The sequence below is a fragment of the Nostoc sp. NMS8 genome (assembly GCF_017115045.1).
Lineage (GTDB): Bacteria > Cyanobacteriota > Cyanobacteriia > Cyanobacteriales > Nostocaceae > Nostoc.
Genome location: NZ_JABXKK010000035.1, coordinates 57,672 through 150,917, shown reverse-complemented (window position 1 = coordinate 150,917; position 93,246 = coordinate 57,672). Strand labels below are relative to the sequence as shown.

The window sequence follows — 93,246 nt, the reverse complement described above, 5'->3', positions numbered from 1 at the left end:
CTCAGGGCATTGCCGAGATTGTAGTAAGCAGTAGCATCGTTGGGGTTGAGTTGAATTGCTTTTTGGTAGGCGGCAACTGCTGCATCTAATTTCTTCTGGTCACTCAGGGCATTGCCGAGATTGTAGTAAGCAGTAGCATCGTTGGGGTTGAGTTGAATTGCTTTTTGGTAGGCGGCAACTGCTGCATCTAATTTCTTCTGGTCACTCAGGGCAATGCCTAGACCATTGTAAGCAGTAGCAAAGTTAGGGTTGAGTTGCAAGGCTTTCTTGTGAAATGCGATCGCCTCTTCTTGTTTCCCTTGAGCATTTAGCACATTCCCTATACCCACGTAAGCTTCAGCATCATTAGGATTGAGTTGTAACGCTTTCTGGTGCGCTGCTAAGGCTGCATCTAATTTTCCTTGCCGCCGCAAAGCATTCCCCAAATTGTTATAAGCTTTGCCATTATTGGGTTCAACTTGTAAAACTTGACGCCAAATCATCTCTGCTTGGGAGTTGTTACCCACTGTTTCGGCAGCGTCATCTTGTTTAAATAGCTGTTCTATATTGTTTTGAGCAACTACAAGCTGGGGTGTTGTAGCCAGAGATAGAATTAACAATAAATTAGTAAATATACGGTTGTGCATATTAATGCAAATACTTTAATAGATTTTATCAGGAGTCACGGAAAACTCGCCAAAAACCGGATGAATCTTTAATACATACTCATAAATGAGGCTTTGAACTCCATTAATGAGTCTTTGAACTCCGTGAACGGGGTTTGTAGTTGAATTTAATATAGACCTAACCCCAAGACTCAAAGCCTCTCTCCTTTTAGTAAAGAGGTTTGGAGAGAGGTCAAAATTTATTAAATACAAAAGCGATCGCTTAAATTATTCTTCCCATGCGATCGCTCTAGTTAAAAATATTTGTAGGTTGAGCTGCTATAACCTGCTATTGCTCTTGACTTCCTGTACAAGAGGCTCTATTTGATAGCTGTTAATTTTCTCTCTAGGTCAAATAAAAAGCCGTGGATATATTCTTCAGTCCATTCAGCACCGTAAAAGCGTTTAAACATCCCTCGTGCTGGGTCTTTTTCAGCCCGATATCTCAAATATCGCAGTTGGGCTTGCTCAATGGCTTCTAAATTTTGGGAATCTGTTATGGGTTCTGCTTGCTCCACGAAATCTAGATAAGCTTTCAAATAGTCTTTGAAAGCGGCAAACACCTGAGTTTCTACTACAGTCGTTTCTTGGGGACGAGTCCATAAAAAAGCGGGAGAGAAGAAGGGCTGTGCTTCTTCTGGGAAATCTCCTCCCCAAGATAAATGCTGTTGATGGGCGTGAAAAATGGGCAGAATCGGTTCAGTATATTTTGCCTGATATGCTGAATCATCACGAAATAAGGGCTGCATATCCAAAGCAATGAGATGTCCACCTGGCAATGTTACCAAATCCGCTCCAAAAAAGGGTAAATCGTAGTTAAGGTGGGGGAAAATTACAAAATTCAGTACTTGCAACGAATTGCCACCTTGTACGTGAGCTGCGCGAATCTGCCGTAATTTTGTGGTTTGAAAAGCATAACTGGTGGTGACAACCTCTTCTTCGTTCTTTCCCTTGCCCACAACAGCACTCTTGGATTCAAATCCAGCCGGAATAGGATAAGGTTGTAAATCCAAGCGCGATCGCATATAGGCGATTGCATAATCAATAAATGGCTGATACAGTGTCACGTTGCTTCGCTCCAATTCAAAATTCAAAATTCAAAAACTTCTGCCTTCTGCCTCCTCTTTCCCAATGCCCCATGCCCAATTCCCAATGCCCAACGATAGTCATCTTTTGCCGACAGCAACCGCTAAAGGAACAGCATCTTCAAATAAGAATTCATGGAGAAAGCACTCTGCCCATTCATGGCCAAAGTAGCTGCTAAACAAACCAGATGCAGGATCGCGGTCTGCACTATATTGGTCATAGTCTTTTTGGGCTTTGACAATCCGCTGGATATCTTCTGGATCTTCAAGCGGTTGGGCATCTGCTAGCATTTGCCAATACAAGTTTAAATAATCTTGAAAAGCTTCAAAGACTCGCGTTGCAACTGTTTCTGGGTCTGTTTTGGCAAACAATAGGTACTTAGAAAAATACTGATTGGCATCATAAAACTTCATTTCTAAGTTTTGCGCCAAATCCGGGTATTTATCGTGGAGAGATTTTAGCGGAACGATATATTTGTTTTGATAATCTTCATCCTGAAACAAAGGCTGAAAATCAAGCACAATCAGGTTTTTGACTTTACCAAAGGATAAAAAATCAATCCCTAACAGAGGTAGATCGTAGTTATGACTCGGATAAACTACGCTGTTAAAAATTTGGGCACTCTCCCCGGCATCAATATAGGTATAGCGAATTTTCCGCAACTCTTGACATTGGTAACACCAACTGCGAATAGTTGCTGGGTTTCTGCCGCGATCGCTAACTTTGAATTCCAAACCAGGGGGAATGACCCTACTTTGTAAATCAAACCGCTGAAATAGCTCTTTTTCTAAAAATTGCAGGAAAGGCTTATACATGGAGCATGATTTGTTAACCCTTGCATGAAAATAAGTTATGGCAATCATGCACGTCTCATTTATGAGAAACAAAGCAACATTCCTTAATAGGGGATTGGGCATGGAGAAGAGGCGGAGGGGCGGGGTGCGGGGAGCAGGGGGAAAACTCTTCTCCCTTGCTAAGGAATAAGAATTAAATAACATGCAATTTCTGTCCCTGGTTTACCTTACCCTCAATCCCTCTCCTTATAAAAGAGAGTGGAGCTAGAGACAGGATGAGGTTTTGCATCTTATTTAATCCACGTTCCTAAGAGTTCCCTTGCTTTTTCATCCCCCATGCCCAATGCCCAATGCCCTACCTAGTATGATTCCGACTGATCATTTGCTCCAAGGCTTCTTGAGAAATACAACGACGCTCAGAACAATAAGTCATCAAGTTGACTCCGTTCATCATTCGTACTGTACTGACCCTGACACGAAAATCATCCGTAACAAACCAACAACGTTCCTGACCTTGATTATTGTCATAGTCAGTATCAATGGTCAGCACTCCATCATCGGCAAACCGATACCGACTCACAACCGGGATGCTCTCAACATAGCCCTGGTTGCGGATCAGTTTTCCAAAACGCCTCGTTTCGTCGGGAACATCAACCAAAATGGCGGCATTATCAGTATTTGGGAGCCTGGTATCCAGATTAGCCTGCCATGAAAAGCTAGCACCGCCTGTTGCTTTCGTAGGGTCTATTCCTTGGGCTATACAAACTTCTTGGACTTTTGGATCATCCTTTTCTAGGACTTTAACGATCAAATTCGACTCGCCCGATTCATCCGCCGCCGAGTCAAAATGATGAACGGAACGTTCCGTAAACCATGTACCCTCACTTTTACGGAAGAATTCGATCATTGCCAAGGGCGGTATTATATGCATCTATTTTGAAACCTCGTTTTATCAAATTTTGGCGTTATTAAATACTGAGTGATGAGATGGAGTCGCGATTTAGCTAAAGTGTAGAATAACTCCAAAAGTTATATTTTAATCAGCTGATGACAAATAGTGAAATTCAACTTATTACAAGCGTTCGCCCCAGTCCAACTCCAGAAATCTTAACAGCCCTCCAAGCCGGAATTGCTGTAGATTGGGTAGATTTGCACCAATTCAACCTAAGAGAAGTCGATTTACAAAAAGCTAACTTGAGTAAAGCCAAGCTATTAGGAGCCGATCTCAGTGGGTTGGTTTTGAGTCATGCCGATTTGAGTCGGGCAGATTTGCGAGGTGCGAATCTGCGAGGAGCCGATTTAAGTGGGGCTGATTTGCAGGGAGCCTATTTAAACCGTGCCGATCTTCAACAAGCAAATCTCAGTGGCGCAAATTTGGAGGGAGCCAAACTCCAAGTAGCGCGTTATGATTCACAAACGAAATGGCCCCCAGAATATAATTACAAAGCTTCTGGAGCGGTAGGCCCGAGTGCTAATCTCAATGGTGCTTTTCTAAATACAGCTTCTTTAAGAAATGCAGATTTACAAGGTGCTAATCTGCGTGGAGCCTATCTGAGTGGTGCTGACTTGACAGGAGCTAATTTGCAAGATGCCTATCTGAGTGGGGCTGACTTGACGAAAGCTTATTTGACAGGGGCTTGCTTGCGAAATGCTCGATTGACTGGAGCCGATTTGCGGGATACAGACTTGCGAGCAACTGACCTCAGTGATGCAGAGATGGAGCATCTTCAAAGTATCGCTGGGGCAGATTTTACTCTTGCCCAAGGACTGACAGAAGCAACTAGAGGAATGCTGTCCAGCCGTCCATATTCAGAACTCGACGTTTGGAACGCTTACACGCGCAAAACAACTCGTGAGAGTTTGAGTACTTAAGCAAACTGAGTACTTAGAGAGTGCTGGGTTCCAAGTCCTGAGTCGAATTCAGGAGTGCTGTTAACGGACACATACAGCACCTTTTAGGCACTCAGCACTTTTTATAAAGGCTGCCAGTTTTTTTTCAGGAGCGCTAAAAATGTAGCGTATTTGACTTGTGTGTAAACTGTAGTCCGCTACCAGAGAGAATTGTCCTGCCCCCTGCCCCCTTCAATTTGGCAACAAGTCTTCTAAAGCAGCGCCAACAACTCGGTGATCCTCATCCTGTCTGAGTTGGCTCAGGGCTATTTTTGCTTTCGGCTCGTCAAATCGTTTGAGGGCATAGCTAACTCGCACACGCATCCGCCAAGATTCAGCATTCACTAACGTTAGTATTTGGGATAATGCCGCAGTATGTTGGCTAGAATTAGCTAGTAAGCCGAGTGCATCCACAGAAGATTCTTGAGCGGTAAAATCTTCATCTTTTAAACCCTGAATGCAGATATCAAATAGTTCTTCAGGGCAATCCATTTCAGCGATCGCGGCCAAAATGCTCCGCCGCACTAGCCAGTGGTCATCCTGATAAAATGCTAGAACTAGATGAGAAACTGCGACTCTGCCAAATAGCGATAAAGAATTTGCCGCCTCTGCTCGCACGTTGGGAGTATCATCAAATTTCATAATTTGCATCAAAGCCGCAAAAGATTCCGCTGATTGTTGATTACCCAAACCCCTGGCTACAAAAGAACGCACCAAAAATTCTGAGTCATGAAGTTTACTCGTGAGCAGAGGAACTGCAACTTCTGATTCATAATTATCGAGGGCCGCGATCGCCTTCAGACGAAATTGAAAATCTGGGTTCTTCAGTTCAGCTTGGATTTGATGGATTTCCATAGGTGCATTTACTACAGCTATTCTTTACTTTATTTTACAGATGCCACCAAATGGCGATCGCATTCTTAAGAAGATTGAACCAAGGGCATTGGGCATTGAAAAGAGGCAGAGGGGCAGGGTGCGGGGTGCGGAGGGGAAAATTCTTCTCCCTGCTCCCTTGCTTCTCCCCCCAGCCCCAATCAAATACTAAAAAAAAGCTGAAATTTTTCTAAAGTATTATTTAACTTCATAAATTTTAATAAATATAGCTTCATCATCGTATCAGAATATATAAAGTCAAACAATGCAAAAACTAAAAATCATCAAGATTAATAAGGGTTTAAAGTCTTTATGGCTTCCCCTTTGTCAGAATGATATAAAGTTTTTTTACATTTTCTGAAGATCCTTCTCATAAAATTTAGTTGTTAACTGGGAGATAGTTTAAATCGCTTTCAGACCAGCATCACGGTTAGAAATCACTCTGTTTGAAGATACTGATTCTATTGATTGTGGTCAAATTGCTCTATGGAAATGGGGAAGGGGGATTTGGTAAGACTATTTGAGGTTTGATAAATTCCACCGTCAGTTGTCATATACGAAGATATTTAACGCATTTTTACTAACTAAAGTTTTACAAAAGCTAGTCAGTAGCAAAAATAACTGACAACTGAAGGGAAATTCCACCTCTCTAAGGGGTAGGATGCTCGGAAATTTAATTAGCATTTTTCAGGAGATAATTCAATGTCACTTTGGGCAATTGATTCACCTAATGTTGAACTACGTCCGAACACCAGCGAAAGTGAATTACAAACACTAATTCGGGCAGTTTATAAACAGGTTTTGGGCAATGCTCACTTATTGGATGAGCGACTAGCTACAGCAGAATCGCAATTGCGCGATCGCAAAATCAGCGTCCGTGAATTCGTTAACACCGTTGCCAAATCAGAGCTTTATCAATCCCTGTTTTTCAGTTCTTCTTCTCAGTATAGGTTCATTGAACTAAACTTCAAACACCTGCTAGGCCGTCCTCCTGCCGATCAAGCAGAAATTTCTGAACATGTCCGCATCTACAACGAACAGGGCTATGATGCTGAGATCGAATCCTATATCGATAGCGAAGAGTATCAGAAGAGTTTTGGCGAGAATATTGTTCCTTATGTTCGTAGCACTAGCTCCCAAATTGGAATTAAGAATGTTACCTTTAACCGCACCTTTACCTTACTGAGAGGAGTAGCTAGCAGCGACAGCGCTCGCAAAGCTAAACTGATCAGCGATGTTGGTTCAAATCTACCCACATCCATCAAGGCTCCTGCTGCTGGTTCTAGTGTAAACAGCACCAGCAAACGTTTCTTGATTAAGGCAGTCAAAGGTTCAGCAAATCCCCCTACCCGTCTGGGCAAGCTGGAATATGTAGTTAACTACAATCAACTGTCTGGGCAAGTGCAAAACATTCATCGGACAGGCGGCAAAATTATCAGTATCACTGAAGTTGCTTAAATAGAGGACTGGGGACTGGGGACTGGGGACTGGGGGGAAAATAATAACTCAGCAGTCAGCACTCAGTACTCAGTACTCAGCATTCCTAAATGCAGTTGCGATCTAGGAAGCTAGTATTATATAGACTAGGAGAATAACTTTTTAGCCAAGATATCTCTTGAATTTTAAGCTACTTTTTAAGATAACTTTTCTAATGGAAATTACTGAATTCTTTGAACTTTCAATTGGACGATGGCGATCGCAGCGTAGCGGTCATCATTTAGCATTCGCCCATTTTGAAGAAGTGCTGTCTAACATTGACATTGAGTCTCTATCCACCGATGATCCGGCAGTAATAGCAATCTGTCAATTGTATGGCACTGACCCCGCCAGTATCACCCACCCCTTTCGGATGACTTGGGAAGGTGAGTCAGACTGGGATGATAAACCAATCTCTGGTACTACTGTGCTAGTGCCAATTCCCGATATCGAAAATTCTTCTAGAGGCAAACTACTACGAGACAAGGGATACGCCGAAACGATTCCCGCAGTGGCTAAGTATCATCTGAGTGATGATGGTGTTTTTACCCTACTAACAGAGTATGAACTAGCTGCTGCTGAGGAGCGAATTTGGTTTGCTAACCCAAATCTCCGATTTCGGGTAGCGATGATTAAAACCAGTGATGGTAAAGGTGTGACAACAGCTTCCTTTTCTTCAGAGATTCGCTCTTTGTCAAATTCAACCAGTTAGCAAATATCAGCTTAAAACATAAAAGCATACAAGCTCCTATATTTATGGAGATTGTAATACGTGAATTTTGAATTTGGAGCGAAGCGACGTGACTATAGCGCCCAAAGAATCCAGTACCAACGCCAGCGATTTGCTCACCTTAGCCTGTTGGATGGCAGGAGATTTTAGCAACTACAAGCAATCTTTTGCAAATCCGCAACTTTACGCCCACATTCACATTTATTTTCGTCCTTTACCGATTGAATTTTTTTCTGCCATCGGTTTTTATTCGGAACAAGCTTATGATCACGATTTATGGACACCGTATCGCCAGGGAGTACATAAACTAGTTGATTGGGGCGATCGCATTTATATCGAAAATTACAGCTTAAAAGACCCTATACTCTATGCGGGTGCTGCTCGTGAATTAGATATCCTCAAAACCATCACCCCAGAAAGCATCGAACGGCGTTATCACTGTTCAATGGTTTTCCAACGAGAAGGTGAAATGTTTCGAGGCAGTGTAGAACCAGGCAATCAATGCCTGATTAAGCGTAATGGATGCCAGACATATTTAATCAGCGAAGTAGAAGTAACCGAGCATACTTGGCTAAGTCTAGATAAAGGCATGGATCTTGAAACCCATCAGCAAATATGGGGATCAACTGCTGGCCCATTGCAATTTGAAAAACGAGAAAGTTTTGCTGATGAACTACTTGCGGTGAGCGCATTATGTTAATTCAGCTTGAATCTGTTAAATCCAAAATGTTACCTCCACAGGCTGAAAAAAAGATGCGCTGCTGGATTCGCAGCCGCCACTTGATTTGTTCGGGTAATTTTTTTATATTCGAGACATTAGAATATACCACGATTGAGAGATTCTCTCAATGTGTTGCGTCTTTAGGAGGAACAACAATATCCGTTGACCCCATTAATAAAATATGGATGGGCGCTCATCGTCAAGTTATCTTATATCAGGCAAAAGCTAGTTTACATACGCCTCATCATACCTTGAAACAATACTGGATAAAATACGGTGGTTTGTACACTAGATTTGATGAGCGTCCTTGAGAGTCCCTATCCTGGGGAAATTTTTCTGACAACTTCAAAATTAAATTTTGAATTTTAAATACTCCCCAAGGAGGTTGACGGCTAATTGTTAATGTCTAATTGCTAATATCTGATCGTGATTAGCTGTTAGTTATTAACAGTTAGCCGTCTAAGTTTGTTAGAAAATGTAACTAAAAAGCTCCCGAAAACTTGATAAATTAATCGTGACTGTAAAGGGAATTAGCAAAGCTTAGTAGTTAGGCTTTAGTAGTTATTGCTAAAACTAAGTGCTGAAAACTAAAAACTAACAACCATTTATGTTGAGCAAAAGTAAGCAGCCAGATAATAACAGGTTGAAAATTTAGGCAAAGAAGTTTTTAGATTTTTGATTTTTGAGAGCCAATTGCTATTTTGCGGGTTCTCCAAAGTCTCTTAACCTAACACATCGGCTACTTTTGACTTCTGCGTTTCTTGCGTGTCTCGTAAGAAGCGGTACTAGCTCCCATTACCTTTAAAAGTCATTAGTTACCTCCTACCCACACGAACCCAAATATGCAGACCTTCATCGACGACAAAACCGGCCGACGCCAATATCAAGCATTTTCCCAAACAGAACCCATCGAATTACGGACTATTGCTTCAGCTGATGACATCGAAATTGTAATTCGGGCAGTTTATCGGCAAGTATTGGGTAATGCCTACATTATGGAAAACGAGCGGCTTATCGTTCCAGAATCCCAACTCAAGCAAGGCCTAATTGATGTTCGTGAGTTTGTGCGTCAGGTTGCCAAATCAGAGTTGTATCGCTCCAGATTTTTTAATAACGTTTACCGCTACCGTGCGATTGAACTGAACTTTAAACACCTATTGGGTCGCGCTCCTGATGACTACTCCGAGACAATTTATCACAGCAATATTTTAGATGAGAAAGGTTTTGAGGCAGATATTGATTCTTATCTTGATAGCGACGAGTATCTAGATGCCTTTGGGGATAACATAGTGCCATATTACCGGGGTTACAAAACCCAAACGGGTAAAAAGATATTGGAATTTACCAATATGCTACAACTCGTGCGGAGCAATTCTAGCAGTGATAAGAACGTAGTAACGAATAATGAACCACAATTGGTGCGATCGCTAATTACCAACACTCCTTACGGTAAACTGAAACCCACCGATGTGAGTGCAATACTTGCTGAAATATTCAAGCCAAAGCCAGAAACTACTGCTCCAGCCTTTATTGCAACTCCCACAGCAAGCGAACAAAGCTTACGGCAAAAGATTCAAGACCAAGAAAGCCAGATTACAGCTTTGCAACAACAACTAGCAGACTTAAGACCCTTTGCTAGCATCGGAGCAACAAAATTTAGTAGTAGTTGGCAATCTTCCAGTTCTGTTAGCAGCACAAGCGAATATACATCATTGCAACAGCAAGCTGACGCCCAAGCAAAACAGATTGCAGCTTTGCAAGAGCAAATTGCTGATTCTCGACGGTCTGCCACAATTGGAGAAGCCCGATTGAATAAGTGGCGCAGTCGTGTTTTTAATGGCTAATTTCTCTATTATTTCCTGATATTTTCTGAGTCACCTTGAAACAACAAATAATCAGAAAGTGTCTGAATTAGGGAACTCTAAGAAATAAATTATCCAATATTGTGGGGTGGGCAACATGAGCGCCCAGTCTGTATGGCTCTCGTGTCGCCCACCCCACAAGAGCTAATTGAATATTTTTTTATTTGGAAGTCCCTTATTGTTTTAATAGACTTGCAACTTATGAAAAAAGCTATCGGTTCTCGATATCGTACTTATGGACTAATTGGGTTAATATCTTTAACCGCTATATTAAGTACAGCTACATCTGCCCTAACACAGTTAGCAGGCGATTCCCCAATTGGGCAAACTCCTATCCCCGCTTCTAATTTAATCTGGCCGACTCAAGGGTTTATTTCTCAAGGCTTCCGCAAATATCAACATGAAGGAATTGATGTCGCCGGGTCATCTGGAACTCCTATTGTTGCTGCTGCATCCGGTATAGTTATCAAAGCCGGTTGGGATAATTGGGGATTGGGAAATGCCATAACCATCAAACATCTCGACGGTAGCACTACTGTTTATGGTCACAATCGCCGTTTGTTGGTGAGCAAGGGTCAACAGGTCATTCAAGGTCAAATTATTGCCGAGATGGGATCTACAGGCAATAGCACAGCACCTCATTTGCACTTTGAAGTTCATCCAAATGGCCAAATAGCAGTTGACCCTCTTCGTCTGTTGACATCCGTAACTGCAAGTGTTGGCTCTGGTTCTAGAGTTCAGCAAGTGGATAATCCCAACCTCCCAATCTCGACACCCCCAGTAGCAAAGCAAGTTTCACCTTCACAGCCAATTCCAATAGATTTTGCGCCTGTAAGCACTGATACTAAATGCAATGGAATTACCATCATTGAAGGTGAGACTGCAAGCACTCGTGTAAAAGTCTGTAAAGAAAATGGTCAGCTATTTTATATTGGGCAGTTAAAGCAAGATTCAAGCCAGCCGATAAAGATACAAGCTTTGAATATTGGTAAAAGCAGATATCGAGCAGAGAATGGTAGCTTTTCTTATTTAATCACTCCTCAAAGAGTGGAAGTTTGGCGAAATGGTAGTCAGATACGTTATGACAATTTTTATACTTTCACAAAATCGCCATAGAGTATTTGCTGACTAGAAATCGGGATTATACAAGCTCTCATCCACCGACCTGGATTGAGAAAAAATCAAGGGTTTTTGTGAAAAATTAACTGTTGATTGCAGCAAGTGGTACTGGGCTATTTGGCACAGAGCCATTACTTAGGATAGGCTGGCGGGTTTTCAAGTCAAATTTGAAGCCATGTGGCAAAATATGAAGTTTTGCTCCACAAATTGCCAAAGACTCATCCTTCAAAATTTCGCCCATATTGTTATATGTAGCCTCTGATTCATCAACAATCGTCACCGCACCTTCACCAATCACTTCAACTTGATTATCTGTAACTACCATCGCGGTATTTTCGTCAATACCAAATCCCAAGACAGCAGGTTCTAATATTAAAGCTGAAATTAAGCGCCCCAAACGTCCACGCTGTGAAAAATGCTGGTCAATTACTACCCCTGGTAAAAATCCCAGACCTGGGCCCATTTCAACAGTTTCAATCCGAGGATGTGTCTGGGAGTCACCTTCTACAATCATTTTATCTGGCATCACAGCAGCGCCCGCGCTTGTACCTGCGATAACTACACCTTCAGAGAAGCGCTGGTGAATTGCCGCATCGATTTCAGTATCCTTAAGAATACTGGTAATCCGAGCTTGGTCTCCCCCTGTAAAAAATACACCAGTTGCTTTCCTAATAGCTTCCAATGCGGTAGATGAAGATGCATCTTCACGAGTTTCTGTATCAATGATGCGAGTAGTTTCGGCTCCCAGTCGCTCAAACACTCTGATATAATTTTCCCCCACTTCTCTTGGTAGTTCTGTCGCTGCTGTCAGAATGACAATGTACGCTTTTGTACCGCCAGCGCGTCGTACAAAGTCCCGCAAAATTACGGAATCTCCCTCTTTATCTTCGGCTCCCCCAATAATTACCAACTGCCGCTTGATATTACTTTCTACCATGATGCCCCCTGAATTTGAGTTAATAAATTTCACTAAACCATGACAATTAAAGCTATTAAATCATCCCTTTGGTAGATTACTTGATACAAATAGGGTTAACATTTGCGTAGACGCATTAGCGAAGCGGTAGCGACGTTCGCGCAGCGTCTCGCAGAGAAGGAGCGTCAGCGGCTTGTCGTTAGACATCGCAATTAGATCAAAAGATTTATCCTAAAAAGTACCTAAATTTTCGTATACTCAATAAAATGCACAACGTCAACTACCTCTAGAAGTATTTCCTAGAGGCATTGTTGGCTATGTGACTAAGAGTAATTGGTATCTAACTCTAGCTGGGTGCAATTAGATGATATTTAATGGCAAATGCTAATGAATCCGGCTTCTGTAAAGCAAGTTAGTTAAGAAAAAACGTGCTTGTTCTAGTGGGAGATGCCTGGGTTTGCCTTGGTAAACAATTTGATACTCATCCATGTCTGCCCCATCTCCATGCCCAGAAATCAGCTTTTGGTGAAAAGCTTCTTCAGCGAGTTCTCGAATTTCATCTCTTAGAGCAGCTTGTGTGCTATTCATACCTTTGCTGTCTTTTTAATACCCCACATTTATTTATACACTTTCTTAAATGAGTGTTGCACCTTTCAAAAGTTATATCTCTGATGATTCATGAGGATGAATTGACTGTTATTGATTCCTGGCTGAGGAATGGGGATTTAATTATGCCTTGAGATAGTTGAAAATGCTTACTAATAGAGTTAACTTAGGTTCTGATTAGTTGAATGGCCAAGCCACTACTCTCCAAAATCAATGTCAACTAATCTACAATCAACAGTTCTGAGTAACCATAACTCAGTGTTTAAAATTAAGGGTGTCAGCCAAAGGTTCGTAATCAATGGTTCTACAAAAAAGCAGTGAATTAGTCCGCGTTAATGCTAGAAGAACGGATGTATTCGATATTTTCAACTTCAAGCATTACATTGGCCCCAACCCCTATTTAGATGTTGGGGCGCTAGTATTCGATTTTGCTCTAATTGACTCTAGAGAGCCTTTGCCCATTGAAGATTATATTGCGAGCATTGGCGATCGCTATCCAAATCTTCGCGATCAAGCCTACGAGTCTTATGCCCATCTCTTTGCTCAAGTTGTCTCCGAAGTCGGCAAGTTAGATATGGATTTACACCTTAACCACTGGAGTGTTAAGCCATATCCACATCTCACCCGGATTAGTGTCCAATCATTACATGAACGCACAACTAGAGAGGTAGTTTACTTTGTTTGGGATTGGTTTGAAGCCATTACCCAAGACGAAGACTTCACCTTTGATGAGCAGTTGGTGAGGTTGCAAGATAGATTCCGCGCATCTGTCTACGGTGGCCCCACGGTTTACGCCCTATTGCGAACAGCCTACGAGAAAGGTATTCCCGCCTTTTATTTGTGGGAAGAAGGATTGATGCAATATGGTTTGGGAAAAAAACACGTCCGGGGGGTAGCAACAACATTTAACTCTGATAGCCATCTAGATTCGGAGTTTACCACCCGTAAAGACGACTGTAAGGCATTTCTAAAAACCTTGGGTTTTCCGGTACCTGAAGGTAATATTGTCTTTTTCGAGAAAGAAGCTTTAGCAACAGCAAGAGAAATTGGCTACCCAGTGGCAGTTAAGCCAGTAGTAGGTCACAAAGGAATTGGTGTTACGGCTGATGTGCAAGACTCAAAAGAACTGGTATCTGCTTATAATCGCGCACTGGCAGCGATTCCCGAAAATCAGCAAACTCGAATAATTGTTGAAAAAAGCATCTCAGGATCGGATTTTCGTTTGTTGTGTGTCAATGGTCGATTCGTTGCCGCCACAGAACGCCGTCCAGCATCGGTTGTTGGTGATGGGTATTTAACGCTTGCAGAGTTAATTCGCCAAGAAAACCGCAAACCTGCACGTTTAGACACGCCAACTTCGCCGATGAGTAAAATTCAGATTGATGAAGCGATGGAACTCTATCTAGAGGAACAACGCTTATCATTAGAAAGCGTGGTTGAGAAAGGACGTACTGTTTATTTACGTAAAGTCGCCAATCTTTCAGCCGGAGGTATAAGCATTGATGCAACCCCGACAGTTCATGCTGACAATATTATTTTGGCCCAAGATATTGCCCAACATTTCCAGTTGACTTGTTTAGGGATTGATGTCATTACCAAAAGTCTCGCAGAATCTTGGAAGTCTAGTAACTTTGCCATCCTGGAAATCAATGCTGCACCAGGGGTTTTAATGCATCTTAAACCTTCTGTTGGTGAAAGTGTTGATGTACCTTCTCATATTTTAGAAACCTTTTTTGAGTCGGGTGCAGATGCCAGGATACCAATTATTACCTTTAACAAAATCTCAGTTGAAGAACTGCAAGCGACGATTGACCATATCCTTTTGCAACATCCCAATTGGACAATAGGCGCTGTTTGTCGTGATGGCGTTTTTGTGAATCGCGCGAAAAAAGTATTAAGCAAAGATTACAACAGTAATGTCCAAACTTTGCTGCGTCATCCCAAACTTGATTTGCTGATTGCCGAGTACCCTGAAGACATCCTCGAAGAACAGGGTATATTTTACCAAAGTAGTAATCTCGTAGTTTTGGATAATCCCACCGAAATTGAGATGATTTTGGTGCGGGATGTTTTTGATAGTTCGACTGTGGTAATTAAAAAAGGCAACGGTATTTCTATTCGTCGCCAAGGGTTGATTGAAGATTATACCTTGGGTGAAGATGAACCATTTACGCGGGTTTATTTGAAAGAAACCGGGACAATTTTGTGAGTTAACTAAGAAATAAGAGTTAAATAACATACAATTTATGTCCCTGGATTACCTCACCCTCAATCCCTCTCCTTTACAAGGAGAGGGAAGCTAGAGATAGGCGTTTACTTGCAGCAGTTTTTGCTAAATACAAGTTCCTAAGTGAGTCTCGGCAAATCTCCAACTATAAGACAGACTGTTTTCAGCCTAACTCCCCTAATTGGCTGGTTTTCTTGTTTCTTATTGGTATAAGTTTGAGTAAGTCGGTTTGAGAAACTGGTGCATCTGCTTTTGAAAAAAGCGACGATAGACACACAGTTAATAGTCAAAATAGTTGCTGCATCAAAACCTAATTTGTTTCATTTATGGCTTTAGTCATTGCTGGGGAACGTAGTGGGGTGGGTAAGACAACAGTCACGCTCACCCTTTTAACATCTTTACGCCGTCGCGATCGCTTGGTACAATCTTTCAAGGTAGGCCCAGACTACATTGATCCGATGTTTCATCAACACGTAACCGGTCTAGCTTGTCGTAATTTAGACCCCGTGCTGACTTCTGAAACCTACATTCAGCAATGTTTTACCCGTCATAGTCAACTGAGTGAATATGCCCTCGTGGAAGGGGTGATGGGATTATTTGATGGAGTTTCGTCATTGGTCACTAATCATTTGTCATTTGTAAAAAACAAAGGACAAATGACAAATGACAAAGGACAAATTACAGATTTTGCGAGTACGGCACACATTGCGCGACTTTTAGATTTGCCTGTGGTGTTGGTGATTGATTGTAGTCGTTTATCTGGTTCTGTGGCTGCGATCGCTCACGGCTATCGATCTTTTGATCCCCGAATTAAAATAGCTGGGGTAGTGTTAAATCGCGTCGGGAGCGATCGCCATCTCTCTCTCCTCAAAGATTCCCTAGAACCCTTACAACTACCCATTCTCGGCGTACTGCGGCGTCAAGATAACATCACAATTCCCGATCGCCACTTGGGTTTAGTACCCACCGCCGAACTCCCCGAACTCAATGCTTTAATTGATCGCCTCGCCGATTTAGGAGATACTTGCTTCGACTGGCAACGCTTATTACCTTTATTAGAATCAAAACCTCTCGCCTCACCTCCCTCATCTCCCCCATCTTCCTCATCGCCAGTTAAAATTGCAGTAGCCCGCGATCGCGCTTTTAATTTTTACTACCAAGATAATCTCGATTTGCTGCAACAGCTTGGCGCAGAACTACTTTTCTGGAGTCCATTAGAGGATGCTGACATCCCAAAAGATATCCAGGGAATGTATTTTGGCGGTGGTTTCCCGGAAGTTTTTGCCCAGCAACTAGCAGAAAATACCAGCGCTCGTGATGCAGTGAAAACGGCGATACTTAAAGGAATACCTACAATTGCCGAATGCGGCGGATTGATGTATTTGTGTGAGCAAATTGTCGATTTTGAGGGTAAATCTTGGCCAATGGCGGGAGTTTTACCAACATCTGCTGTGATGGGTGGGCGTTTAACTTTGGGGTATCGTCGGGCAGTAGCTTTGCAAGATAATCTGTTAGTGAATACAGGTACAACTGTTTACGGACATGAGTTTCATCGTTCCCATTTAACCTCAACTCCCACTCAGTCCTTATTTGCAACTTCTCGCTACGACTGTGACGAAAATATGGGATACGAGGGATGGGGTTTGCCTGCAAATGTTCATGCCTCTTATGTGCATCTGCATTGGGGAGAAAGTGTAGAGATTCCCCAGCAGTTTCTTAAAGAATGTCTGAAAGTAGCATCTTTGAAAGCTGAAATTATGGGTTCAGAAATGAGTGCCGATCTTACTCTCTGCTAAAAACCCCCGGATTTGTTCGCGGGGGATTCGTTACACTCATGTCGTCATTCAATCTGCGAATTAGACGGGATAACTCACGAATGATATTCACCGCGATTTCGGGAGTTTCTTCGATCGCATCATAAAGTTGCTCTTGTGTCAGTTCTAAAAATTCACAAGGTTCTAAAGTCGTGGCAGTGGCGGATCGAGGTTGAGTATCAAATACTGCCATCTCACCAAAGTATTTTCCCTGCTCCACTTCTGCAAGTTGTTTATTTCCAATATGAACTTTAACTCGACCTGACACCACAATATAGAGCGATCGCCCTTCTTCTCCCTGTCGAAAGATGGTGTAATTAGCTGGAAATGACAATTCGTTCATCACTGAAGTGAGCCGCACAATAAAATCATCCCGCAATTCCTTAAAAATCGGGACTCGCCGGACAAATAATAAACGGTCAACACTGGTTAGCATAATTACAAGTTAAAATTCAACATTAGTGAACATCTCAAAACTGAAGTTGAGGGCAATTAATTATCTTAACCGATGTTAAATGCTAGTCGCCAAGAATATCCCAGCCTTTAGCATTTGATCAGGGTTTCTCTTCTATAGGAGCGATGCCTACGGCGGTAAACTACGCGCCTAAACTTCTCAGATATTAACTCAGTATTCGGTATGACGAACTGCTACTTTTCCCGATGCGGTTTAGCCGGAAGTGTTTTCGTCACTTATGGTACAGTTGTCAATCACTTTTATTTATCCTTTTAAAAAACAAGAGTATTTGATCTTATTTCCTTGAAAGCCATAATATTGACTCCATGAGCTCCCAAGGTACCTTGCTGAGAAAAAAGTACCAATTTGATTAGGCATCGCCTCTAAAAATTGGTTTATTGGCTGATTAACAACGAATATCGATCAGTTGTCGTTAGGTAAAACAGTCACAAAATTTCCTTAACTGCTCTCATTGGCAGAAGCAGAGAAGGACTAAGAAAAACAGCATTGAATTACTGTGAGTAAGAATTATGAGTTGGCTAATTAGTACGTTAATTATTGGAATCTCTGCTGCTTTTGCAACCACCTTTGACGATAACTTATATTTGACGGCTTTCTTCGGGAAAGTCAATCGCAGCTTTCGTCCAAAACATGTTGTTATCGGTGAATTTCTGGGATTTACAGCCTTAGTGTTTGCTAGTCTGCCTGGATTCTTCGGTGGTCTGATTATTCCCACTACCTGGATTGGTTTGCTGGGTTTGCTTCCCGTCGCCATTGGTATCAGTAATCTCATCAATCGAGAAGAAAAGGGAGAGACAGTACAAGCGGTATCAGTTGATTTAACCTCTCATGCAAAATCTGCACGCCAGAAAAAATCACTATTAGCAACCATCCGCGATCCGCAAACCTACCGCGTTTCCAGTGTCACCATTGCCAATGGAGGAAACAACATTGGAATTTATGTACCGTTGTTTGCCAGTAGCAATCTTCCAAGTTTGGGCGTAATTCTGTGTGTTTGCTATTTCACTGTTGGGGTATGGTGTTTTCTCTCTTACAACCTGACTCGTAATCCTCTCATGGCTCCCGTTTTAACTCGCTATGGTCGAAAAATCTTCCCCTTTGTCTTAATTTACTTGGGACTCTCCATCTTGATTAAAAGTGAAACATATCGACTTTTACCTAGTCTGGCAATGCTTGGGAACTAAGTATGAGGCGATCGCAATTCCTGATGTCAACAAAAAATCAGCGATCGTTTCCCATCCAAAAAGATTTATCAATCACTTAAATTTATCAATATGAATAACAATAATATTTGCTCTTATCAATCAAGTTATCTAAAGTGAGAATAAAGCACATTATCGATGGCTCTTATAAAAGCAAGCCCACCAATAGGAATCAGATTATGAAGGAACTAATGAATCAATCAAACTCTAAAAAATTAACTCAGTGGCTCGTAAAAGCAGTATTTCTGGTATTTGTAGCCGGATTTACTCTGCTTATCCAGCCCAGTGCTAGAGCGCAAACACTAACACCATCGATATCTGCGGAATCTGAACTAGCTCCAGTTGAATCACTAATGAAGCCTATAACCGCACCAGTGATATCACCGATATCGCCAATGGAGCCTGTGACAGTACCAGTCATATCACCGATATCGCCAATAGTCTCTGTAGCAGCAAACGTTAGACATTTATTACAAACCAATGAATGTGTCGGCTGTAACCTCGCTGGAGCAATGTTAAAGGATGCAAACCTGCAAGCAGCAAACTTAAAGGGTGCAAACTTGCAGAATGCAGACTTAGAAAGGGCTAACTTGCAGCAAACAAACCTACAAGGGGCTAACTTTCAAGGAGCAGATTTAGGCAAAGTAAACCTTTTGGGAGCAAACCTGGTGGGAGCAAACCTATTTGATGCAGACCTAGAAAAAGCCAACCTCCTGGGAGCAAATCTGCAAACCGCTAACTTACAAAACGCAGACTTTGAAAATACAAATCTCACAAATGCAAACATCCAGGGAGCTAACCTGATGGGCGTTGATTTGGAAGATGCAATCAGACCAGAAGGATTCGCTATTCAGTAATTACAGACCACACGGTAGGGGCACAGCATTGCTGTGCCCTTATGATTGTACAAATTGAATAACAAACATCAAAAGCCTGTATTCATAGCTGAATCAGGCTTTAATTAATTTGTAATTAGTAATAAACGCAGACACAAAGGTACTTATCGCAGGCTACCACAGAGAGAGGAGAAATAGAGAGGACATTTAAAAAGTAATTATTTTTGGTAACATCAAAGCCTCTTCCCAGAGGGCTTTCTAGGATATTCTGCGACTTTTCAAACATTCTCTTAATGGCAAAATATTGTTAGTCAATTAATTCCATCAATTCTTTTGTTTCCAAATTAGCTACTACAGGTTGAGAACATGCAATTTGAGGAGAGATAGAGCAAATCGCCTCTGTGGTTGTTTCAAAACAATTTGATAACCCAATTGTCCTTAACAATCCTGTACGTTCCAGTAGTTGTTGGACTTCGGGTTGTAAACCTGTGAGAATTAAGCGGCAATTGTGCCGTTCCAAGTCATGATAAATATCCTCTAGGGCGACTAACCCAGTTGTGTCCATATTTGGCACAAACCGCAACCTCAGAATTAAATACTTTACTTCCGGTTCATCGCGGAGGAAGGTAGCAAACCGTTCAGCAGCACCAAAAAATACCGGGCCATCTACCCGATAAACGGCAATTTCTTTACCTAACTCTAGAGGCGTACCAGGGGGAAATACTTCAGTTTCAGGTATTTTAACTAAGCTTAAATCGCTCATCCGTTTAATGAATAAGGCTCCGGCTGCAATCAATCCCACTTCGACGGCGAGAACTAAGTCAAACAAGATTGTCACTAGCCAGGTGAGAATCATCACCGCAAAGTCGGAGTAGGTAGCACGCATCAACAAACCAATGGCTTCCCATTCAATCATCCGCAGACTAACCACCATGAGAATGCCAGCGAGTGCAGCTAAAGGAATCTGTGCTGCTAGCGGTGCTAAAGTTAAAACGATGATGGCTAAGGCAAGTCCGTGAATTACCCCAGATAGTCGGGTTTTGCCGCCAGAACGGACATTCACAGCAGTCCGAGCGATCGCACCTGTGGCGGGGATGCCACCAAAAAATGGCACAATCATATTAGCCAAGCCTTGACCAATTAATTCGCGATCGCTATTATGTTTTTCGCTGACTGTCATGCCATCAGCCACTACCGCCGATAGCAACGATTCAATACTTCCCAGTGCCGCTAAAGCCAAAGCCGGATTGATTAGTTCTCGAATCACACTAAAATCATTCCAGTGGGGAATACCTTGAGGCATCGGTAAAGATTGGGGAATTGTGCCAATTGTTGGTACATTTAGATGAAAAGCAGAAGCGATCGCAGTTGCTAACACCAGTCCCACTAAAGAACCTGGTATTGTCGTATTGATCCTCGGCCATAAAAGATTGGTGGCAATCACCACAACTGCTAAGGCAACAGCCGCCCAGTTTAAAGCTTCTACATGAGTTAGACTTTGCCAAAGTCCCGACAAAAAATGTTCGCTACGTGGTAATTTTAAACCAAAGAAATTATTTAACTGACCACAAAAAATAATGACGGCAATACCATTGGTAAAACCTGCCGTCACTGGATAAGGAATAAACTTAACTAACTGTCCTAGTTTGGCAACCCCCAAGGCAATCTGGATAATTCCAGCCATCACCCCAGCAATCCAAACTTTCTCAAGGCCGTATTTGGCGACAATTCCCACCAAAACTACAGCCATTGCACCTGTTGGCCCTGTAATCTGTACTGACGAACCACCAAAAATTGCGGCGACAATTCCCGCCACAATTGCGGTGTAAAGTCCCGCCTTTGGTTCCACACCACTGGCTACCGCAAAGGCTAAAGCTAAAGGCAATGCTACCACTGCTGCTGTTAGTCCTCCCGTCAAATCGCCACGCAGTCCACCAAACAAGCGACTCAAGCGCAAAAGCAATGGTTCTTTGAGGATATTAGATGTTGCCATATCGTCATTTTCAACTCTTATACACAATTTGCTGAAGCACACACAAATGTTATTCCATCTTTTCGGTAGATTTCATCAGGGTTGTCGAGAATTCCCTGATTGCGTATGGGTTTTGGTTCAAGTTAGCCTATTTGCCGATTAATAAAAGCGCAGGTTGACTTGACAAAGTAGATATAGTGTATATACAAGAGTTAGCGATCGCTACAGAGTTCTTTAGCAGGGAAAAATTCTCTCATAAGGTTGAGAGCGATCGCTTATATTTATCCGCAATAATAAATTAACTTATAGGTTTTTTGTTTATTTATTCCCACCCTTCAAAGTTCACATGACTAAAGATATGCAACGCGAATTTACCAACCGCGATGATTTGTTAGCTTACCTGCGCGAACAATTTCCAGGTGCAGCAGAACGCGATGGCCACATCAGCGAAACTGTGGGGGGACACAAAGCCGCACAAAAAACGCTGCAAAAAATTGACCCAGTTCGCTACGCCCAAACACGTAATTTCTTCACAGGTGCAGTCACGCGACTTTCGCCTTATATTCGTTATGGAGTTTTGAGTTTGCGAGAAATTCGAGATTATGTCCAAAACCTAGTACAACACCAAGATGATGCTACGAAACTAATTAACGAGTTAGGTTGGCGCGACTACTGGCAACGGTTGTATATAAAGTTAGGGAATGAAATCTGGAAAGACCAGGAAGAGTATAAAACTGGTTACACTGTAAGCGAATATGCACCCGAATTACCGCAAGATATCAGAGAAGGAACCAGTGGCAGAGTTTGCATCGACAGCTTTAGCCGTGATTTGAGAGAAACTGGCTATTTACATAACCACGCACGAATGTGGCTAGCAGCTTACATTGTCCATTGGCGGCGTATTCGTTGGCAAACAGGAGCCAAGTGGTTTCTTGAACACCTTTTAGATGGAGATCCTGCTAGTAATAATATGTCATGGCAGTGGGTTGCTAGCACTTTTAGTCATAAACCGTATTTTTTCAACCGTGAGAATTTAGAACGCTACACCAAAGGCGTTTATTGCCAAAAATGTCCGCTTTATGGTCATTGTGATTTTGAGGGCAGTTATGAAGAATTAGAACAGCGACTTTTTCCCAAAGGCGAATTTAGCAAACAAGCTAACAGCCAAAGTTGGCAGCGTGGAAAGAAGAAGTAGGGGAAGACAAGGGGGACAAAGAAGAGAAAAATGATGACAAATGACAAATGACTAAACCAATTGTTTGGATACATGGAGACTGCCTTAGCCCAAATAATCCCGCATTACAAAAATACCCCGATGCGCCAGCTATTTGGGTTTGGGACGAGGCTTTGATAGAAGAATGGCAATTGAGTCTCAAACGCATCGCTTTTATCTACGAATGTTTGTTAGAGTTACCCGTTGTTATTCGTCGTGGCAATGTGGCACAAGAAATTTTAGCTTTTGCTCAAGAACATGATGCGAATTTAGTTGTCACACCCAATAGTCCCAGTCCCCGGTTTAATGATATCTGTAATCAAATGGAGCCTTCTATAGCAGTAGAAGTGCTAGAGGTAGAACCATTTTTTGACTATGACGGCTATATTGATCTGAAACGGTTCTCGCGCTATTGGAAAGTGGCTCAAAATTATATTTCCTCACCCTAAGTCCTTCTCCCAAATTGGGTTAAGGCTAAAAACCTTAGGACTTACGCATTGACAGACATGAAATCAATTCGCAATTCGCAATTAAACTAAGCCTGACACTAGGGGTGGAGTTTCTACCTACCTTGAGACAGAAAGATTTTTTCTCTACGAGACGCTACCGCGAACGCGCCACTTGCGGGCGTTCGCGTAGCGGGACGAAGTACGGTTTTCAACCTTCACTTTTTTTATAAACAAATGTGCATTACTTCTCGTTACAAGGCAGAACCTTGTAATGAGGTAACTAAGTAATTTTTACGAAGACGCAACAGTATAAATTAGTCTACGCTCTGAGTAATAAGGTTACTCAGATAAGTTTATGGGACTTTACGACCAAAATCAATTATCACAGGATGCCCTACGAAAGTTACGCGAAGGAGCAAGCCACTCCAGAGTAGCCCAAGAAATTGCTCAACGAGACTATGCAAAAGCTCAAGCCGAAGCTGATAAATGGGAACAAGAATATCAACTTGCTATGCAAGGAAGTAATCAGGATTTAATTAGTCAAGCAAAATTCCAAAAGGAACGATATCAAGCAATTGCTAGTAGACTAAAAAAGCTTGTAGGGGAGCAACAACCACAAGTAGACGCAATTAAAAGTAGTTTGAAATCTTGGGAGCAAAAGGTTTCAGAAGCACAAAATGAAGTATTAAGTTTAAGTAGCAAGCCTAGTAACAGTGAGTTTTCACCGACATTCATTAAGTTTGAACATGAAGATATTGATGTATGGGTTGATGATGAATTACAGCAGATGAAAGAAGCATTATTGCTACCACCTAAATCTAAAAAGCAAACTAAAGCTAAAAACGACAGCAAAGTGCTTTTATCAGAGGCTATTCTTGAGACACAAGAAGCTGTGAACAGTGCCGTTACCAATCAAGAAAGTATTGAGAAATATTTTGAAAACGCCCAGAAAGAAGCTAAATACTGGAACGAAAAAGCTGAGACAGCTTTGAGAAACAATGATGATGATTTGGCCCTTCAAGCTGTAGTAAATAAAAAAGTTCAAAATAAAATTGTGCTTATTCTTCTAACTCAGCTTCAACAGCAGCAAGCAATAGTAGCTGTACTCAGACAAAATCTGATGAATCTAGAAAATTTCAAGAAAACATTAGGCAATGACACAAAACTCTAAAACAGGTGCAGTATTTATTGCAGGCGGAACCATTGCAGGTGTTGGTGTTTCCACAACGGTAGGCGGGATGGGACTAGCAGGTGGATTTGGCGCTGTTGGCATTGGTACAACTCCTGTAGTGGCTGCTGGCGCTGTAGCTGGGGCTGCTACTTATGGCGCTTTTAAAGCCATAGTAGAGGGAGATGCAGCTGCCTTCGCTACAATGGGAATGGGTGCAGTCGGCGGTGCTGGTGTTTATAGTGTCGTCGGTGGTATGGGTTTAGTTGCACCGAAAGTAGGGCTAGCATTTGGGATTGGTGCAGTACCAATGGCAGGAATTGGTGCAGTAGTGGGACTCGCCGCCTATGGTATTGCCAAACTGTTAGACGAATCTGGAATTAGCGAAACTCCAGCACAGCTTTTTGAGCGGATGGAAGAGAAAGTTTTGCAGATGGGCTACTATTCCGAAGCAGTGATGGAATTAGAAGTATTTTTATCTGGTGAGGATCTCAACCAAAAATTTGCTGGTTTGGAAATCGAGGATGAGTTACAAGCACTTAAGGCTAAATTCAATAAAAAATCAGAATTTGTTACGCCTAAAGCTTCTACTCCCAAGATTGAACCAGAAAAAATATCTCTTACAACCCAGCTACCTGAAACTTGGAGATGTGTACGCACACTCAAGGGACACTTAGGGGCAGTTAATGCGATCGCAATCAGTCCTGATGGTACTACCTTAATCAGTGGCAGTGATGACAAACAAGTTAATTTGTGGAATTTGAAAACCGGAAAATGGCTTTACACATTCTCTGGACAAGCAGAAGCAGTTTTATCAGTTGCTATCAGCCCTGATGGACAGCAGATTGCAAGTGGTAGTGTCGATTGCAAAATCAGCAGTTGGCAGATAGACACAAAAAAATTTCTCCGCACATTCTTTTATTTAAACTCTGCTTATAGTCATAATGGTTTTGTTAACTCAGTAGCCTACAGTCCTGATGGAACAATTCTTGCGAGTGGTGCTGCCGATAAAAGGATTAGAATTTGGGGACGCTATACGGGAACAGTAAAACGCACTTTGAATGGACACTCAGACGCAATTTTGTCTGTCACAATCAGTCCCGATGGTAAAATCCTTGCAAGTGGTAGTGCCGATAAAACTATTAGGCTTTGGGATACCAAAACTTGGGAACAACGCTATATTCTCAGTGAACATTTGGGTGCAGTGAATACAGTCGCCATCAGTTTTAACAGTCAAACTCTTATTAGTGGTAGCACAGACGCCACAATTAGACTGTGGAATCTCCAAACTGGAGAATTACTTTCCACTTTGACTGGACACACAGGGGCGGTTTTGTCTGTTGCCATCAGCCCCGATGGAAAAACCCTTGCCAGTGCCAGCCGAGACGGTACAATCAAACTTTGGAACCTCCAGACTGGGGAATTACTACAAAATCTTTCTGGGTGTAATCCCGTTGCTTTCAGCCCTGATGGTAAAACGCTGGTAAGTGGCGCTAATGGCGGAAACATCAAGATTTGGAATGAATTTACTCTCGACTCTGGGTTATCTGGGGAATGGTGGGAAGTCTTGGGCGTAAATCAGAGCGATCGCCCCAATGTTGTTAAACTTGCCTACCGCCGATTAGCAAGATTGTATCATCCTGATGTTAATAGTTCTACAATTGCAAAAGCCTCAATGCAAGCAATTAATCAGGCTTATAAAGAATTCCAGCAGGTAACATAAAGTTAGCAGTTTATCGATGCTAGTCAAAATATAAATAATATTTGAGGAGATAAGCTGTTGCACCTTTAATTTGCACTAATATTTTTCCAATATGATTGTGGGATGGGCGAAAAGCCTGCCCTGATAATGCAAGTTGTATACGTAACAGCTTAGTGTTATGTTTCAACATTGAGTAGAATCGATAAATTTTGAAGAATTTGCCGAATGGAAAGCAGAGAGCGGCAGATATGAATTGCATGTAGCCCTGTCAAAGTGACACGATCTCCTTGCCATACAGAGCATGGAAATACCCATAAGCGAGGCTTTGCCTATAAGCGGTACTCACACACCCCATTTCATCTGTCAGCAGGGTAATATATTTAACCCTTGAGAAGTATTGACATATTAAGTTTTTCGAGCATTCATATTGCATATTTTGAAAAAAAGTTATAAGTTATTTAATAGGGGAATAATCTGACTTCTTAGTGTCAAAAACCAATCCGGCTCAAGTAAATATACTGTAACCAGTTTTAACTTCACACAATTCCTAAACAGCACTGAAGATATGTTTTTGTTTGGTAAAGCAATGATTCTGGACAGACAACAGAAGAATAAATAATCTAAAAATATATCTTATGTGACTGTTTTAGGAATAATGTTACTACTTGGGCTGGAAAGCAACAACTATAATTCACCAAAACAGTAATAGATTACAAGCAATTAACTAACAATAAAGTGGCATAAATATCAGCAAATTTATTCCTTGTTAGTTGATTATTTTTTTGAGAAATTATCTTTGCTATTCAAGGAATCGTTTTTGTTATGCTGAGAATAGCAAAAGTAATAAATAAAGACGCATCTACCACAAATTCACGATCCTTATGGAGTAATTCTGGCAATGCACCTAAACGAATTAGAAACTACTGAGAATTTAAAAGAAGTGGAAGAAGCATGGATAGCACTAGAAAAATCAATTCTCTATTATCAAGGTCGCCCTGTTGGGACAGTAGCCGCTTATGATGCCTCTGTAGAAGCGCTCAATTACGATCAGTGCTTTGTGCGAGATTTTGTCTCTTCTGCTCTAATTTTTCTGATTAAAGGTAGAACCGATATTGTTCGTAATTTCTTAGAAGAAACCTTAAAGTTACAGCCTAAAGAAAAGGCATTAGATGCCTATAAGCCAGGACGAGGATTAATCCCAGCTAGCTTTAAAGTGATATCAGAAAATGGGCAAGAATCTTTAGAAGCAGACTTTGGTGAACATGCGATCGCTAGAGTTACACCTGTAGATTCTTGTCTATGGTGGATTATTTTATTGCGTGCTTATGTAGTCGCCACAGAAGATTTTTCTCTCGCCTATCAACCTGAATTCCAAAATGGGATCAGGTTAATCATGGAAATCTGCTTGGCCAATCGTTTTGATATGTACCCAACGCTGTTGGTTCCAGATGGCGCTTGTATGATTGACCGTCGTATGGGCATTTATGGGCATCCTCTAGAACTACAAGTTCTTTTCTACACGGCATTACGTGCATCTCGTGAACTACTAATTTGTCAAGGTAACTCTGATATTGTTGAAGCCATTGATAACCGTTTACCTCTTTTATGCGCTCATATCCGACAGCATTATTGGATAGATATTAATCGCTTGAATGCAATTTATCGCTTCAAAAGTGAAGAATATGGCAAGGGTGCTGTTAATCTATTCAACATATATGTAGATTCTGTTCCCTATTATGAATTAGATAAGTGGTTGCCTAAAAAAGGTGGTTATCTAGCAGGTAATGTTGGGCCGTCACAGCTAGATACTCGTTTCTTTTCGCTCGGAAACTTAATGGCAATTATTTCCGACTTAGCCACCGAAGAACAGTCACAAGCGATTATGACTCTCATTGAAGAACGATGGGATGACTTGGTGGGAGATATGCCAATGAAAATTTGTTTCCCCGCTTTAGAACATGAAGAATACAGGATTGTAACTGGATGCGATCCTAAAAATATACCTTGGTCTTACCATAATGCTGGTAGTTGGCCAGTTTTAATGTGGATGTTGGCAGCTGCGGCTGTGAAAACTAACAAAACAAGTCTTGCACAAAAAGCGATTGAAATTGCCCAACCACGTCTCATTGAAGATGAATGGCCAGAATATTACGACGGTAAGAAAGGGCGACTGATTGGGAAACAAGCTAGGAAATATCAAACTTGGACAATTACTGGGTTCTTATTAGCAAAAGAACTGATGGCAAACCCGACATATTTACCATTAATCAGCTTTGGAAAATTACCGGCAGAACAGGTTTCTAGAGCGTGTGAATTTGAAATTGCCAGTGTAGTAGACCCGTATATGTCTCGATAGGGAAGTTAAAATACAAAAGCCTTCTGACTCCTGAATCAAGTTTCCATGAAAAACCCCCGTCAACTAGCTTTTATCGCCCTGCGAGATGTTCATAAGGGGGCTTATGCTGATGTTGCCCTAGATAGAGTACTGCAAAAAGTTGATTTGGCTGATTGCGATCGCCGTTTGGTGACAGAATTGGTTTATGGGAGCGTCAGAAGGCAACGCACCCTCGATACTCTCATCGATCAACTCGCTAAAAAGAAATCTCATCAACAGCCTCAAGACCTCCGCACTATCTTACATCTGGGCTTTTACCAGCTGCGTTATCAAGAGCGTATTCCCGCCTCAGCTGCCGTTAATACCACAGTCCAACTCGCTAAAGAAAACGGTTTTTCTGGACTCACAGGTTTTGTTAACGGTTTATTACGCCAGTATCTCAGATTATCAGGGGGAGCAATGGAGCAAGGGGGCAAAGGGGCAGGGGAGCAGAGGAGCAAAGGGGCAGAGGAAAAAGATTCTTTGTTACTTCCCCAGCCCCCAATTTCCTATTTCGATCCATTACAACTTCCAGAAAACCCAGTGGAACGCTTGGGCATTTTACACAGCTTTCCTGACTGGATTATTCAAGTTTGGCTAGAACAACTGGGTTTAGACGACACAGAAAAACTATGTGAATGGATGAACCAATCACCAACAATTGATTTGCGTATCAACCCTCTTCGTACTTCCATCGAAGAAGTTGAGGCGGCTTTGCAATCTACTGGTATTTTGGTGAAACGAATTCCTCATTTACCCCAAGCTTTACGATTTATTGGTAATACTGGGTCAATTCAAAAACTACCAGGTTTCAAAGAAGGTTGGTGGACTGTACAAGATAGTAGCGCTCAGTTAGTAGGTCATTTGCTCGACCCCCAACCAGGTGAGGTGGTAATTGATGTTTGTGCTGCACCAGGGGGTAAAACAACCCACATTGCCGAATTAATGGGGGATAAGGGTAAAATTTGGGCTTGCGATCGCACTTCTTCTCGTCTTCGCAAACTCCAAGAAAATTCTCAACGGCTGAATTTACAATCTATTCAAATTTACACTGGCGACAGTCGTCATTTTACCCAATTTCAAAACATCGCAGACCGCATATTACTCGATGCTCCATGTTCCGGTTTGGGAACCATGCACCGTCATGCTGATGCGCGTTGGCGACAGACACCAAAATCTGTCCAAGAACTTTCGGTGCTGCAACAAGAATTATTAACACATACATCAAATTTTGTCAAGCCTGGTGGTGTACTAGTTTATGCCACCTGTACACTGCATCCAGCAGAAAATGAACAAGTAATTTCGGCATTTTTAGCTAAGTCACCTGATTGGCAAATTGAGTCTCCCAACGGTCTTGAGTTACCTGATTCTGCCGAGATCGCGCCACAAGGATGGTTTAAAGTCTGGCCGCATCGGCAAGACATGGATGGGTTTTTTATGGTGCGCTTAAGAAAAACCAATAATTCCGAATGAATACTGTTTGGGATTGTACGATTTGGTGGAGGCCTGAATCTACCAGAGGAGGCAGCAATGGTTTCCCCTTCCAATGTGAAAAACTTAGTAAAAATCCTGATTGGAGCAGCCTGGATCGATGGCAGAATCCAGGCAGAAGAGCGGCAATATCTCCGCGAAATAGCTCAAGCAAAAGGTTTAGCTAACGACCCAGAAATTAAACCTTGGTTGTACGAATTAGTTCCTGTACAGCCAAAAGAGTGCTATGACTGGGTGCGGGAGTATTTAGGCGATCGCCCCAGCCTTGAAGATTGTGAAAGTCTAATTGAAGCCATTAGTGGCTTAATTTATAGCGATGGCGAAGTGGCCGTCGAAGAAGCCAGACTACTGACGGAATTGCAGGATATAGCGAAGCAGAATGACTCAACTCAACCAGTTCATACTGCACTTCTCAAACAAATTCAAAAGCTTTACCGCCGTTGGGTTGAAGTGCAAAACTAATCATAGTCAAAAGTCAAAAGTTTAATAACTAATGACCAATGACCAATGACTAAATTATGACTTCGGTTCACCCAGACCCGGAGTTTCTTCTTTTTCAATCTCAGGTACAAAATCAGGACGCTCTTTGCTTTCCCAACCTGCGGGGCGTTTTGAGTTGTACCAAGCTATTGACCCAATAGTGACAGCAGCAATAAAACCAACGACATACACCAAAGTAAAAGCCACGGGAAAATGAGGGCCAGCATCTATAGCTGGTGCTGCTGTTTGCATAAAAAATAAATGCATGATTATATTCTCCAAGGTTAGGTAACAGTACTTAACACACTATAATACGAGCGTATCACGTAACATCCCCCCGAAGTTGAGTTTTGAGTAATTATTGTATGGCAAAGAGCAGGGAGCAGGGAGAAGAGTTTTCCCCTCCGCCCCCCGCACCCTGCCCCTCTGCCTTTTTTCAATGCCCCTTCCTCATTGCTGAGGAGGTCTAAGTCTATCCCGCCAGCTTGGCTGTGGTGATGAAGAACCTGAAGAACCGGAACTATTGCCAGGAGACGACTCTGACCGAGTTCTTCGAGGCGGGGCAGAATCAGATTCTACTCTTCTTCGCCGCCGTGGAGTAGATGATTCTTCTGAAGAGTTGGAATTTGATTCGCCGTGATCGCGCCTTCTCCGTCTTGGGGTAGAATCGCTTGATTGCTGTTCATCTTGAGAATAGCTCCTCCTGTTTCTCCGTCTCCGAGATGAACCACTATCCTCAGAATTAGAATTTCTCGCACTTTCCCCTTCTGAGTCATCATCAGAGGCAATAGAACGATTTAGCACTTGTTTGGGTTTGATGGACTGGGCTTTGATTGTGCCTTTGCGACCTTCTAATTTGGGTCGTTTGGGAAACTTTTCTACTGGCATCCCCTCTACCGCTTTTTCCATAAATTCGTGCCAGGTGTAAGCGGCACTACTACTACTGCCATCTGTGGGACGGTTATCATCGTTACCTAGCCAGACTCCTGTCACCATCTGGGGAATGTAGCCAATAAACCATAAATCGCGGGCTTCGTCTGAGGTACCGGTTTTACCTGCAACTTGTCTATTATCTAATTGGGCAGCACCACCAGTTCCCGCCTCGACAACGTTGCGTAGCATCCAAGTCATAATGGCGGCACTGTCAGCGTCAAGGGCCCGTTTGGAATTGAAATTAGCTGACCAGATTACTTTGCCTTGGCGGTTGAGGATGCGGGTAATACCATGAGGTTCTGTGTGCAATCCCTGAGTAGCAAAACTACCATAAGCGCTAGTCAACTCTAGTAGATTGACTTCATTTGAGCCGAGAGCCAAGGAGTAAGTAGGCTTGAGTTCAGATTTTATCCCCATATCATGGGCAAGTTTAATCGTGGGCGTAAATCCCACATCAATCAACACCTTCACCGCAATAATATTAACAGAGCGGGTGAGGGCATCCCTCATGTTCATTGAACCCCGGAAGTTTTCACTATAGTTTTTCGGTTCATAGCCATCAACGACAAAGGGCGAATCCTCATAGCTATCGTAGGGGCTTTTACCGCTAGCGATCGCAGTCGCATACACAAACCCTTTAAATGTCGATCCTGGCTGCCTTTGTGCCTGAGTAACCCGATTAAACTGGTTTTTACCAAAGTCTTTTCCCCCCACCATTGCCTTAATTTCACCGCTGCGGGGGTCAATGGCCACCATTGCTGCTTGCTTAAAGTTTTCCCAGCGTCCTTGATTTCGCAACGTTTTCCCAACTGCCTCTTCTGCCACCTTCTGCCAACTTGGGTTGAGTGTGGTTTCTACTACTAGACCCCCACTTTTTAGCACGTTAGCAGAAACATACTTCGGCAATTCTTTTTGAATGTAGCTGGTAAAGTAGGGTGATTCTACTTGGACTCGTTTAGGCGAACTGCTTTTGAGGGTTAATGGCTCCTGGATGGCTACTTGCCTTTGTTCTGGGGTAATAACTCCATCTTCTTGCATCCGTAACAATACTAGGTTACGCCGCCGGATTGCCGCTTCAGGATTTTTGTCTGGAGCGTACAGGCTAGGAGCGGGGGCTAATCCCGCAATCGTTGCCATTTCTGCTAGAGAAAGTTGGTCTGGCGACTTACTAAAATATACCCAGGCTGCATCTGCCACACCGTAAGCTCCAGATCCCAAATAAACCAGATTCAGGTAACGCTCTAGAATCTGATCTTTAGTTAATTCTTGCTCCAGTTTTTGGGCTAGGCGGACTTCTTTGAGTTTGCGCCAGATTGTCTGTTCTTGTTTCAAAAACAGAATCCGCGTTAGTTGTTGGGTGATGGTGCTACCACCTTCTACCACACCTTGCGATCGCAAATTATTCAAACCCGCTCTCACAATCCCTTGCGGATCGACTCCGTTATGTTGTTTAAATCTTCTATCTTCTGAGGCGATGAAAGCTTTTTTTAAATTATCTGGTATTTGTTCCAGCTTTAGCTGTTCTCTGGTTGCTTCACCTTGTTGTTGTAATATGCTGCCATCAGCAGCTTTAATGGTCAGTGTTTGCTCTCTGAGTACGGCATTCAACTCGGACTGATCTGGCAAAGTCCGATCTATTGAATTGATGCCATAGATCAAAGCAACTATTCCACCACCTACACCCAAGCCTGCCCAAAACCATAAGCGGCGGTAGAATGGTTTACTGCCAGTTGACCGATTGGCCTTCGTCCTAGATGGTAAAATTTTCATTTTGCTCGGTAACTGCCTCGTCTGCGCCAGATTTGCTGGTGGTAAGCTCTCATTTGTTCCTCCTTATCCAGAGTCACTCAAATTAGTTGGTCTTCGCTTGAACCAGGAGGTAAGCTTCCCCACGTCAGTTCCTCGCTCAAAGTAGTAACTATACAACTAACTATCAATCAGCTTTGGGGTTATAGCACTACCTTTGTGTTAGTATAATATCCCATAAATTAATTAACTAAATTCATCATAAAAATAATGTTTTTTAGATTTGATTAATTTAGGTTTGTAAAAATGCTGGCAATTTTTATATTAGCAATATAACTGTTGACATTTTCGGAAACAGGTGCAGCAAAGTATCCGCAAATATAGCCCGAAATCAGCTTACTTCAGGAGAGTCTGATGCCTATTGCTAGCTACGCCAAAACAAAACCCAGACGTAGCGCCATCGCCCTGGGTAGTAATATCGGCGATTCCCAGACAGTTTTAGAAGCAGCAATAGAGATTTTAGCTCAAACGCCAGGTATTCTCTTAGAAGCCAGATCCAACTGGTATCAAACCAAAGCCGTGGGGCCACCACAGCCAGATTACCTCAATGGCTGCGTCACATTGCAGGTAGAAATTCTACCCCAGCCGTTATTAGAAATTTTGTTAGGGATTGAACAACAATTTGGGCGTGTGCGTCAGGAACGCTGGGGGCCACGCATCCTGGATTTGGATTTGTTATTATATGATGACATTGTTATGGATACGCCAAATCTCCAGATTCCCCACCCACGAATGCGGGATCGGGCCTTTGTGTTAGTACCACTAGCAGAAATTGCCCCAGATTGGCTAGAACCAGTTTCCGGGTGTGTTATTAAAGCACTGCTGAAAGAGGTAGACTGTTCAGATGTACATTTATGGGTGGGCAATTAAAATTACCATCCTTAAAAGTAGAAGAACGCTGATTTTGCCTCTGTATTCACAGATAATCAGATTTTAATATGCCATTAGGTAGAGAATTACCACAACTGCTGAAACAACGCCTGTTTTATAAAGGGCGCAAGTTTGATTTTGAAGTTAATCGCTTGCGTTTGCCGAATAAATCAGAAGGAGAATGGGAATGTATTCGTCACCCTGGTGGTGCCCTAGCTGTGCCAGTGACAGCAGAAGGTAAACTTGTACTGGTGCGCCAGTATCGTTTTGCAATTCAGGGACGGATATTAGAATTTCCGGCGGGAACAGTGGAAACAAATGAACAGCCTTTAGAAACAATACAGCGTGAAATTGCCGAAGAAACTGGCTATAGTGCCCAAAAATGGGACAAATTAGGCGAATTTTTCCTAGCTCCCGGCTATTCTGATGAAATTATCTATGCTTTTCTGGCGCGAGATTTAGAAAAGCTGGAGACACCACCACCACAAGATGGAGACGAGGATATCGAAACTGTGTTTTTGACTCCCGAAGAATTAGAAAAAGCTATTCTGGAGGGAGAGCTGGTAGATGCTAAATCAGTTTCTAGCTTTTTTCTGGCGCGTCCGTTTTTAATTTAATACTCTTATGCTGCTAGAGTTAGCGATCGCAGATGCTTACGGTGCAGGCTTTGAATATGCTGATGAGATGATCGTTAACAACAACTTGAGTCGATACGTCAAACATCCGCGTTTTCGACTCATTCCTGGCAGCTATACTGATGACACCCAGATGAGCATTGCTATTGCAGAAGTGATTGTTGCTCAAACACCGTGGACGCCAGAAGCTTTAGCCGATAGTTTTGTTAGAGCCTTCAAACGCGATGAGAGAGAGGGTTATTCTAGAAATTTCTACCATTTTCTGAGAGAAATTCAGGATGGGGAAGAGTTTTTAACGAAAATTAATCCTGATAGTGACAAAAGCGGTGGGGCGATGCGTGCAGCACCCATTGGCATCTATCCGACACCAGAAAAAGTCATTGAGGCGGCTACAATTCAAGCCGCAATTACCCACAATACACCTGATGGGATTAATGCAGCCGTTGTGGCTGCCTTAATGTCACATTATTTTATCTATCGATTGGGAGCAAAGCGCAAATTAGGACTATTTCTAGAAGGTTATGTATCTGGTGAATGGTCTAAACCGTGGGAAGGTAAAGTAAAATCCAAAGGCTGGATGAGTGTTAGAGCAGCAATTACTGCGGTGATACGAAATGACAGTATGAGCGAACTTTTACAAGATTGTATCGCTTTTACTGGTGATGTAGATACAGTAGGTGCGATCGCTTTAGCAGCTGGTTCTTGTAGCGAGGAAATTACACAAAACATTCCCCATCATCTCGTCACAGGCTTAGAGAATGGAGCTTACGGTAGAGATTACCTCATCGAACTAGATAAACAGCTAATGAGTTTGGTGGACAAAAACTCATAGTAAGTGCCTCTAGACCTTGAGAACCTTATCTTACATTTAATTACATCTACCTACTTAGCGCTTCTTGTTTGAATGAAAAGCGCTATTTATTACCTTGGCTAGAGTGACATAGAAATTGACTTAGAATCAAAGTTGTAAGAGCATGACAGGAAGAAGCCCACAACTCCTAAATATGTGTCTTTATGCAATACACATAGATGTTTCATACAGATGAGAAAAATTACAACTTTTAACAGTGCCGGTAAACTAACTGCTCTTTTGTTCCTGATAACTCTCTTCCTGACGCCTTGTGTGATTGTCAATGCAGGCGAACGCGGCGTATTAATGAAATTTGGTGAAGTACAAAACCAGATATTAGGAGAAGGACTCCACTTAATTATTCCTGTAGTCAATACCGTGAAAAAGTTGAGTATTCAAGTCCAAAAACAGGAAATTTCGGCTGAGGCTTCTTCCAAAGATTTGCAAAGTGTTTTCGCCGATGTCGCTCTTAATTGGCATATTATTCCGCAGGAAGTAAATGTTATTTTTCAAGAAATTGGAGATGAGCAAAATGTAGTCATTCGGATTATTAACCCAGCAGTTGCAGAAGTAATAAAAGCAGTCATAGCAAAGTATACTGCTGAAGAAATTATTACTAAACGAGGAGAAGTCAAAAGTGGAGTAGATGAGGCATTATCCACACGGCTCAGTAGCTATCATGTTGCAGTTGATGATATTTCTCTAGTTCATATTCATTTTTCAGAACCATTTGATGAGGCGGTAGAGGCGAAGCAGATTGCTGAACAAGAAGCAAAACGAGCAGAGTTTATCGCACTGAAAGCAACAAGACAGGCTGAGGCTAAAGTTAATTTAGCTAAAGGCGAGGCTGAGGCACACAGATTATTACGTGATGGTTTAACTCCAGAAATTCTGCAAAGGCAAGCAATCGAAAAATGGAATGGTAAGCTGCCATTAATTGTAAGTAAAGAGGCTCCAAAATTCTTGAATTTAAGTGAACTCTTAAAATTTGATGGAAAGTAATCTTCTTATTCGGAACTCCTGCACAAATTGATATATTTGCTACAGATAAATTGTAGGAACGTACTAATGTGCGCTCCTACAACCTATACCCCAATACAGTTTAGCTAAGGGCTACGGGCAACAATTTTTGGTTTTCAAGACGCGATAAATTGCCGTCTCTACAAGTGTTTTGTTGCTCATTCTCAACTGTATTCTATTGACCTATACCTTTGTAAAAAAGCGATAAACTAAATTAACTGTTGGAGAATAAAATAGGTACATCAAGAATCTTCAAATGGATCAATAGTACGATCAACAGCGTATAAACTGTTGAGGAAATTAGACCTGTGAATAATTCTTTTTTGAGGTTATGCTCTTGAGGTTCTTTTTGAAACATTTCCTTAGAACCGAATTGCATCAATAGAATTCCCACAATATTAGAGAGCCAGTATCCGAGAATTGAAGCAGGTAGAAGTAATTTTGGTGAAAAGAAACTACATACATACCCAAAACCATAAGCTATTGGTAGATTAAATAGTAAGTCATTCCACCAACATAGTGGTGACAACAAATATCCCAGTACTATCAAAAATCCACCTCTGAGTTTTTTGAAAATATCTTTTTTGAACTCTTTTGGATTAGACTCTTGCACCTTCTCTAGTTCTGTGTCTTCTGTTACATTCAATTCTTGACTAACGTTTTGAACGCTTTCCATAAAAACCCACTATTCCTCTGATCTTAGTGTAGTTTAATATATAAATTAAATTAAAGTCTAGTATCAGGAGTTATAATATTTTCGATTTTTAATGCTGAAAGCCCTAGTATCCTACAGTCTCAGCAAAACAATAAAAAGTAAAATTTAGGTTTAAATTAAATGCAACTTCAGAATATCTGATTTAAACCAGAGAAAATGTTTGAAAAGCCTTCTTATTGGTAGCCAAATATTCTATATTCCCCCAAATCCCTCTATAAATCAATACGCTTGGGTTAAGGGCTACTGGCAACAATTTTAAGTTTTCGAGACGCGATAAATCACCGTCTCTACAAGTGTTTTGTTGCTCATTTTGAACTGTATTGCTCTATAAATTTGGGGACTTCGATTTCGATTACACCCTATTTAGGAACGTGAATTAAATAAGATACAAAATCTTCATCCTGTCTCTAGCTTCTAGGGATGATTAATAAGTGCTTAAGAACATAACCAACCGCTTTAAAACCAACCTCAGAGGTATATGAGTCAGTTGCCTAATCGCAGAATCTAGGTTTACCCTTCGGTATCTGAGTAAAAGATAACAGTTGATACACTATTGAGACAATTAAGACTTATCGCTCAATAAGTTTTAAAATGAGAATATATCTTAACCAGATTATAGCATACGATGACATCCAACACCCATACTACAATAGCCAGAGCTTTCTTCCTTTGGGAGTAGGTAGATGTGGAGTAGCAAAATTTTTATATTCTTACATATAGCATGGGCAGAAATTTGAACTAATAATAGCTACAATAAAATTACTGAGGCATCTTAATCGGAAAATGACAGACTTAACTCCAAATAGCAACTTTTTAATAGCAGGAATTGTTTTTATAGCAATTGCTGTCATCGGGAAATCTAAATTAGCTTTTATTGAAATCAATCCCGGTTTTTTTGGTAGACTTTTGGCTCTTATTATTGGGACTTCGAGTCTATTATATGCTTTGGGATTGTTCAATTTTTCAGTCGGAAATCTCGACTTATTAAGAACTTCTGTGACAGAACAAATAAAACAGAGCATAAGTTCAATTAACGAGCTTTTGCAAGGCTCATAATCAGTCAGAAAATTTATTTCTCGCGTTATATCAAGGGTTAAGGGAAAATATTCATAGTCCCTTAACCTTTATATTGCTAATAATATGCTCCGACAAGACTATAAGTTAGACTAGCCATTACTAGTAAAGTAACAATCACATAAATAAATTCTCGCTGTAGTAAAAAAGTTAGTAGGGAAATAAAAACGCGCAAAATGGGAGTCGCAATTAGTAGTAGCAGTCCGAGTTGAATAATGCCGCGTAAGCGTAGCCCGCCGTAGGCATCGCTACCTGAGAAAACTACTTTTACTACACCTATTGGTGAGCGAAATTCCGATGGTTCTCCTCGAAAAAAGCGATATTCCGCAGGTCCAGCACCGTGATGAATCAAGTAGAGTATCCCCCCTAGAAGAACCACAGCACTAGCTATCAAAACACCATATTTCATGAGATTACTGAGCAAATATTCTAATTGCTGCTCGCTTAATGTTTTGATGATGTTATTGTTAGCATCAATTTCACCTTCATTAGGCAATTGTGCTACTGTGCTAGTATTTTGTTCTTTTAATTTTTCAATATTATAGTCTGGATCTTCCGGCGGTAAAGTTAGTGTAACCACTTCACTATTTGATTGTGCTAGTAATACCCAACGAAAGCTATTATTAAATTTATACATTTTATAGCCCCCCGATTAAACTGTTGTAGACCATCTTCAAAGCCATTACCACCAGCACAACACTGAAGATAATTCTTAAAATCTGCGTTTTAGCGCCTGTCAATACTCGTGCGCCTAAGAAAGCGCCAGGTAATACCCCCAACATCACCGGCATAGATAGTCCCGGATCGATGTAGCCTCGTGCTAGGTAAACTCCAGCTGATGCTGCTGCTGTCACGCCGATCATAAAATTGCTGGTGGTGGTAGAAACTTTGAAGGGTAGACGCATAGTTTGATCCATCGCCAATACCTTGAATCCCCCAGAACCAATACCAAGTAAGCCAGAAAGCACCCCAGCTATTAACATCACACCAAATCCCATTGGTACTGAATGAACTTGGTAAGACATCACTCCCTCAGGAGTTGGATAACTACTATTCAGTTTGAGATAATTTGCGATCGGATCTATTACTTCATCTTCAGCGTGTTCTATTCTGGGTCGTAGTGAAAGGTATGCTGAATAAATCAGGACGATCGCTAGTACGATAGTTAGGGCTTTTACAGAAACAAAATTAGCGATCATTGCTCCTGCGATCGCACCAATGGTTGTTGCTACTTCTAAAAACATTCCCAATCGCAAATTAGTATAGCCTTTTTTAATATAAGTGGATGCTGCACCCAAAGAAGTAGCGATTACAGATACTAGTGAAGCACCGACGGCGTATCGAATATCAACGCAAAATACCGAAGTTAATAAGGGAACAATTACTACTCCACCCCCTAGCCCAGTTAACGCCCCTAAGAAGCCAGCGCTAAATGAACCAATCCAAATAAGTAATGAAAATTCTAAAATAGTCAAATTTAATTCCTCTTTTTTTTACATGTATATCAAGATGCCAAAATGTTTTTCGTATTATTTAAAACTTAATCGATATTTTTACTACTGACTATAGATATAGCTGTTTATAATCGTGTGTCATACCCTAATGCTTGGGTATTCAAGAGTCAGAAGCTAAAAGAAACTTGAAATCCTAACTTCTCATTCAAAAGTCTCATTAAATTCCTGAAAGTGTAAAGATTAAATCAATACTAGATACTGGTATTGTCGTAGCTGCAATTACAGCAAAAGATTGCACTAGACTTGCGAGAAGGAAAGACAATCTAGTTTTAAACCATAATGGGATAACTTTTCTTTTTTCATTAAGCAAGTTTTGAGCTTTTAAATGGCGCATATCTCGATGGAGATATAGGGAATTATGAGTTGTATTTGAGTAAATTTTCTTGTTTCTTGACTAGTTTCTGACTTATACTTACAGATATCAATATATCTCTAACTTAATGCCTATATCTTTGGTTGTATTTCTAAAGATATATTTAATACTACCCGATGTATTTCCTAGAATCAAGTATTAGTAAAAATCTGATCTTACTTTTTATTCACAAAGATGAATCGCGTTAAGAAATTAAACATCTAGGAATACTTCAAATTTATTTTCATAATTTAAAATCATGGTAAACACTTAGTAGTCTGCTAAAAGCAATACATATTAAGTATCTAGATTGTTAAAATTTAATCTGAATATAAGCATATTCAGACAACTTGACATGAAAACTTTATTTAAAAGATAAGTGTATTAAATAAAATCAGCCAAAGGTGATACTTCCAAAATAAAGTTGAAATGATTGGGTAAAAATTAAAATTTATGCTCAAGAAAACCGAAGTATTATCGCAGGCATTTTTTACAAAAATTCAATATTTAACATTAGTTACAATATTGACGATACTCTTTAAATATCCAGCTATAGGCTGCAATTTCTCAAAGATTGGGACAAGAACATGAAAAACTTCAGATACATTTTGATGGTGGTTGTATTATTCGCAAGCTTAATATTTGCTAAACCTTCCTTAGCCGATCGCCCGAAATATAGCCAAAACCCTGATTACATAACACTGATTCAACAATTGAATGATTTGAAAACGGCGGAAAAAACACAAACTCAATTAGAGGGCTATACACCAGAGCAAATCGATCAGAAAATTAACGAGTTAGAGTTACAACAATATGCTTTTGAGTCAGGAATCGACTGGGGTCAATGTACTAATCAAACAGGAAAAACTCTAGCTATCTACGGCCCAGAACCAAATATTGAGGATAATGAATATTCTGAGGGGGCTGCACTATATTTTCTGGGTAATGGCCAGACAACTAGAGATCGATGGAATTGTAAGGGAGTTTATCTACCAAATGACGCCACAGCCAGGACTTTGGGAATAAATGAACAAGGTACAGAATTGCCAGGTGGCTTTGTGATTAAGGTTCCGAATGGAAGTAACTTAGTTTTGAAGACAGATCCAGATAGTGGCGTGATTGAATTCAATCAAGCTGGTACTAAAATCTTGAAAAGTGGCGAAGTGAATTGGTTTATCCCGAACGTATCGCAAGACATTGTAGATACACGAGTGATCAATGCACCTACCAAGAATCTCTAGTTACACCGCCATTTCTGAATCAACTAATATTTTGGGTGTACTAGTTTTTGCTACTTATCGGCGTCGCTTTAGTTTTAAAGCGATCGCTATCTTGATGTTACCGAGGACTGGGGTTGATTAAAACATAACTAACAATCACGCTTAATACCCTCATTCTGAAATTAACTCACGATACACTGTCATTGTTTCCTGATGAACGCGGGCAACACTCAGCCTTTCTAAATTTTTATTTGCCCGCTGTTTCCATTCGTGCAGCATCTCGGCACTACTCAGTAATTGTACTAAAACTTTAGCCAAAGCATTACTATCTTTTACTGGCACTAAAAGACCTGCTTGCCCATTGTCCAAAGCTTCAGGAATGCCGTCTACCTGAGTACCAATGATCGCAGTTCCAGTTTCCCTAGCTTCGGAAATTACCAAGGGGCAAGGATCGCGGTGGGAAGCCAGCACAAATATGTCACAAGATATCAGATAGCGTTGCGGTTCCGGTTGGAAGCCTTCAAAATGAATGCGTTCTTTTACGGAAGTTGCTTGTGCTTGACCCTCAAATAGTTGTTTATCAGGGCCATTTCCGATTAAATAAAGATGGGCTTGGGGAAAATCTGAGGCAATTTGTTCAAAGGCCGCGATTAACTCAGCAATTCCCTTACGTTGATACATGCCGGCGACAGTGGCGATCGCTGGATGCTGTAATGGTAAAGGTTGATAGTCTTGTATCTGTTTAGTTCGGGGACTGCCTAAAGTACCATTACATACCACTCGCAACTTGTATTCTGGAATACCACGCCTAATCATCGAATCTTGCACAGCTTTACTGACAGCAATTACCCTGTCAGCTAAACCCATCAGCAGGCTGGCACGCTGAAATTCGTTGTGGACTGTGGAAACTAAAGCATATTTGTGCCCTTTAAAAATACGTGCTAGTATTACCCCCGTCATCATGTGTGCATGAACAATATCCGGCTGAAATTCAGCTGCGATCGCTCGGTAACGTATAGCTGCTTTGATCGTATTTAGCGGTTTCCTGCTTTGGTCTAGTTGGTAATGTTTAACACCACAAATATCTAGTAAAGCTTCATATTCACCACCAGCAGAAACAACCGCTACTTCATAACCAGATTTTGCTTGTAAACAAGCTAGATCCACAGCCACATTCACAATCCCGTTACCTATTTCTTGAACGTGGTTCAAAATATGTATAATTCGCATAATTTTTGAGATATGTATAAAAAGTAAAAATAAGTGACTGAGTAGACAAAGACACAATTCTTGAGTTTTTAAAGACAACTCAAAATTAGCCAGTAGCTTGTAAAAATCACAAATTACTACTGACCAATAGCTCATGTCTTCAGCTACTTAGCTTTAAAGACTTATTCAGTAACGGCTTAATAAATCGGGATAAAAGAAGATAATAATTATGTAATACCAATTTTGTATGAAGATGCACAGAGTATTAAACGAACCGCCAAGAGCGCCAAGAATAGAGAGTTACTCATTTAGTGCAGCTTCACATTAAATTGGTATCAGAGTCAATTTAATCAAGAGTTTCTACATAGAGACTTGATATGACTCCTAATTCCTTGAGGTTGGTTTACTTCTTTAGAGAATCGCTCTCACTTGCACTCTGTTACAAGCCTTACGGAAGACACAAATTAAAACGATTCAAGTGAGAGTTTATATGGCAGAAGTGTTAGTGGAACCGCAATTTCGGTAGTAATTCATATACAAACTGGGGCATACTCAACTAATTTTCTTATGATTTGAAGAATATTTAACACAGCCGATTACTGTTAATAATTTCAGCAATTTCTTCTGGATATGTCATTTCTATACAGTACAAAAATACTAAATAATGGCATTGCGCTGTGCCAGTTGCGTAAGTCCTGTAAGTATTTCGTCCAATTTAGAACTTACGCATTGACAGAAAATTGTTTAACTTCTGAATTCTCCTATGTCACGATTCAATCAATACAAGTTTACGAACCTCAGAATTGTTTCCCTGAGAGCGGCGTGATGAGGCAGCAGTTAGCAAAAACTTCCAAGACTGAGGAGAAAGTATAGACAGATCTATCATTGAAAGAAAACTTTTGAGATTTTTTTGCTTCAGTGCTACTAAAATCCAATGGAGTTTCAGGTAATTTTTTATATCCTGAAAAACAGGAATTTTTGAGCGATGTTGGTCATTTACCAAGGCGTAAATTTTCTCCTTCATCAAAATATTTGTCGCCAACCGTCGAGACAAAGAAAACTTTTGATTATACGCACCCGGCCAGATAGTCCGGTAAGCAAGACACTGGTTGAAAAAAATAGCATCGCCAAACTGAGCAATCCGAATCCAGGAATCGATGTCATCACAGTTAGCATCGAGTGTGGAGTCCCAACCACCAGTTTGTAGGAAAGCATCACGTCGGCAAGCTACTTGTACAGGTGTACCAAAGGGTACAAGCTCTAACAGCATACCGTAGTGAATATCGGCTTGGGGGATATAAAAAGCTAAACCAGGGCCAACTTGGGGGGTGCGAGAGAGTTCAACTTCATTACCATCCACCTGAGCCGCCACACAAGAGCAGATTACAGCATCGGGACGAAGTGCGATCGCCTTTGCCATCTCTTCTATGCAGTTGGGCGCTAAATAATCATCATCATCTAAAAACTTAATCCAGTCACCGTTAGCTTTGGCTACTCCTGCATTTACCGTTGCTGCATGACCAAGATTAACTTCGTTACGATGGTAAACAACCTTATCCCCCAAGCTTTTGAGATAGGTTTGGGTGTCATCAGATGAACAGTCGTCGGCAACAACCACCTCACACTCAATTGTTTGGTTACGAGCCGAATCAATTGCTCTTTGCAGTAAATTCAAGCGATTATAAGTACTGATGACAACGCTAAATTTCATAAATTTTACCCCTGTGGTACAGCATTCTGCAATATAGCTTTGATCTTTAGACCGTTGTATCAGTAAAATTATCAATCCCAACAAGTAGACTGAAATAGGATTATCGATTTATCATTGATGATCGTGAGTTTTTTTTAAGCAGACAGAAAGACTATGAACGCTCAAGAGATTATCCGCTCCATTGAAGCGGAACAGATAAAATCGAATCTTCCCGACATTTACGTGGGCGACACTGTAAAAGTGGGAGTGAAAATCAAGGAAGGCGAAAAATACCGCGTCCAACCCTACGAAGGAGTAGTAATTGCCAAGCGCAATGGTGGCATCAACGAAACTATTACAGTCCGTAAGGTTTTCCAAGGCGTGGGCGTTGAGCGAGTATTTTTGCTGCATTCTCCCCGCATTGATAGCATCAAAGTATTACGTCGTGGTAAAGTCCGCCGTGCTAAACTGTATTATCTCCGCGATCGCGTAGGTAAGGCAACCCGGATCAAGCAACGGTTTGACCGCCCTTTGTAATTCTTATTGCAATCATTATGGGAGAAATCTCAAGCCTCAAGCGGCATCTGCCGCTGACTTGTTTTCCCAGCGAAATTGAGGTATGATATAAATCGCATATTGCGTTAAACTGAAATTTAGTTCAGCGCAATCACTGAATCAAAAAAAGCTTGTGCGCTCTTAGTTCAGTTGGTAGAACGCAGGTCTCCAAAACCTGATGTCGGGGGTTCAAGTCCTCCAGGGCGCGCTTAAGAGCAAAAAACCAAGCCCGAAATAATTACGCAGCTGCTATATTAGCAGCTAGCGATAATAATTTCGGGTAAACTTATTGTATTTGCAGTTGTTTTGCTTTCAATTAAGTGGAATAAAGTCGAAACTGCAAATTTGGAAGAACAAAGAGTAACAAACAAGAGGATAAACGGTCGTGGCCAAAAAAAGTGAAGCAGAATTGCCAGAAACTCCCAATGGGTTTAGCTTTGGCAACTTCATTCAGGGAACCAAAGAAGAACTTGAAAAAGTAGTTTGGCCCAGTCGGCAACAGATTGTGAGCGAATCCGCTGCTGTGTTATTAATGGTGGCACTCTCCGCATCTTTGATATACTTGGTCGATGGATTGTTTCATTGGGCAGCAACACAGGTGTTCTGATGACTTTTGCAACAGATGAACCACGCAACTCAACGTTGCAGTCAGAGGAAACAGCAGAAACAGCAGAAGCAGCGTCCAAAGAAGCACGCTGGTATGCAGTACAAGTAGCCTCAGGCTGTGAAAAGCGTGTGAAGACTAACTTAGAGCAACGCATTCAAACTTTTGATGTCGCTGACAAAATTGTTCAAGTAGAAATTCCGCAGACGCCAGCGGTGAAAATCCGCAAAGACGGGAGTCGCCAGCATACAGAAGAAAAAGTTTTTCCTGGCTATGTGCTGGTGCGGATGATGATGGATGATGATACTTGGCAGGTGGTACGAAACACCTCTCATGTAATCAACTTTGTCGGTTCAGAACAAAAACGTGGTGGTAGTAGTAAGGGTCGCGGTCATGTGCATCCCATACCATTGAGTGCTTCAGAAGTCGAACGTATATTCAAACAAACCAGCGAACAAGAAGCTGTTGTCAAAATTGACATGGCTACTGGTGATAAGATAATGGTGCTTTCTGGCCCATTTAAAGATTTTGAAGGTGAGGTAATTGAAGTTTCTCCAGAACGGAGTAAACTTAAAGCCTTGCTCTCAATTTTCGGCAGGGATACACCAGTAGAATTGGAATTTAATCAGGTAGAGAAACAGAGTTAAATACAAATGGCGAAGAAAGTAGTGGCGGTCATTAAACTGGCCTTGAATGCTGGAAAAGCCAACCCAGCACCGCCAGTTGGGCCCGCCTTGGGTCAACATGGTGTCAACATCATGATGTTTTGTAAAGAGTACAATGCCAAAACAGCAGACCAAGCTGGAATGGTGATACCTGTAGAAATTTCGGTTTTTGAAGACCGGAGTTTTACATTTGTACTGAAAACGCCACCAGCATCAGTGCTGATTCGGAAGGCGGCGAAAGTTGAAAAAGGCTCGAATGAACCCAACAAAAAGAAGGTTGGGTCAATTAGCAAAGCACAATTGCAAGAAATAGCCCAAACGAAACTCCCCGACCTCAATGCCAACGATATCGACGCGGCAATGAAGATTGTGGCAGGAACGGCTAAAAATATGGGCATAACAGTCACAGATTAGTCATTGGTCATTAGTCATTGGTCATTAGTCATTGGTAACTGACGAATGACAAAGGACAAAGGACGAACGACAAAGGACGAAGGACAAAAGACAGACAAATAATTAAAAATTATCGGGGGAGAGGCGAGGCTTCGGAATTACCCCAGGAGAAAAAATGCCAAAAGTATCGCGTCGTTTGCAAGGACTGCAAGCAAAAGTAGAAGATAAGGACTATCATCCTCTAGAGGCTTTAGCCCTTCTCAAAGACACAGCAACAGCTAAATTTACCGAAGCTGCCGAAGCGCATATCCGGTTGGGAATTGACCCCAAGTATACAGACCAACAGTTGCGGACAACGGTAGCACTGCCCAAAGGTACAGGACAAATCGTCCGGGTGGCGGTGATAGCCAGAGGCGAAAAGGTAAACGAAGCTAGCAACGCTGGTGCTGATATAGTCGGGTCAGAAGAACTGATTGACGAAATCCAAAAAGGTAGACTGGATTTTGACAAGCTGATTGCTACACCCGATGTGATGCCACAGGTAGCAAGGCTGGGTAAGTTGCTTGGGCCGCGTGGTTTGATGCCATCACCCAAAGGTGGAACCGTAACATTTGATTTAGCAGGTGCGATCGCAGAATTCAAAGCTGGTAAACTAGAATTCCGGGCTGACCGAACTGGCATTGTTCATGTTATGTTTGGTAAGACAACTTTTTCGCCTGAAGATTTGTTAGTCAACTTGAAGGCATTGCAGGAGACGATTGACCGTAACCGTCCTTCAGGAGCTAAAGGTCGTTATTGGCGCACATTTTATGTGTCAGCCACTATGGGGCCATCAATTAAAATTGATGTCACCGCCCTACGAGATTTGAAACTGAGTGAAGCAGCGTAATTTTTGGTCATTAGTCATTAGTCATTAGTCACTTGTAAAGGCAAAGGACAAAGGACAAATGACAAAATTAAATAGGCAAAGCCGGAGACAGCAGGTGCTAATAGCTTAAATATCCTGCCGAGGTTAAAACTCTAATTGTCAAAATCATCACGCGTAAAGGTGTGATAACTATGGCATCACGAGTCTTACTACTCAACCCCGGCTATATTAGCTGGGGTTTGTTGTTTGGGTTCAGGTTGAGAAAAAACGTAAAAGTAGGGCACTTCGCCGATTGTTTTAAGGAGGTGAGATTGGAATGGGTAGAACACTAGAAAATAAAAAAGAAATAGTAGCTGACCTTAAAGAAACTTTAAGTGAGTCAACTCTGGCACTGGTAATTGACTATCAGGGGCTAACAGTTTCGGAAATCACAGACTTGCGGCGGCGGCTGCGTCCCAGTGGCACCGTTTGTAAGGTGACTAAGAACACTCTGATGGGCATTGCCATTAAAGGTGATGACAAATGGCAACCTCTGTCAGAATTACTCAACGGTTCTTCCGCCTTTTTGCTGGTAAAAGACGATTTTTCATCGGCAATTAAGGCATACCAAGAATTCCAAAAAGTCACCAAGAAGACAGAACTTCGCGGTGGTGTACTGGAAGGTCGCCTACTCAAAGAACCTGATGTCAAGATACTCGGAGACTTGCCATCTAAGGAACAACTCATCGCCCAAATTGCTGGGGCTATCAACGCCTTGGCTACCAAGATTGCTGTGGGTATCAACGAAGTTCCTGGTTCACTAGCTCGTGCTTTGAAGGCTGTGGCCGACCAAGAGCAAAGTGGTGGTAGCACCGAAACCGCCGTTGTCGAAGATAGCAGCACCGAAAGCACTGCTGAAGCTGATAGCAGCACTGAAGCTGCTGCTGAATAGACTTCGTGGTTCATCAGTCAAAAGTCAAAAGTCTATAGTTAAAGACCAATGACCTATGACAAATAAATAATCAAACTTACAGGAGTTATATCAATGTCTGCTGCAACCGATAACATTTTAGAACAACTAAAAACCCTTTCTTTGCTGGAAGCTTCTGAGCTAGTCAAGCAAATTGAAGAAGCTTTTGGTGTAAGTGCTGCTGCACCTGTTGGCGTAGCAATTGCCGGCCCTGGTGTTGTTGCTCCTACAGAGGAAGTTGTTGAGCAAACCGAGTTTGAAGTGATTCTCGAATCAGTCCCAGCTGATAAGAAGATTGCCGTGCTGAAGATTGTCCGGGAATTGACCGGTTTGGGTCTGAAAGAAGCTAAAGACTTGGTGGAAGCTGCGCCCAAGGCAGTTAAAGAAGGTATTGCTAAGGATGCAGCTGAAGATGCTAAGAAGCGCATCGAAGAAGCTGGCGGTAAGGTAACTATCAAGTAGTCACAATTCTATTACCAGTTTTTTATTATGAAGGAGCCTAAGTTAGGCTCCTTTTTTATAAATCAATACGCTTGGGTTAAGGGCTACTGGCAACAATTTTGGGTTTCCGAGACGCGATAAATCGCCGTCTCTAAAATTGTTTTGTTGCTCATTCTGAACTGTATTGTTTTATTTTGAGGCTAGGCTAATGAGCATTTTTTCAAAAATTCTTAACACAGGCTCCTCTCCATTGTCTCTAATAAAAATGCCAAAATTTGGGTGAGAGTTGATTTCAATTAACCAATATTGATTATCTCGATCTAATACGATATCAAAACCACCGTAATCAAGGTCTAATTCTTCAAAAACTGGTTGAGCAAAATTAGAAATCTCTGATAGTATTTGTGGATCGTTAATATACTTGGCTTTTGCACCATCCCAGTGGAGAGGACTGAGATTACCGACAAATTTCGCATCAGTTATATCTTTTTCATAGAGCAAAACTAACTCTTTTTTAAAAAAAACTGCTCTATACTCAGATTTGATATGAATAAATTCTTGAGCAAGAGCGACGTAATCATACTTATTATTGATATTAAAAATTTCTTTTAAAGCAGTTTCAATTTCATCTAGATTCTTACACAAAAAGACATTATGTCCGCTTGCACCGGAGTTTCTTTTAATAATTACTGGTGTTTCAAAATTTTCTTTTATTTCCAATACGATATCTTGAATAGTTGGAAATTTTAAGTAAATCTTATATTGGTTGTCACAAAAAGGGGAAAGAAAACCCACAGTCCGAGGGAGTTTAACTTTTTTATTTAAAACATGATAAGTATATTCTTTATCTTTGAGAAGGTGTGCTACTGCTTGATTAAGTAAGGGAGTGCTATAGTTACAAAAATAATGCTGTTTACTATGCAATTTTATTTTGATTAAGTTTTGTGAAGGATGAAGAATTTCATAGTTAATGTTTAAGTTTTCACAAGCTTTGAGCAATAACAAAACGTTGTCTAACATAAATACTTCAAGTTAAACGTCTAAAATTAGGAATTATTGTAACTTGCTATTTGGCGTTTAAAAATCACTATTTCAGTACCAACAACCGGATTTCGAGCTATTAGCCTATTTTGGGAGTCGGTAATTTCTAAATGGGTAAAATCAAGTTCTTGAGAGCGTTGTAATATCTCCGCAGCTAGCTTGTCTTGCTGAGATTCCTTGAGAGTGTACCAATCATCACTAATTTTGACTGTAAGATTACTCGTGCGAAAGTTGGCTTGAATTGACTTTATCAGACCAGAGGCAATGCGATCGCTAATTTCAGCTACCTGATTTTCAATAGCCGCAATCAAAGCTTGTTCCGGTGTCAATTCTATGATTGGTGTCGGTGTTGGGATTGGCGTTGGCGTAGGAATTGTTTCTGGTTCTGGTTCCGGCGTTGGTGTAATTTGTACTTCTGGCGGTGGCGTAATTTCTTCTGGTGGCTGTGGTTCTGGTGCGACTGACTCCGGTGGAGTAGTTATCGTTGGTGTTGGTATGGGAACCTCTTCAACTGGTGGAACTGTTGCTACTTGAGTCGGTTTAGCAGTAAGGACAGTTGTAGTCGCCCAAACGAGAATTACAGCAACTCCAGTCACAATTCCCGTCAAAGCTGTATCTGATAACTTTGTTGACAAATTTGATGGCAAAAACAAGCGGATTGTCCTTAACAATCCAACCCACCACAACTGAAGCTTCTGGAAAAAACTGGGTTTTTCCTCAGTACCAGGTGGGGGTGCTGTCTCCAGTTTTTCCACCGTTACTTCTAAAACCCCAATCGTCCCCTGAAGAAGTTGGATAATTTTAGCCTTCCAAAATGGCTGAACTCTCTGGTAAGGTTTTTGGGGAGGTTGAGTTATCTGCTCATCCGTCGGTTTTGACTGATTGTCTTGTGACATGGAACTTTCACCAAAAGCAGCGAATCAAAGACAAACAACGTACATTATTACTGGTGCTGCCTTCTTTTGCCTTAATGTATCACTTCATTGCTCAAAGTTTTCCGCTAAACTGACTATTTATTAAATTTGGTGACTTATGAACCTGAAACGCCGTCAATTTCTATTTTTAAGTAGCCTCAGCGCCATTAGTACAGGTTTTTTAAGCTGGATATTAACTCATCATCATCAAAGTGCTGATATTAGCGATTCAACAACAGCTATAGCCGCTAACCCAGCCAAAAAAGACTTGTTATTACGTTTTGTGTCTGTTGCAGATACGGGGACTGGGGCTAAGGGACAGTATGCCGTAGCTAGAGCGATGAATGCATATCACAAACAAAATCCTTATGATTTAGTCGTTTTAGCTGGAGACAACATTTACAATAACGGCGAAATTGAGAAAATTAATGAAGTTTTTGAGCGTCCTTATCAACCTTTGCTCAAGCAAGGTGTGAAATTTCAGGCTTGTTTAGGTAATCACGATATTCGTACTGCCAATGGCGAGCCACAAGTCAAGTATGCTGGCTTTAATATGAAGGGACGTTACTATACATTTCGCCGGGGAACTGTGCAATTTTTTGCTTTAGATACTAACAGTAATGCTGATTGGGAAAACCAGCTAAGTTGGTTAGAAAAAGAATTAAGTATTAGTAATGCTCCTTGGAAAGTAGTGTTTGGCCATCATCCGATTTATTCATCGGGTCAGTATGGTTGTAATCCAGATTTTATTAAAACTTTCACTCCTCTATATAAAAAATATGGCGTTCAACTTTACATAAATGGTCATGAACATAATTATGAACGCACTCGTGCTATTGATGGGACAACTTATTTAATTTGTGGTGCGGGTGCTGGTAATCGTCCTGTAGGGCGTTCCGAGTGGACAGGGTATTCTACCAGTGATTTAAGTTTTGCCTCTTATGAGGTGTATAAAGATAGAATAGAACTAAGTGCGATCGCTACTGATAATCGCATTTTTGATAAAGGTATTATTCAGTTGAAATCAGCGTAATTATTATGAAAGTCAACTGTTTGAAAATGCAATCCTTCCCTGGAATCGGCGATTTTACCCTGGATCTCGAGGATCATTAATTTTTAATTTTTAATTCGGAGCGAAGCGACGTGACTCAAGCTATATCCAAACTAGTAACTTTTGAAGATTTTGCAGCGTGGCGACCTGATGGCGGAAGATACGAATTACATGATGGCGTGATTGTTGAAATGGCACAACCAGTCGGAGATCATGAAGATATTGTGGGTTTTTTGGCACTAGAAATATCTTTTGATATCAAGCGTCTAAATTTACCTTATTACATTCCAAAAACTGTATTAGTAAAACCTCTTGAAAGTGAATCAGCTTATTCACCAGACATATTAATAATCAATCGACCAAATTTATTGAATGAGCCTTTATGGAAAAAGAAATCGACTGTATCTCAAGCTGCATCCATTCCATTGGTTATTGAAGTCGTTAGCACTAATTGGCGGGATGATTACTACAAAAAATTAGCTGATTATGAAGCTATAGGCATTCCTGAATATTGGATTATAGATTACGCGGCTTGTGGCGCTAGAAAGTTTATTGGCAATCCTAAACTGCCTACTATATCCATCTATCAATTAATCGATGGTGAGTACCAAGTTACTCAATTTAGAGGCAGCGAACACATCGTATCGCCTACTTTCCCAGAGTTAAATTTAACCGCTGAACAAATTTTTCAAGCTGAAGGTCTACCAACGTAGCCTTGACTCTCACCGAACAGGGCAAAAGAAAAAGTTAAAAGGCAAAAGAAAGAAAAATAAAAATGGTTTGTTCGCGAGTGCGTCTCCAAGAGTTGCCCCCAAATTTATTTATGGAACGAAATAAAAACATTTATAACGATAGCGCAGCGTAAAGCCTTCGGCATGGCTTCGCTTAGAGCGAGTCAGACGCTCCTACGTCGCTAACGCTGCGCTATCGAGCGTCGTGGCATAGCGCGTTCGTATAATTGCGTCTCGTAGAGAGAAATAATACGTCTTTATCAAATCCCCTCAATTTATTTATGGAGATTATCTTTTTACTTCTTAATCATTGCTTTCATCGATTTCTGAACAGAATTCATTGTGATGCAAGACTCGGATCATCTCTCGCCTAGGATGTTTGAACAACACATCAAACTCACTATTGGGCATTCTCAAGTTTTCAGGAACGAGGTTGGTCTGGATTGGTTCTATTAGCACTAACCCATGTCCAGGAAACAGGATAATGGTAATTTCACCACTACGTAGGCATCCTAAAACTCTTGCTGAGACACGCACATAAAATGACGAACTGTTTTCTGTATGTTGCATATCGAGATACACAAAAGTGTCAAATGTTAACAATAAGCTGCTAAAAAAGCCCAAAATATGTTATTTTTAGGCGAATAATTAAAATACATTAGTTTAACTTTCACCAAAAACTATATGATTCTTGAGGCAGTTATTCTTCATGTTAAACCCGGCTTAGAATCCGAGGTCACGAACATAATTATCAACGCACTCGTGCTATTGATGGGACAACTTATTTAGTTTGTGGCGCGGGTGCTGGTAATCGTCCTGTAGGGCGTTCTGAGTGGACAGGGTATTCTACCAGTAATTTAAGTTTTGCCTCTTATGAAGTGTATAAAGATAGAATAGAAATATGTGCGATCGCTACTGATAATCGCGTTTTTGATAAAGGCATTGTTAAGTTAAAATCAGCGTAATTATTATGAAATTGCATTTTTCGTTAGTCCTTCCTACGTAAGACTGTAACGCGAATCCTTTTACTCCATTAAGATAGATTCAAGTTCACAGGAGCAGCATCTTCTGAACATGGGTTTAAATTTTGGAAAAACCCTTTGTTCTTTACATCGGGTTATAAGCGTATGTTTTCTGAAGTTAAAAAATGTCTCGGGTTAGCCGTACCTTTGGCAGCAGCACAACTGGCTCAATCTGCAACTGGTTTTGTGGATACGGTAATGATGGGCTGGTTGGGAAGTCAGACTATTGCATCTGGAGCATTGGGAGTTACTATTTTTAGTTTTTGTCTGTTGATAATTACTGGTATCGTTTCTGCTGTCAGTCCGTTAGCTGCCCAAGCATACGGAGCTGGAAATAGAGAAAAAGTTGGCACAATTGTCCGCCTGGGACTATGGATATCTCTGGTACTAGGAATACCAATTACATTGCTGCTTTACAATGGAGGTGCTTTACTACTTCTACTAGGGCAAGATCCTAACGCAGTAGCACTAGCAGAGATTTTTTTAAGAGCGATCGCACTGGGTTTTATTCCTGCTTTAGGCTTTGCAGTACTTAAAAGCTTTCTTTCTGCTCTGTTGCAACCACAACTAATAATCGTAACTGTGGTTTTGGGTACTTTGCTCAACATCACAGCTAACTATGTGCTGATGTTTGGCAAACTGGGATTCCCTGCGCTGGGTTTAGCTGGTATCGGTTGGGGAAGCACACTCTCACTTTGGAGTATGTTTGTTGCTTTAATTTATATATGTAATCAGCCTCGCTTTGCAGTTTACGGTATTTTTCGACCTTTATATAAAAAAGCTTTTCCCCTAGAGCATCGCCGGATCATTGACGAGATTTTTCAGGTTGGATTGCCCATCGGAGGGCTGATTGCGGTCGAAGCGGGACTGTTCACCGTTGTTACTTTCATAATAGGACAGTTAGGAACAAACGCTCTTGCTGCCCATCAAATTGCTTTACAAACAATTTCGATATCATTCCAGCTTGCACTAGGCATTTCTCTAGCGACAACAGTACGTGTTGGGCAGTTAGTTGGACAGAATGATCTACTTGCTACTCGTTTGGCTGGATATGTAGGCATTGCCATTGCAGCCCTATCTATGGGTGTAGTAGGCATTACATTGTGGTTAGTGCCAAAGTCGATTATTTCTCTTTATATTGACATCAGCGATCCAAACAATGCAGATGTAGTTGTCCTCGCAGTGAAATTGCTGGGAGTGGCAGCGATTTTTCAAATAGTTGACGGTGTGCAAGTTACTGCGGGGGGAGCATTACGCGGACTAAAAGATACTAAAGTTCCTATGTTAATTGGTATTTTTGCTTATTGGTGCGTTGGTTTATTCATTGGTTATACTTTCGGAATCTCGTCGGGGTATGGAGCTATTGGTCTTTGGTGGGGGCTGGCTATTGGTTTAGCGATCGCTGCAATAATCATGACTTGGCGGTTTAGCAAGAAAACAACCAACCACGGGTAATGGATAGCCAAAAGAAGAAGTTGTACATTGCGTTAACATTAGCTTAATTATCACCGCAAAACTTTATGATTCTTGAGGCAGTTATTCTTCATGTTAAACCCGGTTTAGAATCCGATTTTGAAGCTACTTTCAAAAAAGCTTCTAAAATTATTTCCTCAATGGACGGATATTTATCACATGAATTGCATAAATGTATAGAAGTCAAAGGTAAATATTTATTACTTGTCAGATGGGAAACTTTAGAATCTCATACTGTCGGATTTAGAAGTTCTGCCGAGTTTCAAGAGTGGAAAAAACTTCTACATCATTTTTATGATCCATCTCCCATTGTTGAACACTTTGAAGAAATTGAAATATGAAAATATTGCTGGGGGAAGTACATTTTTAGCTACTAAAAAATTTTCCTGTTTTTCCACATAGCTAGAGAACGATTATTGTGCGATATTCTATGCTTTCTTATTCATATATTAAACAAGTATTAACTTATAATACTTTCACAATCATGGTATAATACTAATTTATAAAAAAATTAGTATATTATGTCTCAATCACCCAAGAATTTGGATGGCAAGACCAATAAAGATAATAGTCATGGTAGCCCTATTAGTAATAACAATGATGCTTTACCTAATGCTGTTATAAAAGCAGTTGTAGATTCGACTACATCTCCAGAAAAATTTCGACGTTTTTTGACATATTTCATAGTAGGAGTTTTTGGGATAGTAACGTTGACATGGATAATTTTGGATAAAATTAAGCCCAATAAAGTAAGCCTTAAGGATGGGACTATTTCTATTGAGGCAAATAAAGCAGGAACTTTAACCTTAGAAAAGGACAATAAAAAAAGTATTATTATGGTACTTAGCCCAAATGGTGGAATAGATGATGAATGGGTAGATCCTGAAATTCAAATTAAAAAAGGAGATAGTGTTAATATTACTGCTTCTGGCAAAATTAATCTCTCCTTAGCAGGAATAATTAAAGCTGCTCAAGAAGATGTACAACCGAAAGCTCCTTGGAACGATCCTAAGGGATTATCGAAAAATGATGACAATAACCCCTTGTATCCTGAACGAAACAATTTTAAAACAATGAAAGAGTATCCTTTTGGAATGCTAATTGCAGCGATTAGAAAGGATAACCTTAGTCTTGATAAATATCAGATAGGTAATGAAAGAAAATTTAAAGCTGAAACTGATGGAAAACTTCTACTTACAGTCAATGATATCTGGTTGTCAGCAGAAAAAAAAGATGCTTATCTTCCACCCGAACCAACTGGTAGAAACCGTGAATATTATCTAAATAAGGTTCTCGGTTCAATTAATAGTGATACAACTATTGCTACTCAGCAATTTTTAACTTGGAATAAAGGAAAGCAAGATTCAGAAATTATGAATAAATATAATGAAAGAAAGAAAAAATGGGATGAGCTTAACACGCAAAGAAATTATGGCTTATGGTATCAAGATAACATAGGTTCATTTGCAGTTACGATAACTATTGAGCGGTGAATAAACTTATCTAACTAAAGATTTTTGATGTTAAGTTGGATAGCAAAAATCAAGCTGAAATAATAAACGCCCCTTAATACTTAAAATTTTCTACTCCACTTTTTGCAACTGCGCTACTCTTGGATCAACAATTTTTTGTCCCAAGCTGGCAAATTTAATTGCTACAGACATTTTACTACCCGTTCCGAAAACATGGGTAATTTCACCAAGTCCAAAAGTTTTATGCAAGACTTGATCGCCTACTTGCCAATTCTGGGTTGTGTCTTGTTTTCCATTGGGAGTAGAAGCAGTTTTGGTATAACTTTGACGACTCGCGCGTTTGGTAGATATTAATTCTTCTGGTAATTCGTCGAGAAATTGCGATCGCATCGCAGGTTCACGAGAACCATACAAACGCCGTTCCCGCGCGTGTGATAAAAATAACCGCTCTTGGGCGCGAGTAATCCCCACATAACACAAGCGGCGTTCTTCTTCCAAAGATGCAGGGTCACTTAGCGATCGGTGTCCGGGAAATAGCCCTTGTTCTAATCCCACCAAAAATACTACGGGAAATTCCAAACCTTTGGAAGCGTGCAAAGTCATCAAAGAAACGGCTGTCTGTCCTTCTTTTAAGTTATCCAAATCGGAACTTAGGGCGGCGCTACTCAGAAAGTCTCGCAGGGAAACCTCTTCGTTTTCTTCTTGAAATTGCAGTGCAGCGTTGTAAAGTTCCTGAACGTTTTGTACCCGATCTGTGGCTTCATCTGTGCCTTGACTCATCAAGTCTTGAACGTAACCAGAATCTTCTAGTATTCCTTGCAAAACCTCTGTCACCGGAAGCGTGGCGACTTGTCCTTGCCAACGGCTAATCATTGCGGCAAAGTTATTTACAGCTTTTGTCGCTCGTCCAGCTAATGTATTAACTGATGTCTCATCGCTGAGTATTTCCCACAAAGTTGTGCTTAGTTGCTGAGAGGCGTTCATCAAAGCATCAATAGTGGTTTTGCCAATTCCCCGCCGGGGAGTGTTAATAACTCGTAATAAACTGACTGTATCAGCTGGATTATTTATCGCTCTTAGATAAGCGACAACATCTTTAATTTCTTTGCGATCGTAAAACCTCATTCCCCCCACAACTGTGTAAGGAATTCGTCTTTCTACTAAAAATTGCTCAAAAGGACGAGATTGAGCGTTTGTTCGATAAAGTATGGCAAAACTACCCCAGTTCAACTCAGGATTTTGCTGTTCTAAAGTGGTAATTTGATTAATTACAAATGCTGCTTCTGCAATTTCTTCATCGGCTTTGTGACAATGAATTTGCTCACCCGTACCCCGCGTCGCTTTGAGGATTTTATCAATCCGTTGGGTGTTATTTTCAATGAGTTCGTTAGCCGCTTGCAGAATGTTTTCACAAGAGCGATAGTTTTCTTCCAGCTTAACCATCGTTTGGGTGTCATCATCTGCCAAACCATCGCCAAAGTCTTCCTGAAATCCCATTAAAATAGTGAAATCTGCCATCCGAAAGCTGTAAATGGATTGATCCGCATCGCCCACAACAAAAACTGAGCGATTTTCCCATTTCCATTCGCTCTTTTTAGTTTCGCCATTAGTCACTAATAAGTGGATGAGTTGATATTGAGTGCGATTAGTATCTTGATATTCATCTACGAGGATATGGCGAAATTGGCGATGCCAGTAATTTAAAACTTTCTCATTTTGCTGAAATAATCTTGTAGTAACTAGAATCAAATCATCAAAGTCGAGAGCATTATTTTGTGCTAATTTATCTTGATAACGATTATAGACATCAGCAATTACCCTTCCGCGATAATTGGGTTGATCTTGCTCAAATTCTTGTGCTGATAAGCCTTGGTTTTTAGCGTTACTAATAGCGTAGCGAACAGAACGGGCATCAAATTTTTTATCGTCTAGGTTTAAGTCTTTAGTAACAATTTCTTTTATCAGGCTTTGAACATCAGATTCATCAAAAATGGAGAAATTGTTAGTCCAACGCCGCCCTTTTACATCTTGATATTTTCCAAGCTCAGAGCGAAGAATACGAGAGCATAAGCTGTGAAAAGTGTTACACCACAAGAATTTTATCGTTTTTTTATAAACTTTTGATCGCAATTCCATTTGTTGATATTCTGTCAACAAATCTAACTGCTTACCGTGTTGTTTCATTGCTTCTTCTTCAGCAAACAGCCGGTGAATCCGTTCTTTCATCTCCCGCGCGGCTTTGTTGGTAAAAGTAACCGCCAGGATATTTTCTGGATCAACGTTGTGGTTCAGAATCAGATTCGCTATGCGATAAGTCAGCGCTCGTGTTTTACCGGAACCTGCGCCAGCAACAACTAGTAACGGGCCGCAGTAATGTTCGACAGCTTGGCGTTGGCTGGGGTTAAGGTGACTGAGAAAGTCAAGGGTTGTTGTCATAGATGTGAAAAAGCGATCGCCTGGCGTCACATCATCAGACACCAATGTGGGTGAACTTTACCACAAATATTGTACCAGAAAAAACATATAATTTCTGTCGGGGCAATTCATGAATTGTCCCGACAATACGTTAACTTTTCTACGTAGAAAAGTTAGCTATGAGTTATTCCTGCGCGTTGTGTCGTAAAATCAGCCACGGGGAATCAAACATCAAGAAATAGTAGGCAAGCTCTAACTTGTTCTGTTGTCAACAGTAGGGGCAATTTATTAATTGCCCCTAAAGGTTTTCGTGGGGACATGACAATGTTCCCTAAACTGTGGTTTATTTGCTTGCAAAACGCTGTACATACCTAACTGAGAGTATAGTCATCAATCGGACTATTGACTTCTTGAGTACCCAATTGACATTAGGGAACAATACACGATACATCATCATTGAACCGTTAAATTTTTAAAGATGAAAAATTTCTTTAATTGCAGGTTTTCCCAGTATAAAGAGGGGTGGATATGGATTTTAGCTTAATTGTATCCAACATTTTGAATCCGCCAATCTTGTTTTTCTTTTTAGGCATGACTGCTGTTTTTGTCAAGTCTGATTTGGAAATTCCCCCACCAGTCCCCAAACTCCTTTCGTTGTATTTGCTGTTTGCCATTGGTTTTAAAGGAGGGGTAGAACTAATCAAAAGCGGACTGAATCAGGAGGTAATTTTAACACTCCTGGCAGCAATGTTGATGGCTTGTTTTGTTCCAATTTACACCTTTTTTATCCTCAAGTGGAAACTGGCTACTTACGATGCTGCCGCGATCGCAGCAACCTACGGTTCTATCAGTGCCGTCACTTTCATCACCGCCGGCGCTTTTCTCACTGAGCTTGGTATTCACTATGATGGTTACATGGTAGCAGCTCTTGCCCTGATGGAATCTCCGGCGATCATTGTTGGTCTGATTTTGGTAAATATATTCACCGCCGATGAAAAGCGAGAGTTTGCTTGGTCGGAAGTTTTGCAAGAAGCATTTCTTAATAGTTCAGTTTTTCTACTAGTCGGTAGCCTCTTAATCGGTGTCTTGACAGGAGAACGTGGTTGGCACGTATTAGAACCCTTTGCTCAGGGGTTGTTTTATGGCATGCTCACCTTCTTTTTATTGGATATGGGACTGGTGGCTGCCAGAAGAATTAAAGACTTGCAAAAAACCGGAGTTTTCCTGATTTTATTTGCCATACTAATTCCAATACTCAATGCAGGCATTGGGTTAGCGATCGCCAAATTCATCGGTATGCCTCAGGGAAATTCGCTGTTATTCGCTGTATTGTGTGCCAGCGCTTCTTACATTGCTGTGCCTGCGGCGATGCGGATGACTGTTCCCGAAGCAAATCCCAGTCTATATGTTTCTACCGCTCTAGCAGTCACATTTCCGTTCAATATTATTGTGGGAATTCCGCTATATCTCTACGGAATTAACCTATTCTGGAGGTAATAATATGCACGTAGTTAAAAAGATAGAAATTATCGCCAACTCCTTTGAACTTGCCAAAATTTTAGATAATTTAGACAAGTCCGGTGTACATAGCCATGCCGTCATTAGAAATGTTGTTGGTAAAGGATTACGAGGAACGACAGAAGATTTAGACATGACCATGCTTGATAATGTTTACATCCTCGCGTTTTGTATGCCAGAAGAACTCAAGCGTGTTGTCGAAAATATCAAACCACTCCTGAATAAATTCGGAGGTACTTGTTACGTTTCCGATGTGATGGAAATTCGCTCTGTCAGATGTATCGCGTCTCTGTAAGAGAGTTATAAATTCAATGAAACATTTCATAGAACGTCGTGACTTTTTGAAGTTGGGAATGACCGGGGCATTTGGGATGATGCTATCTGCCAGCGATTTACTCTGGCGGGTAGAACAGGCTAAAGCTGCCGAAATCCCCTCAACTTCTGCTGAATCCCTCACTCCTGATGCAGCTTTGCAAAAGCTGATAGAGGGAAATCAGCGATTTGTCAATCATCATCCCCAATACCCTGATCAATCTGAGCTGCGGTTGCACGAAGTTGCTCAAGCTCAACATCCATTTGCAACTATTCTCAGTTGTGCGGATTCACGAGTACCCGCAGAAATTGTTTTCGATCAAGGCATTGGGGATATTTTTGATGTGCGGATTGCCGGAAATATTGCCACACATGAAGCGATCGGCAGTATTGAATATGCAGTTGTTTTATTAGGTTCTCCGCTGCTGATGGTAATGGGCCATGAGCGTTGTGGGGCTGTTACCGCCGCTGTCCAAAACGAATCGTTACTCGGTGATATTAGTAGTTTTGTGAAGGCAATTAAGCCAGCTGTAGAAAAGGTCAAGAGTCAACCAGGTGATGCGGTTGAAAATGCTGTGGTGGCAAATGTGCAATATCAAATTGAACGGTTGCAAAAATCAAAGCTTTTAACTGAGCAGGTACAATCGGGCAAATTGAAAATTGTCGGGGGTCGTTACGATTTGGATACAGGGATAGTGACTATTATTACTTAGTTTGAGAGATGAGGGAGCAGAGGGAGAAAGTATTACCTTATTATTTCCCTCATCCCCCCAGTCTCCAATCCCCAATTCCTAATCCTAATTCAATCCTGCACAGTCATTGGCAGACGAATAGTGAAAGTAGAGCCAATTCCCGGCTGACTTTTGACAATAATTTCACCACCCATCATCTGGCAAAAGTGGCGACTAATTGCTAACCCCAGTCCCGTACCTCCATACTTTTTCGTAGTCGAGGTATCTCCTTGGGTAAAAGGTTGAAATAACTGCTGCTGTTCACGGTTAGACATACCTATACCTGTGTCGCTAACGGTAAAAGTAATCATACCCAAAGGAGCATCCAATCGTACTTCATCCTTTTCTCTGTTGACTGTCAGCGTCACCTTGCCGTTTGTAGTGAATTTACTGGCGTTGCTGAGTAAGTTTAATAATACCTGCCGCATCCTAGTTTGATCGGCATACATTGTGCCAAGTTGTTCATCAAAATCTACTTCTAAAACATTGGCATTTTTTTCGATAGCTGGTTTGACTGTGAGAACAAGATTATGAATCAGCGTCGCAATCTCGAATGTCTCAGGATAAAGAGTCATTTTCCCCGCTTCAATTTTTGACAAGTCGAGGATTTCGTTAATCAAGTGCAGTAGATGCTTACCAGCAGCGTTAATTGTTTCTAAGTCTGTGATAAAGTCTGCCGATAAACCAAGATCGGTAGCGTCGTCTTCTAGTAGTTGGCTTAAGCCAATGACAGCATTTAATGGTGTGCGTAATTCGTGGCTGACATTGGCTAAAAATACGCTTTTTGCCTTGCTAGCAGCTTCGGCTAGTTCTTTAGCTTGTTGTAGTTCTTTTGTTCGCTCAGATACTCGCTCAATCAAACGATTTAGAGATTTGGCAAGTAGCCCAATTTCATCTTCAGTGGTGACAGGCGCTCGTAAATCGAAATTATGTTTCCTGGCAACTTGTTCAGCTACTTGGGTTACAGTGATCACTGGTTCTGCGATCGCTCGACTGGTACGCCAAGCAACAATAGCTGCGATCGCTACGGAAACCAGCATACTCACGATCACAATAAATCGCTCAACTATTTTTGCTTCCTCAACCGCTTTTTGCCTTTCTTGCTCTTGATCTTCAGCAGTTTGCAGGATATTAGTCAAGTTCTGCGAAAGCTGATCTAACTGCATGGCTGTTTCACCACGCATAATTGCTAATAACTGCGATCGGGCAGAGTTAATCTGCTGAGGCTGAACTTTTTTGGAGTCGATTTTCTGTAATACAACTTCTATTTGGTCAACGTAGGCTTTTAAATTATTCTTGTAATCTAGCAATAACGTCTGTAAAGTCGAACTTGTTGCTGCTAGTCTTTTAGGTTTACTATCGATAAATCCGCCAATTTTTGACTCTAGTTGCTTGGCTTTTTCAACGTTCTTCAGAAAATCAGCTTTTTTACTTTGCAGTTGTTGTGAATTTTCTAATACAGCAACTAGGTTAGAGCTATGTAATTGTGCCCCGACTACTGCATCTTTATAATTACTCAGTAGTTGCCCTTGTTCATAAGCTTGATTGAATTGTCTAACTTCCTTTCCCCGGTAGTAATTAGCAATCACTAACCCAGTCAGTGAGCCAAAAAAGCCAATTCCGATAGCTACAAAGTACCCATAGCCAATTTTTTGATGGATGCGCCAAGAACTAGCTTTGAGTTTCCCTCGTGAGGGAAATTCTATAGTTGGGAGTTCGTCTGTCGATTGCTCTTCGGCTGACACTTTTTTGCTTTCTGAACTGCTGTCAATAGGGGTTGGCTTTTGAGTTGGCATTTCTCAAACCTCCTTGCCTTCCCACAAAAATAATCAAATTAGCCTAGCTTGTGCAAACACTTCAATTAGCCATTAACATCTACATTATCTTCTTTTATCGCAATAGAAAATAATTGCTTACTAAATAATTAGCATAGCCTTATACTGTACAAGTATTTTTTGCAGCTTTTTTACTAAGTACAATTGCTATGACAAACAGAATTTAATTTTGTCAGGAGCAACGATATAGTTTTCTGCACTAAAGACCTGTCTGAGAGCGTCTTCTCCTTACCATACTACTTTCCTCAATATGCTAGTTGATAGCAATGAGTTTTTGCCATACCTACGTCATTACTCTACTTTACTGCTTCCTTATAAAATTAATACAATCAGGAAAAAAACAAAAGTTTGATAATTGTTGGGTATTAGGCATTGAAAAGAGGCAGAGGGGCGGAGGGGAAAACTCTTCTCCCTTGTTCCCTACTCCTCTGCCTCCCTACCCAGGCACAGATATCATAAAATAGGTCAAATGTCTAGTTTTTGTGTATTCACAAAAACTTTTATTACGTATTAATATCAATACGAATAGGTTAATTGACGAACCCGGCTTAAGATGGCTTAAATATCAGATAAAATCGGCTTCTAGGCTTATATAAATGAGAGGTGGACTTTTTTTTGCATGATTTGTACTTAGATTTAGTACGATTATGAGCAAATGACATGGAATGGGATAATCACAACTTGGGGATTCCAGTTGATTCCAAAAAATAGAACTCAGGAAGTTGATTATAATACATCCTACTGCCTTCTGAGTTCTATCCTCCTACTGACTATCTACCTTGTAGTTGATGCAGTAGATATTAAGGGGCAATTATGGTTATAGGACACTAAAACCCTTTTGTGTCCTTCACCCAATTGTACTGATGCACTTGTGCATTACCTAATCAACACCCTTTTGGTTGTAATTATCCAGATTAGAAAAACTCAACTGTCAAATTAATAGGAGTGAAAATGCCAGAACAAGAATTTACCGAAACCCCATCTAAAGAGACTACAGTGGCAGAGATCAACAACCAAACGGGAACCATCACCAAACTCCAGCCTCCGGCACAGCCTCAAGACGAATGGGTAAAATACGGGGAGCAAATTTCTACCTTTTTAGCAACATTACCAGATTATCTGGGAAGCTTCTTTAATCAATATAAGCAACCCCTGGTGACAGTTGGTTTGATTATAGGATCAATTGTTGCCGTTAAAGTACTCTTGGCAATATTAGATGCTTTGAATGATATCCCTTTGGTAGCACCTACTTTTGAGTTGATCGGTATTGGTTACTCTGCCTGGTTTGTTTACCGCTATTTACTCAAAGCTTCAACCAGGAAAGAGTTAACTAGTGAAATCACCACTCTTAAATCACAAGTTGTCGGTAAAGAAATTCCAGAAGCTTAATATCTAATTATCGCTTCTCTATGAGATTCCACGGGTAGCTTACTTCTGTGTAAGAGTATGCTCTAATTCCAAATTAGCGAAGCCTGAATGCCGATTTACGGCGTTCAGGCTTCTCTCAAAATGCCCTACTAAGTTCATTAACAATTCGTATAGAACTCGCTCCTTCTGCCCTTGCTTTAATTACGAATTATCTAGCTTGCTTCTTGCCGGAGGTGAATATTACGAATTACGTTAGCGTAGCGGTAGCGAGTATTCGAGAGTCATTACGAATTACGAATTATTGTTGAGACGAGCCTCCAGTGGGCAATTTACCCTTTGGGTTCACTTTTGGAGTCTGGGAAAGTTCTGGAGATATTTTGGGCGATGCCTGCGGCGGGCTAGGTCTACGCACTATATTAGGAGATGTAATTGCCTCCAATTTGCCCCGTTTTACTAAAGCTTGATGAATCATCGCCGCTACTTCCGCCCGACTAGCGACTTTGTTGGGATCGAGGATTTGGGGATTTGGATAGTTAACTACCAGACCATTGGTTGTAGCAGTCGCTATTTTAGCTATAGCATAAGGTGGAATATCTTTAGCATCTTTATAGACACTAATAATCTGATTTGGGGAAGTAGGGGCTTTCAAATTTAACCCACTAACAAGGGCAACTAAAACTTGTACTCGTGAAATATTTTGTTGTGGTTTGAAGGTTTTTTTCGGGTAGCCTTTGAGAAATCCGGCGCTGATGGCTTGGTCAATTGCTGGAGTTGCCCAGAATTTTGTTGGTACATCTTGAAATGCGATCGCAGTCTTAGACGGTTCTTGGTCAAAGGCTTTTTCTAGTATGGCAGCAAATTCAGCACGGTTTACAGGCTGATTTGGTCTAAAAGAATAATCAGGAAACCCTTTGAGAATTCCACGGGCAGAAAGAACGTCTATAAAACGCCGACTCCAAAAGTTATCGGGCACATCGTTAAATGCAATTGGCGGCGGAATGATTGATTTTGGTCTTGCTGGAGTGACTAAAGGCAAAGCTGATGATTTAATTGATGACTCAATTTCTGTTGCAGGAGATACAGGTGTTTGTGCTTGTGAAGATGGAGTCGGAATTACCAGAACAGATGGCAACATTGCGCGGTAAGGAGTTGCGCTGTTAGTGGGAAATAAAGGTGTGGTGGGTTCAACAACAGCCTCAGGTGGAGAATAGGGAACGTTGCGGGGGACTACATAAGGTTCTACTTTGGCAGTAGGAGAGGGCAATACTTGATTTGGTTGAACACTAGAAGATGGTGTGGCAGAAGGCAGGAGTAGCCCGTTTAAGTTCCAGCTAGAATCTCTGCGGGACAATGACCAAAAAAGAATCGCTCCAACAGTGCTGAAGGCAACCAAAATGGCTATAAATTCATCAAAGCCAAGGGCAGTTTTTTGAGATGACTCCGGTTCGGAAGGAGGTCTATTTGTCATCGTGATTACCCTGGTAGCAGTAAAAATTTGTGTCTAAACAAATTAAGCCACAGATAACTCTTTTACACCAGCCCTTTTTTAATTCGTAATTCGTAATAGGATATCAGGTTTCTGGTTCAACGCCGAGCGATGTCTAACGACAAGCCGCTTTGCGTCTACGCAATTGGGCAGCTAGGCGATCGGCTCTTTGAGATTCCTGTTCTGCTCTTTCATCCCCACTCAACAACAAATTACCTTCTAAATCCCACCAACGCAGCCAGGGTAATTCCACATTCTGATAAACTCCTAGCCATAAACCTAATTCAACACCCAAAGCAACTATGGGATAATGTCCTCGTTCATTTGCTGGTAATATCTGATACTGTCCTTCAATTAGATGATAAACTTCTAGGCTGGCTTTACTCGCTTCATAAATGCCGTAGAAGGCAGGACGAATCACCTGCTCATAAATCCAAAATTTACCCTTCAATGGAGTTTTATCCCGTTCTTCACTACCGTCCCCAGAGACAAATTCTAAAACAATCAATGGGGCAATAAACTCTCGCCACAACACATAAGAACGTCGCGTTTGTCCATTGAGCAAAAATGGTACATTCGGTACATAAAACCAATCTGGTGCTTCTGCGCCTTTTTCAAGGGGATCAGTCAACCGCCAGTAAATCCCTAAGTCTTGCCCTATACAGTATTCACCTTCAGGATTTAATTGCTTAAGGAGGGGTGTAATTGAGTCAGTCAGTTAGTAGGATGCTTTGGGGATGCTCTTGCCAATTTTTGCCTCCGGCACGCTCCGCGAACACAAAAGTACCATTGGACTCAGGAAGTTGAGTATGATCCGGGAAAGGGAAAGGAGTGAGGGCGTTGAGTGGATTGATTACAGAGGTCATAACGCTACCTTTGCACTCTTCGTAAAGGTTATTTTTAGTTTAGCTTGCGTAGGCGTAGCCCGTCGTAGACATCGCTTTCTAAATATTCTCTTCCCAGATTATAAATCGCACGCCAATGACTTCCAATTGCTTGAGAACAATTTTCAGCTTGATAGACAATTAGTATTATTAGATACCTAAACTGGAACCGAATTTTGAGGGTGGCAGAATGTAAAATATTAACTTATTGTTTACCTGTCTTTTAAAAAATTAGGGTGTCTAGTGCGAGAAGAATTCAGTAGCCAAATCTCACCGCCATTTTTGTCTCTTGGTAGCGATCGCGATCTTGGTTTAGATTCAACCCTCCAAGAACTACCAATGTATAATTTCTCGGTGGAAATTAGCCACACTGGTATGGAAGTGGCTAGTTTTTTGGAAAAATATCCCCTGCTACCAGGAGTAATTTTGGTAGAACAGGGACAGTTTATTGGGATGATTTCGCGGCGGCGATTGCTCGAATTTTTGATTCGCCCATTCGGACAAGAGTTATTTGTTCAGCAATCATTAGCTGTTCTCTACAGCTATGCGCGGACACCGATTTTGCTAGTTGCTGATACAACATCCATTTTAACAACAATGCAACTTAGCCTAAAGCGATCGCCAGAATTATTAGCAGAACCAATTGTAGTACAAACCGAATCTGGTGCTTATAAATTGTTAGATGTCCAAGAAGTGAATATTATTTCTTGGCAAATTCGGGGAATCGACAATCTGATCCGGTATGAACGCAGTCAAGCCCAAATGATTCAAAATGATAAAATGGCAAACTTGGGGCGTTTGGTAGACGGTGTAGCCCACGAAATTTTAGACCCAGTGGGTTTTATTTGGGGTAACATCATTTACGTTTCAAACTACAGTCAAGATTTACTCAAACTTATAGCAGCTTACGATCGAGAGTTACCATCAGTTCCTCCGGCAATTAATCAAATTAAAGAAGAGATTGAGTTTGATTTTTTAGAGCAAGATTTGTCGCGATCGCTTGCCAGTATTCGCACGGGAGCGGAAAGATTAAAAAAACTAGTTACTAGCTTACAAAACTTCTGTCACATTGATGAGCTTTATCCGAAGCCAGTAGATTTACACGCCTGTATAGATAGTATTATTTTATTAATTAATAGCCGTCTTCAAGGAGAAATTGAAATAGTCAAATACTATGGACAATTGCCCCCAGTCTATTGCTTTATGGGGCAATTAAACCAAGTTTTGATGAATATTTTAAGCGAAGTTGTGGATACTTTACTCAACGACGCAGTGCGACAACAGTTACATTTAGAAGAGACAAAGACTGTTCAAAAACCGCGAATTGAGATTACCACACAAGTTATATCACAAGAAGCAAGTAATCCAGATGCACCAGATTCTCGCTGGGTTTTAATTCGTATTGCAGACAATGGTTCTGGAATGTCTGAAGAATTACAACAGCAAATCACAGAGTCTTTTTCTTTTGATACAAAGAATGGTAAAAATACTAGTTTAGCATTAAGTTATCGAATTATTACTGTGAGACATGGCGGTAAATTGAGTTTTGATTCACAGATTGATATAGGTACGAAATTTGAAATTTTATTGCCTTTAGTTTGATTAATTCTAAATTACGAATTACGAATTAAAGTTGTGTTATATTACTGGCCAACCTTCCTGCTGGATAGGAATTTGAATCACAAACTCCGTTCCTTTTCCAGGTGTCGAAAAAAATTCTAACTTACCGCGATGTTTTTCGGTGATGATTTGATAGCTGATAGCCATGCCCATTCCTGTCCCCTTTCCAACAGGTTTGGTTGTGAAGAAGGGGTTAAAAATCTGTTTTTGAATCGATTCAGGAATTCCAGAGCCATTGTCTGCGATCGCAATTTTTACCCATTGCAAATCAACGACTGAGGTACAAATCGCGATCAAACTGGGCTGATCGCGGATTTCCTGATAAGTTCGTTTGGCATTGAATTCTTCAAGAGCATCGAGCGCATTTACTAGAATATTCATAAACACTTGGTTTAGCTGACCGGCGTAGCACTCTACATGAGATAAATTGCCGTATTCTCTGATAATTTGAACCCCTGGGCTTTTATCAGTGGCTTTCAGGCGGTGCTGCAAAATCATCAAAGTATTGTCGATGCCTTCATGAATATCCACCGCTTTGCACTCAGTTTCATCTAGGCGCGAGAAGTTACGCAGTGACAGCACAATCTCTCGAATCCGCTCCGTCCCGATATTCATTGAGTGCAATACCATAATTGCGTCTTTTTCTAGAAACTCTAAATCGATGATTTTGCGTTCGGTCTGAATTTCAGCAGGTGGGTTAGGGACGTAACGGTGATAAAGTTGGACAAGTCGTAATAAGTCATGAGTGTATTGGCTGATATAGCTGAGATTTCCATAAATAAAGCTAACGGGATTGTTGATTTCATGAGCAATCCCAGCCACCATTTGACCAAGGGCAGACATCTTTTCGCTTTGAATTATTTGAGCCTGCATTTTATGCAAACTATCTAAGGTATTTTCTAACTCTTGACCTCTTTGCTGCAAGTCTATTTGAGAGTCTTCTAACTCACAAATGACTTTCTTAAGTAAAAACTCCTTTGTTTCAATGTCAATTTCTAGCTGGCGGCGTTCATTTTCGCTGCGTTCGAGCTTTTTCCGCAAGATACGGTTTGTTTTTTCCAACTCTTGGATCTGTATGGAATTGTCTTGGTTATCCATACACTACTCATTTTGTCCCTATTAACAGGGTTACAAACGTTTTATTATGAATTTGGGTTTGACCTCCACCCACTATAGGAGCAATTTCACCATAAGCATAAAAACCACAACAAGGTAATGCCTTTGGTAAATGAGTTTTGACAAGCTGATATTCAACTCTTGCTAAAGTTCCCAGAATTCGCCGACGGGCTGCACAAGAAATAAGTAATGCTGCTGTTGGCTCCACACCAGGATAATCGGTAAGAGCATTTTTCAAAGATGTTTCAGAAGCGGACAGAATATTGTCACGAGTTGTATCGGTGATTTGCACAATTGCCTGTTCAGGAATATCTAAGAAGAACTTCACGCTACCAGACTGTTGATCGTAGCCATTGGGTGCCCGTAAATAGAAATGATCTCGATCCTCAAAAACTGCCAGAGCATAGATGGCATAATTGGACGCAAATCTTTCTTCACCGAGATAATGCCGATAGAAATCTAAGGCACGCTGTCCATCAATTTCATAGACGACGTTACCATCCACTTTAGTTACACGGCTACGTTGACTAATGGGATTCCAACCACAGGCAACTCCGTGAGAAAATAGTAGTCTTCCAGAGAATAGCAGCACTGGAACTGAATCACTCAATACTTCACCTTGGAAGAATTGGTAGGTTTTGTCAAAGGTGTAGTCATCGGCAGTCATTCCCCCAATGATGGGAATATGTTCTCCCAGGCTTTGTTTTAAACCTTCTAAAATTAAAACCCCATTGCTGGTTAGACTATCGGGGAAGGTAAGGCACAATTGTGGTACAGATGTACTTTTTGCCTGAGCTTGGGCGATCGCTTCTTGGGCTACAAGGGCTGGATTTTTGGATACTCCTCGGCCAATACCTGAGTGAATTTCCACTTCATCGCTAGCAAACAGCATTAAGGTCAGAGAATCTTGCTGAAACTCCAGAATTGAAGAGATTTCTCCATTTGTAGTTCCACCAATCAACTCAATTCCAGGAAAAGCATCTTGGATGCGTTGCAAAATTAACGCATGGTCAAAATCTATAGCAGTGAATAAAACTCCAGCTTGGGGAAGGAAGTCGGCAAGAGAACGGCTACATTTTTGAAGAACTTCAGCGATCGCATTTTGAGAGTCAGGATCGTCGCTATGGCCAACAACAACTCGAAACACAACTACCTCATTGTAAGTTTAAAGACCGGGTAGCTGATCCAATTGGAATCTCAGCACCCAGCAACCTACACTTAGACTTCCCACTTACTTGAACTAAATCTCAATTCATCTGCAATAAATTTTCGCCACGTTGGTAAATTTCCCGCGCGTGATCAGTCCAAGCGCCTTGTCCCCAATAACGAAAACAACTGGTTTGCAGCAAAAGGTTATGTAGAAGAACGTTACGGTATTGAGATTGTTTTGTGATAGCTTCTGCTGAGTCAGTTTGCAGCAATGGATCAAACTTCTGATGGAATAAACTACTTAACTGATACATCGGAGACAACACATTTTCATATCCTTTTACCCAACTGATATGATTTGTCCATGAGGCTCCATCCAGATGAAAATTAGAGTTTGTTTGCTTTAATTCTTGAATCGCATTCTCTACAGCTTCCGGTTGATTATTTTCTGGTGAAACTCGCTCCCAAATTTGATGTTGTCCCACTGGTTGACAAGTTGGATAATCTTCAGGTTTGCATCCCGCTGCTTCGATTAATTCTAAATATTCTGTACCACACATACCAACTACACCTGATTTTCCTCCGCCGTTATTTACCATATCCCCCCAAGCTTGTTTAAAAGCGCTAGGAAATTCATTCATCATCACGCCGCCATTTTCGCCATCGCCAATTTGGCTAACTATTGGTGGCACAAATACACTGCCAATTTGTTGTTTGGATAATGTTTTGGCTTCATAATAAGGCTGCATTTGTGCAACTAATTTAGTATCGGAACCTTGGGTTTTAATTAAAGCTGTGATACTAATGGTTTCACCTTGAGAATTACGGGCAATTAGACGATGTGGTAAATGTTTATGAGTAAGAGATTGACCCGTAAGAGTTTCTACAGAATGTTCTTGAACAAGTAGCCAGCGATATCCACATTCTTTCAGCGCTTTTACAAATTCAAAGAGAGCGTCGGGGTGATTTGGTAGGTGCATTTCTGGCGGCGAAAATCCTTTGACTCGCGCTAGCGCTTCCCAGCCAAAAATTGCCGCAAAGTGATGTTGCCATGCAACGATCTGCAATTTAATATCTGCTATGGGTGTGGACGGAATAACTGCATGGCTCCACGTTGTACCCAGCCACTCTACATAAGGTTGATAGGTGCGATCCCCAGTAATCCGTTTCAGATTATCGAGAACATCACCGCGTCCCATTTGCCGTAGTCCCCAGAGAAGATTACCAGAGTAATCCAACATTACACGGGGATTGCAACCTTGACTGACGAGTTCGGGGATCAAGTCTGCCATGCGGCTGTAACAATGGGCAAAAGGATCTGCATTGTGATTATCCCCTTCATGAGGATGTTCAAACATATATTGCAGATTGCTGATCAGTGTACCGCTATTTCCAGCAGGTATAGTTGGCTGGTGCATGTGTAAAGCGATCGCAAACACAGCATTTACGTCTTCTAAGCGGATATTCGTTGTTGGTAAAAATACTGGTCGATCGTGGTTAACCACAGAGAGAACCTCTGTTTCCCAACCAGAAATATTCGGTAAGCCATCAATGATTTCGGGCAAAGGAGTCAGAGTTGTGGGGAAGGAAAGCATTTCTGGTTGCTCCGAAACAAGGTATGTCTAATTATGCGATCGCACAGCAATTTCTGATCTGCAACTTTATGTATTGATGCAAACTGCGATCGCCTTGTAGTCGCCAATATCTCTATAATTCAAGCGAATCTTTCTCCCCTGCCTCTTTGGTCAGCGATCGCTCTCGGTGTCTCCCCTTCCTACGAGACGCTACGCGAAGGGATCAGTTTTTCAATCAGCCGTTGTCTTCTTGGTGCTGGCGGTGTTGCTATTCGTAAAATTAGCTCTAACAACCAAGGGGCGAGGCGTTGACACAACACGGCTAAATGACTTTGCCATCCGACTAAAATTTCTGCTGAATCATTTCGCATTCCGGTGACGAGTGCTTTAGCCACTTGCTGCGGAGTCATGGGGATCACCCAGCGAAATAATTTTAAGTCGCGCACCATGTCTGTATCTGTCAGAGAAGGCAGTAATGCAATGACGCGAATATTGTGTTCAGCTAGTTCTTGGCGCAAGGCTTGGGTAAATCCTAAGATGGCAAACTTGGTTGCTGAGTATGTCGCCATCGTTGGTGCAGCCACTTTCCCCATCAGGCTCGATACATTGACAATTGTCCCTTGTCTTTGGCTAGCCATGCGTCGAGCAATCAAACTAGTGAGGTTGTACATTCCTAACAAGTTCACCGAGAGTTCTTCTTGAACTTGGGACATTTTAGATTGCAAAAATGAGCTTTGGTATGCGACTCCCGCACAATTAACCAGCAGGTGAATCTGTCCGTAATTGCGCCATAGTTGGGCAACAGCGATATTTACTTCAATTGTCTGTGTCAAATCTAAGTCCACGATCGCAGCTTCCGTACCCATCGCCTCAATTTCCTTGGCTACCTCCAATAACTTGCGGCGATCGCGTGCTACCAATATCAGTCGCTTGATGCCTTGTTGCGCTAATTCGAGAGCGATCGCCCGTCCAATTCCACGCGAAGCCCCTGTAATTAGGGCAACTTTACCTTGAATCTCCATTGGTTTTATCCTCTAAAATTTAAGTCTTACCAAACTCTTCGTTATTACCGATACACACAAGCAAGAGCTACTTGCTTGTCGGCACAAAGTAAGACAAATAATCAAACTGAAACCAAGCCTTTAACAACGAGATATTTCTTAGTTAATCTGCAATCACTCATAGTTGTCTATATGAGGCAGAAATCTCTCGTTTTTAACCCGTCAAAGCCTAACACACTTGGCTGAATGGGTATAGCTCATAGATTTTATTTCTCCTAGATCCGAGCGTTCTATCAGCATCGTTGTCATACACACGTTAGCAATTAAATCAAGGTAGTGCAATATTTTTTAATAAGAATTTCTTAATACTTCTTAACGACAAGTATATATATAAAAGATTTTATTAGATAAGTTTTTATAAATCCCTCAGTACAAATATCTCTCTTTCCTGACAAATAGCCTGATTTTGAGAAATTATGACACCTAATTCTCGCTTAGAAACAAAAAAGACATATAGTGTTTTGGCTTATGGTTGCAATACTTAGGTATTTCAGCTATTTTGCAGCCTTGCAGCAGTATATTTACTGATTTATTTGATCTCAAGGTCTCTGATTTCTATCTTTGCAGATTAAGGTTTTTATGGCTAGCACCAAGCATATTGTTTTATTGCAAACTTAAATCATTCGAGAACAATACGATCCCCGACTTATTAGATAAGTCGGGGATCTAAGATTTTCAAATAAGATTGCTCTAGTTAAAACTGTAAGTAAGCTAATAGACATAGACATAGGAGCGAAAATTAAATATGCATTACCTGAAACCCTTTGTAGGGACAATTCATGTAGACGCAAAGCGGTGAAGCAGCGCGGTCTTGGGGGTTTCTCCCATGAGCGACTGCTGTTAGCGCAGCGTTAGCGACGTTATGAGCGTCACCCGGAGGGCTTCCCGCAGGGTATTTTCCCTAGGCCTTTTCTGTTAGCCTTGCCACGCCACTACTCCCTGTCTAAGTTGTAAATAGCTGAAAAATGCTATAAAAAAGCGCATCAGCTTAATCAAGGGTTTAAAAAGTCTAAATGGTTTCCTGGTTGGGCACGCAAATCTTCCACAGTCCCCTGAATTTGTAATTTCCCTTGATTTAGTAGCACAATCCAATCAGCACGAGCAATTACTCTCGGACGGTGACTAATCAGAATCGTAGTTTTGCCTTGGCGATGGAACAATAACTGATTCAAAACTTGAACTTCACTAACAGGATCGAGTCCAGCCGTTGATTCATCTAAAATCAGGACTGGTGGATCGTTGATGATGGCTCTTGCTATAGCTAATCTTTGCCGTTGTCCACCAGAAATATTTGAGCCAAATTCACCCAATACAGTTTGATATTTTTCAGGTAGTTTACTAATAAAATCGTCTGCCTCAGCAATTTGACAAGCGGCGACAATCTGCTCAAAGGTGGCGTGAGGAGAACCTAACCGAAAGTTTTCAATAATAGAGCGACTCCAAAAATGAGCATCTTGTGGAACAAGGACTACTTGTTGTCGCAAACAATCAAGGGCTAAGTCTTGCAGATTATAAATCCCAATACGAATGTTACCAGAATTAGGTATATATAAACCTGCAATCAGTTTAGCCAGAGAACTTTTTCCACAGCCGGATGTACCAACTAGGGCAATAACTTTACCACCAGGAATAGTTAGGGAAAAATCTTCCAGTAACTCTAGCCTCCCAGGGTAGTGAAAGTTGAGATTTGTACAACTAATATCAGCATTGCTAAGAATCTTCGTAAAAGGTTTTTTAGTATCGCCTTGATTTTCCGGTGTAGAATCGATAACTTCTGTTAAGCGCTGCGTAGCAGTTTGGGCACGAGTGAATTCATCTATAAAGTTGAGCGTAGTTCCAATGAATCCTAAAAAATTATTATTCATCCCGCTAAATGCGAGCAGTTGACCGATGCTAAGTTCTTTACTAATAACCAGGATGCTGCCGAAACCAATTAGACTAATGCTGCCAATATTAGAAACTAACCGAGAGAAGATACCATTAATAATTCCAATTTGAATTGTGCGAAATGTTTGATTTGCTAAACGACCAAATCGGTTCTGAAATTCTTCCCAAAATTGGGGAGCAGCGGTAGTAGTTTTGAGTGTCAGAGCGCCTTTAAAGCTTTCAACGAGAACACCTTGGTTTTCTGCATCTAAAACTAATACTCCTCTGATTTTTTGTTGAAGTGTAGGCAGAAAAACAATTGTAGACAAACTCATTATAATTGCAATAATCACACCAATTAAGGTAAGTTTCCAACTATAGAACAGCATGAAACCTAAAGAAACTGCTGCAATAAATAATTGGCTTGGTAGACTAATAACTGCTTGAGAAATTAGTTGATTAATTTGTTGAATATCTTGCAATCTGCTCACAATCTCGCCACTGCGACGCGATTCATAGTAAGTCAAAGGCAACCGCAGGATTGTCCTGGCAAATTCTAGAATTAATCCTAACTCAAGCCGCTGGGCAAAATGGGCAATCAGGTTATATTGAACTAGTTGCAGACTGCTTGACACAAGATTCATCGCCACAACGGCAATAATCACAGCAGCAAGAAGCTGGGTGTCACCCCGGACTAATACATCATCCGTAAGAATTTGGAGCAAAATGGGAGAAGCTAATGAAAGCAGACCGATAACTAAAGCGCAGAGAAAAGCCTCGAATAGTATGCTTCGATAAGGCAATACACGCCGCATAAAACGCCCAAAGCCGTCTATCTTATCATCGGGTTGAGCATAAAAGCGAACCGAATCAGGCTCGAGTAAAAGCATCACTTTATCTGACCAAGCCTCCATTAATTCTTTTTTAGAGACATAACGGATGTTAAATGCTGGGTCGGCTACTATATATTTCTTACCTTTTTGACCATACAAAACAACCCAGTGAGTACCTCGCCAGTGAATAATTGCTGGCAATGGCGCTTGGTTCATCTGGTCTAATATTTCATTTGACGCTCTGACTGAACGTGCATTAAAACCCAGGGCCTCGGCTCCCCGCCTCAATCCCAACAATGTTGTTCCTAATTGCCCTGTACCTACCGCTTCTCGGATGTGATTTAGTGTAAAGTTGCGCTGATAATGTTTAGCAATAGAAGCAAGACAAGCAGCTCCACAATCTTCTTCACTATGTTGTGCAACAACTTGGTATTTCATTTCGCACTCCAATATCCAATAACATTGTGACAAAACCCAAAAAAATAGCAGGGTCTTATCCCTGCATGGTTAAAAATTTAGCCCGTAGTTAAGTCGTACTATGGTTTTAATACTTAGACAAAATATCGGATTTTGATGCTCAGAAAGCTGTAACCAGCAACTTACGTTAGTTATCTTAAATTCGCTTTATTAAATAAAAGTTGATACAGGGTGTATCAACTTTTATTATCCTTACTTATCTTTACGACTACTCAAACGTGGTGAACATCTTGAGGGAAAAGCTTAAGTGAAGCCTTATTGGCAGTTGCTAGTAGGCAAGCGCCAATAAGACTTTGTTAAGTTTGTTGAAAAAGGTGGGAAAAGTAGGTGGGTAGTAATAAACGTATGTTAGAGTTGACTTCGATAAACAAATAGCTAATAGCTCCTAATGGATTAAGTCAATTAGCTATTAAGCTACACGCCAAAGTAATTTAACCTGCGTCAACAGGTGAATTATTTAAGCCGTGAACTTCTATCCTGCGTAAAGACGCGGTTAATCGTGTCTTTACGTTTATTATTTCCCTTCTACTAAACCTCATATTTTTCCCTATTTCACTCTTCTCCTAGTCGTCTACAGTAATATCACCTATGATGACATCTGCACTCGTAGTGTTAGTAACATCTTTAACCGTACCACCCTTGATGTTTTTAACCACGACTTTATTGCTCTTGCCACCAGAGAGGTTAGCTTCTTCGCTGACGGTTAACTCGGTAAATAGTGTGCTTTGCATGTTTTTAGTTCTCACTTGATTGTTGGGATTTAGATAACGTCACACCAAACTCATAAATACAAAAAGCATATTTATGGGTTTTTCTGTGCCGTTAGGAACATTATATGGGTGAACTAGCTTGATAAAACAACTGTTTTTTGAAGAAATATGTATTACAAATCCTTAACAAGGATACTACTGAGCCAATATTAATACTATTTTTTGGAGAAAGTATAAGCTTTATTCTATTTGAAGGGATAGAACTTTATGGTCATAATTGTATAAGTAAAATTTGTGTAAATTTAGTAGCTTAAAGTTATATATTACATACAAAGAAGGAACTATTATTACGTATTAATACTAGTGGTAAGCGTTAAATCCCTTAAGAAGCAGTAAAAAATAAATTAAATAGTATTTTGTTATACAAATTCTTAAGAAACAAGTTTAGATAACTCAATAAGTTTTATTTTGCTTTTCTGTACTACGTATTATCACGTAAACAAAACTCATTTTTAATTTTACTAATACAAACAAACCTTAAAAGAGTATAAAATATCGTCATAGGAACGCTTTTAAACTCGCTTAAATACTTATTAATTAGAAGAGAAAAGAAAGGTGTTTTTTCTATTATAGAAACTTTTGACAACTAAATAAAGAAATGGTGAAATTTTAGAAGGAAATTATAAAGATTTGGTCTTTTTAGTAAAAAGCGCTAGCTGTTATTTACACTTAGGCTATATCTTGCTTATTAGGACTATTCTAAAATTTTCACCAAGTAAAAATCAGAAAGCCTGATTTTCGCTTGATGAATCTAGGGGCTGCTTGGGGAGGCATTCGCGTTCTCTGGTTAAGAAATTTGAACGAAGCACTAGAGCAGCGAATGACTGGAAGTCGCACTGGTTTAGCTATACAAACAAAGCCCGCCTGCGTGGAGTATGGTGAAATCAAGTAGCTCGCTAACCTCCGAGTATTTTTACTTATGTAGATTTAGAAAACAGGCTCCTAAATTGAAAATGCTCGTTCAATAAATAAACATCTATATATATAGATAAATCTTACTCAGCATTTTGAGATTTGGTATTGTAAGAAGTTCATAGCGACTACCTTCTTGCACTAGCTAGTTTTTCCTAGATTGTTTGCACAACCAAAATGTTTTTTAAATTTCATGCTTATTGACCCCCAACCGGACTTTCTCCGCCCAGTTGAAAGCGACGAATATCTTCCTCCGATTAGCAGCTGGACATGGCTGGGAGGGATATTTTTAATTGGAAGTGTTGGCGCTGCCTTCAGCCTTGCAAGTGTCATTCAATACAACATAGTAGTGAAAGCAGATGGTACTGTCCGTCCAACGGGAGAAATAAGGTTAGTGCAAGCAGCAGCAGAGGGAACGGTTAGAAGCATTAGGGTGAAAGAAAATCAAGTTGTGAAAAGGGGAGATGAGATTGCACTGCTCTACGACGCCCAATTACAAAGTAAAAAAAGCCAAATTGCCGGAACTATCCGGCAGAATCATTTACAAAGAACGCAAATCGATGCCCAACTAAGAGCGCTACAGACTCAGATTACAGCTGAGTCCAATTCGATGGGGCGGGCGATTATCTCGGCGCAAGCTGATCTGAGTCGTAATCAACGGGAATATAAAGACAAGCTAATTACGACTAAGGCAGAAGTGGAAGAAGTAGAAGCCTCTGTGGAGTTAGCGAGAGAGGAACTGACCCGATATCAGCAGCTAGCTGATACTGGAGCGATCGCCACTCTCCAGATTAAAGAAAAAGAACAAGCTTTTAAAGCAGCACTTGCAAGATTAGAACGGATCAAAACTGGACTCAACCCCAGTAATGCAAATGTGGAGATCGCTCAAGAACGCATTGCTCAAGAACGGGCAAAGGGTGATTCTACTCTAGCGGCATTGAACAAAGAAAGACAAGAACTTATTGGGCGTCAAGTAGAAGTTCAAAATCAAATCAGCAGCGCTCAAGAAGAGCTAAAACAACTCTCTACAGAACTGCAAAAAACTATAATTCAGACTTCAGAGGCAGGTACTATCCTGAAACTAGAATTAAGAAATCCTGGGCAAGTTGTGCGGATTGGGGATGCGATCGCTCAAATTGCTCCTAGTATGGGTCCTCTTGTCATCAAAGCCCGTGTTGCCGCTTCTGATATTAGCAAAGTGCAGGTGTGTAAAGTCGTACAAGTCACAAAATGTCCGGAAGGGGAGGTACAAATGCGGTTTTCTGCTTATCCCTACCCAGATTACGGCATCCTCAAAGGTGCTATCAGAGCTATAACCGCCGACGCTATTACATCTCAAAGTAACGGCAATCCAATTGCGCCTTACTATGAGGTGACAATTGAGCCAGAGAGACTTTATTTAAAAAAGGGCGATAAACCCTATTCCATTCAAGCAGGGATGGAAGTCACATCTGATATCATCTCTAAAAAAGAAACCGTACTGACATTTATTTTGAGAAAAGCAAGGCTGCTAACAGATTTGTAGGCTCCTTGCTCTATTCCATACCAGCCCGCCAGAGAATAAATTATCTGGCTAATAGCTTAAGTCTACTGAAGTAGACTGGAGATTTTTGGCGATATTTAGTCATCTTCAGATGACTTTAGCTATGAGGCAGGAATTTGAATTCCCGGCGGACGATCGGTTTTGCGTTAAGTTGACACCAATGTACCCTGCGTGAAGCTGTTAACTCGACAAGATGCTTTGCGTAGCTTGCTTCCCCGCAGGGGTACGCGTCTACATGAATTGCCCTTATACCTTGCGATCTAATTTTTTACCGCATCTGAGTAGGAACCGCTATATCATGTCTTTATAATCTATGATTTTCATCAAAAAACCTTAACCAAGCGTAAGTTCTATCACTATAACTAACGGAGTGTAGGAGTAGGTTGAGGATTTGATAGTTTGCTTGCCTGGGGAGTTGGCCCACTCCAAATTTGACGGAACTGATCTACCGACAAAGACTGTAGAAGACTGAGATTCAGAGGCTCTTTACTGATAAATGTGCCGTAGGAAGGCTGCAAATAGGAACGGTATTCAGGGCGGTTGAGGAGATGGGTTTCTAAAAAAGCGACGCTGAGGGCGTTGAGATAGGAATAAACAGCAGCACGATCGGGGCCTAGCAAGGCAGGTGGTACAGGTAAGACATCGTTTTGAGCAGTAGGTTCGGCGATCGCTGAAAAGTGTGTGGCGTTTTCGATTAAAGCCAGGTACTTATTAGAGTCAGAAAGCCAAGTAAAGGGGCGAATTTGCTCAAAGACGGGTGGTGCGAAAACATCTTGACTACCTGCTACCAGCATGACGGGAATTTTAATTTGACTGATTCCCCCCTGACCTAAAACTGAACTGTCAATGGGATTAATCGCAATGATGGCCTTGATGCGATCGTCTTTGAGTTCGTAATTCTTTGGGGGTAAATCAGTTGCTTGACACTGCAAAAACAGTGACAAATTAAAGGATGAGTTATCGGGATTACAATCTTGCCTTAGTTGCTCAAAGTTAATATTGGCTCCTGCTAGAGTCAAGACAGTATAACCACCAAAGGACTGACCGATCGCCCCAACTTGCTGAAAATTGAGTTTTCCCTGGAGGGTGGGATCGGACTTATCTAGACGCTGGAGTTCATTGAGTAGATATTTGATATCCAAAGGTCGGTTGATAAATTCTGCTGCATCTGGGGGCCCTGCCAAACCTGCAAAATATTGCTGAAAGCGTTCGGCATTACTACCAGGGTGTTCTAGTACCGCAACGGCAAAACCATAAGATGCTAGATGTTCAGCCAGATAGACAAAGGTAGAGCGGTCTGATGCAAGTCCATGAGAAATTACAATCAGGGGAAAAGGAGGTGAGGAAAGTTCTTTAGTACTTTGTGAACCTGCTGACGGCAGATAGATATCCACAGGTAGACGGCGTGAGCGAGAAATGTCATTTAACTCCAGGCTTTTTTTCTGCCAGGTGAATTTTCCTGGCGATCGCAAATCTGGTTGTTTGGAGAAGTCAATGTTGGAAGTGGCTGCTTGAGCGATCGCTTCTTTGTGAAGAGAGGCAAAAACCTCATCCTTTCTTTTGATCAATTGTGACAAGTCATCGACTATCCTTAACCCCTCCGTGAAATTCACCCGGATAGTATTGCTCGGAAATTTCCGCAGTAAATTCACAACCGTTAAACCCTCGCGATCGGCAGCAGCCAAAATCAAAGAGGCACGTATGGCATAGAAGCCATTCTTTCGAGACTCAGTGAGAAGTAATCTTCCTAGTTGTTTCACCAACTGCTCGCCTATAGGTGAGTAGGTAACTTGAGATACTAATGTAGGAGTGATATTAAAGCGTTGCTGGAGTAGATCCCGCAGTTGAGCGAGTTGTTCAGGAGTAGCACGATTAGCATAAAATGAAAAATCTTGATCGATTTTGCCAACTTTCGCAAAGGTTTCCAGCGAGTCCACGGATAGTGAAAAGTCACCGAAGGGAGGATAAAAAAAGCTAATGCGTTCAGCTCCCAATCCGGGAGTAGCAGTTAAGAACGTAGATAGCAAACCTAAACCGAGATATCTCAAAAATTTTTTCATTAGAATAACCCACTGTCTAACCCTGCCAAACAAGTTTGGACAGAGAGGAAAGCGGGGCGGGATCTATAACCGCTTTCCTGTTTGCACAGGTTACAAGCACAAGAAAGCAAGTACTTGCATCCATAGTTTCGCACATACGCAATAATCGGTACTCAACTAAATTTTGGGATGTATTAAATTATCAAAACATATCAGTAACAGATTTTTGCGCCAAATAGCATCAGTAGAGCGATAATAGATATAGAGATCAAAATATTTTATATGTCCTTCGCCTCCTGTGCTTGTTGTGTTGTCGTCCTCAACCAACAACAAGAGCAAAATATCTCCCACCAAAACCAGTACCAGGATGTGCCAGTTAACCACAGCAAGAGCGTGGTTAAAACTTGCACTGTTGTTGAAAATGGTCGGGTAGTTGTTAAACCCTTAGAACCACAACTCAATCAAAGTTCCGATTGAAGAAGAATTCTGACTCCTGAATTCAGGAGTCAGAATTCAGCTCGACTAGAAAATACTCGCTACCGCTGCGCTATCCGGTTTTTCGGTCAAAATTCATTCTTAATTCTGACTCCTGAATTGTGTTCGATAAATTTCATTCCTCTAAATCTAAAGGTAAAACATCGTGGAAACGGTTGTAATCAATGTAGCGATGTCCATCGGGTGTGTGGTGGAAGATATCGGCAAATTGACTGTTCCACAAAATCTCATTAGCACCATAAGTATGACGGGCATGGACGACCTGTGAAACCGTTTCATCAAGGCCACTCAAAGAGACGATCAGAATAGTATTTGTCTGGGTTAAGGATTCTGGTGTCATCCCATATAGAGGACTAAACTCATCAATGACATGCATCACTGACCAGCTTAACGTGAAGCTAGGTGTTTGGTTCGTCAGCAGTTTGAGATCGTGGAACCGACGGATAAACTGCCCTTCTAGGGTTACTTCGTCGCGCATTAAGTAGACTCGCATCTGCGCCTCCAGAATTATATTGCGACGCTTATTAGCGCTGCGAAATATGAGAGTCGGCATCGCATTATGAGGTGTAATGACAGCAACACGGCTAAAGACCACACGGGCTGTAGGTCGGGAGAATCGAGCAAACGCTAGTCCTGTCATCACAGCAATTCCCACCAAACCGATCATTGCTTCAATGGTGACAATAATGTTAGCGTAAGTTGTTTTCGGATACATTGCCCCATAGCCAATAGATGCTAGGGTTTGCACGCTAAAGAAAAAGACATCTAAAAAAGAGCCAGGTCGGGCGTTGGCAATACAATCTCCTCCGATCAAGTAAGCTAGGGCAAATAGAGCATTAATAGTTATATAGAAAGTACAAATCAGGATTATAAAGCCAATCCAGGGAATCGTTAGCAGCAGATGATAGGGATCGCGCCAGTAGGAATGCCATGCACCCATACCCATAATCTCAAATTTTCCATCTTGAACATGAATCTGAATAGGTGGGATCAAATGCTGTCGTTTCTTACGTGAAAGTCTCTTGAGTCGAAATTTCATTGCAAGTAGCTACAAGAACGGCAACTGCTTAGTATTGTAAATTAAGTTGCTTTAGAGACATTCACTCTAGATAATTAGGGAGCGGGGACTGGGGACTGGGAAAGAAATTATTTTAAGATTTGCTTGGGATCTCAATCCCCAATTCCTAGTTAAAATTACCCGCAAGGGAATAGAAACTTCACCTTTGTTTTCTTAAATCAGCAAAAAAAATAGGGTGGACATTGCCCACCCTACTAATTTATCTGCTAGAAACTTATTGTTATTGCTTTAGTGATTGACCTTTAGAACAGCGGTCAAACCACTCTTGGTATTTTTTTTGGTGCGACTCATCTTCAACAGCAATGGTAACACGCACCTGCTTACAGCCGTGATTTCGCTCTAGTGCGATCGCATTCAGCAATAAATTAGCAATTTTAGGCGAGCTAAATTCGCCACTTACCGTTAAACCGTTGTCAAAATGTGTAACCTCAACTTTTTCTACTTCGGTCAAATCAACGCCAGTAATTTCTCCTTGCTCTAAATCAATTTCTGCAAGTTGTTTGTGTTCTGGGCTAATTTGCTCCACAATCAGCTTTTCATACCGGACAGGAACTTGTACCATCCGGGTTTCAATTACTTTGCGAACAATTACCTCACCGACTTTACGCTTACTGCTCTCAACAACTAGTCGTTCTTCTAGTAGACGAATAATCTGTTCTTCAGTAACCTGTTCTAAATTCAGTGGTTCAACTGGCCTATTGATAATTTGATTATTAGCTACTTGCTCAGTTGAGATACTATCGCCTGGTGTTTGTGTTTCTAAATATTCAGGCATATACTCAATTTCTGATTTGTTTAAGTCTATGAAAACAGATTTAGTTGGCTTGTCGATTTTTTTTATTCTCTGGCTCTGCAACCGAAATAAAGAAAGATGTTTATCAGCTAACTGCTGACCATATTCTCCAGTTTGTTGATTTGCCTGCTTAGATATAACTAAGTTGAGCCGACGATGAGCATCCACAATTAAATCATGAACTACTCCTACTAGCTGACCTTGCTTATCAAACACAGCAAAATTTTTCACCCTCTGTTTTAAATCTGCCAGAGAGGAGCTAATACGAGAGTTACCGTTTACCTGTACAATATTTTTTGCCATCTGTTGGCGATTCATCTACAAAGTTTACGAAATGCTTTCTAATTAGCTAAATTAAAATCTATTAATGCCCTAGATACTATTTAGACATAGAAAAAGTTTGCGATCGCTGCATTTATCCAACCTATATCCAGAGTGATATTTGCTATTACAAGCACAGGCAAAGCTAATTCAACAGCCTCACCTGCACCCTATAGGATTAATTACTAGCCATTAGTCAATAACTAATGACTATATTTAATTAGCGCTCTTCAACTGGAAGATTACCAGAATTCACATCTAACTCTTCACGACGCACGGTTTCTTGAGTTTCAACCGTGTCTTGATCGACCACTTTTCTAACTCTGACTTCTTCACGTAAAAATGCTTCCTTGCGAACATCAGCAGTTTCTTCGTGGATTTCTATGCGAGCAACTTCGCCTTCACGGAAGTCTGCTTCACGCCCAGAAACAGCCGTACCCGCATCTGCTGGAGTTACACGTTCAATCACAACTCTTTCTCTTTCTACTGGCACTGCAACCCGTGCAGTATCAGTCTCAACATGTTTGCCAATAGTTACTTCTCCAGTTTTTTGGCGTCGTTTACTGGCAATCAGCCGTTCTTCATACAATCTTAGAGTTTGATGATCTTGCTCATTTAACCCGTATAAAGAAGGCTCATTTTCGTAAGTGTAACTATCACGGGACTGACTGGGAGTTGTAGGCAATGGTGCTACAGGTGGTGCTACAGGTGGTGCTAAAGGGTCTAATGCTGCTGAAGCTTCTACAGGAACGTAATCAGTGGGTTGGCGATATACCCCACGTACCCGTTCTTCATAGTCGTAATCAAGGCTTTGACGCTCATTGAACTCAGGCAAATTTTCAGCTTGTTCTCTAGTCAAACCAACCGTGTATACGCGATCAACGCCATAATCGATACGGGTACGACCAATTGGTAGTAATACTTTCTTACCAAAAATCCAGAAGCCTAAGTCAAGTACTAGATAGCGAAAATGACCTTCTTCATCAACTAAAACATCGCTAACAGTACCAATTTTTTCATCAGTCCCTTGTGTATAGACACCCAGTCCCTTAATATCATGACCTTCAAAGGTATCACGGTAGCTAGGCTCAAAATCTTCTAGTTTGTAAAGAACCATTTTTTTAACCTCAAATATTTTTTTTTCATCTCTTACTAACTAAACTATACATTTATTTATTTTTGTACCTCTTTCTGGCGAATGAATTATTTTCAGATTTAAATAATCAAAAGTTATAGATATTGTTAATAACGTAGCTACTAGAGACACAAAAACGTAATGATTTTTCCTTGCTTTGTAAAAACATGTCTAGTATTTGATATATGGAATTTGCCAGATATTATTATATTTATTGCTACAAACTTTTGAATCTATAAATAGAGAGTTTATCAAGATGTATTTTTTTGAAATATGAAAATTCCCACCTTATCCAATAACTCAGTAATTTTGTTATTTAATAAGAAAAATACAGGCAGAATTAAAAATTAACTTTGCCTATATGATCATTTCAGGTAAACCTACTAAACAAATTTATCGAACAGAATTCAGGAGTCAGAATTCAGCAATGTTTTCTGTATGACTGGCGGATAGCGCAGCGTAAAACCTTCTCTACGAGAGGCTCAGCCAACGGCATGGCAACGCTATAAGCGAGTCTGCGATCGCGCAGCGGTAGCGAGTATTTTCGAGTCGCGTCTTGATTATGACTTCTGAATTCTTCTTCAAGAACTAGCTAATTAAATAGCTTCATGTGCATCGATACCATTGTCTTGCACATGTAAATCACCCACTGTATCAACATCCAACTCTTCTCGACGAATAGTATCTTGTGCTTCTACAGTATCCCGTTCTACTACTTTTTTGATCCTAACTTCTTCACGCAAAAAAGCTTCCTTATGTATCTCAGGCGTTTCTTCGTATACTTCTATGCGTGCTACTTCCCCTTCTTGAAACTTAAGTTCATTGGGATCTATAACTTTACCTGCTTCTGTTGGCACAACTCGCTCAATCAAAACTCGTTCTTTTTGAATAGGTACTGTAACGTGTGCAATGTCTGTTTCAATGTGCTTTCCAACTGTTACTTCTCCGGTTTTGATGCGCTGTTTATTGGCAATTAATCGTTCTTCATAAAGTTTAAAAGTTTGATCGGAGTTATCTTTTAAACCGTATAAAGCTGGCTCTTTCTGGTAATTATAGTTATCCCGATCGTAAGTTACACCGCTGGTTGGAGAACGAAATACACTACGTACATTTTCTTCGTAATCGCTATTAACGAGCGCGTCTTCTTTGTGATCAGGTAAATTATCTATTTGCTGTTTACTTAACCCATCAACATAAACGCGTCTTTCTTGATAATTGATCCGGGTAAGACCAATTGGTAGTAATATTTTCTTACTAACCAAACCTAAGCTGATATCAATAATTAAATACCGGAAATGACCATCATCATCAACTAAAACATCAGCTACCGATCCAACTTTATCTCCTCCCTCAGTATAAAGAGCCAGCGCTTTAATATCGTCTCCGCCAAAGGTTTCTCGATAATTGGGGTCAAAATGTTCAAGTTTGTGAATAGGCATAAGCTGTTCCTGAGTTGTATATAACGTTTATTTGTCAGTATAAAAAATATTGTGCTAAGTCTCATCCTGCTGGCGACTGATTTTAATGGAATTATTTGATGATTTATATTAGGGAAATATTCAAGCTAAACACTATTAACAATCAATAGAGATATAACTAAAGTTATAAAAAACCAGAAAATATACTGGTATAAAATATTTTCTCAACTAGTCAAGGCGATCGCACAATGGCGACAAGCAAATTTCTCACCCGCGCTGTTGATCAAATCCTTCCTAGGTTTTCAGGGGATTAGGCGATATCACCTGCGTAAGTCCTGCTAATTAAGAGCTAATACTGAAACAATGGGAGTAGACACTAGAGAACCATGCAGATTATGAGTGAACTTCCAAATAGTCTTGAAGATGCGATCGCCCAATCTCGTGTAGCCGTCCAAACTGCCCTTGCAGATGGCTGTACTCGTCTGCAAGTTGAGTTTCTGTTCCCAGAACTGAAGTATATGCCGGTGGCGGAACAATTTTTGCCCGTGTTTACAGATTATGATTCCCGTTTAAAGATTTTCTTTGCTGATGCTGGCGCAGCTGCCCTAGCCCGTCGTGATTGGGCAGATGCACCATTTCAAATTTTGGATATTGGTACGGGTAGGGCCGCTTCTTTGCAGACAAAAATTCAGCCAGAGGATGAGATTTTCTTATTCATTGCCCCTACTGCCGTAGAAGTGCCGCAGTTAGAAAAGTTGTGTGAAGTAATAGGCGATCGCCCTTTAGTATTGTTAAATCCCCGTTTAGAAGATTCTGGGGTTGTGGGCATTGGTTATGCAGCCAGAAAAACTCGTGAGCGTTTCACCAATACCATTGAATCCTGCTATTATTTGCGTCCCATAGACGATCAAAGTGCCCTGTCTCGCTGCTACCCAGGACAGTGGGAAGTTTGGCTGGAAACCGATGGCGAATATCAAAGAATTGCGGAGTTACCCACAAAACCATCGGGTGATGATTTGGATCAGATTCTTTTAAAAGGACAACCGCAAACAACAACAGATGCGACACCTGCGAGAAAGCCCAGCGTTTTTAAGAGTTTGCAAAGGTTTTTAAAGGCGTTGAGTAGTTAAGAAAAAGCACAAGTTTTTATCTGACAGCATAATCCTTACAGGAGTTACGAACAAAAAGATCCCCGACTTCTTCAAGAAGTCGGGGATCTGAGTCCCTCGATATTTGCACTAACTTCTATCTTTTTTAATTCGCTTGCAACGGTGCATTTAAAACTTTCTCGATGCGATCGCGCGTTTCTAGTAAGTGCGCTTTGGTATATTCATCCTCGGAATTAACTCCCTTAAGTTTCTCATCTAGTTGTTTGAGTTTATACCAAGCTAAAGTCCGAGCATCTTCTGGAACATGTTCTTTTCGCAATACCATACCAGTTAAAATGTCCAGATATTCCCGCTGCAAGCCTCGCCGCAAACTGGCAATTTTCATCGGTTTACCTTTTGGTTTGATGACTTCCGTCCAAATACCTGACTGCAAAGTGTCAAATAATTCTGGTAGAGTCAGGGCTTTTCCTTCGGGAGTTTTGAGTTCGATATCCTTAAGACGAGAAAGGCGATCGCTTGAAAGTAAATCTCGTAATACAGAACCCTGCATAAATAGCACCAAGTCATGAATTGGAAAATCTAAACGGCCAACTTGTGGCGAAGTACCCCAATGTCGCCAACGGGAAGGTGCTAATTTATTTAGTAGTTCTGGTGAAAAGTTTAGGGCATCTTCTGCAAACACATACTTTTGTAGTGTATCTAAAGCTTGGCGCTGTTCTTCAACTGGTACTGCTTCAAATGGTAATCGGTGTTGGGTAACTCCAGAGGGTATCTCACTAGGGTGAATGCGATAGAAAGACTGTCCCCCAATGTATTTTGTGGTGTAATATATTTGCTGAAAATAGTTACCCAATACGGTGCTAAAACGTTCGCTCACATCGCTGTAACTATCACCAGCCATAGGGAAACGTTTATCGAGACGTTCCCACATCACCCGCGCATTATTCAACTGCCACTGAGAATAAAGTAGTACATTGTTACTGTTGTCCCAAGCATCAGCAGTTGGGTCAAGGTCATACACATCTTCATCTGTGGAATAACTCAACTCTGGCTTATAAGATTGTGCAGCGATTTCCTCCAAAATTGGCTTTTCCGCTAGAGGAGTTGATGTCTTAATTGTTGTGTAGCCGTACTTAATCGCCCATTCATCATAAGGCCCCACCACACTGGGAAAATAATCTCCTTGTTTTATACCTTGAGGAGCAATATTTGGGGGAATATAGTCCATTACGGAAGTTGTCAAACCTTTTGTTTTCGTAATTTCCGTATTATTCATTTCCTGGGGTGGTAGCAGTGTACTACCACGGAAATTATGACGTAAACCAAGAGTATGTCCAACTTCGTGAGCGATGATTAAACGTAAATATTGATTGATATATTCTTTCACCTGGTCGGGAGTGGCTATGGTTTCTGGCAGCAATGACATTGCCAGCGAACCAAAGGCAAACTGGTTAGCAGCTTCCATGCCGTAGCATAAATCATACTCACCTGCCATTTTCGATAAACGATTCAACAACCCCTGTTGTCCTGGCATTTTCTGGGTAGCACCATTGTTTTTCGCATCTAAACCATTAGTGCAAAGTAGACGATTTTGCATCAAAGCTGATAGGGTAGTGCGATTTTCTGTTTGACTAGGTTGGACGATTTTACGATACTCATTTTTGAGTGCCCGTATAAAGCTAGCATCTACGAGAATGTCTGCATCTAAAATTTCCCCTGTCAATGGATTAACACGGGATGGCCCCATTGCAAAATAACCATCTACTGTGTTAATCCAGCGAATTGTGTTGTAACGAATATCTGCTGGGTCCCAGGTAGCATCATCGGGCATTTGGCGGACTTCAATTGCATCCTTGAATCCAGCTTTGACAAAGGCTTTGTTCCACATAAGTACGCCATCTTTCATCGCGTCGCGGTACTCTAAGGGCACAGCATTATCAATCCAAAAAACAATTGGTTTTTTGGGGCGAGAAATAATTGCTTTCGGATCTGCTTTTTCTAAATGCCAGCGATTTATATAGCGGACAAAAGAATCGCCGCGATCATCTTTGGATAAATCTTGGTAGGCGGTGATGAAATAGCCGATGCGATCGTCAGCAAGGCGCGGTCGATAATCTTGATCGGGTAATTGGGAGAGACTATAGTGGACGCGTAGGGTAAAACCACGGTTGTCAGCTAGGGATGCAAAGCTTGCTACTTCACTGTCGCGGTCAACGCTACCAGAGAAATTCAAAACTGATTCAACTTCTAAGTTTTGGGGAAAGGCTTTCGCATTACCAAAATAGGATTGCTCTGTGCTGCTTGGAACTCCTAAACTTGCAGATAATCCAGCTAAGTCTGTGAGTAACAGATCTCCCAAGTCAATAAGAATAGTTTTGCGTTCTGGATGAATGCTTTTAATGGAAACGGTGTAGAGAACAGAGTCACTAAAAGATCGCATCAGCGATCGCACCTGGGGATCTCCCTCACGTGTGCGAAAATTCACATTGCGGATCACAAAATGTAGTTTATCATCCACTCGTTGGAAATAAAACAAAAAATCTTGCAGAGGCATACCACTATAAATACCCCGTTCGCCAATACCCGATTCTAGGGTTGCTGTAGCTAGGTAATTTTTATTAAGTTGCTCTGGCTTAATTTCTAGATAAATCTTATTCTTTTCTTTATTGCGATAAAGAGTGAACAATCCCCCTGACTTTTGGGTGTCTTTAGTTACTTCGTTGAATGGCTCTAATTCATCCTTTGCTACTGGTTTAGCAGTAGCACTAGGCTTTGCATTCGGTTTTTCTGGGGGTTTTGCAACTTGCAAAAATGGTTGCTGTGCTGCTTTTTGGGGATCTTTTACTACCCAAATAAATGGTTGAGGCTGTACATGTTTATTTTGATTAACTACCCAAACTTGCCCTGATGATAGCTTCTGTTTCTGAGGAATATTGATATTAGTTAGTGATAAAGCTGAAATTTTAGTTGAAGAAGTTTCTGTTGTTAACTGACTATTAGATTTTTCTTCAGTTTTGGTTTTAACCACACTTTCTACAAACTTATGGTTAGTTGATAACTCTGTATCCACTCTGTTAACAGAGGGTGACTTAGCGCTAGCCGTTGTTACTCCTAAAAACAAACCATGTAACAAAATTATATAAAAAGTTAATTTCTTCATCGCATTTATTCCCTAATAACTATCCCGCAGTTAATTTTTAACTTTTGCAAAGCTATGCAGCCTGGACTCTGCTGATTCTCTTAGCTGCTTTATATTAAGCAGCAAACTTGCGATCGCGCCAATTTTTGATTTTGGATTAAAAAAGTTTTTGGTACTGCTTCGACCCTTGTAGTCAGGGTCAACCAAAAAGGCCTTCGTGACCCTTGATAGTATTCGTGCAGCATCTCCCAGAGAAGATTAGCAACTGTGCGTAACATCTGACTCACTAATGCAAAGCTATCGTCAAGCCAAAATCATCAACCCCTGTATCCTGGTGGTCAGGGTAAATCCAAAATCGTTTGACTGAAATTTTAGTTGCCATTTTTCAGCTTTGTTGTGCTGTTTTAGTGTAGGATTTTCCCTAACAATTGTGTCTCCAAGAAACAGTAAGTATTATTTTTACATCAGACTAGTAAATTTCTTGGGAAGAAAGTATAACAAATTAACCAAAACATGGAAATTACTTGATTTTTGAAAGGATTTTGAAGCTAACACTTTATTGACATCAGGAGAAGCATCTGAAAGCGACTACAGGTAAGCAAGAAGCTATCATCCAGAAAGGTCTTTGCCAAACTCACAAAAACTCGTCTGGTGTAGACATCGCTAACTCATGATTTTTTACTATAGTATTTATTTATACTATTAATTTGTAGCAATGAAAAGCAAACTAGCATAGAAAAATTTTTAATTCAGGATTATCAAAACAGTAACTTAAATGTAACAACGGACACAGAAATGTCAACATATTTATCTCAAGTCTGGCAATTGCTGAGAAATTATGTGAGGGGTACAAGGTTGCAAGAAATGCCAAAGACCACATCGCCAGAAACCGAAGCAGTTTTACCTCTAGGAAAAAGTATTAAAGTAGACAAAAGCATTAAGTTTACTCAAGATAATTTACAGGAATATTTATACTCTCCAAGACTGCAAGAAAGCTTAGAAGAATGGACAATACTAGACAACAGCGGTTTGACTTCTAAGAGCGACGATCGCGCATTGGGCACTTTACCATCTGGGATTTGTTTTAGAGTGTGCGATCGCCAGATGCATGAAGAGATTTATGATTTATTGGGCAATGCTGCCTTGAAACCAGAAATAGTCAGCCAACTCATGGAATTGATTGTGACTGATAAAAAAATTCGCCCAGAATTGCTTTTTGGGCGGCTAGAAGATTTTTATCGTCGTTGGTGTCAGGGAGAATTTATCGATGGGACACCAGATGATAACCTGCCTCAGAAAACAAAGTTAAAGTTGGCGGCACAACAACATATTGCGATTGGGTTGAGACAGGTAGACATATATACAGGGCTGAACGTACTGATTTTACTGTTAGAGTTACACCGCTACGCCCAAGAACGAGATGAACTCAAACAAAAAATCACCTTCTATCCATCAGATCAACCAGACACAGATAATTTTTTCACATCCCAACTGTTGCGGATTATCAACTATAGCGATGCCCTGGAAATTGGCAACTTTTCCAGCATAGTTGGGCAATTCCTTAAAGGCGGCAACTTTCGGAGTGCTTACCTGGGTGATGCTAACCTCACCGGGGCAGACTTTAGCGGTGCTGATCTAAGCCTTGCTTATCTCGGCGATGCCAACTTAATTGGTGTCAACCTCAGCGGTGCCAACCTCAGCGGTGCTAACCTTGGTGATGCTAACCTCAGCGGTGCCAATCTTAGCGGTGCTAACCTCACCGGTGCCGACCTCAGCAGCATCAACCTCAGCGGTGCTAACCTTAACTGTGCCAATCTTAGCCGCGCCGACCTCAACCGCGCCGACCTCAGCAGTACCAACATTAGCCGCGCCGACCTCAGCCGCGCCGACCTCAGTCGTGCTGACATTAGCAGCAGCAACCTCAGCCATGCTGACTTAAGTAACGCCATCCTTTTTGGTGCGAATCTGAGTGAAGCTAACCTTAGCAGCGTCAGCCTCAGCCATGCTGACCTTTGCCGCGCCGACCTCAGTGGTGCTGATTTGAGTCACGCCATCCTCAACG

80 protein-coding genes, 1 tRNA gene, 2 pseudogenes and 1 other annotated feature (1 of these 84 cut by a window edge) are annotated in these 93,246 nt (G+C 41.1%); of the genes and pseudogenes, 48 read left to right on the top strand and 35 right to left on the bottom strand.

The features are described from left to right. From HWQ39_RS05510 to HWQ39_RS05495, 4 genes are all read right to left on the bottom strand, one after another. The coding region (locus tag HWQ39_RS05510; RefSeq protein ID WP_292842413.1) for a tetratricopeptide repeat protein at nt 1-626 on the bottom strand (626 nt) is incomplete at its 3' end. Between the two features lie 338 nt (nt 627-964). Then, nucleotides 965-1,711, bottom strand: coding sequence for a phycoerythrobilin:ferredoxin oxidoreductase (locus tag HWQ39_RS05505; protein ID WP_366932226.1), 747 nt, complete (start codon nt 1,709-1,711; stop codon nt 965-967). A 99-nt stretch (nt 1,712-1,810) separates the two neighbouring features. Further along, entirely contained in the window at nt 1,811-2,545 is a 735-nt protein-coding gene (locus HWQ39_RS05500) for a 15,16-dihydrobiliverdin:ferredoxin oxidoreductase (protein WP_292842409.1), read from the bottom strand. A gap of 334 nt (nt 2,546-2,879) precedes the next feature. Further along, the gene (locus tag HWQ39_RS05495) at nt 2,880-3,455 is read right to left on the bottom strand and encodes a phycobiliprotein lyase (RefSeq protein WP_292842407.1); all 576 of its coding nucleotides are present in this window, start codon (nt 3,453-3,455) and stop codon (nt 2,880-2,882) included. Nucleotides 3,456-3,571: 116 nt separating this feature from the next. Here HWQ39_RS05495 and HWQ39_RS05490 point away from each other — a divergent pair, with 116 nt between their 5' ends. After that, nucleotides 3,572-4,396 (top strand): pentapeptide repeat-containing protein, encoded by an 825-nt coding sequence (locus tag HWQ39_RS05490; protein WP_292842405.1) that lies wholly within the window; start codon nt 3,572-3,574, stop codon nt 4,394-4,396. A 210-nt stretch (nt 4,397-4,606) separates the two neighbouring features. Here HWQ39_RS05490 and HWQ39_RS05485 read toward each other — a convergent pair whose 3' ends face one another. Further along, on the bottom strand, nt 4,607-5,269 hold the full coding sequence (locus tag HWQ39_RS05485; RefSeq protein ID WP_292842403.1) for a HEAT repeat domain-containing protein: 663 nt from the start codon (nt 5,267-5,269) through the stop codon (nt 4,607-4,609). Nucleotides 5,270-5,989: 720 nt separating this feature from the next. Here HWQ39_RS05485 and HWQ39_RS05480 point away from each other — a divergent pair. From HWQ39_RS05480 to HWQ39_RS05455, 6 genes are all read left to right on the top strand, one after another. Beyond that, the gene (locus HWQ39_RS05480; protein ID WP_292842401.1) at nt 5,990-6,745 is read left to right on the top strand and encodes a phycobilisome rod-core linker polypeptide; all 756 of its coding nucleotides are present in this window, start codon (nt 5,990-5,992) and stop codon (nt 6,743-6,745) included. A 193-nt stretch (nt 6,746-6,938) separates the two neighbouring features. Beyond that, nucleotides 6,939-7,475 carry a phycobiliprotein lyase gene (locus tag HWQ39_RS05475; protein ID WP_292842399.1) on the top strand — a complete coding sequence of 179 codons (537 nt, stop codon included), beginning with the start codon at nt 6,939-6,941 and terminating at the stop codon, nt 7,473-7,475. 88 nt (nt 7,476-7,563) lie between these two features. Further along, on the top strand, nt 7,564-8,193 hold the full coding sequence (locus HWQ39_RS05470) for a chromophore lyase CpcT/CpeT (RefSeq protein WP_292842397.1): 630 nt from the start codon (nt 7,564-7,566) through the stop codon (nt 8,191-8,193). After that, nucleotides 8,187-8,525, top strand: a complete 339-nt coding sequence (locus tag HWQ39_RS05465; protein WP_292842395.1) for a CpeR family transcriptional regulator — start codon at nt 8,187-8,189, stop codon at nt 8,523-8,525. The genes HWQ39_RS05470 and HWQ39_RS05465 overlap by 7 nt, the downstream gene beginning before the upstream one ends. A gap of 531 nt (nt 8,526-9,056) precedes the next feature. Continuing rightward, a complete protein-coding gene (locus HWQ39_RS05460) occupies nt 9,057-10,058 on the top strand; it encodes a phycobilisome rod-core linker polypeptide (RefSeq protein ID WP_292842393.1) in 1,002 nt (333 codons plus the stop codon). 219 nt (nt 10,059-10,277) lie between these two features. Continuing rightward, nucleotides 10,278-11,192, top strand: a complete 915-nt coding sequence (locus tag HWQ39_RS05455; RefSeq protein WP_292842391.1) for a M23 family metallopeptidase — start codon at nt 10,278-10,280, stop codon at nt 11,190-11,192. 85 nt (nt 11,193-11,277) lie between these two features. Here HWQ39_RS05455 and HWQ39_RS05450 read toward each other — a convergent pair whose 3' ends face one another. After that, nucleotides 11,278-12,132: a cyanophycinase gene (locus HWQ39_RS05450; protein WP_292842389.1), complete on the bottom strand. Its 855-nt coding sequence runs from the start codon at nt 12,130-12,132 to the stop codon at nt 11,278-11,280. Between the two features lie 363 nt (nt 12,133-12,495). Then, the gene (locus tag HWQ39_RS05445) at nt 12,496-12,699 is read right to left on the bottom strand and encodes a hypothetical protein (RefSeq protein WP_179067772.1); all 204 of its coding nucleotides are present in this window, start codon (nt 12,697-12,699) and stop codon (nt 12,496-12,498) included. A gap of 316 nt (nt 12,700-13,015) precedes the next feature. On the opposite strand from HWQ39_RS05445, the gene HWQ39_RS05440 reads away from it, so the two are divergent. Then, nucleotides 13,016-14,926, top strand: coding sequence for a cyanophycin synthetase (locus HWQ39_RS05440; protein WP_292842387.1), 1,911 nt, complete (start codon nt 13,016-13,018; stop codon nt 14,924-14,926). Between the two features lie 344 nt (nt 14,927-15,270). Beyond that, nucleotides 15,271-16,740: a cobyrinate a,c-diamide synthase gene (locus HWQ39_RS05435; protein ID WP_292842385.1), complete on the top strand. Its 1,470-nt coding sequence runs from the start codon at nt 15,271-15,273 to the stop codon at nt 16,738-16,740. Here the strand turns inward: HWQ39_RS05435 and HWQ39_RS05430 are convergent. Next, complete coding sequence (locus tag HWQ39_RS05430; protein ID WP_179067769.1) at nt 16,727-17,194, bottom strand: Crp/Fnr family transcriptional regulator; 468 nt, start codon at nt 17,192-17,194, stop codon at nt 16,727-16,729. The two genes, HWQ39_RS05435 and HWQ39_RS05430, sit on opposite strands and share 14 nt — an antisense overlap. A gap of 548 nt (nt 17,195-17,742) precedes the next feature. On the opposite strand from HWQ39_RS05430, the gene HWQ39_RS05425 reads away from it, so the two are divergent. After that, nucleotides 17,743-18,417: a cadmium resistance transporter gene (locus HWQ39_RS05425; RefSeq protein ID WP_292842382.1), complete on the top strand. Its 675-nt coding sequence runs from the start codon at nt 17,743-17,745 to the stop codon at nt 18,415-18,417. 209 nt (nt 18,418-18,626) lie between these two features. Continuing rightward, entirely contained in the window at nt 18,627-19,292 is a 666-nt protein-coding gene (locus tag HWQ39_RS05420) for a pentapeptide repeat-containing protein (protein ID WP_292842380.1), read from the top strand. A 286-nt stretch (nt 19,293-19,578) separates the two neighbouring features. On the opposite strand, the gene HWQ39_RS05415 is transcribed toward HWQ39_RS05420, so the two are convergent. Then, entirely contained in the window at nt 19,579-21,264 is a 1,686-nt protein-coding gene (locus HWQ39_RS05415) for a SulP family inorganic anion transporter (protein WP_292842378.1), read from the bottom strand. 325 nt (nt 21,265-21,589) lie between these two features. Between HWQ39_RS05415 and HWQ39_RS05410 the strand changes: the two genes are divergently transcribed. The 7 genes from HWQ39_RS05410 to HWQ39_RS05380 all read left to right on the top strand — a co-directional run bounded on the left by HWQ39_RS05410 (nt 21,590) and on the right by HWQ39_RS05380 (nt 30,102). Further along, on the top strand, nt 21,590-22,438 hold the full coding sequence (locus tag HWQ39_RS05410) for an FAD-binding domain-containing protein (protein WP_292842376.1): 849 nt from the start codon (nt 21,590-21,592) through the stop codon (nt 22,436-22,438). 47 nt (nt 22,439-22,485) lie between these two features. Next, complete coding sequence (locus HWQ39_RS05405) at nt 22,486-22,905, top strand: hypothetical protein (RefSeq protein ID WP_292842374.1); 420 nt, start codon at nt 22,486-22,488, stop codon at nt 22,903-22,905. Nucleotides 22,906-23,260: 355 nt separating this feature from the next. Next, entirely contained in the window at nt 23,261-24,076 is an 816-nt protein-coding gene (locus HWQ39_RS05400; protein WP_292842372.1) for a hypothetical protein, read from the top strand. After that, the gene (locus HWQ39_RS05395) at nt 24,060-25,796 is read left to right on the top strand and encodes a DnaJ domain-containing protein (protein WP_292842370.1); all 1,737 of its coding nucleotides are present in this window, start codon (nt 24,060-24,062) and stop codon (nt 25,794-25,796) included. Before HWQ39_RS05400 ends, HWQ39_RS05395 begins: the two co-directional genes overlap by 17 nt. Before the next feature lie 877 nt (nt 25,797-26,673). Beyond that, nucleotides 26,674-28,131 carry a glycoside hydrolase 100 family protein gene (locus HWQ39_RS05390; RefSeq protein WP_292842368.1) on the top strand — a complete coding sequence of 486 codons (1,458 nt, stop codon included), beginning with the start codon at nt 26,674-26,676 and terminating at the stop codon, nt 28,129-28,131. Between the two features lie 45 nt (nt 28,132-28,176). Beyond that, entirely contained in the window at nt 28,177-29,622 is a 1,446-nt protein-coding gene (locus tag HWQ39_RS05385) for a 16S rRNA (cytosine(967)-C(5))-methyltransferase (protein WP_292842366.1), read from the top strand. 57 nt (nt 29,623-29,679) lie between these two features. Further along, complete coding sequence (locus tag HWQ39_RS05380; protein WP_292842365.1) at nt 29,680-30,102, top strand: TerB family tellurite resistance protein; 423 nt, start codon at nt 29,680-29,682, stop codon at nt 30,100-30,102. Nucleotides 30,103-30,156: 54 nt separating this feature from the next. Here HWQ39_RS05380 and HWQ39_RS05375 read toward each other — a convergent pair whose 3' ends face one another. Both HWQ39_RS05375 and HWQ39_RS05370 read right to left on the bottom strand, forming a co-directional pair. Further along, entirely contained in the window at nt 30,157-30,387 is a 231-nt protein-coding gene (locus tag HWQ39_RS05375) for a hypothetical protein (RefSeq protein WP_292842363.1), read from the bottom strand. 183 nt (nt 30,388-30,570) lie between these two features. Beyond that, nucleotides 30,571-32,823 (bottom strand): transglycosylase domain-containing protein, encoded by a 2,253-nt coding sequence (locus tag HWQ39_RS05370; protein WP_292842361.1) that lies wholly within the window; start codon nt 32,821-32,823, stop codon nt 30,571-30,573. A 390-nt stretch (nt 32,824-33,213) separates the two neighbouring features. Here HWQ39_RS05370 and folK point away from each other — a divergent pair, with 390 nt between their 5' ends. The 4 genes from folK (at nt 33,214) to HWQ39_RS05350 (ending at nt 36,216) form a co-directional block, all read left to right on the top strand. Then, nucleotides 33,214-33,729 carry a 2-amino-4-hydroxy-6-hydroxymethyldihydropteridine diphosphokinase gene (gene folK, locus HWQ39_RS05365; protein ID WP_292842359.1) on the top strand — a complete coding sequence of 172 codons (516 nt, stop codon included), beginning with the start codon at nt 33,214-33,216 and terminating at the stop codon, nt 33,727-33,729. A 68-nt stretch (nt 33,730-33,797) separates the two neighbouring features. Beyond that, the gene (locus HWQ39_RS05360; protein WP_292842357.1) at nt 33,798-34,346 is read left to right on the top strand and encodes an NUDIX hydrolase; all 549 of its coding nucleotides are present in this window, start codon (nt 33,798-33,800) and stop codon (nt 34,344-34,346) included. Between the two features lie 7 nt (nt 34,347-34,353). Continuing rightward, a complete protein-coding gene (locus HWQ39_RS05355; protein ID WP_292842355.1) occupies nt 34,354-35,196 on the top strand; it encodes an ADP-ribosylglycohydrolase family protein in 843 nt (280 codons plus the stop codon). A 210-nt stretch (nt 35,197-35,406) separates the two neighbouring features. Next, nucleotides 35,407-36,216 (top strand): prohibitin family protein, encoded by an 810-nt coding sequence (locus tag HWQ39_RS05350; protein ID WP_292842353.1) that lies wholly within the window; start codon nt 35,407-35,409, stop codon nt 36,214-36,216. Between the two features lie 232 nt (nt 36,217-36,448). Here HWQ39_RS05350 and HWQ39_RS05345 read toward each other — a convergent pair whose 3' ends face one another. Further along, nucleotides 36,449-36,910 (bottom strand): hypothetical protein, encoded by a 462-nt coding sequence (locus HWQ39_RS05345; protein WP_292842351.1) that lies wholly within the window; start codon nt 36,908-36,910, stop codon nt 36,449-36,451. 822 nt (nt 36,911-37,732) lie between these two features. Between HWQ39_RS05345 and HWQ39_RS05340 the strand changes: the two genes are divergently transcribed. After that, nucleotides 37,733-38,005, top strand: a complete 273-nt coding sequence (locus tag HWQ39_RS05340) for a hypothetical protein (RefSeq protein WP_292842349.1) — start codon at nt 37,733-37,735, stop codon at nt 38,003-38,005. A gap of 76 nt (nt 38,006-38,081) precedes the next feature. Here the strand turns inward: HWQ39_RS05340 and HWQ39_RS05335 are convergent, their stop codons facing one another. Further along, nucleotides 38,082-38,660, bottom strand: a complete 579-nt coding sequence (locus HWQ39_RS05335) for a DUF1634 domain-containing protein (protein ID WP_292842347.1) — start codon at nt 38,658-38,660, stop codon at nt 38,082-38,084. A 1-nt stretch (nt 38,661) separates the two neighbouring features. After that, on the bottom strand, nt 38,662-39,498 hold the full coding sequence (locus tag HWQ39_RS05330; protein WP_292842345.1) for a sulfite exporter TauE/SafE family protein: 837 nt from the start codon (nt 39,496-39,498) through the stop codon (nt 38,662-38,664). 978 nt (nt 39,499-40,476) lie between these two features. Between HWQ39_RS05330 and HWQ39_RS05325 the strand changes: the two genes are divergently transcribed. Then, entirely contained in the window at nt 40,477-41,130 is a 654-nt protein-coding gene (locus tag HWQ39_RS05325; protein WP_292842343.1) for a hypothetical protein, read from the top strand. Then, nucleotides 41,108-41,251: a hypothetical protein gene (locus HWQ39_RS05320; RefSeq protein WP_292842341.1), complete on the top strand. Its 144-nt coding sequence runs from the start codon at nt 41,108-41,110 to the stop codon at nt 41,249-41,251. Before HWQ39_RS05325 ends, HWQ39_RS05320 begins: the two co-directional genes overlap by 23 nt. Nucleotides 41,252-41,280: 29 nt before the next feature. On the opposite strand, the gene HWQ39_RS05315 is transcribed toward HWQ39_RS05320, so the two are convergent. Both HWQ39_RS05315 and HWQ39_RS05310 read right to left on the bottom strand, forming a co-directional pair. Further along, complete coding sequence (locus tag HWQ39_RS05315) at nt 41,281-42,339, bottom strand: glycosyltransferase family 4 protein (protein WP_292842339.1); 1,059 nt, start codon at nt 42,337-42,339, stop codon at nt 41,281-41,283. Nucleotides 42,340-43,084: 745 nt separating this feature from the next. Beyond that, nucleotides 43,085-44,029 carry a glycosyltransferase family 2 protein gene (locus HWQ39_RS05310; protein WP_292842337.1) on the bottom strand — a complete coding sequence of 315 codons (945 nt, stop codon included), beginning with the start codon at nt 44,027-44,029 and terminating at the stop codon, nt 43,085-43,087. Nucleotides 44,030-44,182: 153 nt separating this feature from the next. Here HWQ39_RS05310 and rplS point away from each other — a divergent pair, with 153 nt between their 5' ends. The 8 genes from rplS (at nt 44,183) to rplL (ending at nt 48,504) form a co-directional block, all read left to right on the top strand. Further along, nucleotides 44,183-44,545: a 50S ribosomal protein L19 gene (gene rplS, locus HWQ39_RS05305; RefSeq protein ID WP_094348921.1), complete on the top strand. Its 363-nt coding sequence runs from the start codon at nt 44,183-44,185 to the stop codon at nt 44,543-44,545. A gap of 153 nt (nt 44,546-44,698) precedes the next feature. Further along, nucleotides 44,699-44,771, top strand: a tRNA-Trp gene (locus HWQ39_RS05300). A 177-nt stretch (nt 44,772-44,948) separates the two neighbouring features. Further along, the gene (secE, locus tag HWQ39_RS05295) at nt 44,949-45,170 is read left to right on the top strand and encodes a preprotein translocase subunit SecE (protein ID WP_292842335.1); all 222 of its coding nucleotides are present in this window, start codon (nt 44,949-44,951) and stop codon (nt 45,168-45,170) included. Further along, nucleotides 45,170-45,814 (top strand): transcription termination/antitermination protein NusG, encoded by a 645-nt coding sequence (nusG, locus tag HWQ39_RS05290; protein ID WP_292842333.1) that lies wholly within the window; start codon nt 45,170-45,172, stop codon nt 45,812-45,814. The genes secE and nusG overlap by 1 nt, the downstream gene beginning before the upstream one ends. Nucleotides 45,815-45,820: 6 nt before the next feature. Then, complete coding sequence (gene rplK, locus HWQ39_RS05285; RefSeq protein WP_094331821.1) at nt 45,821-46,246, top strand: 50S ribosomal protein L11; 426 nt, start codon at nt 45,821-45,823, stop codon at nt 46,244-46,246. A 154-nt stretch (nt 46,247-46,400) separates the two neighbouring features. Beyond that, the gene (gene rplA / locus HWQ39_RS05280) at nt 46,401-47,114 is read left to right on the top strand and encodes a 50S ribosomal protein L1 (RefSeq protein ID WP_292842331.1); all 714 of its coding nucleotides are present in this window, start codon (nt 46,401-46,403) and stop codon (nt 47,112-47,114) included. 63 nt (nt 47,115-47,177) lie between these two features. Beyond that, nucleotides 47,178-47,346, top strand: a sequence feature (ribosomal protein L10 leader region). Nucleotides 47,347-47,409: 63 nt separating this feature from the next. Continuing rightward, nucleotides 47,410-48,024 carry a 50S ribosomal protein L10 gene (gene rplJ, locus HWQ39_RS05275; RefSeq protein ID WP_292842329.1) on the top strand — a complete coding sequence of 205 codons (615 nt, stop codon included), beginning with the start codon at nt 47,410-47,412 and terminating at the stop codon, nt 48,022-48,024. A gap of 93 nt (nt 48,025-48,117) precedes the next feature. Continuing rightward, nucleotides 48,118-48,504 (top strand): 50S ribosomal protein L7/L12, encoded by a 387-nt coding sequence (rplL, locus tag HWQ39_RS05270; RefSeq protein WP_179066191.1) that lies wholly within the window; start codon nt 48,118-48,120, stop codon nt 48,502-48,504. Nucleotides 48,505-48,672: 168 nt separating this feature from the next. Here the strand turns inward: rplL and HWQ39_RS05265 are convergent, their stop codons facing one another. Together HWQ39_RS05265 and HWQ39_RS05260 are read right to left on the bottom strand one after the other, a co-directional pair. After that, nucleotides 48,673-49,503 (bottom strand): YheC/YheD family protein, encoded by an 831-nt coding sequence (locus HWQ39_RS05265; RefSeq protein WP_292842326.1) that lies wholly within the window; start codon nt 49,501-49,503, stop codon nt 48,673-48,675. 26 nt (nt 49,504-49,529) lie between these two features. After that, the gene (locus HWQ39_RS05260; RefSeq protein ID WP_292842324.1) at nt 49,530-50,420 is read right to left on the bottom strand and encodes a hypothetical protein; all 891 of its coding nucleotides are present in this window, start codon (nt 50,418-50,420) and stop codon (nt 49,530-49,532) included. Nucleotides 50,421-50,556: 136 nt separating this feature from the next. On the opposite strand from HWQ39_RS05260, the gene HWQ39_RS05255 reads away from it, so the two are divergent. Both HWQ39_RS05255 and HWQ39_RS05250 read left to right on the top strand, forming a co-directional pair. Continuing rightward, nucleotides 50,557-51,471: a metallophosphoesterase gene (locus HWQ39_RS05255; protein WP_292842322.1), complete on the top strand. Its 915-nt coding sequence runs from the start codon at nt 50,557-50,559 to the stop codon at nt 51,469-51,471. Between the two features lie 110 nt (nt 51,472-51,581). Further along, complete coding sequence (locus HWQ39_RS05250) at nt 51,582-52,202, top strand: Uma2 family endonuclease (RefSeq protein ID WP_292842320.1); 621 nt, start codon at nt 51,582-51,584, stop codon at nt 52,200-52,202. A 321-nt stretch (nt 52,203-52,523) separates the two neighbouring features. On the opposite strand, the gene HWQ39_RS05245 is transcribed toward HWQ39_RS05250, so the two are convergent. After that, nucleotides 52,524-52,790: a hypothetical protein gene (locus HWQ39_RS05245; protein WP_292842318.1), complete on the bottom strand. Its 267-nt coding sequence runs from the start codon at nt 52,788-52,790 to the stop codon at nt 52,524-52,526. A gap of 149 nt (nt 52,791-52,939) precedes the next feature. On the opposite strand from HWQ39_RS05245, the pseudogene HWQ39_RS05240 reads away from it, so the two are divergent. The 4 genes and pseudogenes from HWQ39_RS05240 to HWQ39_RS05225 all read left to right on the top strand — a co-directional run. Beyond that, a pseudogene (locus tag HWQ39_RS05240) lies at nt 52,940-53,185 on the top strand (metallophosphoesterase); the annotation flags it as partial. 162 nt (nt 53,186-53,347) lie between these two features. Next, nucleotides 53,348-54,697, top strand: a complete 1,350-nt coding sequence (locus tag HWQ39_RS05235; protein ID WP_292842316.1) for an MATE family efflux transporter — start codon at nt 53,348-53,350, stop codon at nt 54,695-54,697. Nucleotides 54,698-54,762: 65 nt separating this feature from the next. Further along, nucleotides 54,763-55,056 carry an antibiotic biosynthesis monooxygenase gene (locus tag HWQ39_RS05230; RefSeq protein WP_292842315.1) on the top strand — a complete coding sequence of 98 codons (294 nt, stop codon included), beginning with the start codon at nt 54,763-54,765 and terminating at the stop codon, nt 55,054-55,056. A gap of 180 nt (nt 55,057-55,236) precedes the next feature. Then, nucleotides 55,237-56,208: a hypothetical protein gene (locus HWQ39_RS05225; RefSeq protein ID WP_292842313.1), complete on the top strand. Its 972-nt coding sequence runs from the start codon at nt 55,237-55,239 to the stop codon at nt 56,206-56,208. A 90-nt stretch (nt 56,209-56,298) separates the two neighbouring features. Here HWQ39_RS05225 and pcrA read toward each other — a convergent pair whose 3' ends face one another. Continuing rightward, nucleotides 56,299-58,623, bottom strand: coding sequence for a DNA helicase PcrA (pcrA, locus tag HWQ39_RS05220; protein WP_292842425.1), 2,325 nt, complete (start codon nt 58,621-58,623; stop codon nt 56,299-56,301). A gap of 507 nt (nt 58,624-59,130) precedes the next feature. On the opposite strand from pcrA, the gene HWQ39_RS05215 reads away from it, so the two are divergent. From HWQ39_RS05215 to HWQ39_RS05205, 3 genes are read left to right on the top strand one after another with little or no spacing between them, the layout of a single operon-like run. Next, on the top strand, nt 59,131-60,099 hold the full coding sequence (locus HWQ39_RS05215; RefSeq protein WP_292842311.1) for a sodium-dependent bicarbonate transport family permease: 969 nt from the start codon (nt 59,131-59,133) through the stop codon (nt 60,097-60,099). Nucleotides 60,100-60,103: 4 nt separating this feature from the next. Next, nucleotides 60,104-60,415 (top strand): P-II family nitrogen regulator, encoded by a 312-nt coding sequence (locus HWQ39_RS05210; protein ID WP_292842309.1) that lies wholly within the window; start codon nt 60,104-60,106, stop codon nt 60,413-60,415. A 16-nt stretch (nt 60,416-60,431) separates the two neighbouring features. Next, entirely contained in the window at nt 60,432-61,145 is a 714-nt protein-coding gene (locus HWQ39_RS05205) for a carbonic anhydrase (RefSeq protein WP_292842307.1), read from the top strand. An 89-nt stretch (nt 61,146-61,234) separates the two neighbouring features. Here HWQ39_RS05205 and HWQ39_RS05200 read toward each other — a convergent pair whose 3' ends face one another. Next, nucleotides 61,235-62,959: an ATP-binding protein gene (locus HWQ39_RS05200; protein WP_292842305.1), complete on the bottom strand. Its 1,725-nt coding sequence runs from the start codon at nt 62,957-62,959 to the stop codon at nt 61,235-61,237. 990 nt (nt 62,960-63,949) lie between these two features. On the opposite strand from HWQ39_RS05200, the gene HWQ39_RS05195 reads away from it, so the two are divergent. Beyond that, complete coding sequence (locus HWQ39_RS05195) at nt 63,950-64,387, top strand: CAAD domain-containing protein (protein WP_292842303.1); 438 nt, start codon at nt 63,950-63,952, stop codon at nt 64,385-64,387. Between the two features lie 277 nt (nt 64,388-64,664). Here the strand turns inward: HWQ39_RS05195 and HWQ39_RS05190 are convergent, their stop codons facing one another. Both HWQ39_RS05190 and HWQ39_RS05185 read right to left on the bottom strand, forming a co-directional pair. Beyond that, a complete protein-coding gene (locus HWQ39_RS05190; RefSeq protein ID WP_292842301.1) occupies nt 64,665-65,834 on the bottom strand; it encodes an S-layer homology domain-containing protein in 1,170 nt (389 codons plus the stop codon). A gap of 133 nt (nt 65,835-65,967) precedes the next feature. Beyond that, nucleotides 65,968-66,718: pseudogene (locus HWQ39_RS05185) on the bottom strand (Uma2 family endonuclease). Between the two features lie 261 nt (nt 66,719-66,979). Between HWQ39_RS05185 and HWQ39_RS05180 the strand changes: the two are divergent. After that, nucleotides 66,980-68,338: an ATP-binding protein gene (locus HWQ39_RS05180; protein WP_292842299.1), complete on the top strand. Its 1,359-nt coding sequence runs from the start codon at nt 66,980-66,982 to the stop codon at nt 68,336-68,338. A 36-nt stretch (nt 68,339-68,374) separates the two neighbouring features. On the opposite strand, the gene HWQ39_RS05175 is transcribed toward HWQ39_RS05180, so the two are convergent. From HWQ39_RS05175 to HWQ39_RS05150, 6 genes are all read right to left on the bottom strand, one after another. Further along, nucleotides 68,375-69,454, bottom strand: a complete 1,080-nt coding sequence (locus tag HWQ39_RS05175) for an ATP-binding protein (RefSeq protein WP_292842297.1) — start codon at nt 69,452-69,454, stop codon at nt 68,375-68,377. Between the two features lie 7 nt (nt 69,455-69,461). Further along, on the bottom strand, nt 69,462-70,619 hold the full coding sequence (locus tag HWQ39_RS05170; protein ID WP_292842295.1) for an FIST N-terminal domain-containing protein: 1,158 nt from the start codon (nt 70,617-70,619) through the stop codon (nt 69,462-69,464). 100 nt (nt 70,620-70,719) lie between these two features. Then, the gene (locus tag HWQ39_RS05165) at nt 70,720-72,216 is read right to left on the bottom strand and encodes a glycosyl hydrolase family 57 (RefSeq protein ID WP_292842293.1); all 1,497 of its coding nucleotides are present in this window, start codon (nt 72,214-72,216) and stop codon (nt 70,720-70,722) included. Between the two features lie 179 nt (nt 72,217-72,395). Then, nucleotides 72,396-73,217, bottom strand: a complete 822-nt coding sequence (locus HWQ39_RS05160; RefSeq protein ID WP_292842291.1) for an SDR family NAD(P)-dependent oxidoreductase — start codon at nt 73,215-73,217, stop codon at nt 72,396-72,398. Between the two features lie 1,031 nt (nt 73,218-74,248). Beyond that, entirely contained in the window at nt 74,249-76,393 is a 2,145-nt protein-coding gene (locus tag HWQ39_RS05155) for a peptidase domain-containing ABC transporter (protein ID WP_292842289.1), read from the bottom strand. A 602-nt stretch (nt 76,394-76,995) separates the two neighbouring features. Continuing rightward, the gene (locus HWQ39_RS05150) at nt 76,996-77,163 is read right to left on the bottom strand and encodes a hypothetical protein (RefSeq protein WP_292842287.1); all 168 of its coding nucleotides are present in this window, start codon (nt 77,161-77,163) and stop codon (nt 76,996-76,998) included. A 1,144-nt stretch (nt 77,164-78,307) separates the two neighbouring features. On the opposite strand from HWQ39_RS05150, the gene HWQ39_RS05145 reads away from it, so the two are divergent. After that, entirely contained in the window at nt 78,308-79,639 is a 1,332-nt protein-coding gene (locus HWQ39_RS05145; protein WP_292842285.1) for an HlyD family efflux transporter periplasmic adaptor subunit, read from the top strand. A gap of 380 nt (nt 79,640-80,019) precedes the next feature. Here the strand turns inward: HWQ39_RS05145 and HWQ39_RS05140 are convergent, their stop codons facing one another. Then, nucleotides 80,020-81,717 (bottom strand): alpha/beta hydrolase, encoded by a 1,698-nt coding sequence (locus tag HWQ39_RS05140; protein ID WP_292842283.1) that lies wholly within the window; start codon nt 81,715-81,717, stop codon nt 80,020-80,022. A 261-nt stretch (nt 81,718-81,978) separates the two neighbouring features. Between HWQ39_RS05140 and HWQ39_RS05135 the strand changes: the two genes are divergently transcribed. After that, on the top strand, nt 81,979-82,173 hold the full coding sequence (locus HWQ39_RS05135) for a hypothetical protein (RefSeq protein WP_292842281.1): 195 nt from the start codon (nt 81,979-81,981) through the stop codon (nt 82,171-82,173). A 133-nt stretch (nt 82,174-82,306) separates the two neighbouring features. Here the strand turns inward: HWQ39_RS05135 and HWQ39_RS05130 are convergent, their stop codons facing one another. The 4 genes from HWQ39_RS05130 to HWQ39_RS05115 all read right to left on the bottom strand — a co-directional run bounded on the left by HWQ39_RS05130 (nt 82,307) and on the right by HWQ39_RS05115 (nt 86,957). Further along, on the bottom strand, nt 82,307-83,230 hold the full coding sequence (locus HWQ39_RS05130; RefSeq protein WP_292842279.1) for an ion channel: 924 nt from the start codon (nt 83,228-83,230) through the stop codon (nt 82,307-82,309). A gap of 259 nt (nt 83,231-83,489) precedes the next feature. After that, nucleotides 83,490-84,380: a DUF2382 domain-containing protein gene (locus HWQ39_RS05125; protein WP_292842277.1), complete on the bottom strand. Its 891-nt coding sequence runs from the start codon at nt 84,378-84,380 to the stop codon at nt 83,490-83,492. A 223-nt stretch (nt 84,381-84,603) separates the two neighbouring features. Beyond that, nucleotides 84,604-85,500, bottom strand: a complete 897-nt coding sequence (locus HWQ39_RS05120) for a DUF2382 domain-containing protein (RefSeq protein ID WP_292842275.1) — start codon at nt 85,498-85,500, stop codon at nt 84,604-84,606. 614 nt (nt 85,501-86,114) lie between these two features. Further along, nucleotides 86,115-86,957, bottom strand: coding sequence for a DUF2382 domain-containing protein (locus tag HWQ39_RS05115; RefSeq protein ID WP_292842273.1), 843 nt, complete (start codon nt 86,955-86,957; stop codon nt 86,115-86,117). 374 nt (nt 86,958-87,331) lie between these two features. On the opposite strand from HWQ39_RS05115, the gene HWQ39_RS05110 reads away from it, so the two are divergent. Next, nucleotides 87,332-88,066: a DUF1995 family protein gene (locus HWQ39_RS05110; RefSeq protein ID WP_292842271.1), complete on the top strand. Its 735-nt coding sequence runs from the start codon at nt 87,332-87,334 to the stop codon at nt 88,064-88,066. A 124-nt stretch (nt 88,067-88,190) separates the two neighbouring features. On the opposite strand, the gene HWQ39_RS05105 is transcribed toward HWQ39_RS05110, so the two are convergent. Continuing rightward, nucleotides 88,191-91,205 carry a zinc-dependent metalloprotease gene (locus HWQ39_RS05105; RefSeq protein WP_292842269.1) on the bottom strand — a complete coding sequence of 1,005 codons (3,015 nt, stop codon included), beginning with the start codon at nt 91,203-91,205 and terminating at the stop codon, nt 88,191-88,193. Nucleotides 91,206-91,979: 774 nt separating this feature from the next. Here HWQ39_RS05105 and HWQ39_RS05100 point away from each other — a divergent pair. Next, nucleotides 91,980-93,246: the 5' portion of a pentapeptide repeat-containing protein gene (locus HWQ39_RS05100; RefSeq protein WP_292842267.1), read on the top strand. 506 nt of this gene lie beyond the right edge of the window; the window shows 1,267 of its 1,773 coding nt (coding positions 1-1,267); its start codon is at nt 91,980-91,982; its stop codon lies beyond the right edge, outside the window.

What these genes read in the sequence shown, in the direction of transcription:
- HWQ39_RS05500 (WP_292842409.1), bottom strand. Translation starts at nt 2,545, where the DNA reads ATGTATAAGCCTTTCCTGCAATTTTTAGAAAAAGAGCTATTTCAGCGG.
- HWQ39_RS05495 (WP_292842407.1), bottom strand. Translation starts at nt 3,455, where the DNA reads ATGCATATAATACCGCCCTTGGCAATGATCGAATTCTTCCGTAAAAGT.
- HWQ39_RS05490 (WP_292842405.1), top strand. Translation starts at nt 3,572, where the DNA reads ATGACAAATAGTGAAATTCAACTTATTACAAGCGTTCGCCCCAGTCCA.
- HWQ39_RS05485 (WP_292842403.1), bottom strand. Translation starts at nt 5,269, where the DNA reads ATGGAAATCCATCAAATCCAAGCTGAACTGAAGAACCCAGATTTTCAA.
- HWQ39_RS05480 (WP_292842401.1), top strand. Translation starts at nt 5,990, where the DNA reads ATGTCACTTTGGGCAATTGATTCACCTAATGTTGAACTACGTCCGAAC.
- HWQ39_RS05475 (WP_292842399.1), top strand. Translation starts at nt 6,939, where the DNA reads ATGGAAATTACTGAATTCTTTGAACTTTCAATTGGACGATGGCGATCG.
- HWQ39_RS05465 (WP_292842395.1), top strand. Translation starts at nt 8,187, where the DNA reads ATGTTAATTCAGCTTGAATCTGTTAAATCCAAAATGTTACCTCCACAG.
- HWQ39_RS05460 (WP_292842393.1), top strand. Translation starts at nt 9,057, where the DNA reads ATGCAGACCTTCATCGACGACAAAACCGGCCGACGCCAATATCAAGCA.
- HWQ39_RS05455 (WP_292842391.1), top strand. Translation starts at nt 10,278, where the DNA reads ATGAAAAAAGCTATCGGTTCTCGATATCGTACTTATGGACTAATTGGG.
- HWQ39_RS05450 (WP_292842389.1), bottom strand. Translation starts at nt 12,132, where the DNA reads ATGGTAGAAAGTAATATCAAGCGGCAGTTGGTAATTATTGGGGGAGCC.
- HWQ39_RS05445 (WP_179067772.1), bottom strand. Translation starts at nt 12,699, where the DNA reads ATGAATAGCACACAAGCTGCTCTAAGAGATGAAATTCGAGAACTCGCT.
- HWQ39_RS05440 (WP_292842387.1), top strand. Translation starts at nt 13,016, where the DNA reads ATGGTTCTACAAAAAAGCAGTGAATTAGTCCGCGTTAATGCTAGAAGA.
- HWQ39_RS05435 (WP_292842385.1), top strand. Translation starts at nt 15,271, where the DNA reads ATGGCTTTAGTCATTGCTGGGGAACGTAGTGGGGTGGGTAAGACAACA.
- HWQ39_RS05430 (WP_179067769.1), bottom strand. Translation starts at nt 17,194, where the DNA reads ATGCTAACCAGTGTTGACCGTTTATTATTTGTCCGGCGAGTCCCGATT.
- HWQ39_RS05425 (WP_292842382.1), top strand. Translation starts at nt 17,743, where the DNA reads ATGAGTTGGCTAATTAGTACGTTAATTATTGGAATCTCTGCTGCTTTT.
- HWQ39_RS05420 (WP_292842380.1), top strand. Translation starts at nt 18,627, where the DNA reads ATGAATCAATCAAACTCTAAAAAATTAACTCAGTGGCTCGTAAAAGCA.
- HWQ39_RS05415 (WP_292842378.1), bottom strand. Translation starts at nt 21,264, where the DNA reads ATGGCAACATCTAATATCCTCAAAGAACCATTGCTTTTGCGCTTGAGT.
- HWQ39_RS05410 (WP_292842376.1), top strand. Translation starts at nt 21,590, where the DNA reads ATGACTAAAGATATGCAACGCGAATTTACCAACCGCGATGATTTGTTA.
- HWQ39_RS05405 (WP_292842374.1), top strand. Translation starts at nt 22,486, where the DNA reads ATGACTAAACCAATTGTTTGGATACATGGAGACTGCCTTAGCCCAAAT.
- HWQ39_RS05400 (WP_292842372.1), top strand. Translation starts at nt 23,261, where the DNA reads ATGGGACTTTACGACCAAAATCAATTATCACAGGATGCCCTACGAAAG.
- HWQ39_RS05395 (WP_292842370.1), top strand. Translation starts at nt 24,060, where the DNA reads ATGACACAAAACTCTAAAACAGGTGCAGTATTTATTGCAGGCGGAACC.
- HWQ39_RS05390 (WP_292842368.1), top strand. Translation starts at nt 26,674, where the DNA reads ATGCACCTAAACGAATTAGAAACTACTGAGAATTTAAAAGAAGTGGAA.
- HWQ39_RS05385 (WP_292842366.1), top strand. Translation starts at nt 28,177, where the DNA reads ATGAAAAACCCCCGTCAACTAGCTTTTATCGCCCTGCGAGATGTTCAT.
- HWQ39_RS05380 (WP_292842365.1), top strand. Translation starts at nt 29,680, where the DNA reads ATGGTTTCCCCTTCCAATGTGAAAAACTTAGTAAAAATCCTGATTGGA.
- HWQ39_RS05375 (WP_292842363.1), bottom strand. Translation starts at nt 30,387, where the DNA reads ATGCATTTATTTTTTATGCAAACAGCAGCACCAGCTATAGATGCTGGC.
- HWQ39_RS05370 (WP_292842361.1), bottom strand. Translation starts at nt 32,823, where the DNA reads ATGAAAATTTTACCATCTAGGACGAAGGCCAATCGGTCAACTGGCAGT.
- folK (WP_292842359.1), top strand. Translation starts at nt 33,214, where the DNA reads ATGCCTATTGCTAGCTACGCCAAAACAAAACCCAGACGTAGCGCCATC.
- HWQ39_RS05360 (WP_292842357.1), top strand. Translation starts at nt 33,798, where the DNA reads ATGCCATTAGGTAGAGAATTACCACAACTGCTGAAACAACGCCTGTTT.
- HWQ39_RS05355 (WP_292842355.1), top strand. Translation starts at nt 34,354, where the DNA reads ATGCTGCTAGAGTTAGCGATCGCAGATGCTTACGGTGCAGGCTTTGAA.
- HWQ39_RS05350 (WP_292842353.1), top strand. Translation starts at nt 35,407, where the DNA reads ATGAGAAAAATTACAACTTTTAACAGTGCCGGTAAACTAACTGCTCTT.
- HWQ39_RS05345 (WP_292842351.1), bottom strand. Translation starts at nt 36,910, where the DNA reads ATGGAAAGCGTTCAAAACGTTAGTCAAGAATTGAATGTAACAGAAGAC.
- HWQ39_RS05340 (WP_292842349.1), top strand. Translation starts at nt 37,733, where the DNA reads ATGACAGACTTAACTCCAAATAGCAACTTTTTAATAGCAGGAATTGTT.
- HWQ39_RS05335 (WP_292842347.1), bottom strand. Translation starts at nt 38,660, where the DNA reads ATGTATAAATTTAATAATAGCTTTCGTTGGGTATTACTAGCACAATCA.
- HWQ39_RS05325 (WP_292842343.1), top strand. Translation starts at nt 40,477, where the DNA reads ATGAAAAACTTCAGATACATTTTGATGGTGGTTGTATTATTCGCAAGC.
- HWQ39_RS05320 (WP_292842341.1), top strand. Translation starts at nt 41,108, where the DNA reads ATGCACCTACCAAGAATCTCTAGTTACACCGCCATTTCTGAATCAACT.
- HWQ39_RS05315 (WP_292842339.1), bottom strand. Translation starts at nt 42,339, where the DNA reads ATGCGAATTATACATATTTTGAACCACGTTCAAGAAATAGGTAACGGG.
- HWQ39_RS05310 (WP_292842337.1), bottom strand. Translation starts at nt 44,029, where the DNA reads ATGAAATTTAGCGTTGTCATCAGTACTTATAATCGCTTGAATTTACTG.
- rplS (WP_094348921.1), top strand. Translation starts at nt 44,183, where the DNA reads ATGAACGCTCAAGAGATTATCCGCTCCATTGAAGCGGAACAGATAAAA.
- nusG (WP_292842333.1), top strand. Translation starts at nt 45,170, where the DNA reads ATGACTTTTGCAACAGATGAACCACGCAACTCAACGTTGCAGTCAGAG.
- rplK (WP_094331821.1), top strand. Translation starts at nt 45,821, where the DNA reads ATGGCGAAGAAAGTAGTGGCGGTCATTAAACTGGCCTTGAATGCTGGA.
- rplA (WP_292842331.1), top strand. Translation starts at nt 46,401, where the DNA reads ATGCCAAAAGTATCGCGTCGTTTGCAAGGACTGCAAGCAAAAGTAGAA.
- rplJ (WP_292842329.1), top strand. Translation starts at nt 47,410, where the DNA reads ATGGGTAGAACACTAGAAAATAAAAAAGAAATAGTAGCTGACCTTAAA.
- rplL (WP_179066191.1), top strand. Translation starts at nt 48,118, where the DNA reads ATGTCTGCTGCAACCGATAACATTTTAGAACAACTAAAAACCCTTTCT.
- HWQ39_RS05265 (WP_292842326.1), bottom strand. Translation starts at nt 49,503, where the DNA reads ATGTTAGACAACGTTTTGTTATTGCTCAAAGCTTGTGAAAACTTAAAC.
- HWQ39_RS05260 (WP_292842324.1), bottom strand. Translation starts at nt 50,420, where the DNA reads ATGTCACAAGACAATCAGTCAAAACCGACGGATGAGCAGATAACTCAA.
- HWQ39_RS05255 (WP_292842322.1), top strand. Translation starts at nt 50,557, where the DNA reads ATGAACCTGAAACGCCGTCAATTTCTATTTTTAAGTAGCCTCAGCGCC.
- HWQ39_RS05245 (WP_292842318.1), bottom strand. Translation starts at nt 52,790, where the DNA reads ATGCAACATACAGAAAACAGTTCGTCATTTTATGTGCGTGTCTCAGCA.
- HWQ39_RS05235 (WP_292842316.1), top strand. Translation starts at nt 53,348, where the DNA reads ATGTTTTCTGAAGTTAAAAAATGTCTCGGGTTAGCCGTACCTTTGGCA.
- HWQ39_RS05230 (WP_292842315.1), top strand. Translation starts at nt 54,763, where the DNA reads ATGATTCTTGAGGCAGTTATTCTTCATGTTAAACCCGGTTTAGAATCC.
- HWQ39_RS05225 (WP_292842313.1), top strand. Translation starts at nt 55,237, where the DNA reads ATGTCTCAATCACCCAAGAATTTGGATGGCAAGACCAATAAAGATAAT.
- pcrA (WP_292842425.1), bottom strand. Translation starts at nt 58,623, where the DNA reads ATGACAACAACCCTTGACTTTCTCAGTCACCTTAACCCCAGCCAACGC.
- HWQ39_RS05215 (WP_292842311.1), top strand. Translation starts at nt 59,131, where the DNA reads ATGGATTTTAGCTTAATTGTATCCAACATTTTGAATCCGCCAATCTTG.
- HWQ39_RS05210 (WP_292842309.1), top strand. Translation starts at nt 60,104, where the DNA reads ATGCACGTAGTTAAAAAGATAGAAATTATCGCCAACTCCTTTGAACTT.
- HWQ39_RS05205 (WP_292842307.1), top strand. Translation starts at nt 60,432, where the DNA reads ATGAAACATTTCATAGAACGTCGTGACTTTTTGAAGTTGGGAATGACC.
- HWQ39_RS05200 (WP_292842305.1), bottom strand. Translation starts at nt 62,959, where the DNA reads ATGCCAACTCAAAAGCCAACCCCTATTGACAGCAGTTCAGAAAGCAAA.
- HWQ39_RS05195 (WP_292842303.1), top strand. Translation starts at nt 63,950, where the DNA reads ATGCCAGAACAAGAATTTACCGAAACCCCATCTAAAGAGACTACAGTG.
- HWQ39_RS05190 (WP_292842301.1), bottom strand. Translation starts at nt 65,834, where the DNA reads ATGACAAATAGACCTCCTTCCGAACCGGAGTCATCTCAAAAAACTGCC.
- HWQ39_RS05175 (WP_292842297.1), bottom strand. Translation starts at nt 69,454, where the DNA reads ATGGATAACCAAGACAATTCCATACAGATCCAAGAGTTGGAAAAAACA.
- HWQ39_RS05165 (WP_292842293.1), bottom strand. Translation starts at nt 72,216, where the DNA reads ATGCTTTCCTTCCCCACAACTCTGACTCCTTTGCCCGAAATCATTGAT.
- HWQ39_RS05160 (WP_292842291.1), bottom strand. Translation starts at nt 73,217, where the DNA reads ATGGAGATTCAAGGTAAAGTTGCCCTAATTACAGGGGCTTCGCGTGGA.
- HWQ39_RS05155 (WP_292842289.1), bottom strand. Translation starts at nt 76,393, where the DNA reads ATGAAATACCAAGTTGTTGCACAACATAGTGAAGAAGATTGTGGAGCT.
- HWQ39_RS05150 (WP_292842287.1), bottom strand. Translation starts at nt 77,163, where the DNA reads ATGCAAAGCACACTATTTACCGAGTTAACCGTCAGCGAAGAAGCTAAC.
- HWQ39_RS05145 (WP_292842285.1), top strand. Translation starts at nt 78,308, where the DNA reads ATGCTTATTGACCCCCAACCGGACTTTCTCCGCCCAGTTGAAAGCGAC.
- HWQ39_RS05140 (WP_292842283.1), bottom strand. Translation starts at nt 81,717, where the DNA reads ATGAAAAAATTTTTGAGATATCTCGGTTTAGGTTTGCTATCTACGTTC.
- HWQ39_RS05135 (WP_292842281.1), top strand. Translation starts at nt 81,979, where the DNA reads ATGTCCTTCGCCTCCTGTGCTTGTTGTGTTGTCGTCCTCAACCAACAA.
- HWQ39_RS05130 (WP_292842279.1), bottom strand. Translation starts at nt 83,230, where the DNA reads ATGAAATTTCGACTCAAGAGACTTTCACGTAAGAAACGACAGCATTTG.
- HWQ39_RS05125 (WP_292842277.1), bottom strand. Translation starts at nt 84,380, where the DNA reads ATGAATCGCCAACAGATGGCAAAAAATATTGTACAGGTAAACGGTAAC.
- HWQ39_RS05120 (WP_292842275.1), bottom strand. Translation starts at nt 85,500, where the DNA reads ATGGTTCTTTACAAACTAGAAGATTTTGAGCCTAGCTACCGTGATACC.
- HWQ39_RS05115 (WP_292842273.1), bottom strand. Translation starts at nt 86,957, where the DNA reads ATGCCTATTCACAAACTTGAACATTTTGACCCCAATTATCGAGAAACC.
- HWQ39_RS05110 (WP_292842271.1), top strand. Translation starts at nt 87,332, where the DNA reads ATGAGTGAACTTCCAAATAGTCTTGAAGATGCGATCGCCCAATCTCGT.
- HWQ39_RS05105 (WP_292842269.1), bottom strand. Translation starts at nt 91,205, where the DNA reads ATGAAGAAATTAACTTTTTATATAATTTTGTTACATGGTTTGTTTTTA.